Origin of the sequence: Pseudomonas sp. Z4-20, assembly GCF_051131955.1 — a bacterium.
Classification (GTDB): Bacteria; Pseudomonadota; Gammaproteobacteria; order Pseudomonadales; family Pseudomonadaceae; genus Aquipseudomonas; species Aquipseudomonas marvdashtae.
Genome location: NZ_CP071641.1, coordinates 2627855 through 2742592 on the forward strand (window position 1 = coordinate 2627855; position 114738 = coordinate 2742592).

The 114738-nt window shown below is 61.5% G+C and carries 99 protein-coding genes and 4 pseudogenes (2 of these 103 only partly in view); 33 read left to right on the forward strand and 70 right to left on the reverse strand.

Annotated features, from left to right (window positions below; translation table 11 throughout):
* From J3P82_RS12040 to J3P82_RS12135, 20 genes and pseudogenes are all read right to left on the reverse strand, one after another.
* Positions 1-92, reverse strand: the start of a protein-coding gene (locus J3P82_RS12040; protein ID WP_434563328.1) for an autotransporter outer membrane beta-barrel domain-containing protein. Its footprint begins 2329 nt before the window's first position; the window shows 92 of its 2421 coding nt (coding positions 1-92); it begins with the start codon at positions 90-92; its stop codon lies off the left edge, out of view.
* A 167-nt stretch (positions 93-259) separates the two neighbouring features.
* Complete coding sequence (locus tag J3P82_RS12045) at positions 260-1060, reverse strand: endonuclease/exonuclease/phosphatase family protein (protein ID WP_434563330.1); 801 nt, start codon at positions 1058-1060, stop codon at positions 260-262.
* A gap of 141 nt (positions 1061-1201) precedes the next feature.
* Complete coding sequence (locus J3P82_RS12050) at positions 1202-1966, reverse strand: PIG-L deacetylase family protein (protein WP_434563332.1); 765 nt, start codon at positions 1964-1966, stop codon at positions 1202-1204.
* A 252-nt stretch (positions 1967-2218) separates the two neighbouring features.
* Positions 2219-4378 carry a glycogen debranching protein GlgX gene (glgX, locus tag J3P82_RS12055; protein WP_434563334.1) on the reverse strand — a complete coding sequence of 720 codons (2160 nt, stop codon included), beginning with the start codon at positions 4376-4378 and terminating at the stop codon, positions 2219-2221.
* Positions 4379-4524: 146 nt separating this feature from the next.
* Entirely contained in the window at positions 4525-4878 is a 354-nt protein-coding gene (locus J3P82_RS12060) for a DUF2934 domain-containing protein (RefSeq protein WP_434563336.1), read from the reverse strand.
* 21 nt (positions 4879-4899) lie between these two features.
* Positions 4900-7686, reverse strand: a complete 2787-nt coding sequence (locus J3P82_RS12065) for a malto-oligosyltrehalose synthase (RefSeq protein WP_434563338.1) — start codon at positions 7684-7686, stop codon at positions 4900-4902.
* A complete protein-coding gene (gene malQ, locus J3P82_RS12070) occupies positions 7683-9761 on the reverse strand; it encodes a 4-alpha-glucanotransferase (protein ID WP_434563340.1) in 2079 nt (692 codons plus the stop codon). The genes J3P82_RS12065 and malQ overlap by 4 nt, the downstream gene beginning before the upstream one ends.
* Complete coding sequence (treZ, locus tag J3P82_RS12075; RefSeq protein WP_434563342.1) at positions 9758-11560, reverse strand: malto-oligosyltrehalose trehalohydrolase; 1803 nt, start codon at positions 11558-11560, stop codon at positions 9758-9760. Before treZ ends, malQ begins: the two co-directional genes overlap by 4 nt.
* 8 nt (positions 11561-11568) lie before the next feature.
* The gene (gene glgA, locus J3P82_RS12080; RefSeq protein ID WP_434563344.1) at positions 11569-13140 is read right to left on the reverse strand and encodes a glycogen synthase GlgA; all 1572 of its coding nucleotides are present in this window, start codon (positions 13138-13140) and stop codon (positions 11569-11571) included.
* Between the two features lie 567 nt (positions 13141-13707).
* Positions 13708-14670 carry a D-2-hydroxyacid dehydrogenase family protein gene (locus J3P82_RS12085; protein WP_434563346.1) on the reverse strand — a complete coding sequence of 321 codons (963 nt, stop codon included), beginning with the start codon at positions 14668-14670 and terminating at the stop codon, positions 13708-13710.
* Positions 14671-14681: 11 nt separating this feature from the next.
* Entirely contained in the window at positions 14682-15713 is a 1032-nt protein-coding gene (locus tag J3P82_RS12090; protein ID WP_434563348.1) for an alpha/beta fold hydrolase, read from the reverse strand.
* Between the two features lie 87 nt (positions 15714-15800).
* Positions 15801-16235: a YqaA family protein gene (locus J3P82_RS12095; protein WP_434563350.1), complete on the reverse strand. Its 435-nt coding sequence runs from the start codon at positions 16233-16235 to the stop codon at positions 15801-15803.
* Positions 16235-16681: a DUF411 domain-containing protein gene (locus tag J3P82_RS12100; RefSeq protein ID WP_434563352.1), complete on the reverse strand. Its 447-nt coding sequence runs from the start codon at positions 16679-16681 to the stop codon at positions 16235-16237. The genes J3P82_RS12095 and J3P82_RS12100 overlap by 1 nt, the downstream gene beginning before the upstream one ends.
* A 165-nt stretch (positions 16682-16846) precedes the next feature.
* Positions 16847-17365, reverse strand: a pseudogene (locus J3P82_RS12105) (methyl-accepting chemotaxis protein); the annotation flags it as partial.
* Between the two features lie 387 nt (positions 17366-17752).
* Positions 17753-18841: pseudogene (locus J3P82_RS12110) on the reverse strand (cache domain-containing protein); the annotation flags it as partial.
* Positions 18842-18945: 104 nt separating this feature from the next.
* Positions 18946-19890, reverse strand: a complete 945-nt coding sequence (locus J3P82_RS12115) for a GNAT family N-acetyltransferase (RefSeq protein WP_434563354.1) — start codon at positions 19888-19890, stop codon at positions 18946-18948.
* Positions 19887-21161 carry a phenylacetate--CoA ligase family protein gene (locus tag J3P82_RS12120; protein WP_434563356.1) on the reverse strand — a complete coding sequence of 425 codons (1275 nt, stop codon included), beginning with the start codon at positions 21159-21161 and terminating at the stop codon, positions 19887-19889. Before J3P82_RS12120 ends, J3P82_RS12115 begins: the two co-directional genes overlap by 4 nt.
* 48 nt (positions 21162-21209) lie before the next feature.
* The gene (locus J3P82_RS12125) at positions 21210-23624 is read right to left on the reverse strand and encodes an acyl-CoA reductase (protein WP_434563358.1); all 2415 of its coding nucleotides are present in this window, start codon (positions 23622-23624) and stop codon (positions 21210-21212) included.
* A 1-nt stretch (position 23625) separates the two neighbouring features.
* Positions 23626-24753 (reverse strand): acyl-protein synthase, encoded by a 1128-nt coding sequence (locus tag J3P82_RS12130; RefSeq protein ID WP_434563360.1) that lies wholly within the window; start codon positions 24751-24753, stop codon positions 23626-23628.
* A 26-nt stretch (positions 24754-24779) separates the two neighbouring features.
* Complete coding sequence (locus tag J3P82_RS12135) at positions 24780-26006, reverse strand: MFS transporter (protein ID WP_434563362.1); 1227 nt, start codon at positions 26004-26006, stop codon at positions 24780-24782.
* Positions 26007-26306: 300 nt separating this feature from the next.
* On the opposite strand from J3P82_RS12135, the gene J3P82_RS12140 reads away from it, so the two are divergent.
* Positions 26307-26495 carry a hypothetical protein gene (locus J3P82_RS12140; protein ID WP_186631798.1) on the forward strand — a complete coding sequence of 63 codons (189 nt, stop codon included), beginning with the start codon at positions 26307-26309 and terminating at the stop codon, positions 26493-26495.
* 7 nt (positions 26496-26502) lie between these two features.
* On the opposite strand, the gene J3P82_RS12145 is transcribed toward J3P82_RS12140, so the two are convergent.
* On the reverse strand, positions 26503-26829 hold the full coding sequence (locus tag J3P82_RS12145; protein WP_434563801.1) for a fe2+ zn2+ uptake regulation protein: 327 nt from the start codon (positions 26827-26829) through the stop codon (positions 26503-26505).
* A gap of 349 nt (positions 26830-27178) precedes the next feature.
* On the opposite strand from J3P82_RS12145, the gene pvdQ reads away from it, so the two are divergent.
* Complete coding sequence (gene pvdQ, locus J3P82_RS12150; RefSeq protein WP_434563364.1) at positions 27179-29527, forward strand: bifunctional acylase PvdQ; 2349 nt, start codon at positions 27179-27181, stop codon at positions 29525-29527.
* A gap of 49 nt (positions 29528-29576) precedes the next feature.
* On the opposite strand, the gene J3P82_RS12155 is transcribed toward pvdQ, so the two are convergent.
* Entirely contained in the window at positions 29577-30575 is a 999-nt protein-coding gene (locus J3P82_RS12155; RefSeq protein WP_434563366.1) for a FecR family protein, read from the reverse strand.
* 152 nt (positions 30576-30727) lie between these two features.
* On the reverse strand, positions 30728-35560 hold the full coding sequence (locus J3P82_RS12160) for a dermonecrotic toxin domain-containing protein (protein WP_434563368.1): 4833 nt from the start codon (positions 35558-35560) through the stop codon (positions 30728-30730).
* A 220-nt stretch (positions 35561-35780) separates the two neighbouring features.
* Between J3P82_RS12160 and J3P82_RS12165 the strand changes: the two genes are divergently transcribed.
* Positions 35781-36812, forward strand: coding sequence for an Ldh family oxidoreductase (locus J3P82_RS12165; protein WP_434563370.1), 1032 nt, complete (start codon positions 35781-35783; stop codon positions 36810-36812).
* A gap of 61 nt (positions 36813-36873) precedes the next feature.
* On the opposite strand, the gene J3P82_RS12170 is transcribed toward J3P82_RS12165, so the two are convergent.
* Positions 36874-37191 (reverse strand): DUF883 family protein, encoded by a 318-nt coding sequence (locus tag J3P82_RS12170; RefSeq protein ID WP_186610626.1) that lies wholly within the window; start codon positions 37189-37191, stop codon positions 36874-36876.
* A 163-nt stretch (positions 37192-37354) separates the two neighbouring features.
* Between J3P82_RS12170 and J3P82_RS12175 the strand changes: the two genes are divergently transcribed.
* Positions 37355-37609, forward strand: coding sequence for a hypothetical protein (locus tag J3P82_RS12175; protein ID WP_076384979.1), 255 nt, complete (start codon positions 37355-37357; stop codon positions 37607-37609).
* A gap of 54 nt (positions 37610-37663) precedes the next feature.
* On the opposite strand, the gene J3P82_RS12180 is transcribed toward J3P82_RS12175, so the two are convergent.
* Positions 37664-38134: an LEA type 2 family protein gene (locus tag J3P82_RS12180; RefSeq protein WP_434563372.1), complete on the reverse strand. Its 471-nt coding sequence runs from the start codon at positions 38132-38134 to the stop codon at positions 37664-37666.
* 161 nt (positions 38135-38295) lie between these two features.
* Here J3P82_RS12180 and J3P82_RS12185 point away from each other — a divergent pair, with 161 nt between their 5' ends.
* The 4 genes from J3P82_RS12185 to J3P82_RS12200 all read left to right on the forward strand — a co-directional run bounded on the left by J3P82_RS12185 (position 38296) and on the right by J3P82_RS12200 (position 41156).
* On the forward strand, positions 38296-39012 hold the full coding sequence (locus J3P82_RS12185) for a helix-turn-helix transcriptional regulator (RefSeq protein WP_434563374.1): 717 nt from the start codon (positions 38296-38298) through the stop codon (positions 39010-39012).
* A gap of 51 nt (positions 39013-39063) precedes the next feature.
* Positions 39064-39405 carry a nuclear transport factor 2 family protein gene (locus J3P82_RS12190; RefSeq protein WP_434563376.1) on the forward strand — a complete coding sequence of 114 codons (342 nt, stop codon included), beginning with the start codon at positions 39064-39066 and terminating at the stop codon, positions 39403-39405.
* A gap of 82 nt (positions 39406-39487) precedes the next feature.
* Positions 39488-40609, forward strand: coding sequence for a cell division protein ZapE (zapE, locus tag J3P82_RS12195; RefSeq protein WP_434563378.1), 1122 nt, complete (start codon positions 39488-39490; stop codon positions 40607-40609).
* Between the two features lie 52 nt (positions 40610-40661).
* On the forward strand, positions 40662-41156 hold the full coding sequence (locus J3P82_RS12200) for a GNAT family N-acetyltransferase (RefSeq protein ID WP_434563380.1): 495 nt from the start codon (positions 40662-40664) through the stop codon (positions 41154-41156).
* A gap of 22 nt (positions 41157-41178) precedes the next feature.
* Here J3P82_RS12200 and J3P82_RS12205 read toward each other — a convergent pair whose 3' ends face one another.
* Positions 41179-42918 (reverse strand): phosphoethanolamine transferase CptA, encoded by a 1740-nt coding sequence (locus tag J3P82_RS12205; RefSeq protein ID WP_434563382.1) that lies wholly within the window; start codon positions 42916-42918, stop codon positions 41179-41181.
* A 245-nt stretch (positions 42919-43163) separates the two neighbouring features.
* Positions 43164-43337: a DUF6026 family protein gene (locus J3P82_RS12210; protein ID WP_434563384.1), complete on the reverse strand. Its 174-nt coding sequence runs from the start codon at positions 43335-43337 to the stop codon at positions 43164-43166.
* A gap of 272 nt (positions 43338-43609) precedes the next feature.
* On the opposite strand from J3P82_RS12210, the gene gnd reads away from it, so the two are divergent.
* From gnd to nhaA, 4 genes are all read left to right on the forward strand, one after another.
* Positions 43610-44590, forward strand: a complete 981-nt coding sequence (gnd, locus tag J3P82_RS12215) for a phosphogluconate dehydrogenase (NAD(+)-dependent, decarboxylating) (protein WP_434563386.1) — start codon at positions 43610-43612, stop codon at positions 44588-44590.
* The gene (zwf, locus tag J3P82_RS12220) at positions 44587-46107 is read left to right on the forward strand and encodes a glucose-6-phosphate dehydrogenase (protein WP_434563388.1); all 1521 of its coding nucleotides are present in this window, start codon (positions 44587-44589) and stop codon (positions 46105-46107) included. The genes gnd and zwf overlap by 4 nt, the downstream gene beginning before the upstream one ends.
* The gene (locus tag J3P82_RS12225; protein WP_434563390.1) at positions 46104-46925 is read left to right on the forward strand and encodes an HAD family hydrolase; all 822 of its coding nucleotides are present in this window, start codon (positions 46104-46106) and stop codon (positions 46923-46925) included. The genes zwf and J3P82_RS12225 overlap by 4 nt, the downstream gene beginning before the upstream one ends.
* 152 nt (positions 46926-47077) lie before the next feature.
* On the forward strand, positions 47078-48199 hold the full coding sequence (gene nhaA, locus J3P82_RS12230; RefSeq protein WP_434563803.1) for a Na+/H+ antiporter NhaA: 1122 nt from the start codon (positions 47078-47080) through the stop codon (positions 48197-48199).
* Between the two features lie 74 nt (positions 48200-48273).
* Here the strand turns inward: nhaA and J3P82_RS12235 are convergent, their stop codons facing one another.
* Together J3P82_RS12235 and J3P82_RS12240 are read right to left on the reverse strand one after the other, a co-directional pair.
* Positions 48274-49563: a hypothetical protein gene (locus tag J3P82_RS12235; protein WP_434563392.1), complete on the reverse strand. Its 1290-nt coding sequence runs from the start codon at positions 49561-49563 to the stop codon at positions 48274-48276.
* Positions 49564-49750: 187 nt separating this feature from the next.
* Positions 49751-50017, reverse strand: coding sequence for a hypothetical protein (locus J3P82_RS12240; RefSeq protein WP_030142711.1), 267 nt, complete (start codon positions 50015-50017; stop codon positions 49751-49753).
* 341 nt (positions 50018-50358) lie between these two features.
* Here J3P82_RS12240 and J3P82_RS12245 point away from each other — a divergent pair, with 341 nt between their 5' ends.
* A complete protein-coding gene (locus J3P82_RS12245) occupies positions 50359-51684 on the forward strand; it encodes a sigma 54-interacting transcriptional regulator (protein WP_434563394.1) in 1326 nt (441 codons plus the stop codon).
* Between the two features lie 105 nt (positions 51685-51789).
* Here J3P82_RS12245 and J3P82_RS12250 read toward each other — a convergent pair whose 3' ends face one another.
* The 4 genes from J3P82_RS12250 to J3P82_RS12265 all read right to left on the reverse strand — a co-directional run bounded on the left by J3P82_RS12250 (position 51790) and on the right by J3P82_RS12265 (position 55638).
* Entirely contained in the window at positions 51790-52254 is a 465-nt protein-coding gene (locus J3P82_RS12250; protein ID WP_434563396.1) for a hypothetical protein, read from the reverse strand.
* 441 nt (positions 52255-52695) lie between these two features.
* A complete protein-coding gene (locus J3P82_RS12255) occupies positions 52696-53220 on the reverse strand; it encodes an AAA family ATPase (RefSeq protein ID WP_434563805.1) in 525 nt (174 codons plus the stop codon).
* Positions 53217-53780 (reverse strand): nicotinamide riboside transporter PnuC, encoded by a 564-nt coding sequence (gene pnuC, locus J3P82_RS12260; RefSeq protein ID WP_434563398.1) that lies wholly within the window; start codon positions 53778-53780, stop codon positions 53217-53219. Before pnuC ends, J3P82_RS12255 begins: the two co-directional genes overlap by 4 nt.
* Positions 53781-54003: 223 nt before the next feature.
* Positions 54004-55638 (reverse strand): methyl-accepting chemotaxis protein, encoded by a 1635-nt coding sequence (locus tag J3P82_RS12265; RefSeq protein ID WP_434563400.1) that lies wholly within the window; start codon positions 55636-55638, stop codon positions 54004-54006.
* Between the two features lie 272 nt (positions 55639-55910).
* On the opposite strand from J3P82_RS12265, the gene J3P82_RS12270 reads away from it, so the two are divergent.
* A complete protein-coding gene (locus J3P82_RS12270) occupies positions 55911-56741 on the forward strand; it encodes an undecaprenyl-diphosphate phosphatase (RefSeq protein WP_434563402.1) in 831 nt (276 codons plus the stop codon).
* Entirely contained in the window at positions 56738-57160 is a 423-nt protein-coding gene (locus J3P82_RS12275; RefSeq protein ID WP_434563404.1) for a DUF1294 domain-containing protein, read from the forward strand. Before J3P82_RS12270 ends, J3P82_RS12275 begins: the two co-directional genes overlap by 4 nt.
* A gap of 23 nt (positions 57161-57183) precedes the next feature.
* Here J3P82_RS12275 and J3P82_RS12280 read toward each other — a convergent pair whose 3' ends face one another.
* The 3 genes from J3P82_RS12280 to J3P82_RS12290 form a co-directional block, all read right to left on the reverse strand.
* Positions 57184-57507: a helix-turn-helix domain-containing protein gene (locus tag J3P82_RS12280; protein WP_434563406.1), complete on the reverse strand. Its 324-nt coding sequence runs from the start codon at positions 57505-57507 to the stop codon at positions 57184-57186.
* Between the two features lie 309 nt (positions 57508-57816).
* Entirely contained in the window at positions 57817-59820 is a 2004-nt protein-coding gene (locus J3P82_RS12285; protein ID WP_434563408.1) for a peptidase U32 family protein, read from the reverse strand.
* 118 nt (positions 59821-59938) lie between these two features.
* Positions 59939-61507 (reverse strand): sensor domain-containing diguanylate cyclase, encoded by a 1569-nt coding sequence (locus tag J3P82_RS12290; protein WP_434563410.1) that lies wholly within the window; start codon positions 61505-61507, stop codon positions 59939-59941.
* A gap of 126 nt (positions 61508-61633) precedes the next feature.
* On the opposite strand from J3P82_RS12290, the gene J3P82_RS12295 reads away from it, so the two are divergent.
* Positions 61634-62092 carry a metallophosphoesterase family protein gene (locus J3P82_RS12295; protein WP_434563412.1) on the forward strand — a complete coding sequence of 153 codons (459 nt, stop codon included), beginning with the start codon at positions 61634-61636 and terminating at the stop codon, positions 62090-62092.
* Positions 62093-62101: 9 nt separating this feature from the next.
* On the opposite strand, the gene J3P82_RS12300 is transcribed toward J3P82_RS12295, so the two are convergent.
* From J3P82_RS12300 to J3P82_RS12310, 3 genes are read right to left on the reverse strand one after another with little or no spacing between them, the layout of a single operon-like run.
* The gene (locus tag J3P82_RS12300; RefSeq protein ID WP_434563414.1) at positions 62102-63004 is read right to left on the reverse strand and encodes a sugar phosphate isomerase/epimerase family protein; all 903 of its coding nucleotides are present in this window, start codon (positions 63002-63004) and stop codon (positions 62102-62104) included.
* A 38-nt stretch (positions 63005-63042) separates the two neighbouring features.
* On the reverse strand, positions 63043-64212 hold the full coding sequence (locus tag J3P82_RS12305) for a Gfo/Idh/MocA family protein (protein ID WP_434563416.1): 1170 nt from the start codon (positions 64210-64212) through the stop codon (positions 63043-63045).
* A gap of 20 nt (positions 64213-64232) precedes the next feature.
* A complete protein-coding gene (locus J3P82_RS12310; RefSeq protein ID WP_434563418.1) occupies positions 64233-65156 on the reverse strand; it encodes a TIM barrel protein in 924 nt (307 codons plus the stop codon).
* A gap of 126 nt (positions 65157-65282) precedes the next feature.
* Here J3P82_RS12310 and J3P82_RS12315 point away from each other — a divergent pair, with 126 nt between their 5' ends.
* The 9 genes and pseudogenes from J3P82_RS12315 (at position 65283) to J3P82_RS12355 (ending at position 75847) form a co-directional block, all read left to right on the forward strand.
* Entirely contained in the window at positions 65283-66338 is a 1056-nt protein-coding gene (locus J3P82_RS12315) for a LacI family DNA-binding transcriptional regulator (protein WP_434563420.1), read from the forward strand.
* A 408-nt stretch (positions 66339-66746) separates the two neighbouring features.
* Positions 66747-68107: pseudogene (locus tag J3P82_RS12320) on the forward strand (flavin-containing monooxygenase).
* Positions 68107-68517: a RidA family protein gene (locus tag J3P82_RS12325; protein WP_003201555.1), complete on the forward strand. Its 411-nt coding sequence runs from the start codon at positions 68107-68109 to the stop codon at positions 68515-68517. The pseudogene J3P82_RS12320 and the gene J3P82_RS12325 overlap by 1 nt, the downstream one beginning before the upstream one ends.
* A 10-nt stretch (positions 68518-68527) precedes the next feature.
* Positions 68528-69202 (forward strand): DUF1028 domain-containing protein, encoded by a 675-nt coding sequence (locus J3P82_RS12330; RefSeq protein ID WP_434563422.1) that lies wholly within the window; start codon positions 68528-68530, stop codon positions 69200-69202.
* Complete coding sequence (gene argE, locus J3P82_RS12335) at positions 69195-70364, forward strand: acetylornithine deacetylase (protein WP_434563424.1); 1170 nt, start codon at positions 69195-69197, stop codon at positions 70362-70364. The genes J3P82_RS12330 and argE overlap by 8 nt, the downstream gene beginning before the upstream one ends.
* A 15-nt stretch (positions 70365-70379) precedes the next feature.
* Positions 70380-71873 (forward strand): aldehyde dehydrogenase, encoded by a 1494-nt coding sequence (locus J3P82_RS12340; protein WP_434563426.1) that lies wholly within the window; start codon positions 70380-70382, stop codon positions 71871-71873.
* Positions 71874-71937: 64 nt separating this feature from the next.
* Positions 71938-73373 (forward strand): annotated as a pseudogene (locus tag J3P82_RS12345) (APC family permease).
* Entirely contained in the window at positions 73373-74755 is a 1383-nt protein-coding gene (locus tag J3P82_RS12350) for an aspartate aminotransferase family protein (RefSeq protein ID WP_434563428.1), read from the forward strand. The pseudogene J3P82_RS12345 and the gene J3P82_RS12350 overlap by 1 nt, the downstream one beginning before the upstream one ends.
* A 51-nt stretch (positions 74756-74806) precedes the next feature.
* A complete protein-coding gene (locus tag J3P82_RS12355) occupies positions 74807-75847 on the forward strand; it encodes an ABC transporter substrate-binding protein (RefSeq protein ID WP_434563430.1) in 1041 nt (346 codons plus the stop codon).
* A gap of 82 nt (positions 75848-75929) precedes the next feature.
* Here J3P82_RS12355 and J3P82_RS12360 read toward each other — a convergent pair whose 3' ends face one another.
* Positions 75930-76841, reverse strand: coding sequence for a LysR family transcriptional regulator (locus J3P82_RS12360; RefSeq protein WP_434563432.1), 912 nt, complete (start codon positions 76839-76841; stop codon positions 75930-75932).
* Positions 76842-77063: 222 nt separating this feature from the next.
* On the opposite strand from J3P82_RS12360, the gene J3P82_RS12365 reads away from it, so the two are divergent.
* Entirely contained in the window at positions 77064-78071 is a 1008-nt protein-coding gene (locus tag J3P82_RS12365; RefSeq protein WP_434563807.1) for an ABC transporter substrate-binding protein, read from the forward strand.
* Between the two features lie 22 nt (positions 78072-78093).
* On the opposite strand, the gene J3P82_RS12370 is transcribed toward J3P82_RS12365, so the two are convergent.
* From J3P82_RS12370 to J3P82_RS12380, 3 genes are all read right to left on the reverse strand, one after another.
* On the reverse strand, positions 78094-78498 hold the full coding sequence (locus tag J3P82_RS12370; RefSeq protein ID WP_186632010.1) for a cupin domain-containing protein: 405 nt from the start codon (positions 78496-78498) through the stop codon (positions 78094-78096).
* Between the two features lie 129 nt (positions 78499-78627).
* Positions 78628-78921 (reverse strand): putative quinol monooxygenase, encoded by a 294-nt coding sequence (locus J3P82_RS12375; RefSeq protein ID WP_434563434.1) that lies wholly within the window; start codon positions 78919-78921, stop codon positions 78628-78630.
* A gap of 123 nt (positions 78922-79044) precedes the next feature.
* Positions 79045-80478: a PLP-dependent aminotransferase family protein gene (locus tag J3P82_RS12380; RefSeq protein WP_434563436.1), complete on the reverse strand. Its 1434-nt coding sequence runs from the start codon at positions 80476-80478 to the stop codon at positions 79045-79047.
* 411 nt (positions 80479-80889) lie between these two features.
* Here J3P82_RS12380 and J3P82_RS12385 point away from each other — a divergent pair, with 411 nt between their 5' ends.
* Positions 80890-81330, forward strand: a complete 441-nt coding sequence (locus J3P82_RS12385; protein ID WP_434563438.1) for a carboxymuconolactone decarboxylase family protein — start codon at positions 80890-80892, stop codon at positions 81328-81330.
* A 433-nt stretch (positions 81331-81763) separates the two neighbouring features.
* Here J3P82_RS12385 and J3P82_RS12390 read toward each other — a convergent pair whose 3' ends face one another.
* The 6 genes from J3P82_RS12390 to J3P82_RS12415 all read right to left on the reverse strand — a co-directional run bounded on the left by J3P82_RS12390 (position 81764) and on the right by J3P82_RS12415 (position 89823).
* Positions 81764-84337: a bifunctional diguanylate cyclase/phosphodiesterase gene (locus tag J3P82_RS12390; protein WP_434563440.1), complete on the reverse strand. Its 2574-nt coding sequence runs from the start codon at positions 84335-84337 to the stop codon at positions 81764-81766.
* Positions 84338-84511: 174 nt separating this feature from the next.
* Positions 84512-86311, reverse strand: a complete 1800-nt coding sequence (locus tag J3P82_RS12395) for a thiamine pyrophosphate-requiring protein (RefSeq protein ID WP_434563443.1) — start codon at positions 86309-86311, stop codon at positions 84512-84514.
* Between the two features lie 127 nt (positions 86312-86438).
* Entirely contained in the window at positions 86439-86942 is a 504-nt protein-coding gene (locus tag J3P82_RS12400; RefSeq protein ID WP_434563445.1) for an HvfX family Cu-binding RiPP maturation protein, read from the reverse strand.
* Positions 86943-86958: 16 nt separating this feature from the next.
* Positions 86959-87597 (reverse strand): ferric reductase-like transmembrane domain-containing protein, encoded by a 639-nt coding sequence (locus tag J3P82_RS12405; protein WP_434563447.1) that lies wholly within the window; start codon positions 87595-87597, stop codon positions 86959-86961.
* A 166-nt stretch (positions 87598-87763) separates the two neighbouring features.
* Complete coding sequence (locus tag J3P82_RS12410) at positions 87764-89086, reverse strand: ATP-binding protein (RefSeq protein WP_434563449.1); 1323 nt, start codon at positions 89084-89086, stop codon at positions 87764-87766.
* Positions 89083-89823, reverse strand: coding sequence for a response regulator (locus J3P82_RS12415; RefSeq protein ID WP_186610708.1), 741 nt, complete (start codon positions 89821-89823; stop codon positions 89083-89085). The genes J3P82_RS12410 and J3P82_RS12415 overlap by 4 nt, the downstream gene beginning before the upstream one ends.
* A gap of 231 nt (positions 89824-90054) precedes the next feature.
* On the opposite strand from J3P82_RS12415, the gene J3P82_RS12420 reads away from it, so the two are divergent.
* From J3P82_RS12420 to J3P82_RS12430, 3 genes are all read left to right on the forward strand, one after another.
* Positions 90055-90318 (forward strand): DUF2790 domain-containing protein, encoded by a 264-nt coding sequence (locus J3P82_RS12420; protein WP_434563451.1) that lies wholly within the window; start codon positions 90055-90057, stop codon positions 90316-90318.
* 70 nt (positions 90319-90388) lie between these two features.
* Positions 90389-91600 (forward strand): cytochrome c biogenesis protein DipZ, encoded by a 1212-nt coding sequence (locus J3P82_RS12425; RefSeq protein WP_434563453.1) that lies wholly within the window; start codon positions 90389-90391, stop codon positions 91598-91600.
* Positions 91601-91749: 149 nt separating this feature from the next.
* Positions 91750-92079, forward strand: a complete 330-nt coding sequence (locus J3P82_RS12430; protein ID WP_434563455.1) for a hypothetical protein — start codon at positions 91750-91752, stop codon at positions 92077-92079.
* 18 nt (positions 92080-92097) lie between these two features.
* On the opposite strand, the gene J3P82_RS12435 is transcribed toward J3P82_RS12430, so the two are convergent.
* From J3P82_RS12435 to J3P82_RS12515, 17 genes are all read right to left on the reverse strand, one after another.
* Positions 92098-92604: a DUF6644 family protein gene (locus J3P82_RS12435; RefSeq protein WP_434563457.1), complete on the reverse strand. Its 507-nt coding sequence runs from the start codon at positions 92602-92604 to the stop codon at positions 92098-92100.
* Positions 92604-92954, reverse strand: a complete 351-nt coding sequence (locus J3P82_RS12440) for a DUF6152 family protein (protein ID WP_434563459.1) — start codon at positions 92952-92954, stop codon at positions 92604-92606. The genes J3P82_RS12435 and J3P82_RS12440 overlap by 1 nt, the downstream gene beginning before the upstream one ends.
* Before the next feature lie 26 nt (positions 92955-92980).
* Positions 92981-93535 carry a DinB family protein gene (locus J3P82_RS12445; protein WP_434563461.1) on the reverse strand — a complete coding sequence of 185 codons (555 nt, stop codon included), beginning with the start codon at positions 93533-93535 and terminating at the stop codon, positions 92981-92983.
* 163 nt (positions 93536-93698) lie between these two features.
* Positions 93699-94616: a dihydrodipicolinate synthase family protein gene (locus J3P82_RS12450; protein WP_434563463.1), complete on the reverse strand. Its 918-nt coding sequence runs from the start codon at positions 94614-94616 to the stop codon at positions 93699-93701.
* A gap of 57 nt (positions 94617-94673) precedes the next feature.
* The gene (locus tag J3P82_RS12455; protein ID WP_434563465.1) at positions 94674-95702 is read right to left on the reverse strand and encodes a trans-3-hydroxy-L-proline dehydratase; all 1029 of its coding nucleotides are present in this window, start codon (positions 95700-95702) and stop codon (positions 94674-94676) included.
* 9 nt (positions 95703-95711) lie between these two features.
* Positions 95712-96434 carry an amino acid ABC transporter ATP-binding protein gene (locus J3P82_RS12460; protein ID WP_434563467.1) on the reverse strand — a complete coding sequence of 241 codons (723 nt, stop codon included), beginning with the start codon at positions 96432-96434 and terminating at the stop codon, positions 95712-95714.
* Complete coding sequence (locus tag J3P82_RS12465) at positions 96427-97077, reverse strand: amino acid ABC transporter permease (RefSeq protein WP_186642636.1); 651 nt, start codon at positions 97075-97077, stop codon at positions 96427-96429. The genes J3P82_RS12460 and J3P82_RS12465 overlap by 8 nt, the downstream gene beginning before the upstream one ends.
* Positions 97078-97088: 11 nt before the next feature.
* Entirely contained in the window at positions 97089-97754 is a 666-nt protein-coding gene (locus J3P82_RS12470) for an amino acid ABC transporter permease (RefSeq protein WP_434563469.1), read from the reverse strand.
* Entirely contained in the window at positions 97747-99525 is a 1779-nt protein-coding gene (gene lhpI, locus J3P82_RS12475; protein WP_434563471.1) for a cis-3-hydroxy-L-proline dehydratase, read from the reverse strand. The genes J3P82_RS12470 and lhpI overlap by 8 nt, the downstream gene beginning before the upstream one ends.
* A gap of 10 nt (positions 99526-99535) precedes the next feature.
* Positions 99536-100354: an ABC transporter substrate-binding protein gene (locus J3P82_RS12480; RefSeq protein WP_434563473.1), complete on the reverse strand. Its 819-nt coding sequence runs from the start codon at positions 100352-100354 to the stop codon at positions 99536-99538.
* Positions 100355-100586: 232 nt separating this feature from the next.
* Positions 100587-101336 (reverse strand): helix-turn-helix domain-containing protein, encoded by a 750-nt coding sequence (locus J3P82_RS12485; protein ID WP_434563475.1) that lies wholly within the window; start codon positions 101334-101336, stop codon positions 100587-100589.
* 1067 nt (positions 101337-102403) lie between these two features.
* Positions 102404-103660, reverse strand: a complete 1257-nt coding sequence (locus tag J3P82_RS12490) for an FAD-dependent oxidoreductase (RefSeq protein ID WP_434563477.1) — start codon at positions 103658-103660, stop codon at positions 102404-102406.
* On the reverse strand, positions 103657-103893 hold the full coding sequence (locus J3P82_RS12495) for a 2Fe-2S iron-sulfur cluster-binding protein (protein ID WP_434563479.1): 237 nt from the start codon (positions 103891-103893) through the stop codon (positions 103657-103659). Before J3P82_RS12495 ends, J3P82_RS12490 begins: the two co-directional genes overlap by 4 nt.
* Positions 103886-105001 carry an NAD(P)/FAD-dependent oxidoreductase gene (locus J3P82_RS12500; protein WP_434563481.1) on the reverse strand — a complete coding sequence of 372 codons (1116 nt, stop codon included), beginning with the start codon at positions 104999-105001 and terminating at the stop codon, positions 103886-103888. Before J3P82_RS12500 ends, J3P82_RS12495 begins: the two co-directional genes overlap by 8 nt.
* Positions 104998-105930, reverse strand: coding sequence for a 4-hydroxyproline epimerase (locus tag J3P82_RS12505; RefSeq protein WP_434563483.1), 933 nt, complete (start codon positions 105928-105930; stop codon positions 104998-105000). The genes J3P82_RS12500 and J3P82_RS12505 overlap by 4 nt, the downstream gene beginning before the upstream one ends.
* A gap of 109 nt (positions 105931-106039) precedes the next feature.
* Positions 106040-106711 carry an FCD domain-containing protein gene (locus J3P82_RS12510; protein ID WP_186632101.1) on the reverse strand — a complete coding sequence of 224 codons (672 nt, stop codon included), beginning with the start codon at positions 106709-106711 and terminating at the stop codon, positions 106040-106042.
* Between the two features lie 85 nt (positions 106712-106796).
* On the reverse strand, positions 106797-107963 hold the full coding sequence (locus J3P82_RS12515) for an MFS transporter (protein WP_434563485.1): 1167 nt from the start codon (positions 107961-107963) through the stop codon (positions 106797-106799).
* Between the two features lie 136 nt (positions 107964-108099).
* Between J3P82_RS12515 and J3P82_RS12520 the strand changes: the two genes are divergently transcribed.
* Both J3P82_RS12520 and J3P82_RS12525 read left to right on the forward strand, forming a co-directional pair.
* Positions 108100-109512 carry a PLP-dependent aminotransferase family protein gene (locus J3P82_RS12520; RefSeq protein ID WP_434563487.1) on the forward strand — a complete coding sequence of 471 codons (1413 nt, stop codon included), beginning with the start codon at positions 108100-108102 and terminating at the stop codon, positions 109510-109512.
* Positions 109513-109593: 81 nt separating this feature from the next.
* Positions 109594-111744 carry a TonB-dependent siderophore receptor gene (locus tag J3P82_RS12525; RefSeq protein WP_434563489.1) on the forward strand — a complete coding sequence of 717 codons (2151 nt, stop codon included), beginning with the start codon at positions 109594-109596 and terminating at the stop codon, positions 111742-111744.
* 53 nt (positions 111745-111797) lie between these two features.
* Here the strand turns inward: J3P82_RS12525 and J3P82_RS12530 are convergent, their stop codons facing one another.
* Positions 111798-112532, reverse strand: coding sequence for an SDR family NAD(P)-dependent oxidoreductase (locus tag J3P82_RS12530; protein ID WP_434563491.1), 735 nt, complete (start codon positions 112530-112532; stop codon positions 111798-111800).
* A 222-nt stretch (positions 112533-112754) separates the two neighbouring features.
* Positions 112755-112961, reverse strand: a complete 207-nt coding sequence (locus tag J3P82_RS12535) for a tautomerase family protein (RefSeq protein WP_434563493.1) — start codon at positions 112959-112961, stop codon at positions 112755-112757.
* Between the two features lie 125 nt (positions 112962-113086).
* On the opposite strand from J3P82_RS12535, the gene J3P82_RS12540 reads away from it, so the two are divergent.
* On the forward strand, positions 113087-114010 hold the full coding sequence (locus J3P82_RS12540; protein ID WP_434563495.1) for a LysR substrate-binding domain-containing protein: 924 nt from the start codon (positions 113087-113089) through the stop codon (positions 114008-114010).
* 99 nt (positions 114011-114109) lie between these two features.
* On the opposite strand, the gene J3P82_RS12545 is transcribed toward J3P82_RS12540, so the two are convergent.
* Together J3P82_RS12545 and J3P82_RS12550 are read right to left on the reverse strand one after the other, a co-directional pair.
* Positions 114110-114541 (reverse strand): nuclear transport factor 2 family protein, encoded by a 432-nt coding sequence (locus J3P82_RS12545; protein ID WP_434563497.1) that lies wholly within the window; start codon positions 114539-114541, stop codon positions 114110-114112.
* A 111-nt stretch (positions 114542-114652) separates the two neighbouring features.
* A protein-coding gene (locus tag J3P82_RS12550; protein ID WP_434563499.1) for a LysR substrate-binding domain-containing protein crosses the window boundary here: on the reverse strand, positions 114653-114738 show its end. It continues 811 nt past the right edge of the window; 86 of the gene's 897 nt are visible here — the last part of the coding sequence; its start codon lies off the right edge, out of view; the stop codon is at positions 114653-114655.

The window sequence follows — 114738 nt, forward strand, 5'->3', positions numbered from 1 at the left end:
GCGGCCATGGCGGAAGAGGCAGGTAGCAGGAGCGGAGCCGCTACCCACATTGCGTTGAACAAGCGATTGAAACCGTGATTGCGCCGAATCATCTGCTATCCCTCTGCATCAGCATCCCTGGCATGCCGGTATCAGCAGTGGTTGCACGACAAATGGCGCGCAGGACCCGGCAACGCTCGCTGTATGCAAGGCACGCTAGCAACGAATGAAAAGCGCCGCTACTGTCAGATCTTACAGGTCGCTTTGCCGGTATCCGCGATTACAGATGCACTTCCACCGACAGCGGCAGATGGTCGCTCAGGTGTGTCCAGGGCTTGTTGCCGAGGATTTGTGGCGCGTGGCTGGTGGCGTTGCGTAGATAAATGCGGTCCAGGCGTAGCAGCGGGAAACGGGCGGGATAGGTCCGAGCGGGGCGGCCATGATGGTGTTCGAAGGCTTCGTGCAGATACTGACGACGAGCGAGCGTGACGTTACCGCGCAATTGCCAATCGTTGAAATCGCCAGCGATGATCACCGGGGCGTCCTCAGGCAACGAATCGAGTAGCTTGCAGAGCAGCGTGAGTTGCAGCTGGCGATGACTTTCCAGCAGGCTCAGGTGCACGCAGATCCCATGGACTTCGGCGTGGCCTGGCACGTCCAGCACACAATGCAGCAATCCACGCCGCTCCGGACCTGTGATCGATACGTCGAGATTGCGGAACTGGCGGATAGGGTATTTGGAAAGCAATGCGTTGCCATGGTGGCCGTCGGGGTAAACCGCGTTCCGCCCGTAGGCAAAATCGCTCCACATGCTGTCGGCCAGGAATTCGTATTGTGAGGTCTGCGGCCAATTGTCATAGCGCGAGGCATGTCGATCATGTTCGCCAAGGACTTCCTGCAGGAAAACCAGGTCGGCCCCCGTACTGCGCACCGCCTCACGCAGTTCGGGCAAGATGAAACGACGGTTGAGGGCGGTAAACCCCTTGTGGGTATTGACTGTCAGCACGCGCAACCGATGAACCGCCGCTGGCGTCTCCAACGACACTGATTCCTGGGCCCGCCAGTCGGGATCGCGAGTCACGTTCACTCCTGCGTCAGACGTATCTGTTCATGCGACTGATGGCGGCTGCGGCAGTTCCGGAATTCTTGGTGGCATGGCATCACGGGCGACTGGAACTGAGGAATCAACTCAGGAGTCAGGTCCCGCAGATGATTTCGACGATCAGATGAAAACAATCTCATACGGCATGCCCATGCGCTCCAGGATAACCCGCGGTACCAGCGGTGCAATGCCGCTGGCGGGTTCCCCGCTGAGCTGACTGGCATAGGCGTGCATGGCGTGGCGCTTGCGCGCGGTGGTCCAGACGTCCAGGCGTAACTTGCGAGCCCGATGCCAGGGTATCTTGTTTTGTTCACGAACCGGCCAATGCCAGGCCCACACGGGCACTTCGTTGAACACCGCGCCGATCTTTTCTGCGGCCAAGGCTCCGGCGCGGCCGACTGTGTCGTGATCGCTGTCGCCATCCATGCGCCAAGTGCCGAAGACCACGTCGCCTGGCCGCAGGTGATGGCCGATGAACGCGGCGAGCTGCGCTTCATGCTCGTCCAGGCTTTTTTCCGGGAAGCCGGCACGTACCCATTGCAGGCCATGGGCAGGCACGCCCAGGCGATGCAGGGCGTCCACGCTTTCCTGGGGATGCGGACGGAACGTGCGCAGTCGTTCATCGGACCACAATGGCGAGCCGGGGTGGCTGAGATCGCCGTCGGTGACTGAAATCAACAACATGGGTTGGTCCAGGTTGCTCAACAACTGGAGCAGCCCGCCACAGGCACCCACTTCATCGCCAGGGTGCGGGGCAAGGATGACCGCGCGGGCGCCTTGGGGAATGAGGGTCTGGGTACTGATGATGGGAATGTCGGCCAGTTGCGGCGCGCTGTTCCATATCTGGGGGTGATGCCGGCCTTGCAAGCGAGAGGCGGGTTTCATGAGGTACGTCCTTGTCATGTCCAATCTTGCAGCCATGCATCGGGCCTGCCGCCCGGTGTGGCCCGTAAGGGCCTGGCTGTGATTCGCGATGCTTCCAGTCCTGGAATCTACCGCACGCGAAGTATTGACCATGCTGGCGGTTTCGTCGCGTCGGAATGTGTATCTGAACAGTTATTTTTTTCCAGCTGCATTATGCGCGGTAGAGGAACGCGTCCTTGCGGTCCTCTCCCTCTGCAAGTGGTTGAGCCGGCCTCAACCCTCTTCTTCACGTTGAAGTTCGAACAACAGCAACGAGCGCCCGGTCACAGAATATTCCGATTCGAAATCGAAACGCTCCTGCCCGCTTACAGCCGGCTGGTTGGTGTCCACCATGCACGTCCAGAAACTGCCTTCGGGCACTTCCGGCAGGCAGAAATTGACGATGTCATGATGGGCATTGACCACCAGCAGCAACGTTGCGTCAGCGCCTTTTCGACGGATGCCGGTTTCCTGGGCGCGTCCGTCCATCAACATGCCCAGGCAGCGCCCTTGGCCGTCCTGCCATTGTTCAACGGTCATCTCGCTGCCGTCCGGGGCCAGCCAGGTGACATCCTTGACGCCGATGTCCTCGTTGTAATTGCCCACCAGGAAACGCCCGCGCCGCAGGATCGGGTAAGACAGGCGCAATTTGATCATGCGCTTGACAAACTTGAGCAGCGCCTCGCCATCCTCGCTCAGGTCCCAATTGACCCAGCCGATCTCGCTGTCCTGGCAGTAGGCGTTGTTGTTGCCGTGTTGGGTACGAGCGAATTCGTCGCCGGCGACGATCATCGGCGTGCCTTGGGCCAACAACAGAGTCGCGAAGAAGTTGCGCATCTGCCGATGGCGCAGTGCATTGATCTCCGGATCGTCCGTCGGACCTTCCACGCCGTGGTTCCAGGACAGGTTGTTGTTGCTGCCGTCCTGGTTGTTTTCATCGTTGGCTTCGTTGTGCTTGTCGTTGTACGACACCAAGTCATGCAGGGTGAACCCGTCGTGGGCAGTCACGAAATTCACTGAGGCATAGGGACGACGACCGCGCTGGTTGAACATCTCGCCCGAAGCGGTCATGCGGCTGGCGAAGTCGGCGAGCTGGCCATCATCGCCTTTCCAGAAGGCGCGCACGGTGTCGCGGAACTTGTCGTTCCACTCGGCCCAGCCAGGCGGGAAACCTCCCACCTGATAGCCGCCGGGGCCACAGTCCCACGGTTCGGCGATCATTTTTACCTGGCGCAATACCGGGTCCTGCCGACAGGCGACGAGGAAGCTGTGGCGTTCGTCGAAGCCGTCATGGTATCGGCCCAAGATAGTCGCCAGGTCGAAGCGGAACCCGTCCACGTGCATTTCCGTGGCCCAATAGCGCAGGGAGTCGGTGACCATCTGCAGGACGCAGGGATGGCTCAGGTCCAGGGTGTTGCCGGTGCCGGAGTCGTTGATGTAGTAGCGTTTGTCGTCGGGCATCAGGCGGTAGTACGAAGCGTTGTCGATGCCGCGCATGGACAGGGTTGGGCCCTGTTCGTTGCCTTCGGCGGTGTGGTTGTAGACCACGTCCAGAATGACTTCCAGGTTGGCCTCGTGCATGTGCGCGACCATTTCCTTGAATTCGGCGATCTTGCCGCTGGCCAAGTAGCGTGGGTCCGGGGCGAAGAAGGCGATGCTGTTGTAGCCCCAATAGTTGGTCATGCCCTTGTGCAGCAGATGCTGGTCGTTGACGAAGGCATGGATTGGCATCAACTCCACCGAGGAAACGCCCAGCTTGCGAATGTGTTCAAGCACATCATCGACCATCAGGCCGCCGAACGTGCCACGCAGGTGCTCAGGCACCGAGGGATGGCGCATGGTGATGCCGCGCACATGGGTTTCGTAGAGGATGGTCTTGTCCCACGGCACGCTGACCCGATGGTCGTGTCCCCAGGTATGCGCCGGGTCGATGACTTTGCACTTTGGCACGAAGGGCGCGCTGTCTCGTTCATCGAAACTGAGGTCGCCGTCGGGGTGGCCAATGGTGTAGCCAAACAACGCCTCGGACCACTTAAGCTCCCCGACCAGTTGTTTGGCGTACGGGTCGATCAGCAATTTGTTGGGGTTGAATCGATGGCCATTCTCAGGATCGTACGGACCATGGACCCGATAGCCATAGATCAGGCCCGGATGGGCATCGGGCAGATAGCCGTGATAAATCTCATCGGTGTACTCCGGCAGCTCGATACGCTCGAGTTCGACCTCGCCGGTGTCATCGAAGATGCACAGTTCGACCTTGGTGGCGTTGGCTGAGAACAACGCGAAATTGACCCCGAGGCCATCCCAGGTCGCGCCGAGCGGAAACGGCAGCCCCTCACGAATCCGCGAAGCCTCGATAACGGGCGGCGGCGTGGTTTTGTTTGGACGGGTCATAGTTGCTCCTGCAGAAGACGAATACGGTGATGCGGTGCACGCAGGACTGCGTGCCTTGCGCTTGTGGCGAGGAGATACATCCCCGCGCCACAAGCAGGCCCCTTCGCTAAAAGGAACACTGGCTTGAGAACGACGAGTTCGGTAGGTCAGACCGCCGGTGGCTTGCGCGTCGCTCGGGGCTTTTTCGCGGCGGCCTTGTCGGCAGGCGGAACCACTGCCGCCGGTGCCGCCGAAGGTTTTGCCGCTGGCTTGGCCTTGGGCGTGGTGTTCTTGGTGGCAGCCTTGGCGGTGACGCTCTTGGCCGCTGCCGGCTTGGTGCCGTCAGTCTTGCTGGCGGCGGTCTTACTGGCAGCCTTCGCTGGTTTGCTTGGCGCCAGGGCTTCGGCTTCGGCCAGCTTGCGGGCCATTTCCCAATGACGTTTTTCCTGCCCGGCGGGCTTACCTTCCGACTCCCAGATCTGGTAGGCGAATTCACGAATGCGTTTATCGTCGGTACTCATCGCAGTGCTCCTGACTTTGACTCAAGATTCAATAAAGACATTGACCGGGAAATCCCCCAGCGCGGCGCTGACCATCAGCTCCCTTTGGGGTGTGACTGCTGCGCTTGCAAAAAGTCCCTTCAGTTTTTCATCCTTGGCGGCAAACGGTAACGACACGCGTGTGTCGCCCCAGTCCGATGCAACCACGTGGGGCCGGGCACCGTTTTCCAGCAGGCTGGCCGCGTGAATCGGCACCACGACGACTGCCCGTTGCTGCTGGTATTCACGCATGAAGGCCAGTACCTGGGAGGCGTGTTTGCCGTGCACCGGCAGTGGCTGGTAGCTGCCTTGGCCAAACAGTTGCGGGTATTCGGACCGCAGAGCCAGCGTCCGGGCGATCAGCGCCTGCTTGACTCGCCCGTCGCGCCAGTTGTGTATCAGCTCGTCGGGTGCGTTGTCTGCGTGGATGCCCTGGCGACGAGCCTGGAAATCCACCGGGCGACGGTTGTCCGGGTCAACCAGGCTGAAGTCCCAGAACTCGTTGCCTTGGTACAGATCCGGTACGCCGGGCACGGTCATGCGCAGCAAGGTTTGCGCCAAGCTATTCAGCGCGCCGGTCGCAGCGATGGTCTGCACCGCCTCGGCGATGGCCGAGCGCAAAGGCAAGCCCTCGTCGCACAGCAGCAATCGTTCCAGGAACATCTGGGTGGCTTGCTCATAGCCGTCGTTGACGGCCGCCCAACTGCTTTGCAACTTGGCCTCGCGCAAGGCCTTGCGTTGCCATTGCCACAGGCGTTCGGTGTAGTCGGCCAGCGCCTTGTGATCTTGCAGGTCGAGGTTCAGCGGCCAACTGCCGAGCAGCGCCTGGTAAAGAATCAGCTCGTCACCGGCCGAAGGAGCCGCGGGATCGCTGTGCAGGGACGGCGAGAGGATGCGCCATTGCTCCACGCACGTGGTGTACCAATCGGTGCGTTCGCTGATGACTGCCAGTCGGGCCCTGGTGTCTTCGCCACGCTTGTGGTCATGGGTGGCCGTGGTTATCAGGTTGTCGGGGAAATGCTCCAGGCGCTCGACACAAGCGTTGTGGAATTCATCGGCCGGGGCGCTGAACCGTTCGGTGTTGTAGCCTACGTCATTGCGCGACAGCAGCACCGCCGAGCGATAGAGCGCGGTGTCTTCTACCGCCTTGGCGGCGGCTGGAGAGGTCAGTTGCTGGAAGCGCACGCAGGCGTGGCGCAGCCGTTTGCGTTCACTGCCGCGAGGCCGCCGGCGCCAAGGCATGCCACCGAGCCAATTGGCCAGGCAATCGAGGACCGGCCAGTCGGCTTCGCTGAGGGTTTGTCGAGCGCCTTCCAAGGCTTTCTGGAAAAACACTTCGTCTTCGGCCGAGCGGCCGAGGGGACTGATGTAGGTGCGATACACCGGGAAATGCACGATCAGTTCCTGCAATGCCCGACGTATCGCGCCCAGGGTCAGGTCCCGGGTCATCACGTCGTCCCGCGCGACCTGCAACAGGGCTTGGGCGACGCTTTCGAAATCCCCGGCCAGGGAGCCGTTGAGAATCTGCTGGCGGGCCAGGCGCGCTTCTTCAATGAAATGCGCCGGGCGTTCGGTGTGCCGGCTCCAGAACTCCGCGAGGGGCTCGGCCCCTGCGGGGGCATGTTGCAGCAGGGAAATCTGGTTCATGAATTCATAACCGGTGCTGCCATCAATGTCCCAGTCCCGGCGCAGGGTTTCGCCATCGCCGAGGATTTTCTCGACGAAAATCGGCAGGTGCCGCGAGGGCGCAAGCGAGTCGACGCGGCGGCGCAGTTTGCGGCAATAACCACGAGGGTCGGCCAAGCCGTCAATGTGATCGATGCGCAGGCCGTCCACCCACCCTGCGGCGATCAGCTCGAAGATTTTCGCGTGGGTCGCTTCGAACACCGCAGGCCGCTCGACGCGCAGGCCGCCCAGCTCGTTGACGTCGAAAAAACGCCGCCAATTGATGTCGTCTGCTGCCGTGCGCCAACTCGCGAGCCGGTAGCTCTGGCGCTCCAGCAGCCGATGCAGGCGTTCGAAACCTTCCGGTCCAGTGGAATCGTAGCCGCTCAGGTTGTTCTCAATGGCGTTCAGGATCGCCGGTTGCACGGCCAGGTCTCGCAGTTCCAATTGCAAGGGACGGGCGAGAGAGTGGGCGTCGTTCTGGTAGTTCAGTGTGGTGAAACGCTCGCCCAGGGCCTTGAGTGCATCGACCTGTTCGGCGGGCAAGTTGTCCGAGGGCTTGAGCAGCTCACCGTACTGCATCGGGCAGATGGGGAAGCGATGCTCGTAATGTTCGACCTGGAAGCTGCCTTGCGTGGCATCGAAGTGCAACTTCAAGGTGCCTTCTTGCAACGCCACGCCGTAGTCGCTGCCGAGGAAGGGGAGAAGCAACTGGCCTGACATCAGCGGGTCGGGGGAATGCCACTGGATGTCGAAGAATTCACCATAAGGACTCAGGCGCCCCCATTCCAGCAGGTCCAGCCACCAGGGATTGTCGTTACCGCCGACGGCCATATGGTTGGAGACGATGTCGAGGATCAGGCCCATCCGATGTTCGCGTAACGTCGCGACCAAGCGTTTGAGCGCCGCCTCGCCGCCCAGCTCCGGGTTGACCTGGGTTGGATCGACCACGTCGTAGCCGTGCATCGATCCGGCTCGCGCCTTCAGCAACGGTGAAGCGTAGATGTGGCTGATGCCCAATGATGCGAAGTAGGGCACCTGCGGTATGGCATCGTCCAGGGTGAAGCCTTTGTGAAACTGCAGGCGCAAGGTGGCCCGCAGTGGTGGAGTTAATGTCTGGTTCATCGGTCACGCTCGTTCGCCTGAAGTCTCGCGCAGGCGAGTATTTCCAGACGCCGAGCGGCGTCCGGGTCGTCCAACAGCACGCGGCTCTCCAAAGCCAGGCGACGCCGCCAATTGGGGTGGGTGTCGGTGGTGCCGGGCAGGTTAGCCTGCTCGTCGATGCCCAGGGCATCCTCCAAGGGCAGCAACACCAGCGGCGCACGGGTGTGGCCGAGGAAGCGCACGCTGGCGTCCAGCACCTGGTCCGTTTCACGGTGTTCTTCGCGAAAGTTCTGCGGGTCCTGGTCCAGCGCGTTGCGCAGTCCGTCGCGTTCGCGCTGGCGGTGTTTTCGCCAGTCCATCTCTGTATGAGAGTCGATCAGCTCCAGCCGCGCGTTCCAGTCGATGTCATGGCCATGCCACCAACCGTTGAGGGTCGGCAGATCATGGGTACTGGTCGTGGCCAAGGCATCGTCCGGCCAATCGAGGATAGGCTTGAAGTGGGTGTTGTCCTGTTCGAACAGCAGCACGCGCATGCCGAGGATGGAACGCGCCGCGAGTTTTTCCCGCAGGCCATCGGGCACGGTGCCAAGGTCCTCGCCGAGCACGATGGCCCGGTGACGATGGGATTCGAGGGCCAGCAGCCGCAGTAGGTCATCGATCGGGTAGTAAAGATAAGCGCCGTCGGTGGGCGGGGCATCGTTGGGGATCACCCATAAGCGTTGCAGGCCCATGATGTGATCGATGCGCAAGCCGCCGGCATGGGCGAAATTGGCCCGGAGCATTTCAATGAAGGCGCGGAACCCGTTGCGTACCAGCCCCTCGGGGGAGAACGCCGAGATCCCCCAGCCTTGTCCGGAACGGTTGAGAATGTCCGGCGGTGCGCCAACCGTCAGCGAGGCGAGCAGTTCGTCCTGCCGGCTCCAGGCCTGGCTGCCGCCACCATCGGCGCCCACCGCGAGGTCGGCGATCAGACCGATGCTCATCCCGCTGGATCTGGCGGCGCTCTGGGCGCGTTCCAGGCAGCGGGCGATCAACCATTGGCAAAAGGCGTAGAAGCCGATTTCGTCGGCGTTCTCTTCGGCGAAACGGGCTATCGCCGCACTGCGCGGGTCGCGCCATTCTTCGGGCCATTGCCGCCAGTCGAGGCTTTCGCCCCGTGCTGCGCGTTCGGCCTGGAGCGCTTCGAAACGACAGTGATTTTCCAGGGCTTCACCGCTGCTGTGGCGAAAGCTGCTGAAATCCTCATGCAACGGATGTTCGCCCTGACTGAAACCGTCGTACAAGGCGCGAAGCACCCTTTGCTTGGCCTCGGCGGCGACTGGCCAATCGATGAGCGGTTGGTCTTCAAGGCTGCGCAGTTGGTTGGTCAAGCCCGTGGCGTCGATGGCGGTGCGCAGCGCACGCTCGCCCAGGATGGTACCGGGCGCGGCGTACAAGCTGTTGAGGAACAACCGGCTGGACGGTGAATAGGGGCTGTAGCGTCCGGTGTCGCTGCTGAACATGGCGTGCATCGGGCTGATGGCCAAGGCATCGGCACCACGTTCGCCGGCCACCCGCGCCAGTTCTTCCAAGGCCTGGGTGTCGCCGAAGCCGCCGTCACCGGGGCGGCGTAGCGAATACAGCTGCGCGCTCAAGCCCCAGGCCCTGGGTGCCGGATCGTCCACGGCATCGGCGACGCTATAGCAGCGAGCGGGTGCCACGGCCAGAGTGAAATGCTGGCCTTGAATACTGACGTGCTGATAGCCCACCGGAACGATCCCCGGCAAAGCGGCATCGGCATCGAGCTTCAGATTCAATGTCGCGCCATCCTCGAGCTGGATCTCGCAAGGCGTGGCGGGCTCGAAATAACGACGCAGGTCGACGTTCACGCCTGCGTCCGCCGTGATCAGCGGGGGCAGGCGATGATTCTGTTGATCTTCTTGCAATTGCAGCAGGCTGGCGTCGATTTCCTGGGCACTACCGGCGGGATGGCCCAGGCCAGTGAGGACCGAGCGCAATACCGCCGGTGAGACTTTTTGCGCACGGCCGTTGGCGTCGATCCAATCGACTGCCAGGCCCGCTCGACCCGCGAGAATTTCAAGTTGCGCATCGCTCATAGGCGCTCTCCAGTGATGTTAGGCAAGGTTGTCGCTTGCGTCAGACTGACCAGCGCGCTGTAGGGCCTGAGTACCCCTTGCTGCAACAGACCCATGGCCTGCGGTGGATGTTCGAAAAGAATCTGCGCCTCTTGCGGTGCGCTGTGTTTGACCGGCTGGGCGCTGAGGTTCAGGTCGATGCGCAACACACTCCCGTCGCCCATTTGCCAGCGCGCGCTCACGGCGCCATGCCCCAGTACATCGGTGCCCAGGGCATGGGCGGCGGGCAACCGCGGGACAATTTCCTCGCGGCGAATTTTCAACAAGTGGCGATAGAGCGCTTCGCTGGCCAGTTGCTCCGGTTGATGGGCTTCCAGGCTGGGCCGTGAAGCATCGAAGGTGCTGGCGGCGTTCGGGTCGGGGATCCGCTCGCGTTTCTCGGGATCGGCAAAGGCACTGAAGGCCTTGAATTCGTTGCGCCGGCCTTCACGCACCAGCTCTGCCAGTTCGCCATGGTGGCTGGTGAAAAACAGGAACGGTTGTTCGGCGATCACTTCGTCGCCCATGAACATCAACGGGATCATGGGTGATAGCAGTAACAAGGCTGTTGCGGCTTGCAGCGCCTGCGGCGGGGCAAGTTGGTGCAGGCGTTCGCCCAGAGCCCGATTGCCGATCTGGTCGTGATTCTGAAGGAACAGAACAAAGGCGCTGGGCGGCAAATGTCCGCTGGGTTCGCCGCGGGTTTCGCCATGGCGGTTGGTGTGGCCTTGGAAAACGAAACCCTGGCTCAGGCAGCGTGCGAGTTTTTCCGTCGTTTGCTCGGCATAGTCGGCGTAATAGGCATCGGTTTCGCCAGTCAGCAGCACGTGCAACGCGTTATGGCCGTCGTCGTTCCACTGGGCGTCGTAGCCTTCTTCCAACAGGCGGGCCTGGTTGTGTTCGTTCTCGACGGTCAACCAGACGTACCGCGTCGGGTCCACCTGCTGGCGTACCTCGGCGGCCAATTCCTGAAGGAAGTCCGGGTCTTCGATCGCGTGCACGGCGTCCAGGCGCAGGCCGTCGAAACGGTATTCCAGCAACCACATCAGCGCGTTTTCGATGAAAAAGTCGCGCACCTCGCGCCGGCGGAAATCAATCGCCGCGCCCCAGGGCGTGTGCTTGTCTTCGCGAAAAAATCCCTTGGCGTAGCGGTGCAGGTAATTGCCGTCAGGACCGAAGTGGTTGTAGACCACATCGACGATGACCGCCAAGCCATGGCCGTGGGCGCTGTCGATCAGGTGCTTGAGCTGGTCCGGTGTGCCGTAGGAAGCCTGGGGGGCGTAGGGCAGTACGCCGTCGTAACCCCAGTTGCGATCGCCGGGAAACTGCGACAGCGGCATCAGTTCGATAGCGGTGACGCCAAGCCCGGCGAGGCGTGCCAGCTGTTGTTCGACGCCTTCAAAACCGCCGAGGGCGCCGACGTGCAGCTCATAGATGACCGCGTCGTACCAAGGGCGACCGGACCAACTGGTGTGGCGCCATTGATAAGCATGGGGGTCGACCACCACGCTGTGGCGGTCAATATCACCGTCCTGGGCTCGGGAGGCCGGATCGGGCACCTCCATCTCTCCATCGATATTAAAGCGGTAACGAGTGCCGGCGGGGCAACGGGCCTGGATCATGAACCAGCCATTGGCCTGGGGCAGCATCGGTATGGATTCGCCAGTGTCGATTTCGACACTGACATAAAAGGCATCAGGGGCCCACAGGGCAAAACGGGTGTGCTCGGGATCAAGCAAGACCGCACCGTGGGTCCAGGTTTCAGGCGTCCTTGACGGCATCGGTTACCTCATTGTCTGGCCGACTTTCCTAGCGATTTAGCTACCAGTTGTTCATAGAGTTCGGCGTAGGGTTCCACGGCCTTGCACCAGTTGAAGGGGGCCGACATCGCCCGGCAACGCATGGCATTGAGCAGTTCGGGGAACTCGAACACCTTGAAAGCCCGGCTCAAGGCCTGCTTGTAGCTTTCCACGGTGGATTCGTCGAACAGAAAGCCGGTGATGCCGTCTTCGATAGTGTCCGCGAGCCCGCCGGTATTGCGCGCCACTGGGAGCGAGCCAAAGCGCTGGGCATACATCTGGCTCAAGCCGCAGGGCTCGTAGCGCGACGGCATCAGCAGGAAATCACTCCCAGCGAACATCCGCCGAGCGTCGGTTTCGTTGAAGCCGATGCGCACGCCGATCCGTCCAGGGAAGCGCAGCGCCAGTTCGCGCATGGCCTGTTCTTCTTCCGGTTCGCCACGGCCGATGATTGCAATCTGCCCGCCGGACTCGACGATGAATTCGGCAACGGCTTCGGTGAGGTCCAGGCCTTTCTGGAAAACCAGGCGCGACACCACGGCGAACAGCGGGCCGCTGGATTCGTCCAGGCCGAACAGGTCGCGTACATGGACGGCGTTGGCAGCCTTGCCGTCCCAGTCGCCGATGGAGAACTGGCGCTGCAGGTGAGTGTCGGTAGCGGCGTCCCAGCTCTCATCGATGCCGTTGGGAATGCCGCTGAGCAGGCCTTGCTGGGTCTTGGCGGCAAGGAACCCATCGAGCCCGCAACCGAATTCCGGCGTGGTTATTTCCTGGGCGTAGGTGGCGCTGACCGTAGTGATGTGGCTGGAATAGGCCATGCCGGCTTTCAGGAACGACAGCTTGCCGTAGAATTCCATGCCTTCCTGTTGCAGCGCATGCTCCGGGATGCCCAATTCAGGGCAGGACGCCAGGCTGACCACGCCTTGGTACGCCAGGTTATGGATGGTAAACAGGGTAGGCGTTCGTTGGCCGCGCCAGTGCATATAAGCGGGCGCAAGTCCGGCTGGCCAGTCATGGGCGTGGACCAGGTCGGGACACCAGTGGATCTGCGCAAGATTGGCAGCGATGTCCGCCGCGGCCAGGCCCAGGCGAGCGAAGCGTATATGGTTGTCGGGCCAGTCGCGCCCATTGTTGGCGCCGTAGGGAGACCCTTCGCGGGCATACAGTTCGGGACAGATCAGTACGTAGATCACCAAGCCGTCGGCCATATCCATGCGACCGATCTTGCACGGCGGCAGCGCGGCATGGCCGCCCAGTTCGCCAATGATGTGGATCGGGTTGCCGCTGTTCATGACCTGCGGGTAGCCGGGAATCAGTACCCGAACGTCATGCAAGCCGGCCATCGCCCGCGGCAGGGCGGAAGAAACGTCGCCCAGGCCGCCGGTCTTTACCAGGTCGGCAATTTCCGAGGTGACGAACAAAATCTTCTTGCGATTGGGATTCTGTCGGGCTACAGGGAGCAGTGCCTTGCCTCCGGTGGCCAGCACCGGTGCCGTCGGCGACCCAGCCGCCGGCGGTAGTTGAGAGCGGACTTGCTGTGGTTCCAAGGCAGCACTGATCATAAATAACTCCTATTTTCTCGATCTGTTTCCGGCAAGCGCCAGAGCTGTTGTTTCATTGGCCGAATCCTGCGGCCAGGCGCACGAGCGCTACGCAAGGAGAGCAAAGCGCTGCCCAATGCGGCAAAGCGAATCAGGTGAGGGGACCGTTGCAAGGAATGCTCCAGCCGTTGTAGCCCTACCTCTAACCTGACCCGTCGCCGTTGCGAAAAGTTTCGACTTTTTTGTCTTCTGATGACCGGTCGGTTTTCCGCCCGGACAGGCAGTCTAGGTCAGAAGCTAGAGCGGTGCGGTTCGCTTCGTCGAATTGTCCGACAATCACGTCGGTTGTCGGCGATCTCTTACACGACGTGGGGGAACACGAACCGACGAAGTGCAGGTTGTTTGAAATATTCGGGGTGTAGGGAGGGTGCGGTGGTTCAATCGCGTGCGCGGTTCAACAGCGCTGCGCACTATAAGAGGGCGGGCTGGATGGAGGCGTTTTGATGGCCTATAAGAGAGCGTCCACAGGCTTCATGTGGAGCGTGCTTGCTGGCGATAGCGGTGGTGTCAGTCCAGTGAAGGGGATATTCAACCGCCCGGGGCCAGCATCCTGATTGGCGTGCCAGCCGCCCAGGCCTGCAAGTCCTCGATCATCTGGCCGTAGAACTGCTGGTAATTCTGCCGGCTGACGTACCCCACGTGAGGCGTGGCCAACACGTTGTCGAGGGTTCGGAACGGGTGGTCGGGCGGCAACGGTTCCTCGGCGAATACGTCCAGGGCGGCGCCAGCCAGGCGTTTGTGCCGGAGCGCGTCGATCAGGGCCGCCTCGTCGACAATCGGCCCGCGCGCGGTATTGACCAGCAGCGCCTCGGGCTTCATCCAGCCCAGGGCCTGGGCATCCACCAGGCCCTGGCTGCGTTCGCTGAGCACCAGGTGGATCGAGAGGACATCGGCCTGCTCGAACAGCGCTTGCTTGCTCACGTAGGCCACACCGGCTGCGGCGGCTCGCTCGGCGGTCAGGTTTTCGCTCCAGGCGATCACGCGCATGCCGAACACCTGGCCGAACTGCGCCACTCGCGTGCCAATGCTGCCCAGGCCCAGGATCGCCAGGGTCTTGCCGTGCAAATCGCCGCCCAGGCCCTGTTGCCACAGCCCGGCGCGCAGGGCGTTGGCTTGCGCCACGAGATTGCGGCTCAGGGCCATGACCAGTGCCCAGGTCAACTCCGGCGCAGCGTGCTTGTAGCTTTCGGTGCCGCACACCTGGATACCCAGTGTCGCGGCGGCCTTGAGGTCAAGGGCGGCATTGCGCATGCCGCCGGTCAGCAGCAGTTTCAGGTTGGGCAGGCGGCACAGCAGTCCTTCATCGAAACGGGTGCGCTCGCGCATTACGCAGATGACGTCGAAGCGCTGCAGACGCTCGGCGAGGGTATCGCGGTCGGCGGGGTAATCGTGCAGAAAGGTTACCTCGCCGATGCCGTCGAGCGCTGACCAGTCCACCACGTCCCTTGCGACGTCCTGCCAATCATCGATGACTGCAATGTGCACCGCCATGGAACACCTCTTCAGGGAATGGGTTTGTCCAGCCAGCCCAGCAGGGCCTTGTGGAATCGAGCTGGCTCTTCCATCTGCGGCGCATGGCCCAGGTTGGGGAACTCTACCAGTGTCGACTGTGGAATCAGTTCGGCGACCTGCTTGCCCAATACGTCGTAGCGGCCCAGCTTGGCTTTCACGGCCGGCGGCGCGATGTCGCTGCCGATAGCGGTGGTGTCGGACGTGCCGATCAGCAGCAGCGTGGGGACTTTCAGGTCCTTGAACTCGTAGTAGACCGGCTGGGTGAAGATCATGTCGTAGATCAGCGCTGAGTTCCATGCCACTTGGGTATGCCCCGGGCCCTTGTTCATTCCGGCGAGCATGTCGACCCAGCGGTCGAACTCCGGTTTCCAGCGTCCGCCGTAATAGGTATTGCGTTCGTAGGTGCGAATGCCCTCGGCGCTGAGTTTCAGCTCGCGTTCGTACCACTGGTCGACTGTGCGGTAGGGCACGCCGAGGGCTTTCCAGTCTTCCAGGCCGATAGGGTTGGCCATTGCCAGGCGCTCGACCTGGTCAGGAAACTGCAACGCGTAGCGGGTGGCAAGCATGCCGCCGGTGGAGTGACCCATCACGATGGATTTTTGCACGCCGAGGGCCTTGAGCAGCGCCTGAGTATTGGTCGCCAGTTGCTGGAAACTGTATTGGTAGTGGTCCGGCTTGCTGGAGGTGCAGAAGCCGATCTGGTCCGGGGCGATGACCCGGTAACCGGCGTCACTGAGCGCCTTGATCGAATCGCCCCAGGTGGCGGCGCAGAAATTCTTGCCATGCATCAACACCACCGTGCGGCCGTTGGCCTTGCCTTGGGCGGGTACGTCCATATAGCCCATCTGCAATGACTTGCCTTGGGACTGGATGGGGAAATGCTTGAGCGTATAGGGATACTCAAAACCCTCAAGCTGCGGTCCGTAGGCCGGGCCTTCAGGTGGGTTCGCGGCCTGGGCGAGCAGCGGCAGGGCAGCGGTCAGGAACAGGCTGGGCAGCCAGCGGACGGTGGAACGCGGCATGGTCGATCTCCTTTTTGGCAACCGGCCGATCCTGGAACGGCTCGATTATGGCGACATTAACCACAGGCAACCCAAGCGCAGGAACGTTCAACCCATCCAGCCGAGGGTCGCCCAGGTGAGCACGCCGTAACGCAGGCCCTTGGCCAGGGTCACGATCACCAGGAAGCGCCGCCAGGGCTCACCCATCACGCCTGCGACCAACGTCAGCGGATCGCCGATGATGGGCAACCAACTGAGCAGCAGCGTCCAGTACCCATAGCGTTGGTAATGGCGGCGGGCCTTGTCCAGATGGGACGGGCTGACCGGGAACCAGCGGCGGTCCTTGAATTGTTCCAGGCGTGTGCCCAGCCACCAGTTCACCAGGGAACCGAGGACGTTGCCGAGGGTTGCAACGGCCAGCAGCAGCCAGATCGCATAACGTTCGCTGAGTAGCAAGCCCACCAGCAGCGCCTCGGATTGCAACGGCAACAGGGTCGCCGCGCCAAACGCCGCGAGGAACAGCCCGATGTACGCTTCGCCCATCAATGGGCCGGATAGTCCGCCACCACGGTTTGGGTCCCGTCTTTTTTCAGGCCGATCACTCGGTAGGCATCGCTCATGCCGTCCATCTCCATGCCCGGCGAGCCCATCGGCATGCCCGGCGCGGCCACGCCAAGCAGGTCGTCGCGTTTGCTCAATGCCAGTACTTGCTCGGCCGGAACGTGGCCCTCGACGAATTTGCCGTTGATAACGGCGGTGTGGCACGAACGCAGGTTCGGTGCTACGCCCAGGCGCTGCTTGACCGGACTCATGTCGGCCTCGACGTGGTCGTTGACCTTCAAGCCGTTATCTTGCAAATGGGAGATCCACTTCTTGCAGCAGCCGCAATTGGCGTCGCGATGGACGTCGATGGTGACCGGTTCGGCGGCCTGGGCCAGGGAGGTCAGGAACAGGGCGCTCAAGGCGAGCAGATGCAGGGGATTGGCCATGGGAGTGGTCTCGTAGCGAACGGTTTGGAGGGAGGATAACAGAGTAGCGAGGGCGAGCTGACAGCGGGCTGAGGCGGGGATTACACAATTGTCAGGTTGGGCGCAGTGACGCCCTTTGTGGCGAGGGAGCAAGCTTCCTCGCCACAAATCTGCTTTTGAAGGGGACTAGCGAACCTTGAACCGCCCCATGATTGCATTCACCCGGCTATTGGCATCCAGCAGCTGGCGGGTGTTGTTCTCGCTGGCGAGGCCGCTTTCCACCAGTTCTTCGACCATGTGCCGGATCTGCACCATGCTGCGGTTGATTTCCTCGGTCACCGCGCTCTGTTGTTCGGCGGCGGTGGCGATCTGGGTGCTCAGGCTGTTGATCTGGCTGACGGAGCCGGCCATTTCGTCCAGCCCCGAGTTGACCCTTGAGGTGGCGTCGGCGGCCGATTGGCAACTGGCTTGGGTGTTTTCCATGGCCGCGACCGACGAACTGACACCTTGGGTCAGGCGGGTGAGCATCTCGTTGATTTCCGAGGTGCTGGCCTGGGTCCGGGCGGCAAGGGCGCGAACTTCGTCGGCCACCACCGCGAAGCCACGGCCTTGTTCACCGGCCCGGGCGGCTTCGATGGCGGCGTTAAGAGCCAACAGGTTGGTTTGCCCTGCGATGGCGCCGATCACGCCGAGGATCTCGGTGATGCGTTGTGCGTCCTGTTGCATGCTCTCGACCTTGCGGGTGGCACTGGCCACTTCCTCGATCAGCGCCACGACGCTGTTAGATGCCTCTCCGACCACAACCCGGGAGCGATCGGCATGCTCGTTGGCACGCTGGGTAAACGCTGCCGTCTCGGCGGCGTTCTGCGCGACGCTTTCAGCCGTGGAGCTCATCTCGGTGATGGCGGTCACGGTCTGGTCGGTTTCCGAGGCATGGCGCATGAGGATTTCGCTGGTATGGGTCGAGGTCCGTTGCAGGTTATCCAGGCTCGACGCCATGGCACCGGTGGCCTGGGTGACTTCACCGATCATGTCTTGCAGATAGGCGATGAAGCGGTTGACCGAGTGACCGATGGCGCCCAGTTCGTCCTCGGCGCGGATGGTGATGCGTCGCGTCAGGTCGGCATCGCCATTGGACAGCGCATCGATGTTGCCCTTGAGGACCTTCATGCGGTGGGTCAATTGGCGGATCGCATACAGCTGCATCAGCACCAGCAGGACCACCAGCGGAATCTGCAACAGGCTCAGCGTGCTCAATACGTCATCACGCTGGGCGGTGATCAGGCGGGTCGGCAGCGCGGTGGCGAGGAACCATGGCGAGCCCTCGATGGGGCGCATGAAGAACGTGCTGGCTTCGCCTTTGTTATCGAATTCGACGCGTTGCAACGGTTGGTCGCGGTGGGCCAGGCCAGCCTTGACCTGGGCGGCGAAGGGCGAGTCCGCCGCCAGTTCGCTGATGTTTTTCAGCACGATCTGGCCGTTGATGCGGGAACTGTTGCTGATGATCTTGCCGTCGCCTTCGACGATCAGCATTTCGGCGCTCAAGTCGGCTTCCTTGCGCGCGATCAAGTCGTTGAAGAAGCCCAGGGTCACGTCGATGGTGGAAACGCCGTAAGGCGCGCCATTTTTCTGGATGGACATGGCGCAATTGGTGCGAGGCTCGGCGCTGGCGTCGTCCTTGTAAGCGGCCGCCCAGGCGCATTTTCCGGGAGGAGTGGCCATGCCGCCCTTGTGCCACGGTTGTTCGTAATAGTTCGGCGCGGCGTCGCTGTTCCAGAACGTATTGACTGCCAGCTTGCCGGAGGCGTCACGGTGCCAGAAAGTGCTGAATTTTCCGCGGCCCTCTGCGCGCTGATTGGGCAATGGCCAGATCCCGCCGCCGAAGACTTTCAGCTCGCCGTACTGGTCCACCAGGCCCGGCAATACCTTGTCGATGGCATCGCTGTCGAGCAGCGGGATGGTCTGGGTAATGCTGCGTTGCTGTGCCTGTACCTTGTTCAGTTCGCCTTGGATCTGTTCGGCGACCTCGGCAATGCGGTTCAGTGCCACTTGCTCCTCGGTGTGACGCAGCTTGGGCGCGACGAGGTAGCTGATGCCGACAACGGTCAGGGTGGATAACACCAGGATGAACAGAACCAGGAACAGCGTGTAGCGGGCCTGAATGGTGCGCAATGAGGGCATAGCGGCGTTCCTTGCACGAAGGCATCTTTCGGAAACAGTTTGGGATAGGCGTACCGATTCTATCGGCGTCCTTGCCAATAGCTTGAGCGCATGTCAGGGGGATATCAGGCGGCCGAGCTGGCCTGGGTGTTTTTCCAGGCTTGAGCATGCGCCTGCAATTCATCGTGTAGCCGTTGCATCGGCGCTGAGGCCAGCGTGAGCCTGCGCACCTGGGCGATACGGTGAAACAGCGCCTGCCAGCGTTGCGTGCTTTCGTTGGGCATTATTCCGGTGAAGAAGAACCCGGCGGCCATCAGCAGGCGGTAGTCAGTGCAAAAGTGCCGACCGAGGCCGAGCCGTACCGAAAGCGGCCAATGGGCTGGCAAATGTCGCAGTTGCCCGACGAGGCAGGCGTCCATGCGCTCGGCCACGATGTCGATTCGTCCAGGCAAATGGCTTACCCGCAGCGGTTGTATCGCCGTCGGAGTCTCGTCGAGGGTGGTTCCGAATTGCGACGCCAGTGGATCCATCAGCCATTGGTATTGAGCAGGCCATTGAAGATGCGGCAATGGCCGATCGTTGCCGCCGCTGACCTGACAGCCAATGACGATGGTTTCGGCCCGGCCCGTGGCGAACGGAGAGGGCACGAAATCGGGCAACAAGCCGGTGTCATGAAAGCCGAGCCGTTGTGCCAGCCGTTGGCTGTAACGATGGCTGGTGACTTGTTTGATCGATAACCTGGCGAGCCCGAGCGCCTGACGACGGTTCAGGAGTTGCTCTCCCAGCCGCGTGGCAATCTGCGCGCCCTGCAAATTAGGATCGACCGCCACCAACGCCAGCTCGGCGTCCTGGCTCGCAGGCTGCTGGCGACACAGTGCGGCATGACCGACCACGTGATCGCCAATCACCGCGACCAAGGATTGCCACCGGCCCTGGAGATTGTGCTGGCTGATCATCTGCGGCATGTAGACGTCCGGCGAGACGTAGTGATCGCCGTACACTCGACGGAACAGCTCGCAGGTACCGGCACTGTCCGTAGCGCTGAAAGGCCTGATGACCACCCGGCTCATCCGCCGTTCCTTTCTGTCGGCGTACCGTAGACCCGACGATCGATGATCGACAGGTGCTTGCCGGAACGGGGATGGCGTTCGAGCTCCTGCGCACTGCAGGTCTGGATATCCACGCGGATTTTATCGAGGCCAGGATATTGCTCGATCAAGGCGTCTTTCAGTTCTCGCGAGCGCGTTTGGCCAGCGTTCGCCTGTGCATCGGGCAGCCACTTGAGGAGCACGCGATCATTATCCTGGACGTGCTCGATAATCAATTGCCATTGAAGATCGCCGCCCATGCGTCGGACGATGTCGTTGATTTCTTCGGGGAACAGCGACAACACACCCACCCGGACACGACGGCTCTGTGCGCTGCGCCCTTGAAGGGCGAACTTGCGCCGTGGCGTGCCGGCAGGCTCGCACCAACTGGCCCGATCTCCTACCGGGTATCTGACAATAGGCATCAGGGTCCGGGCAAGGTTGGTCACCACCAGGTTACCGGTTTGACCGCAGGCCTCGATGACCTCACCGCTCAGGTCGTCGATGATCTCTACCCGTGTCTGTTCGTCGAACACGCGATGCTCCCCCAAACCGCAATCGGCTGTGCTGGCACCGACCAGGCCGGCATCCACACTGGCGTATCCGATCGACGCAAAGCGAGCGCGGGGAAACGCCCGCTTCAAGGTTGGCATCTGGCTTTCGAACAGGTTCTCGCCGCCAAACAGGATGGTGGTGATTTCTGGCAGCGATCGGCCTTGTCCGTTGACATGGCTGGCAAATGCCAACAAGTGCGCAGGCACGCCCACCAGCACATTGATGCGGTGCCCGGCGATGGCCTCGGCCAACACGTCGAGTTCCACCGATCCGGTGAAGGGGAACTCGGTGATGGGTACGTCCACGCTGCAGAGCGCGCCATGAATGAACAGGAAACTGGCGTACAGGTCGCCAGAAAAAAACAGGTTGGCGATTCGATCTCCAGCGTCCAATTGGGCGGACAGGCTGCGACCGAAGCAGTCGAGCATTAATTGCCATTCAGCGTGGGTGTATACCGAAAACTTGCCTTGGCTGGTCGTGCCGCCGGTTTTGAAGACCAGCGCATCGCTGACTTTGTCGGTCAGTACTCGCCAGTTATCCAGGTCATGGCTGCCTTTCCAGTATTCATTTACATCAACAACTGGCAGTTGTTCGAAGGCGCATCCCTGGGAGGGCAAATGGCTTAACTGCGTGTTGAAGAAGGCTGAATGCGTGCGGATGTGGTTGAGCCACTGCTCGTAAGATAATGAAGCGCTCATCAGGATTCTCTCAAGGCTTGAAGGTCTGCTTATCGATAACGGATGGGCTCACTGGCCGCAGATCCTGCGGTCAATTACCAGCGGGACTTTGCCGCTGTGTTTATTGCGTTCGAAGTGCTCTATCGGACAACTCTGGACGTTCAGGACCAGCAGCGCGGCGTCTACAGGTATGCGCAGCGGTGCAAGCTCCAGCACTTTGCGTCGAACCGTTTCGGCGTCGCCGTTGGTGCGAATCAGCAAGCGTTCACAACCGTCGCTCTCATGGTCGAGGATGACTTGAATGGCCGCTTGCGCCCGTTCGGCCAGTTCCTGGGTATTGACGAACTCCGTAGCGATGCGCACCAGGCGCCCGTGGCGCTCGCGCAGCTCGAATCTCGGCGACTCCAGGCCACACGCGCACGGGCCGGTTAGCCAGCGTCCGAGGTCGCCGACTTCATACCGCTGGAGGGCGCGCGCCTGGCGTTCGCGGGAGGTGAACAGCAGGCGTCCGGTTTCCCCGAAGCCTACCGGCACGTCATCGTCCGGGTGGACGATTTCCAAGGATTGAATATCGTCCATGAGATGGAACACCCCGTAGTCGCCGGCGATGCAGGCGTGACCGAGGGGCCCGGCGTCGACGGTGCCGTAGATAGCCGAGCAAATGCGCGTGACGCCACACGCCTGGAATAACTGTCGGCTTTCTTGCCCAAGGTGTTCGCCGCCCAACATGACTTTGCGCAGACCACCGTAGCCTTGCAGCGTCGGCTGCTGGCTGGAGAACAGACGATGCAAGGTACTCGGCATGCCAACCGCCGTGTTGATACCGTGGTCAACAATCAGCTTTGCAATCTCGTCGAAGTTGTCATCCGCTGGCGCGCTCATGGGGTAGTGCACCACATTCATCTGTTCGAGAATTTTCGAGAAACTGAGAAAACCGCCGTACAGGCTGCCGCCGTAGAAAAGATTGATGACCCGATCCTGCGCAGGATCCAGGCCCGCCGCGCGCAGTCCGTCGGCGGCGGCGCGCATGTGGCGGTCGAAATCCCGGTGACTGTAAGGGGAGAGCACAGGTGCACCGCTGCTGCCGCCGGAGCGGAAGAATAGTTGCGCTTGAGTGGCCGCAGGCAGCGCCATGAATGCGCTCTTGTCCAGGATCGGTGTCAAGGGACAAAGCGACAACGCGGCTGGGGGAGCATCCAGCGTGACGCGGTGACTGGCGACGTCGGCTTCAAGGCCGACCGATACCCGGCGACTCAATCTCTGCAATGCATAGACGCCATCGTGAGGCTCGCCGTCATAACCCTGTTGGACCTGCGCGGTGGAGGTCACCCGAGTAACACCGGCGGTCACCAGGCGGCGCGCCAGTGCAGGTGCTCGTTCCGGTTCGCAGATGAGCGCGCAGCTCTGCAGCACATTGCGCCATGGCAGAAGGGTTTGCGCGAGCGTTCCTTCAGACACGGGTCGCAACAACAAAGTTCGAAACAGCGGCGATGGCTGCAGTTCACGGTGATGCTCCCAAAGAACACGCCAACCGTTACCCGCCCAGACCTGGCCGGTTTGGCCGGCGAAACTGTAATCCAAACGCGCCAGCGCCGTCCGGGTGGTAATTTCACACGCTTCGGCTGCGGTGGTTTCCAGGGCAGGCCAGCGTCCGGTCCGTCGCTCGAAAGCGGCGGCCAGGCCGTTGCCCAATGCCTGCAATTGCACTGGATCGTCACTGTCCACCAGCAGCCATTGCGGGCTGGAGCATGCTTGTTGATCGAGGCGGCAGATTTCGTCCACCAGGTTATCCAGCGCCTGTGGGCTTGCCGCTAGAGGCGTGATATAGGCGAAGCTGATCCGATGGCCCCAATCGATCCAGCGGCAGCCACTGGGAAGCTGCTCGCGCAAGGCTGTGAGGGCCGTTTCGCCGCCCCAGGCGCTGACGCCCTGCGCCAGAGCAAAGAGGCGGCCGGTTTCCTGGGAGGGCACGGGCAATACCGCCACGTAGTCGCGCAATCGGCCACTCGAATCACATTTCAGGTACGCCGCCAGCAGCCGCGCCGTCAGGTCGCCATCACGGGTGCTGGGTCGCAGCCAGTTCACGTTGCCCGCCAACAAACCTTCCAGCACCGCGCAGAAGCCCAGCAAGGGTGAATTGCCCGGCGTCACATGCACCACAAGTCCCAGGGGCTGCCAGCTTTCGAAGGGGCCGTCGCAGTAATCGATCCGCCGTAGCGAGCGTGGGGTCAGGCCCAGTTCGCGCTCAAGCTTGAGGCGCAGGTGCTTGCGGTCACAGAAGGCGATCAGCGCCTGGCGCTGTTCCTCGTCGAGCATCGGGCTTTGGTCGCTCGATTGCAGCGTCCGCACGAACGCTTCTGCGCAATCGAGCACCTCTTCGCTGCGGGGCGGGCTGTCCAGGAGGACGGGCAGTTGCGCTTGCAGTTGTTCAAGTATCGCTTCGAGCGGCAGCTCGGCGTTCAGTTGGCCATTGACGAGGTACATATCAGTTTTCCTTGATCAGTTCGGCGGCGGCCATGGCGCAGCTTCGGCTGGCACTGGTGCCGGCTCGACCGTGCAGCTCGAACCACTGGGATGGCAGGCCGCATTCGCAGTTGGCCGGATGCAGGGTCGCCAGGTCGCTCATCACCACGGCATGGGCCGGACTGGATGAGATGTAAGGTGATACGAACGACAGCAACCCTGCCTCGCCGAACGGCTGCACGCTGAAGTTCGCGGGGTGGCGCACGAAGACTTTCGAATAGACCGGTACGTGGAACCGATGGCGTTCACATTCGATGTAGGGCACCGCGTGCTCGACCGCGCCATAACCATCACGGCAGCGATGGGGCTCGATGCCCAATTGCCGGGTGATGCGTTCGTAGACTTGCTGGCGGGGGATTTCCTGGGCTGCCTGTTTCTTCCAGCCCCCGCCCAGGAAAACCAGCGAGGCGGGGTCGAGCTTCAGGTCGGGCTGGGCGGTTTCATCCATGCGCTCAAGCACATGCCACAGCAGCGCCGGAAAACCGAATATGCGCACGGGCAGCCCTTCTTCGGCGAACGACTGCAAGGCGGCGATCACCCCGAATACATCGAACTCGTGGCCCTTTCCGGTACGCCTCAGGGCATAGGCGACCCGATTGGCCGGTGCGAAGCGGCAGAGGAACTGATCGGTATATGCCGTACCGAGCCGATTGGTCGCTTCGGGCTCGTGGCTTAACAGCAAGTAATTGCAAGGTAAGTTCGGCGTGGCCCAGCCGTAATGGTTGAAGATGTTTGCCACCATCCCTTGGGCCGCCGCCATGCTGCGCTCGTCGTAGCGCATGCGGCTTTTCTGACCGCTGGTGCCCGAAGACGTGAGCTCCAACGCATCTTCGGCGGTGGGGCTGAGCAACAATCGCTGTTTGAAGTAATTCGCATAGATAGGCGGCAGGCGCGACCAGTCGGTCAGGTGCTCCAAGTCGCCCACCGTAAGGCCGTTGGCGTTGAGCCAGTCTTCGTAGCCGGGCGAGTGATGGCAGTGGAACAGGCTGATTTCAGCCATCGCCTTATCGAACAACCCGGGAGGCACCAAATCGCAGCCATACGGTTGCGGCAGTGCGCAAAGCGCATCGGCGTAGGGAAAATGAATCATCAGGTTTTCCTCAGAGAGGTGGGAGTTCAAACGTGAGCGGACGGTTGCGTCATGAACAGACGCAACGCAAGAAGACAGCTGAGCCCGGCGATGCCGGCCATCAACGCAAAGGATTGCAGGCTCGCCCCGGCACCCAGCAGGGCCAACAGCGAGCCCGCCGCGCTCATCACCGCGATGGAAATCATCCCGACCATGGCCGAGACCAGCCCCTTGCTGTCGTCGCTGGCGAACAAGGCCAGTCGATACAGCGCGGCATTGCCCATACCGAGCCCGACGGCGTACAGCGACAGGGCGCTAACCAACACGGTGAGAGAAAGATCGAATCGGCTGGCCATGACCAAGGCGACCAGGCCAGCACAGAAGGGCCAGAGGCTGTAGCGGACCACTCGGCGGACGCCGACCCGCTCTACCAGGGCGTTCAGCAGGAAATTGCCGACGATTACCGCGGAGAAAACCGGGATCTGCCAAACCCCGTACCACAACGGCGACAGGCCCAAACCTTGGATCAACAGCAACGGCGACAGGCCGATCCAGGCAATCAGCGGCAAGCTCATCAAGCCCAGCGCGACGCTGGCCGACATGAACCCGACATGGCCCAGCAACGCGCCATATCGCCTGACCAGCGAACGCAGGTCTAACGCCTCGACGTCCGGCGTTTTTGCCGCAGCGTGGATGTTTCGCGGCATGAACCACCACAAGGCGAGCCAGCTCACCATGCCGAGGCCGGCCAGCAGCATGAACAGCTCGCGCCAGGACAGCCATTGCAGCAGCAGTCCGCCCACCAACGGCCCCAGCAACGGCGAGAGAAGGGCGAGGTTGCCCAGCAACGCCATGACTTTCACGGCGTCAGCTTCGCAAAATACTTCTTGTATGGCCGGATAGCTGACCGCAATCACAAAGCCCAGCCCCATGCCTTGGATCAGACGGAGCCCATTGAACCCGTGTATGTCGGTGACCTGGGTGATTGCCACGCAGGCGACCACAAACCCGCCACAACCGGCGAGCATGAATGGGCGTCGGCCATGGCGGTCCGACAACGGGCCGATCAGCCACGGCAGCAGGATGCCGCCCAAAAGGTACAAGTTAAACGCATAAGGGATTTGGTCGGCAGGCGCGTCCAGGTCCTGGGTCACCTCGAGCATGGCGGGCATGACCAGGTCGCTGGCCATGTAGGTGAGGCACTCGAAAAGGGCGATTGCCAGGCAGAAGCCTGCCAGGCGGATGGGGGAGGAAATAGTCGACTTATTTTGCATGGATTCCCAACGTCGGTTTCGGCAGAAGAGGCTTTCTTCTTTTTCGAGACTACGTTGGTGATCACCATCGTCGGAAGGCGTTTTGCCTGGTATTTCTCTAAGAAAACGGCCCTATTGCTGTAGGACGTTTCCTTCGCTGGCGGGGGTTGCCGGTGCTGGACAAGTCAATCCAGTCGCGCGAAAACGGCGGTCGGCTGTACCATATGGCCCTGCGCGCATCCCGCCATGCAACAGGCAAGGCAAGGCAAACGCCAGCCAAGCAGGTTGGGTGCAGAACGGAATACTTCAGGAAGCTGGCAAATGACTCATTCGCAACGATTGAAATACTCGATTCTGGTGGTGCTCGTCGTCCTGGCGATCATGCTGGGGCTGTCCTGGATGCAGGGCAAAGGCATGATCAGCGAGCAGCTGTTTCAATACATCGCCATCGCCGTGGCGGTCATTGTCGTCGTGATCAACGGCGTGATGCGCCGCAAGGTCAAGCCTTGAGCGCCGGTCACCTCCCAGGGTTGAGCAAGGCCACGGCGCTGTGGTGCAAGCTGTAGCTTTTATCGGGATTGAGTGTCACCACGCCCTCGCTGCACAGGCGCTTCAATACCTCGCGCACGCTCAGGAAGGACAATGGAATGTCCAAGCCCAGCAGGTGGCTGTGAATGCCTCGCACGCCCAGGCGACGATCGTCATCGGCGGCCTTGAGCAGCGCATCGATGACCTTGAGGCGGATCAGGCTGGTCCTGAGCCCATAGCTCTTGAGCAGACGCTTGATCTGTTCGTTCCCGCTTCGGTCCACCGACCCCGGGAACTCACGGTGGGTGGCGGTCATCGTGACACGGGCCGATCCTGGCTTGCCCTCCATGGGCACTTGCGCGTTATGCATGTAAAGACTCCTTACCAGCCTGACAGAAAAGATCACGAATGCTCTCCTGTATAGGACGAACGAGAGCGACCAATCATGAGAGCCTTGATCTGAAAAAATTGCCTGGATGGGGCCGAGTCCCCGTAAAATCGGGTCGCCACGCCATTAATTTTTTTTCATCCGGTTCGTTCTCAAGGTAGGCACATCCGCGTTCAAGCATGCGGTGTGGATTTTCAGGGCGGTCCGCTTGTATGCCGTGGGCGTACCGGTCACCGTCCTGGTTCTTGAAAGCGATCGAGCGGGAGTGAACGTGGGAATGTCCGGGCAGTTATCGAGGGTTTGCTTTGCCGGTGCTTTGCTGGGGATGACCCTGGGGTTGAGCACCGTTGTCAGCGCGCGAGGCGCGCCAGAGCCGGCCACTGCCGACATTCGTCGCACCAGTTTTGGCGTGCCGCATATCCGGGCCCAGGATGAGCGGGGGTTGGGGTACGGCATCGGGTACGCGTATGGGCAGGACAATTTATGTTTGCTGGCCAATGAAATCGTGACGGTCAATGGCCAACGCTCGCGTTATTTTGGCCCGCAACAAGTCACGGTCGAGCAACGGGAGAACCGGGCCAGCGACCTATTTTTCAGCTGGCTCAATACACCGCAGGCTGTCTCCGGTTTCTGGCAGGCCCAGACGCCCGAGGTCCAGCAGTTGGTGGAAGGCTACGTGGCCGGCTACAACCGCGCGTTGGCTGAGCGCAAGGGCCAAGGCCTGCCTGAACAATGCGACGGCGAGTGGGTGCGCCCGATCACTGCCCTGGATCTGGTGAAGCTGACCCGGCGCTTGTTGGTGGAGGGGGGCGTCGGCCAGTTCGCCGAGGCCTTGGCCGGTGCGCAGCCACCCAAGGCGACCGCACAAGCCGACCTATCGACGTCCGGCTTCGCCGTCGCGGCGGCCCGCCAGCAGCGTTTTGCCCTTGAACGCGGCAGCAATGCCCTGGCCATCGGCAGCGAACGTTCCTTCAACGGGCGCGGCATGTTGCTGGCAAACCCGCACTTCCCCTGGTTGGGTGGCATGCGTTTTTACCAGATGCACCTGACCATACCTGGCAAACTCGACGTAATGGGCGCGGCCCTCCCAGGCTTGCCGATGATCAATATCGGCTTCAGCCAGCACCTGGCCTGGACCCACACCGTCGACACGTCAAAACACTTCACACTGTACCGCCTGCAACTGGACCCCAAAGACCCGACGCGCTACCTGTTCGATGGCAAGTCAGAGCCTATGAATCAGCAAACGGTCACGGTGGATATCAAGCAAGCCGATGGGCAGGTCAAGCCCGTTTCGCGGGTGGTCTATGGCTCCAGGTTCGGGCCGATCGTGCAATGGCCGGGCAAGCTGGACTGGGATAACCGGTTCGCCTACAGCTTGCGCGATGCCAACCTGGAAAATGATCGGGTACTGGCGCAGTGGTACGCGATGAATCGCGCCGTCACGCTCAAGGATCTGCAGGACAGCGTCCAGCGCATCCAAGGGATTCCGTGGGTCAATACGCTGGCGGTGGACGACCAAGGTCACAGCCTGTACATGAACGTCTCGGTGGTGCCCAACGTCGACGCCCAAAAGCTTGCCCGCTGCAGCGATCCCAGGGCTGGCCAGAAGCTGATCGTGCTGGATGGCTCGCGCAGTGAATGTGATTGGAACATCGACCCCGAAGCCGTGCAAAAGGGCATTTACGCGGCCAACAAGCTCCCGCAGTTGTTGCGCCGTGATTACGTGCAAAACTCCAATGATTCCGCCTGGATGGCCAACCCCTCGCAGCCCTTGTCCGGCTATTCGCCGGTGATCAGCCAGCAAGACCTGCCGCTGGGCCTGCGGGCGCGATTTGCCCTGGATCGACTGGGCCAGTTGGCCATGAACGGGCCAGTGACCGCGGATGACCTGCAACGCATGGTCATGGACGATCAGGTCTATCTGGCCGATCAGGTCATGCCCGACCTGTTGGCGTTTTGCGCCGGCGACCTAGGAGCCGATGCATCGGCGTTGGCCGAGGCGTGCACTCGTCTGAAGAACTGGGATCGCACCGCGAGCCTGGACAGCGGCGTGGGCTTCGTCCATTTTCAGCACATCATGCAGGCGTTGCAGGCTGTGCCTGGTATCTGGCGCGTCGCGTTTGACCCGAAGGATCCGCAACATACCCCTCGCGGCCTGGCGGTCGAGCGGCCTGCGGTGGCCGAGGCATTGCGTCAGGCCATGCGGGCATCGGAGGGCGCGGTGAAGGCGGCCGGGCTGTCTGCGGACAGTCGATGGCAGGACATACAAGTCGCCAGCAGCGGTGCCCATCGCACGCCTATTCACGGCGGACCTGGGGAATTGGGTATCTATAACGCGATCCAGAGCGTGCCGGGCGCGAACGGTAAACGCGAAGTGGTCAGCGGCACCAGCTATCTGCAAGTGGTGACGTTTGACGGCAACGGTCCCAATGCTCAGGGGGTGTTGGCCTTCTCGCTCTCCAGTGATCCCTCATCGCCTTATTCCGCGGATCAGACCCAGGCGTTCTCGAACCAGCAATGGAGTGTGCTGCCCTTCACCGAGCAGCAGATCAAGGCCGACCCGCATTATCAAGCGCTGATTATTCGAGAGGCTGATCGAGCAGCAAAGGTGGCGACGCAATAGTCAGGCCGAGCCGAACAGAAAGCCGCGACCCGTATGGGTGGCGGCTTTTTCAGTTTCGGGGTGGGCGGCCGATGGCATTGAGCACCAGGTTGCCGTCCTTGTTCTGTGTCAGGTAGACCGGCAAGACCTTAGGCAACGTAGGCACGAGGTTCTTCACCTCGTTGAGGTTGTAGATACCGCCGATACGCAAGGTGCCCGTGCTGTTGTCGGCCAGCATGACGGGGTGGTCGAGATAGCGATTGATCAAAGGCAGTGCGTCCGAGAGGGCGAGGTTATCCAGCACCAGCTTGCCGTTACGCCACGCCAATGAACTGTCATCGACCCCGACCTCGCGAACCTGCGGTTGGAAATCGCCAGCCTTGTAGCTCGCCTGCATGCCGGGTGACAGCTGTGAACCGCCAGCATTGGACGCCTTGTGGCTGGTCACCCAAACGGAACCTTCCAGCAGCGTGACCCGTACCTGATCCTGATACAGCCAGACGTTGAAACGAGTACCCGTCACGCGTACCTGGCCCTGGCCTGCCCGGACGACGAACGGATGCCGGGTATCATGGCTTACGTCGAAAAAAGCCTCGCCTTTTTTCAGCGTGACCCGACGCTCGTCCCTGTAGTTGGCGAACACCAACTCGCTGCCCAGGTTGAGTTCTACCTGGCTGCCGTCGTCCAGGATGATCTGACGCACGCTCGTGCCAGCCTCGAATCGCTGATAGGCGTTGGGTAGCCATCCCAGATTCCAACCGGTGAACGCGGCCAGGGGCAGGCCCAGGGCGAGCACCGTGGCAGCGATGGCCAACCGGACCCAGCCCGACCGAGGACGTCCGATGCAAGCGCCCGGTGCTGCCTCGACACGCGGCAAATGCTCGGCGACACCCCAGATTTCCAACATGGCTTCGTATTCAAAAGCGTGCAGGGAATCAGCGTCGTGCCATTGCTTGAACGCCAGCCGCTCGGCCTCTGTGCAATCTTCAGCGTGCAAACGCATACACCAATGGGCGGCCGCATCGGTAATGGCGTCGTATTCGGCTTCCGAGAGTGTTCGTTCGGTCATTGGCTCTTCCTGGTTCGCTGCATTCTAACCTTCGGCATGAGCTGTCGAGAACAGCCGTTAGGGTGTTTGAGCAACAATGAGCCGTTTTTTCTCGTGTCATAGCCTACCGTCGCATACCCTGCGTGAAAAAATGATCAACATCCCAACCCAGATCACGACGCCACAACTTTGCGGGTGGGACTCACATCGAGTCGCCGTCCCAATTCACAAATCAAAAGCGTGAGCGAGTCGGCGTTACGCAGCATGACGTCGATGCGCTTGTCGGGCAGAGTCGGGTCGAGGAACGCGTCACGTGCGCCATTCATGTTTTCAGCGCCGGTTATCTTCAGGATTTCTCGGACGGTGTCCTTATACATAGGCAATTGCTCGATGTTCGTAAGCCTGTTGTCTGATTCATTCCAATGCGTAAACAATTTCGATTTAGGCGTGGCCAATGAAAGTCCTTCCTCTTGCTTGGCCTTTAGCGTTTCGTATTCCTTTCGTCCCGTATGGGTCATTGTCGGAATCAAGTCCAGAAATGGATACGCCGCATCCAGGTAAACGATATCGAGTGTATTGAGCAGTTGATGGGAAACTTCGTGGATGAAGGTGGCTGCCTGGCCATGCGCGTCGACATTGAAGTAGTTGGGTACGGCGGACTTATACCAATCCAGTCCCATGTCGAAGAAATATTGCGTGAGATAAATTCTTTCGACTCTAGCGGGTTCCAGGACAAAGGCTGTTGCCCTATCCCCTAGATGTTTAAGACTGCCGACAACGATGTTTTCTCCATTCTGCTGCGCCCATAAGGGGTTGGCTAATGCCTGGCATATCGGTGATATCGCTGCGTCTATTTTGCGGATAAGACTGGCGTCGACGACGCTTACGCCAAAAAATGCCTTCAGGTAGGTATCGAGTCGCGAGCCTGGAAGCACCTGTCGTTTCAGTCGTTCCACATTATAAAGGGCGTTGGAGCAATAGAACCGTGCCGTCTCCAGTGCTTGCACGATCATATTTGCGCGATAAGGGTATTTCCCGCGTATTTCCGCCATGCCCCGTGCTTCGATATTCAATGATCCCTTGGCCTTGAAGTCGCTGTAGGTGACGGCCATTTTCGACCCGGCCTTACCAAAGCGAATCGTCTGGCGCTGTGGATCAATCGCCCATTTCGAGTCAGCAGGCGAATACTTCAATATCGGTCCTTCGCCGTCGTCATGAATGATTCGCCATGCCAGGCCGGCTTTTGCCACTTGATACACCTTGCCGGCGAGGGGAATGTAAAGCTTGCCGGTTTCCACTGCCCTGTAAATTCCGTGCATCAAGTTTCGTTGAAGATCCGAGAGACTGACATCCAAGGCTTCGAAGACTTGCAGGTCGGTGCGGGCCGACGCCGTGCATGCGATGTCCTTCCAGTTCAACGGTGGCGGGGTGCTCGCCGAAATGGGTTCGATGGGGTCAAGAAGGCCGAATGTATCGTTGCGATTCAAAAAACCAAGGGAAACCATTTCCGCGGCGCCGGCGATAAAGTTGTGCAGCCCGCTCTTCCAATCATGCCGCTGCAAGTCTTCGGCGGAATCCTTGAAGTCCTGGTAGCTCTCCCAGAGTGTTTCCAAAAAGGACAGTTTGGCCGGTAACTGTTTGCCCAGCATCCTGACGCCGGTGCTGAACAGCTGGAGGACTGTGGCCCAATCAGACTGACGGTGGTTCTGGGTTTGCGCGGTCAACATATCTGCCAGTAACGCCGCATTGTCGTCATACAGCGTATGCAGAACATTTGTATTGATGGGACTGAAGCCCAGGGTTATCTCCGATTGTTTCCCACGGGTGGAGGCGAAGAGATTTTTAAACGTGGCTTGTTGCTCCTTGGGAAGCCGGCGAATCAGCAAATCCTGGAGCGCGCCGGGCGTATTGAATGCAGCGACGATGCTCTCTTCATTCTCGAACTCTTGTAGCTGATCTCCGTCATGGTAGGGCGAATACAGAACATGAGGGCTGGTTGCATCGTTAGTCGAACTGAACAGGTAAAGCCCCAACGCTTTGATCGCGGCACCGCCTTCGGTTTTGATCAGCTCCAGAGGGCGGAAGTATGCGCTGAAACCATCGACTGCTTGGCGGGCGATGGCGTCCGGCATGTCCATTATTTGCCGAAACAGGTCGTATGCCGTCGGGGAAAGGTGTTGCTGTAGATACCGTGCGTGAGCGTACTGCAACAATTGCCAAGGGAGCTGTTGGCGAAAGCGCCGTTTCCTCGACTGAGCGTCCGCAGCGCTGCCGGAAAGTGCTTGGGTTACATGGTTTTTATAGGTGCTCGGGATCTCTAGCGACGATAACATTTGCCGCACCGCCGTCTCGTTCAAACCACCGGGCAACGGCTGCGTGGACGTTGACGAAACCTTGAAACCCTTCTCGGTCACATCGACGTGATGCAAGGCGAAGTCGGTCAACGAACTGGCTGGCCCCACGATCGCCAGGTTGGGCGTGATCTGGATAGTTTCCGGGTCCAGATTTTTCCGGGGAAAGCGCGCGTCCAATAGCGTTTGCATTTTTTTCTGCACATAAGTTCGCAGGGGCTCGATGCCATCCAGGTAATCCTTGCCATCGGACACGCTGTTTTTATATTGCTCGACCACTTCTACGTGCACGCGTTTTTCTTCAAGGGGGGCCGTGCCAAGCCAGGCGGGTAGTTTCTGCTGGCGTTTATTTGCCTGGGCAATGGATTTGGCGCGTTCCAGATTGGTGGGCGCTCCTTTGTTCACGAGCGCCTGAAGACTTTTGACCAGTGCCGGCCCGGTCAGTCTCCAATCGCCGGCTTTCAACGTGCTCAGATAGCCATATTCGGCCTCAAAGTGCTTGATAAACGAACTCATCCGATTTACCAGCACGTTGTCTTCGATCAATTCATACGCATGGAGCTGGTAGCGTCTATGGGGCGGGCGTTGAGGGGCGGTGAGATTTTCGAGTAAGCCAAAGCGCCTTTGAGAGTCGAGCAGATGTTGATTCAATTTCTGGGTGGCAATCTCAATGGACGAAAAACCCTGCAAGCCCTCGGCGGGGTTCCAAAGGATTGCCATGCCTGAGTAGGGAGTATCGAGTCCTCCACGCTCGGTTAATAAAAAACAATTGGCGAGAGGCAACTGCATTGTTTGGCCTTCCTCACTGCAAGCGAGCGTCAACGAATAGACGTCCGGCCGAAAGCCCCTGACGGCTTTACGTTGTGAGCGGTCCGGGTAGTCTGAGTCGTAGGCAAAAACCGTTTTGATCAGCTCATTCGCAATCGACGGCAAGCTTGAATCAAGTTCCCTGAGCTCGGCCTCGGCGCGGATACCCAACGAAAAAACATTGGTCAGTTCAGCCAGCAGCGGCCTGAGCTGGTTGTGCAGCGAAACGCCGGGGGAGGTCGGTAACTGACCAAAGAGGCCGTCGAAAGCGTCTTCCACATCGGTATAGCTCTTGATTTTTCTTTCCAATTGCTCGGCCATGAAGTTGGATGGGCGCAGGTCGCCATGAAATGCGGGATGCGTCCCCCAATGACCGGCGGTTGGCTGGCTCAAAAGGCTTTTGTTAATGAACGCACGTATATCCAGCGCCTTGTCGATCAGCGAATGGATGTCGACATCGGCCTGGCGAGACATTTCCAATGCGTAATGGAAGTTATTCTTCTGCTTTTCGATTATCGCGCTTGCCAGGGTTTCGGCTACCGGCAAGTCCAGTGTTTTTCCCGAGAGCTGCGGGTTATCAAAGCGCAAGAAGCGGTTGCGCTCTTCCAGGCTCAGGAGGCTATAGATTTGTTCCTTTTCTACGCTGCTTGCGGATTGGCCGTACAGCCTGTCTTTGAAACCTGAATAGTTGCTTATCTTTTGAAAGCCTTCGAGGGGCGTATAAAGATAATGTCCCTTGGCGCTGATCATCATGGAACCGGCCAGCTCCACGTAGTGCGGTTCATATTCCCAGAGCCGAATGGTTTCGATGAACAGCAGAGGCTCGTCTCGGCTGGAGGGGCGGAATAACCGAAGCAGCTCCCGACTCTGCTCATCCGTCAGTTGTTTTTTCTCCCGCTCGATCAGAATGGAGGCCCATAATCCATCGTGAATGACATGAGATAGAAGTTTGCGTCGTGACATATAGAAAGAGGATGTCGTTCCCTCCCAAAATGCATCGATAGAGCTGATCAGCGTCGCAATCAGTGTTTTGGCCGTGTCCCTTATGAGGTCTTCCCATTGCTGCGCGGTGTAGGAGGATTCAGGCGTCCCGGGATGAGTCAGATCGATGTGATGGCCGGCAGGCCAGCCCTGATTATGAAAGTAGTCCAGGACTGCATCGCTCAGTGGGATGCTTTCAGTCACCGGGATTGCCTTCGGATCTCCCAAGTGAGTCCCCTTGATGAATGCCACTCGAATCTGTCGATGGTCCAGGCCTGGCGCCGCCTCGTTCAATACTTGGTCAAGCATCGATCTTAGCGAGGGCAGCTGGATCAGTTCGTTCACCAGGGCCCGGGCATTGAGGCTCTGCGCGTTCTCGATGGATTCGAGCTGGGCGTTGAAAACATCCCCGACGATGATTTGCCTGGTTTGACTGATGTCGGTGGTGCTGTTCAATTCGCTACGCTGGGAGATCGGCAGGAGGCGAAAGAGATCGTCGTGTTGCGCCGTGTCCTGGCGCATCTGCTCAATCTTTTCTTCGAGGGATGCCAGGTTGTCGAACTTTTCGATTCCACGACTGGGCGTATAGAGGAAAGCCGGGGAGGTGATTGTAAGGCTGTTGTTTGACGAGGCGCTGAGGGTGAAGCAGCCGGCCAGTGCAATGGGCGGTTTTTCCTCGGCTTGCAACAGAATCGTTTCGGCGAACATCGGCGGCGTCTGCGCCGTACGTTGCGTATGGCTGGGCAAGGAAACATGGTGCAGCCAGTCGAGGTCGGCCTGGGTCAGCCCGTGGGGAGCGGTTAATTCGTCCAGGCGAGTGGCGTTCAATACCTCCGGAAATAGCAGTGGCGTGGTTTCTGTGGTCATCGTTGCTTCTCGATCAAGGCGCCGAAAGACGGCGCGAATAGGACACAAGGGCCGAGACTAGGCAACGATGGATGGGTGAGGGTGGTACATAGTTATTGCACGCCGGGCTTCTTTGGTCTGCGGCAGGGAAGGATTGGCAGTGCGCGCCTGAAACAGTGTTTAATCACCCGGCGGGTCCTTTACGCTGTTGCTACCTCCAACAATCATTCCGGAGCTTCAGATGTCTGCGCCATCCGATCATGCCGCTTCTTGCACCTTATCTTTCGATGCTCTGGTGAGTTTGCTGGAGCAGATTTTCCTGCGTCATGGCACCTCGTCCGAGGTCGCTCGCACATTGGCCGAAAATTGCGCCGCCGCTGAGCGCGATGGAGCCCACAGTCATGGGGTGTTCCGTATTCCCGGCTACGTCTCGACGCTAAAGAGCGGCTGGGCCGATGGTCAGGCGGTACCGGTGGTCGAGGACGTTGCCTCCGGGTTTCTACGGGTGGACGCCTGCAACGGGTTCGCCCAGCCGGCGTTGGCTGCCGCTCGTCCACTACTGATAGAGAAGGCCCGCAGCGCCGGGATTGCGGTGCTGGCGATACGCAATTCCCATCACTTTGCGGCCCTGTGGCCGGATGTCGAACCGTTTGCCTATGAAGGTCTGGTAGCCCTGAGCGTGGTGAACAGCATGACCTGCGTAGTGCCCCACGGCGCGGACCGGCCTCTGTTTGGCACCAACCCGATTGCCTTCGCCGCGCCCCGGGCCGATGGCGAGCCGATTGTCTTCGACCTGGCCACCAGCGCCATCGCCCATGGCGATGTCCAGATCGCCGCGGGCAAAGGCGAGCTGCTGCCGCCAGGCATGGGCGTGGACAGCCTCGGCCAGGCGACCCGTGATCCAAAAGCCATTCTCGAAGGTGGAGCGCTCCTGCCATTTGGCGGGCACAAGGGCTCGGCGTTGTCGATGATGGTCGAGTTGCTGGCCGCTGCCCTGACGGGCGGTAACTTTTCGTTTGAGTTCGACTGGAGCAATCATCCAGGTGCGAAGACGCCGTGGACCGGGCAGTTGCTGATCGTGATCGATCCGAGCAAGGCCGCCGGGCAAAGTTTTGCCGAGCGCAGCCAGGAGCTGGTCAGGCAGATGCATGGCGTTGGATTGCGGCGATTGCCGGGGGATCGACGCCACCGTGAGCGGAGCAAGTCCAATGAGCGCGGGATTACGCTGGATGAGCAGACGCTGGCGCAGCTGCGGGAGTTGGCGGGACAGTGAGTGCTCAAGGATTACGAGAACGTATGGCGAGGAAGTGCGCTTCCTCGCCATGGACCCGAGCTCAGCGCCGTCCGAGCAGTAACCCCACCACCAGCCCGAAACCCGCGGAAATCGCCACGGTCTGCCACGGATGCCCGCCGATATAGACCTCGGTGGCATCGACCATCGGACGGGTGCGCTCCCGGGCGTTGGCGACCGCATCCAATGCCTGTTGCAGCTTCTGCGCGATTTGGCCCCGAAGGTTTTCGGCATCTTCGCCAACCAGGGATGCACCGCTCTTGAGTAGCTTCTCCGACTCTTCGATCAGCGCTTTCAGTTCGCTGAAGGCTTGATCCTTGATTTGCTCTCCGTTGGATTGTGCGGCGCTTTTACGGGCCATTGAGGTGCTCCTTGAAGATGATGGCAATGATCAGTGGAGTGCTTCGCTTGCTTAAAAGTTGCAGCATCTGCGGTAGGTCCGGGCAGCGCATCTAAAATCATGGTTAAGACGTTTCAGCGCAAGGTGTAAGATGGCGCCTATTTACGCGACAGGAAATTCCCCCATGAGCTTCAATCTCGCTGATAAGCCCTTGGCCGAGCGCGCGGCGCTGGAAGATGAAAAATCCCGACTGTTCGAGCTGTGGCAGAACAATCTGGGCAAGGCCAAGGGCGACGCTGCCCGGCTGTTCGGTGAACGTTCCAAGCGCAAGGGCAAGTGGTCAGAGTGGGTGCGCGCCGAGCTGGACGGCATGTCGCCACCGGAATACGCCAACATGGTGCGCAGTGAAGTCAATCGCCTGATGGCCGCCAATAAATAAACTTCACTTAAAGGTTGCGACGATAGCTTCGCCGGGGCGTGCGTTTCAGGTGATTCACCAATTGGCCGCGGACCCCGGTAAATCAAGGGTGCCGCGGTCGACGAAACGCATCGTGCCGAACAATCCGCCGGCGAGTTTGCCCTTCAGCACGTAGGGCAGGTTGTCCAGGCTCTGAGTCTGGCCCAGGCCCAGCGTCTGACGCAGGACGGAAAAGGCCGAGATGCTCACGGGTACGCTCAACAGGCCTTCGGAGAAACGAGGTATCGAGCCGGCCTGGTCGCTGACTCCTGTCGCCAGCGTATGGCCGTTGACCTCCAGGTCCAATGCCACGCCGTTATAGTCGATGGGGGTTTCGTTGGGGTTCTGCAGCCGCAGCTTCACGGCAAAGCGCATTTCCAAGCCCTGGCTGGGCAGCGGCTCTATCCCGACCACGTTGATATTCAGCGGGTCACGGTGCGGGACGAGCGCGCAGGCGCTGAGGCCGAGCAGCATCAGGATGAGGGAAAAGCCGAGGAATTTGCGCATGAATATGCTCTCTCGTGTAAGAAACGTGTTGGCACCATAACTCAAGGCATATCCCTGGAAACCTGCAAATTCTGTGGCGAGGTGTTTGCTTTTTCTACTGACAGTTTCTGACACCAGCGTCTGCTAATCTGCTGCAACTTTCCCCTGCGGACTCTTTCATTGTGTCGCGAACCACTCGGCTGCTCACTTTGCTGCAAGTCTTGCGGGGCAAGCGATGCCCGGTTACCGCCGCGACATTGGCGGCCGAGCTGAAGGTGTCCGAACGCACGCTCTATCGCGACATCGCCGAACTCACCGCCTTGGGCGCACCGATCCAGGGCGAGGCGGGCATCGGTTATGTGTTGCGCAGCGGCCTGTTCCTGCCACCCTTGATGTTCACCGCCGACGAAATCGAGGCCATCGTGCTGGGCTTGCGCTACGTCGACCAACGCGGCGACGAAGTGCTCGGCAAGGCCGCCGCCGATGCCTTGGCGAAAGTCGAGGCGGTGCTGGCCCCGGGCTTGCGCGACGCCTTGCACAACCCCACCGTGTTGCCCGGTCCGCCGGGCTATGGCTACCCGAGCAACACGGTAGAGCTGAACGTCTTTCGCCAGGCCATTCGCTCTCAAGCCAAGCTGCATATTGATTACGCCGACGTCAACAAGATCCCGAGCCACCGATTGATCTGGCCCCTGGCGCTGGGTTTTTTCAACGAGGCTCGGGTCGTGGTGGCCTGGTGTGAATTGCGCGGTGCCTACCGGACCTTTCGGACTGACCGGATTGCCTGCGCCACTGCCCAGGGCGAGCGCTATCCCGGCAGGCGCAGCGATTTGTTGCGCGCCTGGCTTGCGCTGATGAACCTTGATGAAGCCGGGCGCTTCACTCCTGACAAAAACTGACACAACACTGTTTTAGCATGGCTGCGGATCGATACAACAAGGAGCCATGACATGTCCAATCCCGTCTCTTCCCTGGCCCCGGCCATCGCCGGTTACCTTGCCGCCGCGAATGCCCGCGACAGCTCGGCGGCGACGCGTTTTTTCGCGGAGAATGCCAGCGTGTTCGATGAAGGCAACCATCAGGTCGGCACCCAGGCCATCGCCCAATGGATGGAAGACACTGCGCAACGTTTCCAGCCACGGGTCGAAGTCCTCAACGTGCAGCAGCGGACCGGGAAGGTGCTGGTACAAAACCTGATCTCCGGTACCTTTCCCGGCAGTCCACTGGAGCTGCGCTATACCTTCCGGCTCAATGAGCAGGGGAAAATCAGTCGGTTGGATATCTCTGTGTAGCGAGCAAGCACTGTCTTTGGGGAATATTCCTGGATCCTGGCCATGGCATACTCCCCACCTTCGCTTTCCGGACCTGGCCTGCATGACTTTCAATTCCCCCTTGAGCGCTTGGCAGCATGCCATCGAACATCACGGTTTCGTCCAGGACGAAGCCCAGGAACTGGCAATCATGGCGCTGGAGCAATGCCACAAGGCATTGCATGAAGGCCGCAAGTCAGTCAAAGGCGTTTATCTGTGGGGGCCGGTCGGGCGGGGCAAGACGTGGCTCATGGATCGTTTCTACGAGAGCCTCGAGGTTCCGGCTCGCAGACAGCACTTCCATCACTTCATGGCCTGGGTGCATCAACGCTCGTTCCAGCTCACCGGCACCCCGGACCCGCTGCAAGCCTTGGCCCGTGAATTGAGCCAGGAAGTTCGGGTACTGTGCTTTGACGAACTGTTCGTCACGGACATCGGCGATGCGATTATCCTTGGCCGTCTTTTCCAAGTGATGTTCGAGCTGGGCATGGTGGTGGTCAGCACGTCCAACCTGCCGCCGGACGAGCTCTATGCCAGCGGGCACAATCGTGAGCGATTCCTGCCGACCATCACGGCCATCAAGCAGCACATGCAGGTGGTGCCGGTGAACGGCTGGCAAGATCACCGTCAGCACCCCGGCACCGCGCAGCAGCGCTATTGGATGCGCGAGCCGGGCCAGCCTGACCCGCTGGCCGATGTCTTCGGCCAGTTGAGCGCGGGGCAGGCATCCGGCAACCAAGCGATCGAGGTCGGTCATCGACAGGTCGTTCCAGTCCAGGCCAGCGACACGGTGCTCTGGAGTCGTTACCTGGACCTTTGCGACCAGCCGTTTTCAGCCGTGGATTTCATGGCATTGTGCGACCGTTTCAGGGCCATCCTCCTCAGTGATGTGCCTGCCCTGAGCGCCGAACAGCGTGAAGGACGTATTGCCCGCGGCACCGAAGACGGGGTCGAGCGGGTCGAGGCCGGTGATCGTGAACTGCCGCAGCTGTCGATTCACGACGATGGCGTTCGGCGTTTCATTGCCCTGGTCGATGAGTGTTACGACCGCAAGGTGCCGTTATACCTGTCGGCACGGGTGCCGATGGACCAGTTGTACACCGAGGGCTATCTGCAATTCCCGTTTCGCCGTACTCTCAGTCGCCTCCAGGAAATGCAATTGCAGCGCTTCGGCCAGCCCGCCTGACCTGAATCCTGCCGGCGGCAAACCGTCGGCCTTATCGAACGAGATCAAGATCATGGAAGAAGCCAAGGACATCCTTGTATTGCAAGCCAGCTACACCAACCCGATCCACGCCGAAGCGATCTGCCTGGTGCTCAACGGCTATGCCGAGGATCCGATGGGGGGCGGTCATTCGCTATCCGCTGAGGTGTTGTCGCACCTGCCTGAAGAACTGGCCAAGCGGCCTCACGCCTTCAGCGTGCTGGCTTTCGTCAATGGCGAACCGGCGGGGTTGATCAATTGCTTCGAGGGGTTCTCGACCTTTGCCTGCCGCCCGTTGGTGAACGTCCACGACGTTGCCGTGATGCCTGCGTTTCGCGGGCTGGGTTTGAGTCAGAAGATGTTGCAGAAAGTCGAGGATATTGCCCGCCAGCGCGGGTGCTGCAAGATCACCCTGGAAGTACTGGAAGGCAACGCCGTGGCTCAGGCCAGTTACGCCAAGTTCGGCTTCGCCGCGGGCATGTTCGACCCGGCCCACGGTCGCATGCTGTTCTGGATAAAGCCTCTATAGCCGCTGGCGCAGCCTCTTTCGATCATTTCTGCACGACCTGGCCCCCCGGCCCCTTGGGCTGCATGAGGCTGAAATCGATCAGCGCCTTGTGCTGGCTCTGGTAAGGGTTGCCGATCAGCAATGGCCGGGGCTTAAAGGCATCGCTGACCAGGCTTTTGCGTCGGTCGAGCTCATCGAAGTCCAAGCCGGCCATGTCCGCCCAGGTGTGAATCAGGTGCGAGCTGCTGTAGGGGCGTGACAGATCACCGGCGAAATTCCAGTCATGGGTTTCGCGCCACTTGGGCGAGGCCCAGGCCATGAACGGAATGGTGTACATCGGCGCCGTCGGCTTACCTTCGTTGCGCCCCAGTGTGCTATGGCCCGGCGAATCGAAAACGTCCTCGCCGTGATCCGACAGGTACAGCAGGAAGCCGTTGGGGTCGGTCTTGGCGTAGTCCTTGATCAGGCTGGACACCACGAAGTCGTTGTACAGCACCGCGTTATCGTAGCTGTTGTAGGTCGGGAGCTGATCGTCGCGCACGCCGGCGGGAACGCCCTGGCGGTCGGTGAACTTGTTGAACGTCGGCGGGTATCGGTACTGATAGCTCATGTGCGTGCCGAGCAGGTGCACCACGATCAACTTGCGCGGCGCGGTGTCAGCCAGGGCCTTGGTGAACGGTTCGATCACGTCGCCATCGTATTGCGCGGCGTTCTGGTTGCGATTGTTGTTCAGGTAGACCTGCTCATCGGCTTGTTGAGAAAACGTCGTGAGCATGGTGTTGCGCTTGGTCATGGTCTGCTGGTTGGTGATCCAGAACGTCTTGTAGCCGGCCTGCTTCATCATGCTCACCAGCGACGGCGTGCTCAGGTAGAGGTCCGGATTTTCCTCGTCGGCGAAGGTCAGCACCTGCTGCAGCGCTTCAATGGTGTAGGGGCGTGGGGTGATGACGTTGTCGAAGACCGATAACTGGTCCTTGAGCTTTTCCAGCTCCGGCGTGGTTTCCCTCGGGTAGCCGTAGAGGCTCATTCGCTGACGGTTGGTCGATTCGCCAATCACCAGCACTAGGGTTGCGGGCTGATGGGCCATGGTGTCCTGGAGGTTGCCCAGGGGAGGGATTTTTCTGGTGCTGTGAAGCAATCCTTGCATGTTTTCCAGCTGTTGACTGTAGCGATGGTACGCCACGAGCATTTGCCATGGCACCGCAGGCTCGATGCGACTTTCAAATTCCCCCACGCCTAGTGCCAGGCTTCCGGTACGCAGGGTCTGCTTGGTCAACGGATAGCCGACAACGGCGACTACGATCACCATCGCCGCCATCCAGGCCTGACTGCGGGGAAGGTGTAGCGGCCGAAGGCGCGTCCAAAGGAAATAGCCTGCCAAGGTATGGGCCAGGAACGCGGGCACCATCCACCATGCATAGTACTGGGTCATGTATTCGCTAGCTTCAGCTACGTTCGACTCGAACATGATGAAGATGACGCTTTGTGAAAATTCCTGATGGTAAATGAAGAAGTAGCCAAGGCTGGCCATGGAGCAAGCCCAGAGCAAGATGCCGATGATCGCGGCGATAAGACGGGTACGAGCAGGGAACAGAAGAAGGGGCGCCAACCATAACGCGCTCATTACGAAGGCTTGGCGGAACCCGGTGAAGCCAGAGGTACCACTCGCCAGAATGAGCAGTTGGGTGATGCCTGAAAAATACCAGAAAAATAAAAACAGCCAGCCGAGCCCGGCCCAGTCGAAACCTCTAGCAGTCGTTTTGCTGTGTTTGAACACACTCATCAAGCGCTCCAGCCTTTCGCCGGCGAGACTGCCTGCACCGGATCGGTGCCCACAGATCTTGGCCGTAACTATTTGTGAAGGCTGGATTATTAGGAAAGGGGGTGAAAACTTTGTGAGTTTTTGGTCACAGAATGGTATGCAACTGGCGCTTCAGGTTGCAGAAATGACGTTGAGCGAGCTCCAGTGGTTCAGTGACGCCAGCTTGCCCGGCGTCACTTCAAGTACCAAGACTCTCTGGCGTTGGATCAGCGAGCCAACGCCTGGCCCTGGTAGGAGAGTTGTGCCTGGTGCAACTGCATGCGCAACTGCGTCACTTCGTCGAGCAGCAGATCACGCTCTTCTTTCAGCAGGCGTAATTCGTCGCGACGAATGGTCACGTAAAGTGTTTGGGGAGGACGTGCGGTAACGACAGGGCCCATTGCTCACCTCGCAAATGGCTACATCAACTAGAGAGATGTCGTCAGTTTCTTGGCGACAATTCTTTATCGGCACCAATTCTGAATACTTTTGCCCGTTGATGGAACTTTTTTATTTTTCATGGTCGACGTGTCTTCGGCCGGTTTTTGAACGTTATCCTTTGTGATCGGGCGATTTACCCGGAAACTATGCGGCCATGCTCTGGACTAACCTCCACTAGTCGATTGCGTTTCATCTTTGACACACCTTTATTTGTAGTAGGGAGCACCAGCACATGCAACTCGGGATCATTGGACTGGGCCGCATGGGCGGCAATATTGCGCGGCGCCTGATGCTCAATGGGCACACCACCGTCGTGTATGACCGCAATGCCGCTTTTGTCGAAAACCTGAGCCAGGAAGGCGCAACGGGGGTCGCGGATTTGCCGGCACTGGTCGCCGGCCTGGAAAAACCGCGAGCGGTCTGGGTCATGCTGCCCGCCGGCGCACCCACCGAAGACACCATCACCGTGCTGAGCGAGTTGCTGGAGCCGGGCGACGTCATCATCGATGGCGGCAACACGTACTACAAGGACGACATTCGCCGCGCCCAGGCGCTCTCGGAACAAGGCTTGGGCTACATCGACGTCGGCACATCCGGCGGCGTCTGGGGCCTTGAGCGCGGCTATTGCATGATGATCGGCGGTGACGTCGAAGTCGTGAAGCGCCTGGACCCGTTGTTCGCCAGCCTGGCGCCGGGCATGGGCGATATCCCACGCACTCGCGACCGCAAGTCCGACGACGACCGCGCCGAACGAGGCTACATCCATGCGGGCCCGGCCGGTTCCGGTCATTTCGTCAAGATGATCCACAACGGTATCGAATACGGAATGATGCAGGCCTTTGCCGAAGGCTTCGATATCCTCAAGACCAAATCCAGCGAGAGCCTGCCGCCAGAGCAGCGTTTCGACCTGAACCTGGCCGATATCGCCGAAGTCTGGCGCCGTGGCAGCGTGGTTTCGTCCTGGCTGCTGGACCTGACCGCCGACGCATTGGCCAGCGATCCGAAGCTGGATGGATTTTCCGGTGAAGTCGCCGACAGCGGTGAAGGGCGTTGGACCATCGAAGCCGCCATCGAGCAAGCGGTGCCGGTACCGGTACTGTCCAGTTCGCTGTTCGCACGTTTCCGCTCCCGCCAGCAAGCCACCTATGGTGACAAGATGCTCTCAGCCATGCGTTTCGGCTTCGGCGGCCATGTGGAGACGCCGAAAAAATGACCTCGATCGGCAGGAAATCCAAGGCAGAACCCGCGCCACCGACCACGCTGTTCCTGTTCGGTGCCCATGGTGACTTGGTCAAGCGTCTGCTGATGCCGGCGCTTTACCATCTCAGTCGTGACGGGCTGTTGGGTGATGGCCTGCAGATCGTCGGTGTCGACCACAACGCTATCAGCGATGTGGACTTTGCAAAAAAACTCGAGGATTTCATCCGTAACGAAGCGGCGAGCAAGGGCGGCGATGCCGACCGCGCACTCGATCCGGCGCTGTGGGCCAAGCTGGCCCGGGGCATCAGTTATGTCCAGGGTGACTTTCTCGATGACAGTACCTACCAAGCGCTGGCGGCGAAAATCGCCACCAGCGGCACCGGCAATGCGGTCTTCTACCTGGCGACCGCGCCACGTTTTTTCAGTGAAGTGGTTCGTCGCCTCGGCGCGGCCGGGCTGCTTCAAGAGAAGGATGACGCCTTCCGGCGCGTGGTGATCGAGAAGCCGTTCGGCTCCGACCTGCAAACCGCCGAGGCGCTCAATACCTGCCTGCTCAAGGTCATGAGCGAGAAACAGATCTATCGGATCGACCATTACCTGGGCAAGGAGACGGTGCAGAACATTCTCGTCAGCCGCTTCTCCAACAGCCTGTTCGAGGCGTTCTGGAACAACCACTACATCGACCACGTACAGATCACCGCTGCCGAAACGGTCGGCGTGGAGACCCGGGGCAGTTTCTACGAGCACACTGGCGCGTTGCGAGACATGGTTCCCAACCACTTGTTCCAGTTGCTGGCAATGGTAGCCATGGAGCCGCCGGCCGCGTTCGGCGCCGATGCCGTGCGTGGCGAGAAGGCCAAGGTGGTGGGGGCGATCCGGCCCTGGTCGGTGGAGCAGGCCCGGGCCAACTCGGTGCGCGGCCAGTACACCGCAGGCCAGGTAAATGGCCAGTCTGTCAGTGGTTACCGCGAGGAAACCAACGTAGCGCCCGATAGCAATACCGAAACCTACGTCGCCCTTAAGGTCATGATCGACAACTGGCGCTGGGTAGGCGTGCCCTTCTACCTGCGCACCGGCAAGCGCATGAGCGTGCGCGACACCGAAATCGTCATCTGCTTCAAACCGGCGCCTTATGCGCAGTTTCGCGACACCGAAGTCGACGAATTGCAACCCACGTACTTGAGAATCCAGATTCAGCCCAACGAAGGCATGTGGTTCGACCTGCTGGCCAAACGGCCAGGGCCGGCCCTCGACATGGCCAATATCGAGTTGGGCTTTGCCTATAAGGACTTCTTTGAAATGCAGCCGTCAACGGGTTACGAGACCTTGATCTACGATTGCCTGACGGGCGACCAGACGCTGTTCCAGCGCGCCGACAATATTGAAAACGGCTGGCGTGCGGTGCAGCCGTTCCTCGATGCCTGGCGTGAGGACGCCGCTGTCCAGCCGTACCAGGCCGGGGAAGACGGTCCGACCGCCGCCCACGATCTGCTGACTCGCGACGGTCGCGTCTGGCATGGCCTCGGATGAGTGGCCAGCCGAAACACCCCATCCGTTTTTTGCTCAGCGACATGGATGGCACGCTGCTGCTGCCCGACCACAGCCTGAACCAGCGCACCATCGAAGCGGTCCGCTCGTTACGCGAGGCCGGTGTGCTGTTCAGCCTGGCCACCGGGCGTCCGCCCCGGGCCATGTTGCAGCAGATCGAAGCCCTGGGCGTCGATTTGCCGACCGCGGCCTTCAACGGTGGCACGCTGGTGCACCCGGACGGCAGTTTCCTTGCCGTGCACTACCTGCCACCCGAAGCGGCACTGAGCACGCTGGCCCTGTACGCCGATCAGCCGGGTATTGAGGTCTGGGTATTTGCCGATGGCGATTGGTTGGTACGCGATGCCAACGGCCCCATGGTGCCAGTTGAAACGCGTGGTCTAGGTTATCCGCCCGTTCAAGTGCAGAGCTTCGAGCCTTACCTGGAGCGTATCGACAAGATCGTCGCGACCAGCGCCAACACCGATCTGCTGGTGGAGCTCGAGGCTCGGTTGCATCCGCTGCTCAAGGGCCAGGCCCAGGTGTCGCGCTCACAACCGATCTATCTCGACGTGACGGCCATGAAGGCCAACAAAGGGCAAGCCTTGTCGACCCTGGCTGACTTCTTGGGCGTGCCGCTGGAACAGACGGCTGCGATGGGGGACGGCGGCAACGACCCGGCGATGTTCCACCGGGCGGGCTTCTCGATTGCGATGGGTCAGGCGGAGGAGGCGATCAAGCGCCAGGCGGACGTGGTTACCGCAGCCAACACCGAGGATGGCGCGGCATTGGCGATCGAGCGGTACATCCTGCCGGAATAACGTCACTTTGTTTCCATGAGGTTGTAAGACAACTGCCCGCACGCCTGAGTATTGGGTAGAATCCGGTGCTGATCGGACTACGGGAGGACACAATGGGGAACAGCTCAACTCAGGGCGGCGATGCGCGGGCGGCCACGCCACTCGAACGCTTCATGCAATCGGAATCATCAGGCGGCATCGTGCTCATGCTTTCGGCGCTCGCTGCGCTGATCGTGGCTAACAGCCCGCTGTTCGCAAGTTATACCAACGCACTGCATGCATCTTTTCTGGGCATGTCCGTCGAGCATTGGGTCAATGATGCGTTGATGGCCGTGTTCTTTCTGTTGGTAGGGCTCGAAATCAAGCGCGAGATGCAGATAGGGGAGCTGGCCAAATGGAGCCAGAGAGCGCTGCCGGGTTTCGCAGCGCTGGGGGGCATGATTGTGCCCGCCCTTATCTATGCCTGGGTCAACAGGAGTTCTGCTGAAACGTTGGCGGGTTGGGCCATCCCGGCTGCCACCGATATCGCGTTTGCGCTGGGCGTGCTCTCGTTGCTGGGCAACCGAGTGCCGATGTCCCTGAAGGTCTTTCTCTCCGCGCTCGCCATTCTGGATGACTTGGGTGCGGTCGCGATCATTGCCGTCTTCTATAGCGCTGGCCTGGATGTAACCATGCTTGTGGCATCCGCCGCGGTGATCGCTGTGCTGCTGGTCATGAACAAGGCCGGGGTCATCCGGCTGTTGCCCTATCTGGTGCTAGGGGCGGTGCTGTGGGTGCTGGTGCTCAAATCTGGCGTACACGCCACGCTGGCGGGTGTCGCACTTGCTTTTTGCATCCCACTCAACAAAGACGCTGATGAAGCGAAGTCTCCGTCGCTCCGGCTTGAGCGGCGGTTATCGCCATGGGTTGCTTTCGTCGTGATGCCCATTTTTGGCTTTGCCAATGCTGGCGTATCCCTGGCCGGCGTGTCTTTGAGCAGCCTGCTTGATCCCGTGCCACTGGGCGTCGCTGCAGGACTGTTGCTGGGTAAGCAGATAGGCGTCTTCACCTTCGCGCTGGTGGCGATCAAGACCGGCCTGGCGCAAATGCCGACCCACAGTTCGTGGCGGCAAGTGTATGGGGTGGCGTTGTTGTGCGGGATCGGGTTCACGATGAGCTTGTTTATAGGAAACCTGGCGTTCCCCGGTTCCCAGCTACTCATTGATGAGGTCAAGGTTGGCGTATTGGCCGGTTCTACCCTGGCTGCACTCGCAGGCATCCTGGTGCTGCGTTTCTGCGCTTCTTCGAAGGCATGAGCAATGCCCGCCTGATGGCGGGCCTTCCGGCTTTCATGAACTTGATCGAGGACAAGGGGAAACCGGGGCAGTGCTTAGGCCCAATATCGCATCACGACGGCCTTTGGGCTGCCGTGCAACGAGTAACCGCCTACCAGTATTTTCCCATCGGCTTGTGCGGCCACGGACGTAGCGGTATCGAGACTGTAGCCGAGCCGAGTGCGGACCCAGCCCTGGCCCCGGCCAAAATTCGGGTCGAGATGGCCGTCCGACAGGTGTCGGGCCAGGACGAAATCGGCCTCGATACTACCGATGGTTGCACCGGCGGTCAGCACCTTTCCGTCCGGTTGGATCTGCGCTGCCATCCATTGACTGGCATTGCTGCCAAACGCCAGGAGGCGGCACTGGCTCTCGCTGGACCCCGGGGCCGGTTGTCCATCCTGGCGAATTTTCAGCGACAGGCAATGCATCGGGTCTCGGCTGCTGCCGAACGCCTGCAAGTCACCGTTCCCGTGCTGGACCACTTGGCTGATCATTACGCTGCGGCCTTGGGCTGCGACGGACAGGAAGCCATCCTCACCAAAGCTGTCATCGAGCTTGCCGGTGGAATCGTAGCGCACCACCAATCCGCGCTGGGGCAAGTCGATGGCACCGCCTGCGATGACGCTGCCGTCTGTCTGCAGGCTCAGGCAGCCCAACCAGGTATTTTTCAGCAGCCGCCGGACCATCACGAAACCGCGACTGTTGAACGAGCGGTCCAGTGAGCCGTCGGGCAACAGGCGGATCAGCACGCCGACATGATCGGACATCTGGAAATGATGGTTGGCCAGCAAGAGTATCCCGCCATCGGCCTGCACTTGGATGTCGCAAGCCTCCATCCCAGGCACGCCGGGCGGCAGCCAGGGATCACGCAACCCTTGGGAAAGATTGCCGCACAGCCGGACGACCTGTCGCCCGGCCTCGCCGAAGCCTGGGACGGCACGGCCATGCGGGTCGAACAACGCCAGGGCGGGAAGGGTATGGTCGGCCCCTTCGTAGTGCAGGCCTGACAACAGGATATTTCCATCGGGCAGTTCAATGACTTTGCCCGCTGTGGCTTCGCAACCCTTTTCAAACGACCCGACCACGTAGCCTTGGGCCGCGAAGCTCTTGTCTATCGAGCCGTCCGCATTGAGTCGCGTCAGGCCGAAGCGGCAACCCTGGGGCGTATCGACCCGGGCTGCCAACAAGATCCGGCCAGCCTGGTCAATGGCCAGCCCGGTGGTGAGGCTTGAAGTGTCGTCGGCAAAACGAACCCAGGCTTTGCCGGCACCGGCAAAGCCTGAATCGAGTTGACCGGGATAGGTCGCGGGTGTCGCAAGCACGAGTGCGGATTGATCGAACATGCAGGCCTCTCCTTGCGCATCGACCGTCCCGAAGAGGGAAGTGATTGCATGACGCCAGACATTCAATCCGCGAATCTGATAATGCACAACTGTCAGGTCTTACAGTTGTGAGGACAATTCGTGCCGAAACAGTGGCTTTTCAATCCAGTACCAAGCCGGCAAATCATTACCGGCTGGCAGGAAGTGTTTATTCAGGCATGGACCAGGATTGCAGTTTGTAACCTTCCTGGCTCAATTCAGCGCGCGCCTGTTTCAACAGGTCGGCCAGTTGGGCCGGGTCGGTGTAGGCGCTGCTTGGAATCTGAGTGCGACCAATGTGCGTATTGGTGCGGTCGATGACGGTCAGGCTCAGTTCGCCGTTACCGTCTTGTGGAGCCCAGGCCACGCATTGGAAAGGACGGAATGCGCGGTCGGCAATCAAAAGAGCTTCGTTGATACGGAGCGGGGCGTTCATGGCGTTATCTCTCAAAGGTGCCCATTCAAATGATGTGCCGTCGGTTGGGCGTACCGTGCGGCTGGTTACTTGTACTGATGTCCCGAACCGGGGCACAGGTCACACAATCTCCAAATAAATTTCGATTTTCTTTCAGACCAGGGTTTTTCGCTTTTGTTTGAAAGCTTGCTGAAAGATTCAAGTAAGCGGCAACTAACGAAACGCCGCCTTATAACCACTTTCAGCGTTCTTCGATAATCAATTGATACAAGCAGCCGTCAACTTCTTGCTACTGTTACATGCAGGTTCGCCAAACGACTGTTTCTACTCATATTTCTTATTTTTGGCGCCAAGGATCAGTCATGATCGAAGCCAGTACGTCACGTCGTCTGCTCGTGGTTGATCCCTGCGATGATTGTCATCGCTTGTTGCCCGGTCTGCGGACGGTGGGCTGGGACGTCGAGAGTTGCGCCCTTGAGCATGCCGGGGACCGGACATGCGACGTCGGTCTGTTGCGCTTGCAACCGGCACATCTGGAGCGCCCCGAAGCGGTCAAGGAACTGATCAGCCGCAGCGGCACCGAATGGATCGCCGTGCTCAACCAGGAAGTGCTGCGCCTGAAGAATGTCGGCGATTTTGTCTGCGAGTGGTTTTTCGATTTCCATACCTTGCCGTTCGACGTGTCCCGGGTCCAAGTGACGCTGGGCCGCGCATTCGGCATGGCACGCCTGCGGGGGCAGGGCTCGATTCACGTTGATGAGCCTGAACACGAACTGCTGGGCGACAGCAAACCCATCCGCGAATTGCGAAAATTATTGGCCAAGCTGGCGCCCGCCGAATCACCGGTATTGATTCGTGGTGAAAGCGGCACCGGCAAGGAACTGGTCGCCCACACGTTGCATCGCCAGTCTCATCGGCGTAACAAACCGTTCATTGCGATCAATTGCGGAGCGATCCCCGAACACCTGATCCAGTCTGAATTGTTTGGCCATGAAAAGGGCGCTTTCACCGGCGCCCACCAGCGCAAGATCGGGCGAATCGAAGCGGCGCATGGCGGCACGCTGTTTCTCGACGAAGTCGGCGATCTGCCGCTGGAGCTGCAAGCCAACCTGCTGCGTTTCCTCCAGGAAAAACACATTGAGCGAGTGGGCGGCAGCCAGCCAATCCCGGTCGATGTGCGCATACTGGCCGCGACTCATGTGGATCTGGAAGCGGCGATCGTGCACAGGCGTTTTCGCGAGGATTTGTACTATCGCTTGAACGTCCTGCAAGTGGTCATGGCGCCATTGCGTGAACGCCATGGCGACCTGGCGATGCTTGCCAGCCATTTTTCGCATTTCTACAGCCATGAAACCGGTCGCCGTTCTCGCAGCTTCAGCGAAGATGCGCTGGTGGCGATGGGCATGCACGACTGGCCCGGCAATGTGCGAGAGCTGGCCAACCGGGTTCGACGCGGCCTGGTGCTGGCGGAGGGGCGGCAGATTGAAGCCCGAGACCTGGGCCTGGCCAGCCGTCAAGGCGTGACTGCGCCGATGGGCACCCTGGAAGACTACAAGACCCGCGCCGAGCGCCAGGCGCTGAGCGATGTGCTCAACCGCCACAGTGATAACTTGAGTGTGGCGGCCAGGGTGCTGGGCGTGTCGCGACCGACTTTTTATCGGTTGTTGCACAAGCATCAGATCCGCTGAATCCACCTTGCCCGTTCCCCTGAGGAACGGATATCGAACCCGTGATCGATACGCCGGTGAAATCCTTGAAACAAAGCCCCGTTATCGGGGCTTCGTTCCACGTGATTACATGCAGGCTTTGCAGCTGGCAGCAATGGCCATCGAGTGACTCGGCTGGTCGTCCACGCCGGTCGACACGTTGGCTTCGCCATTGCCAGAGACGTTGTTCACGGCGGCCCTGTTCAAGATCGCGTTCTTCCAGCCATCGAGAGTCAACACTTGCGGGGTGTTGTTGCCGACAAGTTCGAACGTGCCTGTGTCGGAAATCCTGCCGGCGTAATGGCCGCCGCCGTAGCCGCCCCGATGGTCCCAACCGCCGTCCTCCTGGTCGATCATTACACTACCGTCGTTGTCCTGTTCATCCAGCACTGTGGCCCCGGCGCCGGCGGTGCTGGGGGGCAATTGATCCTGCGACGCCCCTTGATGGTTGCAATGGCCGTTGCCGTTGCTGTTACCACCTGCCTGTGCAGCCATTGCCATGACAGCGGTGAGAGCGAAAGCCAATGGTTTTAGCGCCATTGTAGGTTCCATGGTGTGTCTCCTTGCATGTCGATGGTTAAGTGTGGGTGTTTTCTTATGTGCTGCGCCGGGTGAGTCGGCGCCCCCGGATGCGGTGTCAGCCAGGCGGGTTCCCCAGCCTGGCGCTCTGGCTCATCTGGATGACCCATTGGTTGCGGGGGAAGGCTTTATCTGCGATTTAGAGACCCGGCATGGGGAAGAGCAGGTGTTGTGCCGCTTCAGGAAAAGTACATGAATTCAATGGCTTGAAAGATGTGGAGGGCGCTCGTGGCGAAATCTGTCTCATCGCTGAGACAACCCTCGCGCGTGGCGAGGGGCCAGCTGCCATCAAATGGCTATGCTTAGGCCTTTACGCGGAGTGTTTCAGTGACTTGACAGTCATGGGCGCAATGATCGCAGGCGCGGCGGGGGTGGGGTTTGAGGCGGTCGTGATGTTTCAAGGATGAAACACGATCAGGCCTGGAGCAACCGGGACACGGCCGTGAGCACGTGCTCACGACGTTCTGCCCAACCGCCACCGATCTTCAGGAACGGTTGCCGATGGCGAACCAGCCAATCCTCCATCGTCTCGAAGAACATCACACGTTCGTCCAGCGCTGGCTGGCAGCGCAGGCCATCGCCGACCCATTCGACCTGCTCGGGGCTGAGCAGCAGGTGCAGATCGTAATGGCGCGCCAGCAAGGCCGGTTCGAGCCAGTCCGGGCAATCGCCGAAGAGGGTCCGGCTCCAGAGAATATTGCTCAGCAGGTGGGTGTCGAGGATCAGCAACGCGGGCTGCCTGGCGCGGGCCGCGTCTTCCCAGGCCAGTTGTCCGGTAGCAATGTCGGTGATGTCGGCCAGGCAGGTATCACGCTGGGTTCGTTGCATGAAATGGCGCACGTACTCATCCACCCGCACGCCACCGAAGTGCGCCTCCAGCTGCCCCGCCAACCAACTCTTGCCGCTGGATTCCGGGCCGGTCAGCACCACCACTTTCATGTGCGCAGTGCCGGGTCGGCGCGCCACTCCCGCCAGCCTTGCACGGCCAGCAGGGTGAACAGGGCATAGAGCGCGGCGGTAAGGTGCAGGCCTTTGTAGATGAACAGGCCAACAAAAATCACATCCAGGACGATCCACAGCGGCCAGCACTGCACGCGTTTGTGCGCCATCCACCATTGGGCGACCAGGCTGAAACCGGTGAGCGCCGCGTCGAGCCAGGGTTGGGCGGCATCGGTCCAGTGCGCCATGGCGCCTCCCAGCAGCAAGCTGCCCGCCGCCCCGATGGCCAGGCCCAGCAACACCGAGGGCCCGCCGAGGCGCGTCACCTGCCGCCCGTGATGGTGGCCGCCAGCGCGGGTCCACTGCCACCAGCCGTACAGTTGCAGCACGGCGTAGACCCCTTGCAGCAGCATGTCGGAGTACAACTTCACCTCGAAGAAAATCCAGCTGTACAGCAGCACCATGACCAAGCCGATCGGCCAGCACCAGGGATTCTGCTTGACGGTCAACCAGACAGCGATCACGCCGAGGGCTGCGGCAAACAGTTCAAGCCCGGACATGGTTGTTCCTTGGGGAAGTCGGAAAGGGCGGGGATTGTAAACGTAATGACGCGGGCAGCTCCAATACCAATGTGGGTTGGCGTGGCGAGGGAGCTTGCTCCCGCTGGGCTGCGTAGCGGCCCTTTGGAGCGCCAGCCCGGTCAAGCGGGAGCAAGCTCCCTCGCCACGGTGAATCACAACAGTGTCCAGTGAGCATCAGCCCCTATAGGCGCGCTGACTACTCTTAGACCCGAAACTGCTTGAGCAGCCCGTTGAGCTGTTCGCTCAGCCCTTTGAGGCGCGCGCTGGCCAGGCTCGACTGTTCCGCCGCCACCGCGGTGCTGTGGGACAGGCCAGCGGCCTGGGTGACGTTCTGGTTGATGTCTTCCACGACGTGGGCCTGTTGCAGGGTGGCACTGGCGATAGAGGCGTTCAGGCTGTTGAGGTTGCGCAGGGCCTGGCCGATGGCGTTAAGGCTCGCGCCTGCCAGGCCGGCCTGCTCGATGGTCAGTTGCGAGGCGCGGCTGCTGTCACTGATGACTTTCACGGCGGCTTCGGAGTGATTTTGCAGACGCTCGATCATGGCCTGGATTTCGGCGGTGGATTTTTGTGTGCGCTGGGCCAGCAGGCGCACTTCATCGGCCACCACGGCAAACCCGCGGCCCTGTTCACCGGCGCGAGCGGCTTCGATGGCCGCGTTGAGCGCCAACAGGTTGGTCTGCTCGGCAATCGAGCGGATCACTTCCAGCACGCTGCCGATCTGGGTACTTTCGCTGGCCAGGGTGCGGATCACTTCCACGGCCTGGTCGATGGTCTGGGAGAGGCGGTCGATCTGCTGCAAGCTGCCATCGATATTGATCTGGCCTTGCTGGGCCTGGGATTCGGCGTCGCGCATTTCGCTGGCGGCGTGTTCGGCGTTTTTCGCCACGTCCTGCACGCCGTAGGTCACTTCGTTGATGGCGGTCGCCACCAGTTCCATTTGTTGCGACTGTTGTTGGCTGCGCTGCTGGGCTTGCGCGGCGTCGTTGCCCAATTCGCTGGACGACTGGCCCAATTCACTGGCCGAGACCTGCAACTGGCTCACCACTTGGCGCAACTTGGCGGTAAAGGCGTTGAAGTGCCGCGCCAGTTGGGTGACCTCATCCTGGCCATTTGTATCGAGGGTGCGGGTCAGGTCGCTCTCGCCGCTGGCGATGTTGGCCATGGCGTTTACGGTTTCCTGTAGCGGACGGACGATGCTGCGCACGATCAAGGTCAAGAACAGGCTCATGATCAGCGTGATCGCCAAGCCGATCAAGGAGGCCTTGATCATCTGGGATTGGAACTCGGCCTGCACGTCATCCACGTACACACCCGAGCCGATGATCCAGCCCCAGGGCTCGAACAGCTTGACGTAGGAGGTCTTGCCGACGGGTGCTTCGGCTCCCGGTTTCGGCCAGAGGTAGTTGATCATGCCGGCGCCCTTGGCCTTGGCGATGGCGACCATCTCGTTAAACAGCGCATAACCGTTCGGGTCACGGATCGCCGAGAGGTTCTGGCCTTCGAGTTTCGGGTTGGTCGGGTGCATGACCATGACCGGCGTCAGATCGTTGATCCAAAAATAGTCAGTCTGGTCATAACGCAGGCCGCGCACCGTGCTCAGGGCTTGCTTCTGCGCCGCCTCGCGGGTCAGGGTGCCGGCGGTTTCCAGCCCATGGTAATAGCTCAGCACGCCACTGGCGGTCTGGACCACATGCTCGGTTTTCTCATACTTGGCCTGATACAGATCCGTGTGGATCTGCTTGAGCATGAACGCGCCCAGCGTGAACAACATCACGATGGACACGATCAGGATGAGCCACAAGCGTCGGCTGATCGATACATTGCGCAAGCTATTCATACGCTGTCACTCCGGTTTTCTTATTTTTGTCATAAACGACGATGGCACTTTAACGCTCGGTACCTGCCCGTGGTTGACCTGGGTCATGACGCGGCAGCGTTATCAGGGCTTGTCTGATAGGATTTCGGCCCCGCAGCGCAAAACCTGAGCCCGTTCTGATTTTTCATTGGTTTTTTTTGAAAGGTCGCGGTTATCGTGCAGCCGCTGCGTGCACCTGCGTACCGCTTGAATATTGATAAGGCCTGAACGAACGGGTCTTTTTTGGGGGATGAATGGATTTGTGGACTGCCTTTTCGGCACTGATTCTTGGCGTGGTCGAGGGCCTGACGGAGTTCTTGCCGATTTCCAGCACGGGGCACCAGATCGTGGTCGCTGACTTGCTGGAGTTCGGTGGCGAGCGTTCGATGGCGTTCAATATCATCATCCAGCTCGGGGCGATCCTCGCGGTGGTCTGGGAATTCCGGCGCAAGATCTTCGAGGTGGTGCTGGGCTTGCCGACCCAGCCCAGCGCCCGCCGGTTTACCGTCAACCTGCTGATCGCGTTTTTCCCCGCCGTGATACTCGGCGTACTGCTTGCCGACTGGATCCACCATTACCTGTTCAATCCGATCACCGTCGCCGCGGCGCTGGTGCTGGGTGGTTTCGTGATGCTCTGGGCCGAGAAACGCCAACACCGCGTGCACGCCGAAACCGTGGACGACATGACGTGGAAGGATGCCCTGAAGGTCGGCCTGGCCCAGTGTATCGCAATGGTTCCCGGCACCTCCCGCTCCGGAGCGACCATCATCGGCGGCCTGCTGTTCGGCCTGTCGCGCAAGACGGCCACCGAGTTTTCGTTCTTCCTGGCGATGCCGACCATGGTCGGTGCCGCGGTTTATTCGGGCTACAAATACCGCGAACTGTTCGTCCCGGCGGACTTCCCGGTGTTCGCCATTGGCTTCGTCACGGCGTTTATCTTTGCCATGATCGCGGTCAAGGGGTTGCTGCGCTTCATCGCCAGCCACAGCTACGCGGTGTTCGCTTGGTATCGGATCGCGTTCGGCCTGTTGATCCTGGCGACTTGGCAATTTGGCTGGGTGGACTGGACATCGGTCAAACCATGAACGATTCAAGCAGGCGCGCCGCGCGTCAAGCCGGCGGGCCCGTGCAGAACCTGCGATTGAAACTGGCTGTGTTTGCGTTGCTCTGCGCCTTGCCATTGTCCGGCTCGCTCTTGCTTGGGCTGCAAGGCGAATCGTGGGTGCCGATGGTCGCTTATGGCATCGTCAGTGCGGTGGCATTTTCGTTGTACTGGAACGACAAGCGCAAGGCTCGCTTCGACGCCTGGCGCACGCCGGAGAACGTGCTGCATGCCGTGGAACTGGCAGGCGGCTGGCCCGGCGCGCTGCTCGCCCAGCAGATGTTCCGCCACAAGACCCGCAAGGTGTCGTTCCAAGTGGTGTTCTGGTTCATTGTGTTGCTGCACCAGGGATTCTGGATCGACCAATTGTTCTTGGGTGGTCATCTGTTGGCATGGGTCTAGACCTCTAAGGGCGGGCTGCCCCGTTATTGCTGGTAATCCACCCGTTCATCCTCAGCCAGGATGCGAATGTTACGTCGCTCCATGACAATCAACCCACCATCCACCAACCGATGCAGAATCCGTGAAAAGGTCTCCGGCTGGATGCCCAGCTTCGAAGCCACCAGCCGCTTCGACACTTGCAACACCACCTGACCATCCCGTGGGTCGCCCTGATGCATCAGCGTGCTGTTGCAAGGCAGCCGCTTGAGTACGGCCAGGTTGCACACGTCTTCGAAAACCCGTTCCGGCAATTGGCTGAACAGATGATGACGACGCAACAGTAGAACGATGGAAGGGTGGGTCAGCATGGCGTACCTCCGCGTGCCGTCATGGTAGGGGCCCTGGGCCTCGTCGGCCTATGCCTCGGCAGGCTTACCTCGGAAGCGGGATGGGAGGCGGTCGATCCAGTTTGTCATTGCTGGTGCAAATCCGGTGGCGAGGGGATTTATCCCCGTTGGGCTGCGAAGCGGCCCTCAAACCAGACAACTCGGTGTGCCAGGAAAATTGAGTCCACTGCGATAGGACTGCTGCGCAGCCCAGCGGGGATAAATCCCCTCGCCACAAATGAATGTAGACGCCATTCCCCCTGGGGAATGACGTCCAGCGTGCGCCCGGACTCAATGCGTTCCGCGAGGAATCGTCTTGAGCAGATCTTCCGCGCTGATGTAGCCAACCACCGGCTGCGCCGTACTGCCGGGCAACGGCAGGTCAAGGATATGCCCCTTGATCTTGCCGACCACGTGCATCTCGCAGGGCTTGCAGTCGAATTTCAGCGTCAGCACTTCATCACCGTGGATCAGCTGCATCGGCGCGACCTTGGTGCGCACGCCGGTGACGCCCTTGGCCTGTTTGGGGCAGAGGTTGAACGAGAAGCGCAGGCAATGCTTGGTGATCATCACCGGCACTTCGCCGGTTTCCTCGTGGGCCTCGAACGCCGCGTCGATCAGCTTGACGCCGTGGCGGTGGTAGAAGTCGCGGGCCTTCTGGTTGTAGACGTTGGTCAGGAACGACAGGTGCGACTCCGGGTACACCGGCGGCGGGGTGGTTTCTGCCTTGCGCCCGCCCCGTGGATGGGCGGCGACGCGCGCCGCGGTCAGGGCTTCGATGACCTCGCGACGCAACGCCTTGAGCTGGGAGTTGGGGATGAAGTACGCCTGGGGCGCATCCAGCTTGATCGACGTGGCGTGGTATTCGGTGGTGCCTAGTTGGCCAAGCAGGTCTTGCAGTTGCTCCAGGGCCTGCTCTGGTTTGTTCGCCAGGCCGAAGGGACCGTCGAGGGCAACGCTGGCGCGGATACCTTCTTCGCTGGTGGCGGTCAGCTCCAGACGCTCTTCGCCCAGCCGAGCGACCCAGGCCAGGCCCACGCGGCGCTCGGCGGACGTCTTGAGCAGCGCCTGCTGCCAGTTGTGGTCGAGGTTGCGATTGAGCGGATGGTTGGGGCGCAACTGATGCATGCCAGTCGGCATCTCGTTGGGCTCGACGCGGTAGCGGTAGCGCTGCTTGCCGTCCTCATCGAGAAACTCGCCCTTGGGCTCAGCGATGTTGGCGCGGAAACCGACGACTTCACGCTTGACCAGTACGTTGAGCCCGTCGCCGTTGGACAACGGATCGAAAGTCACCACTTGCAGGTCGCGCTTGCCGACTTTTTCCACCACGCCCACCGGCACGCCGGTGAAGGTCGGCGAATCGAAGGCGCCGATGTCGATCTTGCGTTCGCTGACGAAATAGTCGGTGCTGCCACGGTGGAAGGTCTTGTCCGGGTCCGGCACGAAGAAATGCGCGGTGCGGCCGCTGGAGGCGCGGGCCAGGTCCGGGCGGTCTTCGAGCACGTCGTCCAGGCGCTGGCGATAGTAGGCGGTGATGTTCTTCACATAGCCCATGTCCTTGTAGCGTCCTTCGATCTTGAAAGAACGCACGCCGGCCTCGACCAGGGCGCGGATGTTGGCGCTCTGGTTGTTGTCTTTCATCGACAGCAGGTGTTTTTCGTAGGCGACCACCCGGCCCTGGTCATCCTTCAAGGTGTAGGGCAGGCGACAGGCTTGGGAGCAATCGCCACGGTTGGCGCTGCGCCCGTTTTGCGCGTGGGAGATGTTGCACTGGCCGGAGAACGCCACGCACAGCGCACCGTGGATAAAGAACTCGATGGCCGCGTCGGTCTCGTCGGCGATGGCGCGGATTTCCTGCAGGTTCAGCTCGCGAGCCAAGACCAACTGGGAGAAACCGGCCTGGTCGAGGAATTTCGCCCGGGCGAGGGTGCGAATGTCGGTCTGGGTACTGGCGTGCAGCTCGATCGGCGGAATGTCCAGCTCCATCACCCCCAGGTCCTGGACGATCAACGCATCGACGCCCGCATCGTACAACTGGTGGATCAGCTGGCGGGCCGGCTCCAGCTCGTTGTCGTGCAGGATGGTGTTGATCGTGGTGAACACCCGGGCGTGGTAGCGATGGGCGAACTCCACCAGCCCGGCGATATCGCTCACCTCGTTGCAGGCGTTGTGACGCGCGCCAAAACTCGGGCCACCGATGTACACGGCATCGGCGCCATGCAGGATGGCCTCGCGGGCGATGGTCACGTCGCGGGCGGGGCTGAGCAATTCCAGATGATGTTTAGGCAAGGACATGTTTTTTAGTCAGGCTGGTCACGGTCGAAGCGCGCATTGTAGCCGCGTGGCGGCCGGTCGGCACCTGCGCAAGCCTACGCAGGGCGTAATGAACCGATATGCGGTCAATCCGACCGCATCAGCCTTGCGATGCGTCGGCACTGCACCAACGATTGCGCCCGGTGTTCTTCGCCAGGTACAAAAACGCGTCCGCGGCCTTGATCAACATGGCGGGCGTCGCGTCCTCGCTATTGGGCTGACAGGTGGTGATGCCGGCGCTGATGGTCACGATTCCCAGGGGATGGTCGCCGTGTTCGATGTCCAGGGCCCTGACGGCTTCGAGGATCTGCTGCGCGACCTTGGCCGCACCGGTGTTGTCGGTATTGGGAAGCAACACGGTGAACTCTTCGCCGCCGTAGCGCACCGCCAGATCGCCCGGCCGCTTGATCGTCTCCCCGATTGCGCCAGCGATCGCCCTCAGGCAGTCGTCGCCAGCCGCATGGCCGTTGCGGTCGTTGAAGCGTTTGAAATAGTCGACGTCGAGCATGATCAGCGCCAGGGAAGAACCCTGGCGCTTGGCCAGGCGCAGCTCATCGGCCAGCGCGATGTCCAGCCGCCGACGATTGCCCAGTCCGGTCAGGCTGTCGGTCAGCGCCATGTCCCGCATGGCCTGGTGGGCGCCGCGGATCTGCTTTTCCATGGTCATGCGATAGCGCAACTGGCTCAGCACGATAAGGCCGAAACCCACGAGTATCGCGATGAGGAAAACCAGCACCAGGCCGGTCTTGAGCAGGTCCCGACGCCAGGGCGCGATGATTGATTCACGGGACAGCCCGGCCTCCACCACCAGCGGATAAGTGGTCAGGGCTCGAAAACCATACAGGCGTTCGGTGTCGTCGACGACGGCCCTGGCTTCGGCAACGCCCTGGTTGGACGTGGGCAAGTGCTCCCGGAAGATCACGCTGTTGACCAGGCTCTTGCCGATCACCGATGCAACGAAGGGTCGGCGCACCAGGATCGTTCCGCTGCGCATGGCCAGGACCAGCGCGCCTTTATCGTCGATCTTGAAATCACCGTAATAGTCAACAAAATAGCTGACCTTGACCGTCCCGAGCATCACCCCGGCAAAGGAGCCGTCGGGATTGTTCAAGCGTCGAGAGACAGGAATGATCAAGTCTTCGGTGGACCGACTCTTGATCACTTCACCGATGCGTACGCGTCGGTCCTCGTGGCTGCGGTGATACTGGAAATAGTCGCGGTCGGCGTTGTTCGCCATTTCCGGAATGACTTTTTTGTCGGTCGCCAGCCACTGGCCGTCCGGGCCATAGATGAACAAGCCGTGCAGTTGCGGCATGATCGCGGCCTGTTGCACCAGCAGCTTATGGATGCGCGGGATGTCCATGTTCTGCAGGCCGTCGCCTTCCACGCGTTCGGCGAGGGCCGCGGTGACCACGTCGACCTGGCGGATGGCGTCCTCGGCGTGTTGCGCCGTTGCCCTGGCCAGGTTCGTCACCGAATCCCGGGCAGACGCAAAGGCTGCGCGGTAATCTCGCCAGGTGCGCCAGCCTTCGACGGCCAGGAAGGCGATGACAACCACGAGCATGAAACTCACGGTCAGCCGAAATGCAGCGCCGGCCCGCACAGTTTGCTGGGAGAACGCTTCATCGGGGCTTTCGATCTTGGGCTCTGGCTGTTTGCGTCCGAGCATTGACATATCCTTTGCGCGACGGTCTGCGCGTTTCAGCGCGCAGCCTATCCTATTCGATTTCAGCACGTTAGCTAACTGCGACGAGGCAGGTACAACCGACGACACACGGTTGGGGAGGAAGGTTTCATGAAAGTTGGGGTTATTTCCGACACCCACGGCTTGCTGCGCCCCGAAGCGCTGGCGACGTTGCAAGGTTGCGAGAGAATTATTCATGCCGGTGATATTGGCAGCCCTGGGATCCTGGAAGCACTGGCGTCTATCGGCGAACTGCACGTGGTGCGGGGAAACAACGACCTGGAAGTCGATTGGGCGGCGGGCATTGCCGATTGCCTTCAGTTCGACCTTGCGGGATGGCAAGTGCTGCTGGTCCATGACATCGCCGATGTGCCCAGCGCCCTCGACCCGGAAGTAAAACTGGTGATCACCGGCCATTCCCACAAACCGCTGATCGACTGGCGCGGGGAACGGCTTTACCTCAACCCCGGCAGCGCCGGCCGGCGACGCTTCAAACTGCCGGTGACGCTGGCGCTGCTTGAGGTCAGCGAGCGGGGGCTCGAGCCGCGGATTGTCCCACTGCTGCCATGACGATCGCGGTTACCGGAAGTATTTGTCGACGTACGCCTGGATTTCCTGGCGCATGAAGCGGCCCGACTCATCCGCCCGTTCTTCCCAGCCGAACACGCAGGCGGTGACGATGCCGTCGAACCCGGTCTTGGCCAGCTCGCCGAAGAACAGGTCCCAGTCGATTTCGCCCTGGTGCATGTCCATGTGCTGGTGCACGGTCACTTTCGCCCCGGGTGGATTGGCGATGTAACGCAGGCCGGACGAGGCCTTGTGGTTGTAGGTGTCGGCAATGTGCACATGGGCGATCATTGACCCTGCGTCGGCGATCATGGCTTTCATGTCGTCGCCGAAGTAGAAGGTGTGGGGCGTGCAATAGAGGAACTTGACGTTGTCCGATCCGAGGGTCTTGAGCATGTCCAGGGCCGGGTGCAGCGTCTCGCACCAGTCTTCCGGATGAGGCTCGACGTTCAACGTGACGCCTTCGGATTCGAGGATCGGCACCAGTTCTTCCATGCTCTGCCACCAGGCGGCTTCGCTGGACTCATGGCTGTGCAGGCCCCCGCAGCAACTGACCTTGTGCCCGCGATCAGGCGACGGCCCGCGACCGAACTCCGAGTTCATGGTCGTGCAGCCCATCTCCACGGCGACCTGGATCGCTTCCTTCCAATAATTCACCGCTGCCCGGCGCTCGTCCTCGTGGGGGCTGGCCCAGCGGTACATCGGCAGCAGCGAAGCCAGTTGCAGGTTGTGGTCACGCAGGGCTTTCTTGAATTCGGCGATGCGTTCCTTATGGGCGCGCGGGCGAACCCACCACGGCAGGAAGTCTTCCCGTGGCGACAACTCCAGGTATTCGTAGCCGAGCTCGGCGGTCTTGCGGCACAGGTCCGGCAGGCTCAGGTGACGGTGCATGTAGGGATCAAGGGCGATTTTCATTGTTGTTCTCCATGGGGCAACACTCATTACTGTGGGGGTCAGTAGGCGACCCAGGCGGAATCCTGGTTGGCCGATTCAACGCAGCGCTCGACCCAGCGCACGCCTTCCACGCCTGCATCGATGTCGGGGTAGCGCAGGGCGGCCAGGGCTTCGCTGTCGCCACGGTCGGCGGCGTCCATGGCCAGGGCGAAGCGGCGATAAAGGTTGGACCAGGCTTCGAACAACCCTTCGGGATGACCGCCACCGATGCGGTCGTCCACCAGGGCCCCGGCGTGTAGGTAACCCATGCCGCGTTCCAGGATTTGCGCCGGTTGGCCCTGGACCTCGAAAGTGAGTTGGTTGGGCCGTTCGTCCCACCATTCCAGGCTGGCCCGCGAGCCGATCACGCGGATTTTCTGGCCGTGCATGGAGCCGGCATTCACCGCGCTCGACCAGACCATGCCCATGGCGCCGCCTTCGTATTCCATCAGGGTGTAGGCGTTGTCCTCGAGCGGGGCGCGGCTGGCGACGAAGCTTTGGCGGCTGCACATCAAGCGCTTGATCTTGAGGTCGGGCAGCATCACTTCGCACAGGTACAACGGGTGGGTGCCGACGTCCCCGAGCACGTAGCTCGGCCCGGCCTGGCGCGGGTCGACGCGCCACTGGGTCGCCGGGTTCTGCGACTCGACCGGTGCGCTATGGAACCCATGGGCGAACTGCATGTGCACCATGCGAATCTCCCCCAGCGCCCGCGCGGCAATCATCGCCCGGGCTTGTTCGATCAATTGATGCCCAGCGTAGCCGTAGGTGAGGCCAACGACGCGTCCCCTGGATTTGGCCAACGCACGCAAGGTTTTGGCTTCCTTCAGGGTGAAGCACAGCGGTTTCTCGCAAACCACATGCAAACCGGCCTCCAGAGCGGCGCGGGTGATGGCGTAGTGCGTGCCGTTGGGCGTGGCGATCGACACCGCCTGAATGCCGTCGGGCCGTTGCGCTTCGAGCTCGAACAGGCTGAGGTAGTCCGCGTAGCAGCGCGACGGCTCGATGCCCAGTTGTTCGCCAAACGTCCGGCCCCGGTCGGGGTCGATGTCCAGCGCGGCGGCGACCAGCTCGAAGTTGCGGTCGCGCAGGGCGGCCGAGCGGTGGATGTAGCCGATCTGGCTGTGCTCGCCGCCGCCGACCATGGCCCAGCGGATAGGGTGTGGGAGCGTTTTACTGCCGTTGATCATGGGGAAGGTCCTTGTACGGGTCAGAAACCGATGCGGGCGAGGTAGGCGTGACTGGCCGCCACGTCGTCCAGGCTGGTCCCGGCGTCGCGCGGGTCACGTTCCTGTTCGACGGTGATGCAGCCTTGGTAACCAAGTTCGTGCACGAGACGGTGCAGCGCCAGGTAGTCGATGACGCCGTGCCCGATGGGACACATCACGCCCCGGCCGCACGCCGCGAAGAAACGGATGCGCTCGTTCAACACCTGGTCGAAAACCACCGGGTCGATGTCCTTGAAATGCAGGTAGTCCAGGCGATGGGCGTAGGTGCGCAGCGACGCGACCGGGTCCATGCCGGCGTAATAGAGATGCCCGGTGTCGAGGCACAACCCGGCGACTTCGTATGGGATGTCGTCGACCAGGCGTGCCAGCTCATCGGCGAATTCGATATAGCCGCCGGCATGCGGATGGATGACGGCGCGGATGCCGTAGGCGTGCCAGGCGATGTCGGCGATGGTGCGGATGTGCGCCATCATTGCGTTCCAGCGGGCATCGTCCAGGCGTGGCGCGCGGTCCGAGTGGCCAGCGACGTAGTCGCGCTCCTCGTGGCCCCAGTCGATGATCACCAGATAGGGCCCGGCAAAGCGCTGGCCGGCTTGCTGTTCCATGGGCGGCAATTGTGTGAGCAAGCCGCAGATCGCATGGGTCTGGCGCAGCAGCTCGGCCAGGTTGGCCGGGCTCACCAGGTCGTCGAAAATCGTCCCGGCGACGACCTGCAAGGCGTTGTCCGACAAGGCCGGGTTGAGGACCCCGGCGTCCAGCGGCAAGTACCCGTAAGGCCCCAGTTCGATGCCGCGATAGCCGGCTTCGGCGGCTTCGGCGAGCACGCGTTGCCAGGGTGGCAGGAAAGGGTTCTCGACGTCATCGACGCCCCAGCAGCAGGGCGCCGTACAAATGTGGATCGTCATGCAAGCACTCCGGCTGTGTTGTTGTTATGGCCTGGCTCGATGCTATTGCGTCGGCGCGAAGCGGGCCATGGGCCGGTGGCTTAATATGTCAAAACCCCTCATGATGCCCGAAGGAGGTGTCAAGACATGTCAGAACAGCTACGCCGAAAACTCCGTCCCACCATGGCCGACGTCGCCCGGGAAGCGGGCGTCAGCCTGTCGACGGTCGATCGCGTGCTCAACCTGCGCGCGGATGTGCGAGCCGACACGGCTCAGCTGATCGCCGCAGCGGCGAGGCGGTTGGGTTTCCATGCCAAGGGCGTGATCGAGCAGCGAGTGCTCAACGACCGTCCCACTTTGCGGCTGGGCTTCCTGTTGCAGAAAAGTGGCGTGCCGTTCTACCAGGGCCTCGCCCACGCTTTGGCAAACGCCACCGCCACCTGCACGCGAGCACGAATTCGCGTGGCCATCGGTTATTTGGACGACCTCGATCCCGCCAACGTGGCGCAACGCATCCTTGCCCTACGGGATCAGGTCGATGGCCTGGGCGTGGTGGCAGTCGATCATCCCCGGGTCCGCGAGGCAGTCGCGCAGTTGCGCGCGACCGGTGTTTTGGTGGTGGCGCTGCTGTCGGAATTGTCCAGCGCTGCCGGCACCGGTTACGCCGGCCTCGACAATCGCCTCACGGGACGCACCGCTGGTTGGTTCATCAGTCGCCTCGCCCAGCAGCCCGGGCCCGCGGTGGTCATGCTCAGCAGCCAGCGCTTCCAGTGCCAGGAACTCTGTGAACTGAGCTTTCGCAGCTACCTGGCGGAGCATTCGAGCGAGTGGGAACTGCTCGCCTCGCGACTGACCCTGGAAGATGATGAATTCGCCTATGGCAACACCTTGGACTTGCTCACGGCAGAGCCCGATCTGGCGGGGCTGTACGTGGCGGGCGGCGGCATCGCCGGGGTGCTGAAGGCCTTGAGTAGCCTCAAGGAAAGACAGCTGCGCTTGCCCGTCGTGGTGTGCCACGACCTGACTTCATTGACGCGTGACGCGTTGAAGAGCGGATTGGTCCAGGCGGTGCTGTCCCATCCGGTGGTGAACCTGGCCGAGCAGGCCGTCGATGCCTTGGTCGAGGCTGCGATTGCCTCGCCGCCGGGACCTGTGGCGCGGCGGGTGGTGGCGCTTCAGATCGATGTCCCGGAGAGCGTCTAGCCCAAAAGGCTTTTCGCAAAACATCCTCTACGCAAACTATGGAGCCATCCAACCCGTGACGAACCGCTCTTGTGGCGAGGGAGCTTGCTCCCGTTGGCTGCGCAGCAGCCCAAGAAAGCTGGAACGCAATCGGCCTGACTGAGCGAGGTGAGGGCTTTGGGGCTGCTGCGCAGCCCAGCGGGAGCAAGCTCCCTCGCCACGGGTTCAGGATGCTTCGCGTGCAAACAATACCTGCATTGGCCCGGCGATCGTCGCCTGGGCCGCCCCCAGTTTTTTCCTTCCCAGCCACAACAAAAAGCCTCGTTTCGCAAATTCCCGCCTGCCAACACAATCGCCTCGACACCTCCTCTCGATAGTCGCAACCGCAGAACAACAAGAAATCAGAACCCGAGGCGGCACCGCGCCGACCTGAACCAAACCCACTGCCGGAAGTGCCCGATATGCCCGTTGAAACAATACGCATAGATACGCTCGTTATAGGTGCCGGCCAGGCCGGCGTGGCGATGAGTGAACATTTGAGCCGCCAAGGCGTGCCGCACCTTGTGGTGGAGCGCAACCGCATTGCCGAGGCCTGGCGCACGGCGCGCTGGGATTCGCTGGTTGCCAACGGCCCGGCCTGGCACGACCGTTTTCCAGGGCTGGAATTCAAGGGGCTGGACCCCGATGCGTTCGCTTCCAAGGACCAGGTGGCCGATTACTTCGAAGCCTATGCCAACAAGTTCAAGGCGCCGATCCGTACCGGCGTGGACGTGCGCCGCGTCGAGCGCAATACCGGCCGCCCCGGCTTCACCATCGAAACGTCCGAGGGCCTGATCGAGGCCATCAACGTGGTGGTCGCCACCGGGCCGTTTCAGCGCCCGGTGATCCCGCCGATTGCGCCAGACATGGCCACGGTGACCCAGATTCATTCGGCGCAATATCGAAATCCCGCGCAGCTGGCCGACGGCGCCGTGCTGGTGGTGGGCGCCGGGTCGTCGGGGGTGCAGATCGCCGACGAATTGCAGCGCGCCGGCAAGCAGGTCTACCTCTCGGTGGGCGCCCATGACCGTCCACCGCGAGCCTATCGCAACCGGGATTTCTGCTGGTGGCTGGGGGTGCTGGGCGAGTGGGATGCCGAAGCGGTCAAGCCGGGCAAGGAGCACGTCACCATCGCCGTCAGCGGCGCGCGCGGCGGGCACACCGTGGACTTTCGCCGGCTGGCCCATGAAGGCATCACGCTGGTGGGCCTGACCCGGTCGTTCAACGGCAGCGTGGTGAGTTTTGAATCGAACCTGGCCGAAAACATTGCCCGCGGCGATGAAAACTACCTGGCGTTGCTCGATGCCGCCGATGCCTATATCGAGCGCAACGGCTTGGACCTGCCGCTCGAACCCGAGGCGCGTCGCTTGTTGCCGGACCCGGCGTGCCTGACCCGGCCGATCCTGGAACTGGACCTGGCCGAGGCGGGCGTCAGCACCATTATCTGGGCAACGGGGTATTCGGTGGATTACAGCTGGCTGAAAGTCGATGCCCTCAATGCCAACGGTAAACCCCGGCACCAACGCGGCGTGTCCAGCGAGCCGGGCCTGTATTTCGTCGGCCTGCCTTGGCTGTCGCGCCGTGGCTCGGCGTTCATCTGGGGTGTGTGGCACGACGCCCGGCATATCACCGAGCACATCGTCAAACAGCGCACCTACCTCGACTACCGGGACGCCTCGCAGCGCACTGCCCAATCACCAGCGCCGGGCAGCACGCAACCTTCGAAAACCAGCCTCATGGGAGTCCGCTGATGCCTACCCACACTCGCATCCGCATGTTCAACACCAAAGACACCTACCCGAACCAGACGCTGGACAACGATCTGTGCCAAGCCGTCCGCGCCGGCAATACGGTCTATGTGCGCGGCCAGGTTGGCACCGATTTCAACGGCCAGTTGGTAGGCCTCGGCGATCCGCGTGCCCAGGCCGAGCAAGCCATGCGCAACGTCAAGCAATTGCTGGAAGAAGCCGGCAGCGACCTGAGCCACATCGTCAAGACCACCACCTACCTGATCGATCCGCGTTACCGCGAGCCGGTGTATCAGGAAGTCGGCAAATGGCTCAAGGGTGTTTTTCCGATTTCCACTGGGCTGGTGGTCAGCGCCCTGGGCCAGCCGCAGTGGCTGATGGAAATCGACGTGATCGCGGTCATTCCCGAATAAGGAGCACGACATGACGTTTTCCATCGTCGGACGCTGCGCCGAAACCGGCCAGTTGGGCATTGCCATCAGTTCTTCCAGCATCGCCGTCGGCGCCCGTTGCCCGTGGCTGCGAGCCGGTGTCGGCGCAGTTTCCAGCCAGAACATTACGCTGCCGGCCCTTGGGCCGCAGATTCTCGATGATTTGTCGTTCGGTTCGAACGCCCAGGCAGCGTTGGACAAGGCCTTGGCGCGTAACGGCTATGGCGAGTATCGCCAGGTGGCGGTGATCGACGCCCAAGGACGCACGGCAGTTTTCAGCGGCCGCCATGCCTTGGGCATCCACGGCGCTCAAGTAGGTGAGCAATGCGTGGCGGCCGGCAATCTGTTGGCGGGTGAGGGCGTCATCGAAGCCATGGTGACGGCTTTCGAGCAGGGCGAAGGCAGCCTCGCGTCCCGCCTGCTGAATGCCCTGCAGGCTGGGCAGACGGCGGGCGGCGAAGCCGGGGCCGTGCACTCGGCGGCGCTGTCGGTGGTGGATGACCTGACCTGGCCCATCGTCGATCTGCGGGTCGACTGGGCGGATGAAAACCCCATCGGCGAACTGGAAAAGCTCTGGCTCGCGTATCAGCCGCAACTGCGCGATTACCTGACCCGTGCCCTCGATCCGACCCAGGCGCCGAGTTACGGAGTGCCGGGCGATGAGTGAGTTGCGCAGTCGCGCACTGCTGGCCGAATTGGTGGGCTTTGCCACGGTCAGCCGCGACTCGAACCTGGCATTGATCGAGTTCGTGCGCGACTACCTCCATGGGCTAGGCGTCGAGAGTGAGCTGATCTACAACGCCGAGCACACCAAGGCCAACCTGCTGGCGAGCATCGGCCCGGCGGTGCCCGGCGGTGTGGTGCTGTCCGGGCACACCGACGTGGTGCCGGTGGACGGCCAGGCCTGGACGGTCGATCCGTTCCGACTCACCGAAGCGGACGGCAAGCTGTTCGGACGTGGCACGGCGGACATGAAGGGCTACCTCGCTTGCGTGCTGGCGGCGGTGCCGATGTTGCTGTCCAGCCCGCTGCGTCGTCCGGTGCACTTGGCGTTCTCCTATGACGAAGAGGTCGGTTGCCTGGGCGTGCGCAGTTTGCTGGAAGCGTTGCCGCAACGCATTCCTCAACCGGCCTTGTGCCTGATCGGCGAACCCACCGAGCTGCAGCCGGTGGTGGGCCACAAAGGCAAGTTGGCGATGCGTTGCCACGTCAAAGGCGCGGCTTGCCATTCCGCCTACGCGCCTTACGGGGTGAACGCCATCGAACAGGCGGCGCGCCTGATCGGCCGGTTGGGGGAAATCGGCGCGGCGCTGGCCGAGCCGTCACGCCACGACGAGCGCTTCGACCCGGCGTATTCGACGGTGCAGGTCGGGGTGATCCAGGGCGGCACGGCATTGAACATCGTCCCGGCCGATTGTCGTTTTGACTTTGAAGTGCGCGCTCTGCCGGATTTTGTCCCGCAGCGAGTCGTGGACCAGTTGCAGGACTACGCCGAGCAGGCGCTGCTGCCCAGGATGCGTGCGGTCAACGCCGACACCGCGATCCGTTTTGAACACGTGTCTGCCTACCCCGGCCTGGCAACGTCGCCGGACAGTGAAGCCGCGCGCCTGATCGCCCGGCTGTGTGGCAGCGACGCCTTCGGCACCGTGGCGTTCGGCACCGAGGGCGGGCTGTTTCACCAGGCCGGCATCCCTTCGGTGGTCTGCGGCCCCGGCAGCATGGACCAGGGACACAAACCCGACGAATACGTGAGCGTTGAACAGATGACCGCTTGCGACCGGTTGATGGATCGCTTGGCGATATACCTCAGCGAAGCCAATGACGTCTGACTCAAGGAACTGCCTGTGAACGAATTGAATGATTGGAAGGCTCTTGCCGCTCAATTGCGCCTGCGCGACAGCGCCCTGATTGACGGCGAACCGTGCGAGGCCCTCGACGGCGCTCGACTTGAAGTGATCAACCCAGCCAATGGCGAGTTGCTGGCCAATGTGGTGGCCTGCGCTGGACCGGAAGTCGACCTCGCCGTACTCAGCGCTCGCAAGGCTTTCGAGCACGGCCCGTGGGCGCGGATGGCGCCGACCGAACGCAAGGCGGTGTTGTTGCGCCTGTCGCAATTGATGCTGGTCCATCGCGAAGAACTGGCGCTGCTTGACTCCCTGAGCATGGGCAAGCCGGTCATGGACGCTTGGAACATTGACGTGCCGGGCGCCGCCCATGTGTTTGCCTGGTATGGCGAAAGCCTCGACAAACTCTACGACCAGGTCGCGCCATCGGCAGCCAACGTCCTTGCCACCATTACCCGTGTTCCGCTCGGAGTGATCGCGGCGGTGGTGCCGTGGAATTTTCCCTTGGACATGGCGGCCTGGAAGCTCGCACCGGCCTTGGCGGCGGGCAATAGCGTGGTGCTCAAACCCGCCGAGCAATCGCCGTTCTCGGCGCTGCGCCTGGCCGAACTCGCCCTGGAAGCGGGCGTGCCACCGGGCGTGCTCAACGTCGTGCCGGGCCTCGGCGAGCAGGCCGCTAAGGCGCTCGGCTTGCACCCGGACGTCGACTCGCTGGTGTTCACCGGCTCGACCGAGGTCGGCAAGTACTTCATGCAGTACTCGGCCCAATCGAACCTCAAGCAGGTCTGGCTGGAGTGCGGTGGCAAGAGTCCGAACCTGGTGTTCGCCGACTGCCAGGACCTGGACCTGGCGGCGCAGAAGGCCGCGTTCGGGATCTTCTTCAACCAGGGCGAAGTCTGCTCGGCCAACTCGCGGCTGCTGGTACAGCGTTCGATCCATGACGAATTCGTCGAACGCCTGATCGATCAAGCGCGGCTGTGGCAGCCCGGCAATCCGCTGGACCCGTCGAGCCGCGCCGGGGCCATTGTCGATGCGCGCCAGACCGCAAGGATCATGCAGTACATCCAGCAGGCCCAGGCCGAAGGTGCAAGCCTGGTCTGCGGTGGTCGCCAGCTGAGCATCGACGGATCGAACAATTTCATTGAGCCGACGATTTTTAGCGGCGTACTCCCAACCATGCAGCTGGCCCGTGAAGAGGTGTTCGGGCCGGTGTTGGCGGTCAGCGTTTTCGACGACGAAGAACAGGCCATCGCCATGGCCAACGAGCACATCTATGGGCTGGCGGCCTCGCTGTGGACCGACGACCTGAACCGCGCCCACCGGGTGGCGCGGCGGTTGAACGCCGGCACGGTGTCGGTCAACACCGTGGACGCCCTGGACGTCACCGTGCCGTTTGGCGGCGGCAAGCAATCGGGCTTCGGTCGCGATCTGTCGCTGCACGCATTCGACAAATACACGCAACTCAAGACCACCTGGATCCAGCTGCGCAACTGACCGCGGCCCAGGGTTTAACCCGCAATCGTTTTGTTCTTCCTAAAACAAGAAAACGGAGCAACCGATGGACAGTTCCTCAAGCGTGCCGCTACAAACCGTCACCCCATCCCTGGCAGGCCCACGTCGACGCCTGGGCCTGAGCGCCCTGTTGGCGGTCGCCGTGGGCCTAGTGGTTTCCCAGGGTGTCATGGTGCTGATGTTGCAAGGCGCCGGGATCGCCGGCATGGGTTTTGTCATCCCGTTGATCCTGGCCTGGCTGCTGGCCCTGAGTTACGCCTGTTCGTTCTCCGAACTGGCGCTGATGATTCCTCGCGCCGGCAGCCTGAGCAGCTACACCGAAGTCGCTATCGGCCAGTTCCCGGCGATCCTGGCGACCTTCTCCGGCTATGTCGTGGTGGCGATGTTTGCCTTGTCGGCAGAACTGCTGCTGATGGAATTCATCATCGACAAGGTTTACCCGCACTCGATGCCGCCGCTGAGCGTGGCGCTGGGGGTGTTGTGCCTGTTCACCGTGCTCAACCTGTTCAACATCGACATTTTCTCGCGCCTGCAAACCGTGCTGGCCTTGGTCATGACGGTCATGCTGCTGGTCATGGGCCTCGGTGCCTTGGCAAGCGAGGGGGCCAGCAGCGTCTCGACGCTGGTGGCGACTTCCGGCTGGAACCCCATGGGCCTCGGTGTCATCGCCTTGACCGCGATGGCGGTGTGGGGCTTCGTCGGGGCCGAGTTCGTCTGCCCGTTGGTGGAGGAGACGCGGCGCCCGGAGCGCAACATACCGGCCTCGATGATGATTGGCTTGACGGTGATCTTCGTCATCATCTGCCTCTATTGCCTCGGTGCGTTGCTGACCATTCCCCAAGCTGAACTGGCCAGCAACGGCCTGCCGCATTATCTGTTCGCGACCACGGTGTTCGGTGAAGCCGGGCAGGTGTTCCTGGTGACCGCCGCGATAACCGCGACGTGCAGCACGCTTAACAGTTCGCTTGCGGCCATCCCGCGCATGTTGCTGGGCATGGCCCGCAGCGGCCAAGCGTTCGGCATCTTCAAGCGCCAGGCAAGCGCAGCGGCGCGCCGTGGGTCGCGGTGCTGTTCGTCGCGCTGGTCACCGGCCTGCCGTTGTTGCTGATGCACGACAGCCCCGACGCTATCAACCTCTTGCTGCTGGCGGCCGCGCTGGCCTGGTTGCTGGCCTACATCATCACCCACATCAACGTGATTGCCCTGCGTCGTCGTTATCCCGATGCGCATCGGCCTTTCCGTACGCCGCTCTACCCGCTGCCCCAGCTGTTCGGCATCGCCGGCATGCTCTTTGCCATCTGGCACGTATCCCCCAGCCCGGAAATGACGGTGCCGATCTTCGCCAGCGCCGGTGCGGTGCTGGCCATCGTTTCGTTGATGGCGCTGGTGTGGGTCAAGTGCGTGATGGGCAAGCCGCTGTTCAAGCCCGAGCCGCTGGCGCCTACCGATTCCGACAATTTCAATAAGCAAGGAGATCTCTGATGAGCGCATCACCCAAGCCAACACGCAGCACTCGTGAGTATCAGGCGCTGGATGCCGCGCACCATATTCATGCGTTCCTCGACCAGAAGGCCCTCAACGCGGAGGGGCCGCGAGTCATCGTTCGTGGCGAAGGCCTGGCGCTTTGGGACAACGACGGCAAGCGTTACCTGGACGGCATGTCCGGCCTGTGGTGCACCAACCTGGGTTACGGCCGCCAGGACCTCGCGACGGCGGCCAGCCGGCAGTTGGAGCAATTGCCGTACTACAACATGTTCTTCCATACCACCCACCCGGCGGTGGTGGAACTGTCCGAGTTGTTGTTCAGCCTGCTGCCGGATCACTACAGCCACGCGATCTACACCAACTCCGGCTCCGAGGCCAACGAGGTGCTGATTCGCACCGTGCGCCGCTACTGGCAGATCCTCGGCCAGCCGCAGAAGAAAATCATGATCGGCCGCTGGAACGGCTACCACGGTTCAACGCTTGGCGCTTCGGCCCTCGGCGGCATGAAGTTCATGCACGAAATGGGCGGGGTGATTCCGGATGTGGCGCACATCGACGAGCCGTACTGGTTCGCCCACGAAGGCAACCTGACGCCCGCCGAATTCGGCCTGCGCGCTGCCCGCCAACTGGAAGAGAAAATCCTCGAACTGGGCGCCGACAATGTCGCCGCGTTCGTCGCCGAACCCTTCCAGGGCGCCGGCGGCATGATCTTCCCGCCCGAAAGCTACTGGCCCGAAATCCAGCGCATCTGCCGGCAATACGACGTGCTGTTGTGCGCCGATGAAGTGATCGGTGGCTTTGGTCGCACGGGTGAGTGGTTTGCCCATGAGTATTTCGGTTTCGAGCCCGACACCTTGTCGATCGCTAAGGGCCTGACCAGCGGCTACATCCCCATGGGCGGGCTGATCCTGTCCAAACGCATGGCCGAGGTGCTGGTGGAACAGGGCGGCGTATTTGCCCATGGCCTGACCTACTCCGGGCACCCGGTGGCGGCGGCGGTGGCGATTGCCAACCTCAAGGCCCTGCGCGACGAGGGCATCGTCAGCCAAGTCAAGGAAGACACCGGCCCGTACCTGCAACGTTGCCTGCGCGAAACGTTCGACGGGCATCCGCTGATTGGCGAGATCCAGGGAGCCGGCATGGTCGCGGCCCTGCAACTGGCCGAGGACAAGGACAGCCGCAAGCGCTTCGCCAACGAAAACGAAATGGCCTGGCAATGCCGCACCTTCGGTTTCGAGGAGGGCCTGATCATCCGCTCGACGCTGGGCCGGATGATCATGGCCCCGGCGCTGGTGGCCAGTCATGCCGACATCAACGAACTGGTCGACAAGACCCGTAAAGCTGTAGACCGCACCGCCCGCGCTTACGGTCGCCTTTGAGTCCCGTCGCCGGCTCGTGCGGGCGAGCCGGCATTTTCGAGGAACCGCTTCATGTCCAGATCCTTGCGATGCAACATTGCGTGTGCCCTGGCGTTACTGAGCAGCAGCGTCCTGGCCGCGCCACAAAGCCTGACCGTGATTTCATTCGGCGGCGCCACCAAGTTGGCCCAGGACAAGGCCTACTTCCAACCCTTCAATGCCAGCGGTGCAGGGAACATCGTCGCCGGCGAGTACAACGGCGAGTTATCGAAGATCAAGGCCATGGTCGCGGCCGGGCACACCAGCTGGGATGTGGTCGAGGTGGAAAGTCCTGAGTTGCTGCGCGGTTGTGAGGAGGGGCTGTTCGAAAAACTTGACCAGGCGGCCCTCGGCGATCCGGCGAATTATGTCCCTGGCGCGCTCACCGAATGTGGCGTGGCCACGTACGTCTGGTCGATGGTCTTGGCCTATGACCAGACCAAACTCGCCAAGGCGCCCAAGTCCTGGGCGGATTTCTGGAACGTGACCGAGTACCCGGGCAAGCGCGGCTTGCGCAAGGGCGCCAAGTACACCCTGGAGATCGCCTTGCTGGCGGACGGCGTCAAGACCGAGGAGGTGTACAAGGTGCTGAACACGCCGGAAGGCGTTTCACGGGCATTCGCCAAGTTGGACCAGATCAAGCCGAACATCCAGTGGTGGGAGGCGGGCGCACAACCGGCGCAGTGGCTGGTGGCTGGAGACGTGGCAATGAGCGCTGCCTACAACGGTCGCATCGCCTCGGCGCAGAAGGAGGGGATGAAGCTGAGCATTGTCTGGCCGCAAAGCCTGTATGACCCAGAATACTGGGCAGTGGTCAAAGGCACGCCGAACAAGGCCCTGGCCGAGAAATTCATCGCCTTTGCCAGCCAGCCGCAGACGCAGAAAGTCTTCTCCCAAAACATCCCTTACGGACCGGTGCATCGCCAGACCCTGGCCTTGCTGCCCGCCGAGGTGCGCGAGCAACTACCTACCGCCGAGGCCAACCTGGCGCAGGCGCAAGCGGTGGATGCCGAGTTCTGGGTCGACCATGGTGAAGAGCTGGAGCAACGCTTCAACGCCTGGGCAGCTCGCTAGGTATCGAAGAGCAAGTATGACAACTATTGTGGCGAGGGGATAAATCCCCTCGCCACAGGGAAACCAGCTCCAGGTGGCTGGCCTACGCCAGCCACTCCCCGAACTGTTCCTTGCAGTAGTTCACGAATAACTGGGCCGGCTTGGTGAGGTGGGCGCGCTTGAGCCAGCCGGCTACCAGCGCCGAGCCTGTCACGTCTTCGGCGATGTCGATGCAGACCACCTGCTGGCCGTCATAGGTACAGGTCGATTGTGGGCGAGTCACCAGCACGGCAAAACCGAACCCCTGGCCGACCATGCCGCGCACCATCTCGATGGAGGGCGAGCTGAAGACGATGTTCGGCGTCAGGCCAAGCTCTTCAAAGATGCTCACGAAATACGTTCGGCTGGGCTGCACGTCCAACAGGATCATCGGCTCAAGCGCCAGGTCGCGCAGCGACACCTGGGCCTGGCTGGCGAAGCGATGCCCGGCTGGCAACAAGGCGTAGGGCCGTTGCGGCGCCGTCAATGCCTCGGTCTCGATGGTACTGTCGAGGTCGTGCTCATAAAAAATCGCCAGGTCGAAACGCCCTCCCGTCAAGCCTTGCACCAGTTCCTGTTGCTCGCCGTCCTGAACGCGGATTTCCACTCCGGGAAAGCGTTCGCGAAAACCGGCGATCAGCCGTGGCAGATAGAGCGGGGCGACGGTCTCGAAGCAGCCGATGTCGATCTGTCCGCTGACCACATCATTGTCCGCCAGCGCGTTTTGCTCGAACTCCCGAGCCATGCGCAGCAGCTCCTGGGCCTTGCGATAGAAGCGCGCCCCGGCGGGGGTGAGCGACACACCTTGGGCATGATGCCGGATCAGCAGTTGCACACCGAAACTGTCCTCGAGCCCCTTGACTGCCGTGGCAATCGACGGCTGGGCAATGTAGAGCTTGCGCGAAGCTTCAGCGACACTGCCACATTCGACCGTGGTGACAAAGTACTTCAACTGCCGCAAGGAATAGGACGCCAAGACACACCTCGATCCGGATGGTTTTGGCTACCTTACCGCGTGCCGCTTGTGAGGGGGACGAACGTTGCAACGGATTTTGCTGGGCAGTGGCGATATCCAGGCTGGCTTGCCTTGGGGCAGAAAAAAACCTGCCGGGTCGGTGCTATGGTTATTCCATACAGGTATTTAAATTTTTATTTTTATAGCTTTAAAGTCGCCCCCTAACCTAACAATCAAGAGATCCTGGCCATGGCATCAAAGCGTCCTGCATTCCTTATTTCTCTGGCGGCAAGCCTGCTGATAACACCCTTGGCCCACGCCGAAGGCAAGATCAGCATCGCCCAGCAATTGGGCATCGGCTATCTAATCCTGGACGTTGTGCGCGACCAGCAGCTCATCGAAAAACATGGCAAGGCCCAAGGCCTGGACATCAAGGTGGACTGGAACAGCATCTCCGGTGCGACTGCCATGAACGAAGCCTTGCTGACCGGTGCCCTCGACGTGGTGTCGGCAGGGGTGCCGCCGATGCTGACGATCTGGGATCGGACCCGGGGCAAGCAGAACGTCAAGGCCATCGCGTCGCTGGGCTCGATGCCCAACTATCTGCTGACCAACAATCCGGATATCAAGACGCTCAAGGACTTTACCGACAAGGATCGGATCGCCGTGCCTGCGGCCGGCGTCGGGTTCCAGTCGCGCACGCTGCAGATCGAGACGGCAAAGGTGTTCGGCGATGATCAGTACAAGAAGTTCGACGACATCTCGGTCAGCCTTGCACACCCGGATGCTACGGCCGCGCTCATTGCCGGCAAGTCGGAGATCAACTCGCACTTTTCCAGCCCGCCGTTCCAGTACCAGGCGCTGCAAAGCGGCAACGTCCACAAGGTCCTCAGCTCCTATGACGTGCTGGGTGGACCGGCGACGTTCAACGTGCTCTACACAACGGAAAAATTCCACGACGAAAACCCGAAGACTTACCGGGCGTTCTACGACGCGCTCGTCGAGGCGCAGGGGATTATCAAGGCCGACAAACCCGCCGCCGCTCAGACCTACATCCGAGTAGAGCAATCGAAGCTGCCGCTGCCCCTGGTCAAGAAAATCGTCACCGATCCGGAAATCGACTTCACGGTCGTGCCGCAGCGCACTTATATCTATGCCGAAAAGCTGCATGAGTTGGGCGTGTTGAAAAACAAGGCCGGCAGTTGGAAGGACTATTTCTTTGAAGAAGCCCACGGTGACGCGGGCAGTTGACTGGCCGTTTTCGCGTCAGGGTTCAGTTTTCCAACGGGATCAGCACGGCCTCGTTTTCGCCCATCACCATGAACACCAGCAGCTTCGCCGGTTGGGTGGAGCTGGCATTCTTCGACACCAGATGCTCGGAGCCGGCGGGTTCATACCAGAACTCGCCCGCCTTATAGGTGGTCGCCGGCTCGCCCTTGACCTGGGAGGTGATCGCGCCTTCAAGGACATAGGCCATGGCCGTGCCTTGGTGTTTGTGGGCGATTGACGACTGGCCGGGTGCATAGTCGACAGTGAGCATCATGGCTTTCTTGCCGGGCAGGTTCTTCAATTGCTTTTCTTGCAGCACCTGGACCTTCTCGGAAGGGCCGGCTTCGTGGGCGAAGAGCGGGGCAACGGGGAGCAGGCTCAGGGCGGCGATCAGGCAGAGTGTTTTCATCGTGGCGGGACCTTGGTGGTGAGTGAATTCGCGCGGTGGCGATGGCTTCACCCTAAGCCCCTGGACAGCGTGGAAAAACCTCCAATTCTGCAAAAGACCGGTAGACCAATGGTGCAGCGATCGGACATTTCACACCAGCGGAAAACTATTGAAATCCACGCTGCGGGCCAGGCGGGTTTCGATCAGGCTGATGAAGCCTTGGACCTCGGGGCAATTGAAGTGGGCCTGCATCGCTGCGTCCGATTGCCAGCGGGCGCTGACGTTCCATCGATCCGAATTCTCGGGGCAGCGATCGACCATGTAGGCATCGCAGCCTGGCAGGGCGCGCAAGGTTTCGACGATTTGCTGCAACTGCCGGCCGAGTTCTTCCGAGCGCCCGGCGGCGGCTTGCACCTGAACGGTATTGATCACTTGGCGAGACATTGTCCTGGCTCCTGAATCAAGTTGAACGGGATCTACCCTGATAATCATGATACCTGGGCAGAATAGGCCCGCCGGGGCGAGGCTGAAACAGCCAATGAGCGGATAAACACCCAGTCCAATCGGTCAGGCCACCTGCCGCAAAATATCGCGCAAACGGTCGAGGGCAATATCGATATCGAGCAGCTCGATGCCGCCAAAGCCCAGTATCAAGCCGGGTCGCACAGTTTCCACATGGAAAAAGCCGTCGAGGCTGTAGATCCCGACTTCGGCTTTTTTTGCCAGTTCGATGACCAGGGCGAGATCCATCGGCACCTTGCACAGCACCGCCATATGAAACCCCGCAGTGGTGGGCACCGCTTCGAACCAGGGCGACAAGTCGCCGCCCATGCGCGCCAGGATTCGCTCACGCCGACCGGCATACAGCGCGTGGCAGCGCCGGATGTGCTTGAGCAGGCAGCCCTCGGCGATGAATTTGGCCAGCGCCCATTGGGGCAGGGTGGAGGTGTGTTGGTCGGTGAGGCGCTTGGCCAGGATCACCGCTTCGAGAATCGCTGGCGGCAGGATCGCGTAGCCAAGCCGCAGCTCCGGCAGCAGGGTTTTGGAGAACGTCCCGACGTACGCCACGATGCCGCGCTCGTCCATGCTCTGCAGCGAGTCGGTGGGCCGGCCTTCATAGCGAAACTCGCTGTCGTAATCGTCCTCGATAATGATCGCTCCCAGCTCATAGGCCCGCGCCAGCAGAGCCTCGCGTCGGGGCTGGCTCATGGGCATGCCCAGGGGAAACTGGTGGGACGGTGTCACATAGATCAGCCGCGTGCCGTCGGGAATCAAATCCACGCGCATGCCTTGCTCATCCACCGGCACCCCGGCCACCGTCGCGCCGTGGGAGCCAAACAAAAGGCGTGCCGGTGGATAGCCTGGATCTTCCATCGCCACCAGGCTGCCGGGGCGAGTCAGCACCCGTGAAATCAGATCCAGCGCCTGCTGCGCGCCGTTGCTCACCACCACGTCAGCGTCCTGGCAGTTGACCCCGCGGGAAAACGCGATGTGCCGGGCGATGGCGTTGCGCAGCGCCGGCAGGCCTTCGGGCTGGCTGTAGAAACCCTTGGCGTTGGCAATCTGGCGCAAGGCATGGGCGGTGCAGCGACGCCAGTCGTCCAGCGGAAACTGGCCCTTGCCGGTGGCGCCGCCGATGAAGTCATAACGCAGCGCGCTCTCGGGGAGCGGATGGCGCATCAGATCCGGCATGTTGCGCCAGGCCTCGACGACGTCGGCACCGGCAAGCTCGCGGTGGCTTTGCTTGCGCACGATCATGGCCGGACGGGCGTTGACATAGGTGCCTTTGCCGATCACACCGGTGAGAAAATTCTCGTAGGTCAGTTGCGCATAGGTATCGGACACGGTCTTGCGCGAAACACCCAGTTGCTCGGCCAACAGGCGGCTGGGCGGCAGCTGGGTGCCGGCCGCCAGCCGACCGCTCTCGATGGCGCTGCGCAATTGTCGATACAACTGGCCCAGCAGGTCCTTGCGGCCGTTGATGACAACATGAAGTTCCATACCCGCGGGCTCCCGGATGATCGATTGCAGCAAGAGTCAAGCAGCCAAGGTTACCCGCATCCAGCGATTGCAGTGAAGTTGCGTGGCGAAAATCCCGGCCATTGGCCTAATGCTGTTCACTTAAGGCAATCGACAAGCCCGTGGCGAGGGAGCTTGCTCCCGCTGGGCCGCGAAGCGGCCCTAAAACCTGCAAAATGCGCAACACCAGACACACCGCATCCGCCGGTTTACGACTGCTTCGCAGCCGAGCGGGAGCAAGCTCCCTCGCCACGGGTTTGTCATTTCTCTTAAGTGAATCGCATTGCGGCCATTGGCCTACCGTCCTGGTCCCGGCATTTTTCGGCGGATTGGACCTGTCGCGAGCGGCCACGGGGTTTTACCGTGGACGTATCGACCAAGAGGAAAACCGTCATGAGCCCGCGTCTGGATTACTACAGTGCGTCCCCCGGCGCGATGAAGGCCATGATCGGCCTGGAAGCGCTGACCAGCCGCCTGAGCATAGAACCGCCGTTGCTGCACCTGATCAAAATCCGCGCCTCGCAACTCAATGGCTGCGCCTTCTGTACCGACATGCACTCAGTGGACGCCCGCCGCCAGGGCGAGACCGAGCGGCGTCTCTACGCGGTGACGGTGTGGCGCGACAGCGGATTCTTCAACCCGCGCGAACAGGCAGCACTGGCCTGGACCGAAGCCGTCACGCTATTGGCCGAAAGCCAAGTGCCCGACGACGTTTACAACCTGGCCCGCGCCAGTTTCAGCGAAGAAGAACTGGTCGACCTGACCCTGGCGATCAGCACCATCAACAGTTGGAACCGGCTGGCCGTGAGCTTTCGCCAGAGTCCGGGTGGCTAGGTGGTCGCTTGCTCAGCGTTTGGTGTACTGAAGTAGCGAGCAAGCCCGCGCTCCCACAGTAGGAGCGCGATCATCAAAAATCAGGTCGGCTGTCAGGCCGCCTCGCGGTGGACGTTGATCTCGGGCGCCCCGTTAACCACGATGGCTGAACGCAGGCATTGTGGAGTGGGCATCCCGGCATGGATGCCGGGATAGCCGCGCTGGCCCATGGATGGGCCTTCGCGGCGGGCCCACGGAGCAATGCCGGAGAGAGGGCATGCCGAGCCTAGGCGAGGCACCGAGTGGTGGGGCAAAAGCGTTTTGCTTACTTTTGACTGGGCCGGCTTCCGGGCTTCACAAAAGTGAGACGCCGTAAGGGCGGAACCCTAAGCCGCCGTTACCGCAGCAATGGATATGTACTCAGTCAAAAAAACTGACCGGCACCCACAAAAGACTATAACCACCGAGGCGTAGTAAAAAACGAAGCCATCTGCGAACGAGCCAGCGCCGCGCCAAAGTACGGCCCCTGCACATGATCGCAAGCAACACTGCGCAACTGATCATACTGCCGGGCATTCTCAATGCCCTCGGCCGTCACCATCAACCCGACACTGCGGCTCAACCGAATCATCGCCAACACCCCTTCCTTGTCGTGCTCCAGCCCCAGCTGCGCGAGGATATTGCGATCGAAACGGATACCGTCGAACGGTTGGTCGAGCACCTCGCGCAGGGAAGCGATATTGGTGCCGAACTTATCGATATTGATCCGCACGCCCAAGGCCTTGAGGGCGTGCAAAGTATTGGCGAGCGTCTTGTGATCGGTCAGCAAAACCCCTTCCGCCACCTCAAGGGTCAGGCGCTGCGCCGGCAAAGCGCTGGTTTCCAGGGCCTTGTGCACTTGATTGAACAGAAAACTGCTGCTGAACCACCTCGGCGAAACGGCGAGGGACAGGGCCAGCGCGTTGGGCCAGGTCATCGCCTCTTCGCAGGCGTTGATCAACATCCAGGTGCCCAGCTCCTCCAGTTGGCCAGATGCTTCGGCCACGGGGATGAAGTCGGTTCCACCCAATTCGCCTCGCTCGGGATGGTGCCAGAAGACCTGGGCTTCAAAACCGTGCAGCTGTTCGGCATTCACGTCGAAACGCGGCAGGTAACGCAATTCAAGCTGGTCCTGGTGCATCGCATCGCGCAACTGCTGCTCGTAGCGGCGGCGGTCGCGGGCGACATTGCCCATGGCCTCTTCATAGACACGCCAGGTATTACGGCCGGCGGCCTTGGCCGCATACAGGGCGATGTCGGCCTGGCGCAACAACTCTTCGGCGCGCTGATCGCCAGACTGCGACCAGGCAACCCCGATACTCACTCCCAGGTACAAGGTGTTGCCGTCCAGGTGCATGGGCCGTTGCATGCAATCGATCAGGCGCTCGCACAGTTGATCGAGATCGTTCGCATCGCCGGGGTTGGGCATGACGATGACAAACTCGTCGCCCCCGAGACGGGCCACCAAATCGGTGCTGCGGACGTTTTGCTGAAGGATATGGGCCACTTCCTTGAGCACTTTGTCGCCCACTGCATGACCCAAGGAGTCATTCACCGGTTTGAATCGATCCATGTCCAGGTTCAGTATCGCCAGTGGCGTCCCTTGCGCCTGGTCCAGGTGCTCGCTGAGGCAATCGAACAAGCGGTTGCGGTTGGCCAGCCCGGTCAGCGGGTCGTGCAGGGAGAGGTGTTTGATCTGCGCGAGCGCGCGCAACTCATCGGTGATGTCGGTGGCCGTGCCGCGAAAGCCCAAGCTGCCGGCATCAATGGCCCGGACCGAGAGTTTGCAGGTACGGATGCGTTGATTATGCGCTGTGTATTCGCATAGCAGCGGGGCGGATGAGGCACTGTTGGCACCACCGAGCAGCCAATGCGCGATCGAGATCGACCCGCTGTGCGGATGAAGCAACCGGTGCAGCGGCTTACCCAGCCACTCGAGGGGACTGAAGCCCGTCACTTGTTCGAAGCGTTCGGACAGATAGGTCAATGTCCCGGCCGAATCAACTTCCCACAGCCAGTCCGACGATACCTCGGCAATGTCCCGGAAGCGCTCTTCGCTGCGCTCCAACGCTTTGCGGTGCGCGAGGAGGCTGGTGTACTGGCGTTCCTGGGCGCGGAGCATCAGCAGCGCATGGCGCAATACCGCCAAGGCCATGATCCCGAGAAACAGCAATGCCAAGGCCAGCAACGGCAGCAGCACTTTGCGCAGGTCCTTGCCGGGCGTCGCCGGGCGCCAGGCCAGCGCTTCGCGGGTCAGGTCGTTGAGCAAGACCTGGGCAGTCTCTTCGGGGCCCGGCGTATAGGCGATATGCGCATCGGGCAGAGCAAAATCCCGCGACAGGCCTTGCAACGCGGCGCTGTCCAGCACCTTCACGAATAACAGCAGGCTGGGCGGGCCTGGAATCTCGGGCACGCTGTTGTCCGTGCCGATGGTAATTGCCGAGACGGCGACGAAGGCCGGCGCGTCTTCGTGATGCAGCAACTCGACGATCACCTCATCGCGGTTCTCTTCGGCGCTGGCTTTGCTGGCGAGAGCCCGCAGGTCGCCGCTCAGCCAAGTGTCAGCCGCCACCTCGCTCATCTCGCCATCGATGACCGAATAGACCGTCTCGCCGGTGGGGGAAATGACAAACACGGCTTGATAGCCGTAGAGCGAAAACACACTGCTGCCGACATTTTCCTGGTCATAGGCCCAGTCCTTGTCGACTTCCACATGGAGATGCCGGTAGGCGTCGCTCCATTTGGAGTAGTCGCTCAGGTCGCGTCCGATACCGGTGCGGATACCGTCAATGGCCCGTTGGGCGAAGAACAGGCTTTGCTCACGGGCCTGTTGGTCCTGGGTCTGGGTGATATTGAGCAGCACCGCGATGGCCAGTGCGGACATGACGAACAGCAACAGCATGATGGCCGGGAAGGTGCGGCGGGTGAAACTTCGGGTCGGCCGCTCGCCGGTTATCACGGGGGAGCCATTGCCAGCATCTTCGATCATAAAAACAGGCCATCAGCGAAACGCGAGATACCTCGCACTAGCTTTGTATCGGCTGACTGCCTGATTAACTTAATAAAAGTCCGGAAATGCTGACCAACTGCCCGAATATTTCTCCCGCCGCCACCGCCATGTCCTTTTGCGCGCCCCAGGAAGACTGTTGCGCATCAACAAACCTCACTCTTTGTCCTTGCGGTGACCGGGCAGCAGCGCGCCCAACACCTGTTTGGCGGTCGCCACGACAATGCCGCGCTCGTTTGGGTCGCCCTGGAGCAGGGTGGACGCGAATTTCTTCGCCTGTTCCAGCTTGATATGCGGCGGCAATGGCGGCACGTCGGGGTCGGTCCGGAACTCGATGAGCACCGGCCGTTCGGCGGCGAGCGCCTGTTCCCACGCGGTGGCGACGTGTGTTTCCTGATCGACGAGGATGCCTTTGAGGCCGATGGACTCGGCGAACAAGTGATAAGGCACGTCGGGAATGTCCTGGGACGCCTCGAATTTCGGGTCGCCTTCCATGACGCGCTGCTCCCAGGTCACCTGATTCAAGTCCTGGTTGTTGAACACCGCGCAGATCCAGGTGTTGTTCGTCCAGGTGCGCCAGTATTTGGCGACGGTGATCAGCTCGGCCATGTTGTTCATTTGCATCGCGCCATCGCCCACCAGCGCGATGACCGGCCGATCCGGATGGCAGAACTTGGCAGCAATGGCGTAGGGCACGGCGGCACCCATGGAGGCCAGGCCGCCGGAGAGCGAGCACATCATGCCGCGACGGATCTGGATGTCCCGGGCAAACCAGTTGGCGCAGGAACCCGAATCGCAGGTGATGATGGCGCGGTCCGGTAGCCGCGGCGATAGCTCGAACGTGACCCGTTGCGGATTGATCGGCTTGGCCGTGACCAGGGCGCGATTTTCCAGGGTCTTGTCCCAGTCCGCTCGCCACTGTTCGATTTTCTTGCGCCAGGCGCGGTCGGGCTTTTCTTCGATCAGCGGCAGCAAGGCCCGCAGGGTATCGGCGCTGTCGCCTTGCAGATTGACTTCCATCGGGTAGCGCAGGCTCAACATGTCCGGCTTGAGGTCGATCTGCACGCCGCGTGCCTGGCCTTCGGCGGGCAGGAACTCGGCGTAGGGGAAACCGGATCCGATCATCAGCAGCGTGTCGCAGCCGGCCATAAGGTTGTCGCTGGGCTCGGTGCCCAGCAGGCCGATGGACCCTGTGACCCACGGCAAGTCGTCGGGCACCACCGCTTTGCCGAGCAGGGCCTTGGCGACGCCAGCGCCGAGTTTATCGGCAATGGCGATCACTTCATCCGTGGCGTGCAACGCGCCGGCACCCACCAGGATGGCGACTTTCTTGCCGGCGTTGAGGACGTCGGCGGCGCGGCGCAAGTCTTCTTCGTAGGGCACCACCTTGGGTTTGCGATAGCCGACCCCGGAATGGAGCGTGCCGTGCTTGTGCGGCGGCGCGGTGTATTCCAGCTCTTGCAGGTCGTTAGGCAGGATCAACGCCGTAACCCGGCGCTCGCCCACCGCCGTGCGCACGGCGCGGTCGAGCAGATGGCGCACCTGGGCCGGTGCGCTGGCTTGCTGGACGAACGCGCCGGCCACGTCCTTGAACAGACTGACCAGGTCCAACTCCTGCTGATAATGCCCGCCGAGGGCGTTGCGCGCTTGTTGGCCGCAGATAGCCAGGACCGGCATGTGGTCCATGCGTGCGTCATACAGGCCGGTGACCAGATGCGAAGCCCCCGGCCCCGACGTGGCGATACACACCCCCAGCTCGCCAGTGAACTTGGCATGGGCGCAGGCCATGAACGCGGCCATTTCCTCGTGACGTGCCTGGATGAACTGGATCTTGCCCTTGGCTCGGTTCAAGGCGCCAAACACGCCGTTGATGCCATCGCCGGGGTAGCCGTAGATGCGACGAACCCCCCATTCATAAAGGCGTTCAACCAGAAAGTCGCCGACGGTCATGCTCATGTCTGTTCCTCGTCTTGATGGGCTGTCTCGATCGGCTGCGACCACTGTGGCAGCGGTGCGCAGCGCTTTGGCTCATACAGGACTGGACCGACGCAAGCCGCCCAAGGTTTCGATTTTTTTCTCGCCGCTACCGACGGCGCAACGTCTTGAGCAACGCATCTGCACTCAGCTTCCCGGGGCCTAGCAAGAGCAGCGGGAGCAGCGCTACCAGGTAAATCAACGGCAGTTTGAAGTTGCCATAACCCTTGTTGGTGATGGCATACCCCTGTGCTAGTTCACTCAGGCTCGACCAATCCGCCGGCCAGTGCACGGCGGCGGTGGCGACCACGGTGACGATCATCAGGACCAGCGCCGAGAAACGTGTGCCCAGGCCAACCAGCAAAGCGATGGCGCAGACCAGCTCCGCCCACATCGACAGTTCCCAATTCCAACTGGCCGGCACCTGGTTGAAAGGGAAAGGGAAGGTCGATTGGATCTCGGCGAACCAGTTCTGGCCGTTCCATTTTTCCAGGCCGGATTCGAAAAACTCCCAGGCCAGGAACAGGCGCAGCCCCAGCGGTGCGAGCCATGAACCGGCTTGATCGAGATTCAGATGCAGGCCTTTCACGGCTTTCGATACGGTGCAATACATGGTCGATCTCCTTTGCTCAAGCAGCGCGTGGCAGGGGCTGACGCTTGTTGGCCTGGGCCAGTTTGCCCACCAGGCGGACAGCGGTGGCGGCGCAGATCAGGCCGAAGGGCAGTACGTACCAGTCGCTCATCGGAATGCGCTTGAAGTTGGAGTAGGCAAAAATCGCCGCCAGTACCCACATGCCGGTGGTGTGCAGGCGTTTCCAGGCTTTGGCGCCGATCAGCCGCGTGGTGCTTTTGAACGAGGTCAGGGCCAGCAGGAGGACGAACACATAACCGACGCTGCCAGGCACGTTGCCAAGGGTGGTCCGGCCGGGCCAGAACTCGGTGTTGAGCTGGCCATAGGCGTAGATCAAGACTGCGTGAACCAGATGGGAGAAGGCAAAGGCCAACCCGATGAAGCGCCGCTCACGCACTAGGGACTTGCTCAGCGGCGAGGGCACCAACACGGCAAACGCCGAGGCGGTGAAGGCCAGCAGGAACAGGACGAAGGAGGAGCGGGCGGTGGCGCGAATCGCACTGCGCACGCCTTCGGTGAGGTCTGGGTTGAGCATCACGGTCAGTGCGGTCATCAGCAGCACCAGGGCGGCGATCAGGCTGAACAGCGACCAACCCTGGAAACGGAAAGCAGGCGGCGTTGCGGTGGTGGCAGGCATGGGAAGCTCCTTGGAAGTCGGGGCCCGGCCATCACGCTGGCCGGGGACACAAGGAGTCTTTCAAGTGGGTGTAAGCGGGGTGTGTCTGGAGAAGGGGCCCTGTGCAAGTTTGTGTATGCCGTGTGCCCGTTGACACACTGGTATACAAACCCGCGGATCAATCCGGCTAACCTGCGCGGGCGGTATCGCGGCCCAAGCGCAATTCGGCACATAAGCCGCCGCCGTCGCGATTGCTCAATCTCAGCGACCCGCCCATGGCGTTCGCCAGTTGCAGGGCGATGGCCAACCCCAGGCCCGTACCGCCGGTTTCCCGGTTGCGCGAGCTTTCCACCCGATAGAACGGCTTGAGCACTTCTGCCAGTTCTTCCTCGCTGATTCCGGGGCCACGGTCCAGTACCTGGATCGCCAGTTGGCCGTCGTCGGCAGGCTGGACCTGGATTTCTGCTGCACCGCCAAATTTCAGGGCGTTGTCCACCAGGTTGACCAGCACCCGGCGCAGCGCATGAGGGCGGGTATCGATGACGGCGGCGTTCTTGCCGGACAACTGCACATCCTGTCCGGTGTCCTGATAGTCGAATACCAGGCTGTCGAGGAACGCATCCAGGCTGATCCGGCAACTGGCCTCGGTGGCGCCATGGATGCTGCGGGCGTAGGCCACGCCTTCGCGCACCAGATGCTCCATTTCGCTCAGGTCGCTGGACAACTTGTCCTTTTCAATGCCGTCGTCCATGAATTCGGCGCGCAGCTTCATGCGGGTGATGGGCGTCTGCAAATCATGGGAAATGGCCGCCAGCAGGTGCATGCGCTCCTTGAGGTAAGCGGCGATGCGGTCTTGCATGGCATTGAACGCCTTGGCCGCATGCACCACTTCGGTTGGGCCTTTTTCGTCCAGGCGCACGCCGTGGGCATTCGGGTCGAGGGTCTCCACCGCCCGGGCCAACCGGGTGAGGGGGCTGACGGCGATGCGCACGGCCAGCCAGGTGCAGCCGATCAAAAGCGCCAGTTGCCCGAGCAACACCGCCGGGAGCCAGGGCGAAAGAGGCGCCATCGCCGGGCGTACGTCGATCGTCAAAGGTTTGCCATCCTTGAGGCGCAAGTGCGCCTGGTAATGCATCTTTGGCCCTGGGATTTGGTTGTAGGTCAGCGCATAGGATTCACCCAGGGCTTCCTGGATCGAGCTGACCGATACCGGTGCATTGTCGGGGAGCATCGGCATGCCTGGCTCGCCTTCGTCGAGCACGTAGTCATAGTTGCGCCGGGCGAGTTTCGGCAGCCAGGACTGCCGTTCGGCGGCCGGCAGGCGGTCGAGAATGGCGACTGATGTCGAAACGTCGGTTTCCAGGTTGCCGAGCATGGTGTTCTTGGCGCTCTCGTAGCGTTCGTAGTACTGCACGCCGAACGACAGGCCCTGGGCCAGGACCAAACCGATCAGGAAGATCAGCGACAGGCGCGAGGCGAGGGTGCGCGGCCAGCGTAGCGGCAGACTCATGCCGAGGCCTCGAGGATCTCCACCGGCAACGAGAACACATAACCTTCGCTGCGCACGGTCTTGATGTAGGCCGGTTCACGGGCGTCATCCAACAGGCGTTGGCGCAGCCGGCTGACCAGCAGATCGATGGAACGGTCGAACAGGTCGGCATCGCGGCCCTGGGTCAGGTTCAGCAACTGGTCGCGGTTGAGCACCCGTTGCGGATGGTCGAGAAACACTCGCAGCAGGCGATATTCCGCACCGCTCAGGGCAACCATGGTGCCGTCGCCGTCGAGCAAGTGGCGGGCAGTGGTGTCCAGGCGCCAGCGACCAAACGCCAACAGACGCCCGCTCTCGGTGACCACCAGGTTCGGCGGCAGCATGCGGGTGCGGCGCAGCACAGCGTTGATCCGGGCGAGCAATTCACGGGCGGCGAAGGGCTTGACCAAGTAGTCGTCGGCACCCATTTCCAGACCGATGATGCGGTCGGTTTCGTCGTTGCGGGCGGTGAGCATCAAAACTGGTGTGGCCTTGTGCTTGCCGGCCCGCAGTTCCCGGCACAGCACCAGGCCGTCGTCGCCGGGCATCATGAGGTCCAGCACGATCAGGTCCACCGGGGTGGTTTCCAGGAACGTGCGCATCTGCCGGCCATCCGCGACCACGGTGGTGCGCAGGCCATTCTTTTTCAGGTAATTGCCTACCAGTTCCCTGATCTCGCGATCGTCATCCACGATCAACACATGATCGACATGGTCCATGGTGTTCTGCCCCTTTGCCTGTTGTTGCTGGCCAGTCTACAGCCGCCGACCGGCATGGCCCGCGCCGGTTTGTATTGCAGTGTATCTGGCGGGCGGCGGATACACAGCGATGCAAAAAGCCGCCCGGCCCGATACAGGCGCGATACCTGGGCAGCGTTCAATGGCTTCCATCGGGGCAACACAACTGGCCTCGCAGCAAAGTCATCCATTGAACGCATCGAGGACTCCTTCATGAACACCAAAGCCATCTACGCCGCCTGCCTGTTCGCCGCGCTGAACATCTGCACCCTGTCGGCCCGGGCCGAAAGCACTGGCCAAGCACAGGTCTACACCTACGGCTCGCACCTGGATATCCAGAGAGTGCTGTCCCTGACCGAAGATCCGCAGCCGGCGTGTGGCGTGGTGAATGCCCACATGACCTACCTCGACTCGATGGGTCACAAGCAGGCGCTGGACTATCGCAAGTTCTCCGATAACTGCAGCAACGAAAACTGATCTTCTGTGGCGGGGGAGCTTGCTCCCTCGCCACAGGGTTTGCGTCAGCCATTTATAGTGAGGTGTTCCCATGCTTCTGATCGCTTTTCTCGGCGGGATCCTCACGATCCTCAGCCCCTGCATCCTGCCCGTAGTACCGTTCCTGTTCGCCCGGGCCAATCAATCGCGCAGCTCGGTACTGTTGACGCTGGCCGGCATGATGCTGACGTTCGCCCTGGTTTCCAGCCTGGCGGTGGTCAGCAGCGAGTGGGTGATCCACGCCAGCAGCGTCGGCCGGCAAGTCGCCCTGGTGGTGATGGTGCTGTTCGCCCTGTCGTTGATGTTCAGCCGGGTCGGTATCTGGCTCTCGGGTCCGCTGGTCAGCCTGGGCAATCGACTTGACGCCGGTGCCGGACGAATGGCCGGTCCTGCGGGGTCGCTGTTGATCGGGGTCGCCACCGGGCTGCTCTGGGCGCCCTGCGCCGGGCCGATCCTTGGGGTGATCCTGACCGGGGCCATGTTGCAAGGCGCCAGCGCCGAGACCAGTCTGCTTCTGCTTGCCTACGGCCTGGGCAGTGCCTTGTCGCTGGGCACGCTGATCCTGGCTGGCCGCGGCTTGATCGGCCGACTGAAACCCTCGCTGCCAATCACGGCCTGGCTGCGCCGCGCCACCGGGGCGTTGGTATTGTTGGCCGCCGTGGCGATTGGCACCGGGGTGGATGATCGCCTGCTCGCCAACACCTCGTCCCGGCAATCGACCAGCCTGGAAAAAAGCCTGTTGGAAAACGTGCCCAAGGCCATCGACTACGTGGTCAGCAAGGCCGGTGCGAACTCGATGCCGGACCTCGAATCCCAGGGCGCCATGCCTTCGCTGGACGGTGCTGTGCAATGGCTGAACTCGCCGCCGCTGGACCGCGAGGCGCTGCGGGGCAAGGTGGTGCTGGTGGATTTCTGGACCTACGACTGCATCAACTGCCAGCACACGCTGCCATACGTGAACGGTTGGGCGAAGAAATACGAGAAGGACGGGCTGGTGGTGATCGGTGTGCACACCCCCGAGTACGGCTACGAGAAGATCATCGCCAACGTGCGCGACCAAGTCCGCAAACTGGACATCCAGTACCCGGTCGCGATCGACAACCAATATGCAATCTGGCGCGCCTTCAACAACCAGTACTGGCCTGCCCATTACTTCATCGACGCCAAGGGGCAGGTACGCTACAGCCACTTTGGCGAAGGACGGTACGGCGAGCAGGAGCAAGTGATTCAGCAACTGCTGCAAGAAGCCAAGGCGACCCAGTAACCGTGGCAAGGATTAGTTAAAAATGGCATATATTTCAATCGCTTGAATGATTACGCTGCAAGCGTTTCTAGTTTTTCGACAGTGCTGGCCCCTTGCTCATCAAGGTGAAGTCAAACTTCTTCTATTTCAGAAAGTTGGACGACAAACCTATGCGTGTTTCTATCTGGATCGCGGCGGTCATGCTATTGGCCGCCGTCTCGCTTGAAGCCCAGGCCAAGGCCCTCACCGCCAACCAGCAGTCGGTGTGTCGCTGGGGGGCGGACATCGCGGCGGGCGCCCAAGCCTCGAAGCTGTCTGGCGTCAGCCTGTACGGCGCGCGCAAGAAGCTGCAAGTGCGCAAGTTCCCTCGGCCCTGGATGCGCATGACCGCCCTGGGCATTACCGAGCAGACCTACAACAGCGCTTCGCGCCTCAAGCCGGCCGCCGTCAAGCAAACCTATTTCGAACAATGCGTGCGTCACGAATTGGCGCGACGATAATCTTCAAGCCGGTTTTTTTCAGGTGTAGGCCAGCAGGCGGCCGCAGAAAATCACCGCGATCCACAGGACGATGGACAGCAATGCCTGGGCTTTGGCCAGGCTGGGTGTTGTGCGGCCGGTGTTCCATTGCTCGACCGAACGGTAGGCGCCGATATGAAACAGCAGGGCATTGATGCCCGCCGCCGCAATCAAACACAGCTTGAGCAAGAAGACGCTGTTGCCGGCGAAGTCATGAGGGTGCGCGCTGAACATCATCAGCCCCGCAGGCACGATCAATACCAGGGCCGCAACGGCCCAGGTCAGCAGGTGCCGGGCCAATGCGGACACGGCAATATCCTTTGACAACCCGAGCAGGCGCAGGTCGAACATCACCACCGCACCCACCAGCAGCGAAAAGCCAATGATGTGCACCACTTCCACCAGCGGATAGAGCCATAGCTCGCTGCGCATGGCCAACGCCAGGGACGAGTCGCCCAGTTGGTCCATCCAGCCTCGCGGGGCGGCGGCTGAAGCGGTGTCCTGCATCAGCGCAACTCGGTGGTCTTGTCGCCGATGGTGATGCGTTCGGCGCGCAGCTCGTCGGGCTTGTTGCGGTTGGCGTAGCCGACCACGGTGGCGGAGTTACCCGCCTTGAGCATGTCTTTGCTCAGCCCGCGGTTCTTCATGCGTGAGGGCGGTGCGAGCACCACGGTCCAGGTCTTGTCGGAGGTTTGCAGGCGCACGGTGCCATGGGGATGGGAATAGCCGGCTTCCTTTATCGTGCCTTCGAGCGTCAGCGGATTACTCGCGTCGTATTCGCTCCAGCCATGGTGGGCAAGCGCCGCCGTGGCAATCAGCATCGATGATAAACCGATGCAACGAAGGGTCATGTTCATGGCAAGGTCTCCTTGAGCGATTCGATTCAGTCGGGCAGGTAATCGCGCCAGACCCGCTGTTCATCAAGTTCAAGCCGCTGCTCCTCGTCCGCTCGGAACTGGCGGTCGCAGTCGAGAAAAAATTCATCGAGTTGCGGCGGATCGACGTGGGTGGCGCTGAGCATGGTGTGGACCTGGCCGCGATGATGGATCTGGTGTTCGAACAAGTGCAGCAGCAACCGATCGATCCGTTCGCGAACCCGGCCGTCGGCTCGTACTAGATCAATGGCGCGGGCGAGGTCTTTTTTGCGCAGGGTTTGGCAGAAAGTCACCAGCCTGTGGTCGGCCTGGCCCTGGTTTTCCTTGAGCTCAGCGAAAGCCAAGGTCTGGAAGAAATCCCGTTCCTGTCCCTCGACGTCGCCTTCCAAGGCGGTCAGGTAATAGCAATCCACTTCCAGGATGTGGCAGAGCGTGGCTTGGATGGAAGGAAAGAAGCTCGTGCGGTAGGCCTCATACTCGGCAGCGTTCAGCTGCGTACACGCGCCGAGAAGCCTGTGGTTTGCCCACTGGTTGTTCAGGGCCTGGGCGAGGAAATAGTTCATGGGAGCCTGCCTTCCGGTCTATGGCTTAGCTGAACAAGCGTAGCAAGCCCCCGGGGCCATGGCGTGTTATTGGTCGGTCCGTTCCAGAACTGCAACCGTTGTGGCGAGTCTCGCTAACGACTCGCCACAACGGTTCCTGCAGGCACTTTTTCGCGCGAGGGCTTTAAAGCCCCACTTCCGGCAACACCGGCCGATTGGCCAGGGCCTTGGCCATGATCTGCTCCACATACAGCCGATCTGCTTCCGGCAAGGCCAGCCGCGGAGGGCGGGTCAGGGCGCTGCCGCGACCGGCGATGGCTTCGCACAGCTTGATGCACTGCACCAGGTCGGCGCGGGCGTCCAGGTGCAGGATCGGCATCAGCCATTCATAGATCGGCATGGCTTCGGCAAAGCGTCCGGCGCGGGCCAGGCGGAAGATGGTTTCGCCTTCTTTCGGGAATACGTTGGACATGCCCGAGACCCAGCCTTCGGCCCCCACCGCGAGGCTTTCCAGCACCACATCATCGAGACCGGCGAACAGCACGAAGCGATCGCCGACTTCATTGCGCACGTCGATGAAGCGCCGAGTGTCGCCAGAAGAATCCTTGAAGCACACCACGTTGTCGCAGTCGGCCAGGGAAATCAGGATGTCGGGGGTGACGTCGTTCTTGTAGATCGGCGGGTTGTTGTAGACCATCAACGGCACGTCGGCATGCCGGGCCACGTAGCGGAAATGCTCGGCGGTCTCGAACGGTTTGGAGCCGTAGACCAGCGCCGGCATCAGCATCACTCCGTCGACGCCGACCTTGCGCACGGCATTGGCAACCTTGGCGGCCTGCACGCTGGTGAACTCGGCCACGCCGCAGATCACCGGCACCCGGCCACGGGAAGCGTCCACCGCGACTTCGGTCACGGCGATTTTTTCCTCGGCGCTCAGGGAGGTGTTTTCACCCACGGAGCCGCAGACCACCAGCCCGGAAACGCCATCGCGGATAACGTTGGAAATGACCTGATGGGTTTTCTCCAGATTGATGGAAAAGTCACCGTTGAATTGGGTGGTGACAGCGGGGAATACGCCGCTCCAGTTGATGCGTTTGCTCATGGTTGTCTCCGTTTGTGATAGTGCTTTTGTGGCGAGGGTTTTGGGTGAGGCTGGAAATCACGCGCCCGGCCAGGTATCCGAAAGCCGATAGCCCTCGGGCCACGGATCCGCCGGGTCGAGCAACAGCTGGTGGGTCCCGGTGATCCACGCCCGTCCGGCAATGCACGGGTAAATCGCCGTGCGTCCGGCCAGCTCGGCCAGTGAATCGATGCGGCAATGGAACTCGGAGCCGATGATCGAGCGGCCGATAAACCGCTCGCCCACTTGCATCAGGCCCTTGGCGTGCAGCACCGCCATGCGCGCCGAGCAGCCGGTGCCGGTGGGCGAGCGGTCGATCTTGCCGGGCTGGATGACCACCGCGTTGGCGCCGGTGGCAACGCCGTTTTCCATCACGATGGGCGCCGCGATCTGGCAGAACGAAATGTGCGACCAGTCGGCATTCAATGGGTGCACGAAGCCCAACTGCTCGTTCGCCGCGCGAGTGATCTTCAGCCCCACGGCCACCAGCTCGGCGGCCTCGTCAGGCCGGATGGCGAAGCCCAGGCGGTGGGCGTCGACGATGACGAAGCTATCGCCGCCGTAGGCCGTGTCCACTTGCAGCGAACCCAGGCCTTCGACTTCGATCCAGGCGTCGAGGCGGTCGGCGAAGGAGGGCACATTCTTGATCTCGACCCGCTGCACCTTGCCGTCGCGGCAGTCGGCCACGGCTTCGATCAGGCCGCCCGGGGCTTCAAGCACCAACCGCGTCTGGGGTTCGCTCATCGGCAGGATGCCGCTGTCCAGCAACACGGTGGCGACGCACAACGAGTTGGAGCCGGACATCGGCGGCGTGTCGGCCGGCTCCATGATGATCCAGGCCATTTGCGCCCGCGGGTCCTTGGCCGGCACCAGCAGGTTGACGTGGCGAAACACGCCGCCACGGGGTTCGTTCAAGACGAAATTGCGCAGGGTCTGGTCTCGGGCGATCCAGCGCGATTGTTCCCACACGGTATCGCCGGGAGGAGGGGCAACGCCGCCGACGATCACATCACCGACTTCGCCTTCGGCGTGGCAGCTCACGACATGAATGACTTTGGATGAGCGCATGGGTTGCTCCTATTTCACCGACTTGAGGAACGCTGCCGTCTCCGGCTGCACAGGATTGCCCAGCACCTGGTCCGGCGGCCCGATTTCATGGACCCGCCCGTTGCAGAAGAACGCCACGCGGTCGGAGACGTCCCGGGCGAAGCGGATCTCGTGGGTGACCAGCACCATGGTCATGCCGTCTTCGGCAAGCATGCGCATGGTGTCCAGCACTTCGCCCACCAGCTGCGGATCGAGGGCCGAGGTGGCTTCGTCGAACAACATGTAGTCCGGCGACATCGCCAGCGCCCGGGCAATCGCCATGCGCTGTTGCTGGCCGCCGGACAGCTTGCCGGGGAACGCCTTGAGCTTGTCGCCCAGGCCCACGTGCTCAAGCTGTTTCACCGCCAGCGCCTCGGCGTCCTGCTTGCTTTTGCCCAGCACCTTGCGCGGCGCGAGCATCACGTTTTCCAGCACGGTCAGGTGGGGAAAGGCGTTCCATTGCTGGAAGACGATGCCGATCTTCTGGCGCAACCGGTTGAGGTCGGTAGCGCTGTCATGGACCTCCACGCCGTCCACGCGGATGCTGCCTTTCTGGATTGGCTCCAAGCCGTTGATACACATCAACAGGGTCGACTTGCCGGAGCCGGAGCCGCCGATGATCGAGACGACCTCGCCCTTGTTCACCGTCAGGCTGACGCCCTTGACCACTTCGAGGTTGCCAAAGGATTTGTGCACGTTTTCGATCTCAATCATTTTCTTGCCACCTTCTTTCCAGGCGCGCGCCCAGGCGGGCGACCACCAGGCTCATGACGTAATAAATGAGGCCCGCGATGCACAGCACCAGCAGGGGTTCCTGGATGCGCGTCACGATGGTTTGCGAAGCGCGCAGCAGTTCGACGATGCCGATCCACATCACCAGGGCGCTGTCCTTCATCACGCCGAGTACCAGGTTCAACCAACCGGGAAAAGCCACGCGTGTAGCGATTGGCAGGACGATGAAACGCAGGTCCTGCAAGTAGGTCATGCCCAGGGATCGACTGGCCCGCCGAGTGCTCAACGGCACCGCCAGCACGCCGCCGCGCACGATCTCGGTGAAATACGCGGCGGCGTAGACCCCAAGGACGATGCAACCGACCGCGAAGGCGCTGAGGTTCAGGCCGACGATGCTCTTGAGGGAATTGAACAGCACGAACTGGATCAGCAGCGGCACACTGCGAAACACATCGAGCACCCAGGCCAACGGCAAGCTGGCCCGAGGCAACAACGCCCGCAGCAAGCCGAACAGCAATCCGGCGACGGTGCCCAACAGGATCGACCACGCGGTGAGTTGCACCGTGACCCAGGCGCCGTCGAGCAGGTACAAGACGTCGTTAACGGTGAGGCTGGTAGAAAACATGACGAGCCCTCTCAGTAACGAAACAAGCGCCAGGACAACAGCCGGGCCAACCCGACGATCAGCTTGGCGATCAGGTAATACAGCACCGCCGCGAGGGCGAAATATTCGAAGGTGCGGAAAGTCTTGACGTTGTATTCCTGGGTGACGCCGGTGAGGTCGTCGTTGAGGCCGACCACGACGCCCAGGGAGGTCATCAGGACCGCCCAGACCATTTGGTTCGTCAATGGGTAGAAGACGATGCGCAGCAGCTGCGGGACGATGATCATCCGGTAGGCCTGGAACGCGCTCATGCCCAATGAGCGGGCGGCACGCATCTGCGTACTCGGCACAGCCTTGAGCCCGCCGCGAAAGTTTTCCGCCAGGTAGCCAGCGTTGTTGAAAGTGATCCCGGCCAGCAAGGCCAGCCACGAACTGACGTGCAACCCGAGTGAGCCGAGGCCGAAATAGAGAATGTAGATCTGGAACAGCGAGGGCGTGTTGCGGGCGATCGACACCCAGCCATTGCCGACGGCGCGCAGCAACGGGTGACGGGCCTGGCGCATCACCGTCAGCACCAGGGCGATCAGCACGCCGAAGATCATCGACAGCGCAGCGGTCTCGAAGGTCACCCAAGCCCCGGCGAGCATGTCGGGCAAGGCGCGCAGGGCCGGGCGCCATTGGAAGCTGTAGTCAAACATGGCGTGCGGTCCCCTGGCGTGCGGTGGGTTGCAGCCACGGCGGCGGCTGGCCGCTGGCTGTGGCGGTACAGGCGGCCTCGACACAATCGCCGAGACTGGCGAAGTGCACGCCGCGACCCACCAGGCCCGGCGCGTAATGGGCGTATTTGCCCGAGTTGGTCATCAAGGTCGTGGCGGCTGGCGGGATCACCGGTTCGCCCAACATGCACCAACAGGTGTCGGTGACCAGCGTTGCGCCGAACGCCACGATGGCGTCCAGGTGACCTGCCAGGCGAGCTTGCTCGAGCACGGCACGGCCACAGGTGATTGCCAGCACCACGTCGGGGTGTTTGCCCCGGCCTGCGCACAGCTGCGCCAGGGCGGCGAATTCGCTGAGGGAAAAATGCGGGTTGCCCAGGGAAACCACGTCGACGTGGCCGTGGCGGGCGCTGTTGAGTTCGCGCCAACTGGCAAGCAAACCCGCGGCGTTGATAATCTCCAGCGGCAGCACGGCGTCGCGGTCCAGGACATCCTCCGGGTCGATGGCTTCCGGCGTGACGCCAGCGATGTGGAACAACGGCGCGGCGCTGGTGGTGGCGAATGCTGCGCCAAACGCTTTCAGGTCGTCCAGGGTGGGGGCGGCGTTCTCCAACCCGCGTATCAGCGGAATGCGCCGGCCTGCCAAACTGCCAACGTGGTAACCGAGCAGCGGGTAGAAGCTATCGTCCACCGGGCCAAGGCTGGGCACCTCGACGATCAGGCCGGCCTTGCGCTGATCATCGAGATGGCAGCCGGCCAACGGTGCACGACCGCACAGGGCGATGCAGATATCGAGGAAGTCCGGGTACTTCTGCGTACGGGCACCGAGCACGCTGTTGGCGTAGACCACCGCATTGGACTCGGCCCAGACGATCTGCTCGCCGGCCTTCGGCGCGGTGTCCAGCAGGTAGGGCGCGCAGGTGAAACTCAGCTGCGCGCCCATCGCCATGTAGGCATCGCCTAACGCACTGGCCGGCTCGCCCAAGGCCGGGTCGACGCCCAGCTCGCGCCAGCGGCGCTGGTCCACGGAAATCGAATTGAGGGTGGTGGGCACGCAGACTTTCGCGCCCCACTGCACCAGCTGTTCGGCGAAGCGCAGGCTGGCCGGACCGGTGTAGATACAGCCGTCGATGTGCGCCTGGGTGATGTCCAGCAGCTCAGTGGCGCCCTGGATGTCGGCCATGCGCAGGACGATGTGCATCGCCACTTGGGCAGCCTTGCCGTGGGCACCGTCGAGCAGCGCCTGATCCCGCTCGTTCAAGCGCACAGCGGGAGGCAAAGACGAGGGCGGACGGCCGTCTGTCTCGTGCCATTGATCGTTGGGCCTGCGCCCGGACAAGGTCAGGCGGTTACCCTCCAGGCGAGCGAATCCTTGCCCGCGCAGTCGGTTGAACGCCTCGTGTCCGATGCATAAAACCGGCAGTGAGCGCTGGAAAATAACCTCGGCCACCAGCACGCCCAAGGCGAGGATTTCATCGGCCTCGGCCAGTACCAGGGCGGCCGGTGCGTGGCCGTTGCTGATGAGTTCCATCAATACGCTGCTGCCGGTGCAGGAACCGCGTCCGCTGGGAATCGCCAGCACCCGACCGGCCAGGTGTTCGCCACTGAGGGGGTGGTGCCGGTCAATGACTTCGCCCGTGGCCGGGTCGACCCCGCCCCAGAAACTCAGGCCGACGTCGGCGAACAGCAGGGTACCCTCGGCGGCACCCTCGACCAGGCTGCGGCCCTGCAAGCAGTTAGGCGTGCTTGGCATGCCCCGATCCTCAGTAGTAGACCTGGGGCACGGTCAGGTTGGCCGGCGGAATGTCGGTGCCGACCCATTTGACGAACAGCTCCTTGTACCGGCCGGTGCGCACCTGCTGGTTGACAAACAGGTTGAGGTAATTGATCAGGCCATACTCGCTGCGCTTGGCGCCGAGGGACACGTAGTCGATGACATAAGGCGCATCACCGGCGATTTTCAAGCCCTTGTACTTGCCCGACTTGATCGTCGCGGCGGCCACGGTGTTGGTCACCACGGTCGCATCGATGTGCCCTTGGGCAACGGCCAGCAGGGTGTCGTTCTGCGACTGATAGGCACGGAAGCTGCCGCTGCCCCAGCTTTTCTGGTCTTTCTCGAGAGCAATGGCTTCATAGGTGCTGCTGGTGTTACCGAGTTTCTTGCCCTTGAGGTCGGCGTAGCTGTTGATCCCGGTGTCGTCTCGGGTCAGCACGACCATCTGGAAGGCGAAGTAGGGCACGGTCAGCCCGACGGTCTTGGCCCGCTCCAAGGTGTCGGAGGTGGAGGCGACGATCACATCGGCACGGCTCGAAAGCAGTGCGGGGATTCGGTCGGAGAACGGCGTTTCAACCACTTCGGCATCGACGCCGAGGACCTTCGCCAGGTCGTGACAATAGTCGACGTCGAAGCCCGCCGGCTTGTTACTTCCATCGCGAAAGCCCATGGGCGGGAAATCCAGGGTCACGGCGCAACGCAGTTTGCCCGAACCGATGATGTCGTCGAGCTTGTCGGCCTGGGCGGGAAGGGAGAGCAGCGGGAAAAGCACAACGCTGAGGGCTACGGCCAATGCAGGGTTCTTCATAAATGCCTCGCTGTCGAATAAATGCGGTGAGATATCGTATTGAGGATTTCGTATACGATATTGGATAAGCAATTGGCATGCCTCTTTGGCCTATAGTCCGAGCTTGTCGATAAGCCTTTGAAAAACATTGCTTTGCCGGACTTTGAGCCCATCAGCAACGGGTGGGGACACGCAGGTGCGGTGTTACAGATGGGAGCAGTCGCGCCCATAAGCGCCCCGTTAAGGAACAGCTTCAGGGCAAGTTTTCGCGGTATTGACTGGGCGAAAGGCTGGTCAGCGCGCGGAACTGGCGGCTGAACGCACTGTGGTCGGTGTATCCACAGCGCAGGGCGATCTCGGTGATGGGCAGGTCCTTTTCCAACAGCAGCCGCGAAGCCTCGTCAAGCCGCGCTTTTTGGATCATCTGGCGCGGCGTGAGTTGGAAGATGCGTTTGCAGTGTCGCTCCAGTTGCGCCACTGAAAACCCGGCAATGGCGGTCAGCTCGGCGAGGCTGATGGGTCGAGCGAAGTGCTGCTTGATGTGCGCGTCCACCGCAGCCAGCTTCTGAAAAGCCGGGTGGCTCGATTGCGGTCGTTGCAGGTCGCGCGAGATGCCGGCCAAGCCCACGATCTGGCCGTCGGGTTGCTGCAGGGCGAGTTTGTGGGTCAGGCACCACACCGGCTGATTGCCGTAATAAAGGTGCAGTTCGAGCTGGTCGGCCAGTTCTCGGCCGCTGGCGAGCACTCGTCGATCCTGCTCGGTGTACAACGGGCCGAAGCGCTCCGGAAATACTTGCTCGGCGGTGAGGCCGATCAGCTCGTCGCTGTGCTTGAAACCGCAGCGCCGGGCGAGGGTTCGGTTGACGAATGCGTAGCGGGCTTGCTGGTCCTTGATGAAGAACACGGTGTCCGTGAGGGTGTCGAGCAAGGGTGCTATGGATTTCAGGCTTCCCAGCAAGGTGTCGAGGTTGCACGGTGCGAAGGATGAGAGCGAGGGGTACATGGCCTGCTTCGTCTTTTTTTGGTGAGGGGGTGAGTGTTGATTGAGGGGGATGTGTTTGTCACGTGTTCGTCTGGGGAATGATGTTTGTCGTGGGGCGTTTTTTGCGTACATATCCGTTTTTGTGGTTGTTGGCTGCTAATGGTTTCGCTTTTACAGCGACTCACTTTCGAAAGGCGCGAAAGTAAGCAAAGCGCCTCTGCCCCACCACTTGGTGCCTCGCCTAGGCTCGGCATGCCCTCACTCCGGCATTGCTCCGTGGGCCCGCCGCGAAGGCCCATCCATGGGCCAGCGCGGCTATCCCGGCATCCATGCCGGGATACCCACGGAGCAACGCCTGCGTTCGGCCGGCGTGGTTAACGGGGCGCTGAGATCAACGTCCGCCGCGAGGCGGCCTTAGAGCCGACCTGGTTCTAGAGGGGACCGCGTATCTCCTGTGAGTGCGGGTTTGCTCGCGATGGCAGTTGGCAGAATGACGAAAGTACCTTGGTTTTCACTCCCACAAGCAAATGCCGCTTTCGAAAGCAAACGATAAACCTGTGGCGAGGGAGCTTGCTCCCGCTGGGCTGCGCAGCAGACCCAAAACCACTCAGCAAGGTGTATCTGGATAATCAGAGTTGCATTTTACGACTGCTGCGCAGCCGAGCGGGAGCAAGCTCCCTCGCCACGGGGGTATCGTTTTTCTTGAGTGCTGCAGCAAGCAGGCTCGCACAGGAAAAACGCAGTCCCACCCAAACCAGGTCGGCTATCAGGCCGCCTCGCGGTGGACGTTGATCTCGGCGCCCCGTTAACCACGCTGGCTGAACGAAGGTATTGCGCAGTGGGCAACCCGGCATGGATGCCGGGTTAGCCGCGCTGGGCCATGGATGGCCCTTCGCGGCGGCCCACGGAGCAATGCCTTCGTTCAGGCACACCGAGCCTAGGCGAGGTGCCAAGTGGTGGGGCAAAAGCGTTTTGCTTACTTTTACGCTTTATAAAAGTGAGTCGCTGTAAAAGCGAAACCGCCAGTAGCCTTCACTAAAAAACCGGATATACACGCAAAAATCCGAAAAACACCACCAGAAGCGCACTCAAGCAGGTGGAGTCTCTTCCAACCTAAGCAACGTCTCAATCCGCGCCGGGCTGAAGGGCGGACGGGGAAGGGGCGGCGTCCAGCCCAGCAAATGCTCCAGCGCCGCACCACAAATCCGCCCCTGACAAGCCCCCATGCCACAACGACTCGCCAGTTTCGCCTCACGCCAGTTCCCATGACTGCTCAGCTCGCCAAAAGACACGTCCTCACAGCGACAAACCAACGTGTCATCCCGAACCAACTGCTTCAGGCGCAAATCCAGCGCAAAGGCAGCGTTCAGCGACCGGGCAAAACCCTGCCATCGCGCCCGACGGGGCCACAAGCGCTGGGCCGCCACGGTATCGCCGACGGCGGCGTGGCCGGCGATGGCGCCTTCGACCAAGGCCAGTTCGCTGCCGCCAAAACCGGTGCATTCACCTGCGGCGTAAAGTCCGGGGCGAGTGGTGGCTTGCCAGGCATCGACCGCGAGGGCCTGTCCTCCAAGGGCGCAGCCCAATGCCTGGCCCAGCTGGGTGTTGGGAATAAGGCCGAAGCCGCAGGCCAACCGGTCGCAGGCCAGTTCAACGGTTTTGCCGTGTTGCTGCAGGCGCACGCCTTCGAGCTTATCTGTTCCGAAGGCTTCCAGCAGGTGGGTGGCGGTGCGGTAGTGCCCGTCGAACAGGCTGAACGATTGCAAGAATTTACCCGGCCAGCGCGGCAGCTGCATGGCGAAACCGGCCACGGCCGAGCGGCTGGCCTGTTCGGCGATTCGTAGCACCTGCGCCCCGTGATGTCTGGCCGTGGCCGCGCTGGCCAGCAACAGTGGGCCGCTGCCGGCCACCACCAGACGTTCGCCACGCACCGGCAAGCCGCCCTTGATCAGCGCTTGCAGACCGCCGGCGCCGGTGACGCCGGGCAGCGTCCAGCCGGGGAAGGGCAGCAGCAGCTCGCGGGCACCGGTGCACAGGATCAAGCGGTCGTAGCTGATCAGCCAACCCCGCTCGGCATCTTCCACCAGCAGGGTTTTCTCAGCGGCACTGGCGATCACCCGGGTGCCGGTGCGGCACTGTATGGTGCTGCAACCTTGCAAGCGGTCGCGTAGCCGCTGTGCTTCGGTGGGAAGGTGGGCCTGGGGACCGTCGCGCCAGATCTGTCCGCCCGGGATCGGGTTATCGTCCAGCAGGAGGATGTGTGCGCCGCTGCTTGCCGCCGCGAGGGCTGCCGCCATGCCGGCCGGGCCGGCACCGACGATCAGGATGTCAGTGGATTCGTTCATGGTCGGGTTCGCACCTGCATGCCTTCGTGGCACAGCGTCTGGCAGGCCAGCCGCCGACAACCGTCGATCATCACCCGGCATTCCTGGCAGACGCCCATGCCGCACAAGGGCGCGCGACGCTGGCCGGTCACCGAGGTGCGGCTGCAGCCGTCCGCGCCCAGGGCCAATGCCGCCGCGACGCTAGTGCCATCGGCGACCGACAATGGACGGCCATCAAGAAATAATTCAGGCATGGGCCGGTTCTCCCAGGAAGCGCTGTGGCAGGTAAGGCTGCGGGACAAGCGGCGAAGCTTCATTGAACAGCTGCGCGGCCAGCAGATCGGCGGTCGCGGGGGCAGTGGTCACGCCCAGTCCTTCATGACCCACCGCCAGCCACAGGCCCTTGCGCTGTGGATGTTGACCCACCAGCGGCAGGCCGTCGGGGCTCGCCGCGCGAAAACCGGTCCAAGCCCGAATGCCGTTGAGCTGCGCCAGTCCTGGCATGTAGTCCACGGCGCGCTTGAGCATCTTGGCCAACATCCAGCCTTCAACTTGTGGATCGACGTTGCCAAATTGCCGCGAGGCGCCGATGAATAATTGCCCGGTGGGTCGCGGCTGGATATTGCACGCCACCGATGGCCCGCTGGCGTTGTGGGCGCTGGTGACATAGCCCAGCTCGACCAGTGTGTGGGTGACGCTGGCGGGATAGCGATCGGTGATCAACAGATGCCCTTTCTTGGGTTCGATCGGCAGCTCCGGGCACAGCCCGGTGGCCTGGATGCCGTTGGCCAGCACCACTGCCTCGGCGCTCAGCCAGCGACCATCGGCGAGGCGTACGCGGTGGCCGTCGACTTCGCTGACTTCGGCGCGCTGTTGGCGAATGTTGTCGTGATCGAGCATCCACTGGGCAGCGGCGGGCGCATAGAGAATGCCGTCGCCCTTGATCAGCAACCCACCTTCCAGGCCGGCCCGCAGCTCCGGTTCGCGCTGGTGCAGCGCGGCGCAACCGATCAGTTCGCAGGCCTCGCCGTGGGCCAACAGGTTCAGGTATTTGCTGTGGGCCACGGCCATTTCTTCGGCGTTGGCCGCCAGCCACAGCGTACCGTTATTGCGCCAGGCGCAGCTGTGGGGCAGGGCGGGCGCCAGTTCGCGCCATCGCTGCAGGGAATATTGGCTCAGGGCCAGTTCCGCCGGGTTGTCATCGAGCACCAGCAGGTGGCCCATGCCGGCGGCCGTGGCGCCGTGCCAACCGGCGTCCAGCACCAAGACCCGCAAGCCACGCCGGGCCAAGGTCCGGGCGCAGGCGGCGCCGATGATCCCGGCGCCGATGATGATCACATCGGCGGCGTGGCCTTCGCTCACGAACGAATGCCCCAGGCGAACGGGTCGTCCGGGTCGATGACCAGCGTGGTTTCCGCGCTGATGTAGGCTCGGCCGCGAATGGTCGGCACGATGCGCTCGCCCGAGCGCTCATAAGAACCTTCGAATTGGCTGCCGATGACACTGGCCTGACGCCAGATCTGCCCAGGCTGCAGTTTGCCGTCCGCCGCCAGGCACGCCAGCTTGGCGCTGGTACCGGTGCCGCACGGAGACCGGTCATAGGCCTTGCCCGGGCAGAGCACGAAGTTTCGGCTGTCGGCATGGGGATCCTCGGCGAACAGTTCGATGTGATCGATCAGCCCGCCGTCCTCGCCACGAAAGCCTTGTTGCTCCAAAGCCTGCTGGACCGCAAAGGTGTAGGCGGTCAGCGCGTCGAGGTTGTCACCGGCCACGCGCTGGCCGTGGTCGGCGACCAGGAAAAACCAGTTGCCGCCCCACGCCACATCGCCCACCACCGGGCCGATGCCAGGCACCTCCAGGCGCAGCGCCTGACGATAACGGTAGGCCGGTACGTTGCGCACGCTGACGCTGTGATCGTCATGCAGGGTCGCCTGCACGGTGCCCACTGGGGTTTCGATGCTGTGCACGCCGGGGCCGATCCGGCCCAGGTGCGCGAGTGATGCAACCAGGCCGATGGTGCCGTGGCCGCACATGCCCAGGTAACCGCTGTTGTTGAAGAAGATCACCCCGGCACAGGCCGACGGATCCACCGGTTCGCAGAGCAAGGCGCCCACCAGCACATCGCTGCCGCGTGGTTCCAGCACGCACGCGGTGCGCCAGGCGTCATGCTGGCCGGCCAGCCGTTGCCGGCGCTCGGCCATGCTGCCTTGGCCCAAGTCGGGGAAACCGTCGGTGACCAATCGGGTCGGTTCGCCGCCGGTGTGGGAATCGATCACGGTGATGCGTTTCATGGCGCCACGTCCGTTCAGGTGAGTGAACGCAAGCGTGGCCCGCGTCGGGGGTTGGCGGCTTGAGGGTTTTATCTGCCGTGGGTGACGAAATCGGCACAGCGTCGATGCGTTACCGGCTCGAAGGCAGGAACTCGAACAGCGTCTTGCAGACGCCGGCGATGTGCTCGTCCAGCAGCTTCACCGCGCGCTCCACATCACCGGCGCGGCAGGCATCGACGATGTCGCGGTGCTCATGGTCGGCGCGTTCCTTGCCGGCGGACAAGCTCATCTGCATGCGCAGGTAACGCTCCAGCTTGTCGTGGACCGAGCGGATCAACCCCACCATGAAGGGTCGTTGCGCCGGCTCGTAGAGGCAGGCGTGCAGCTGCCAGTTCAGCTCTGCCCAGCGGCCGACGTCGTCTTCGCCGATGAATTCCCGGCAGATGCTTTCAGCCCGGGCGAAGGTCGCTTCGGTCATGTTGGGAATCGCCAGGCGCAGGACTTTGTCTTCCAGCAGCATCCGCACCTCGAACATCTGCGCCAGCTCGGCCTCGGACATGCGCGTGACCATGGCCCCGCGGTTGCGCTGGAACATCACCAACCCTTCGGCCTCCAGGCGCTTGAGGGCTTCGCGCACGGGGATCTTGCTGACGTTGAACTGCCGGGCGATGTCGTCCTGGCGAATCGGCTCGTCCTCGGCAAAATGTCCGGCCACGATGGCATCGCGCAGATGCCGGGTGATGATTTCCGAAGTGGAGGGGGTGTTGCCCAGATCAGGCAGGTTGAACTTGGATAAAGTCACGGCGGCAGGTCGTTCGGCTGATTTGGGGATATGGTATACGAATTCGTCGCCGATAAATCCCCTTGCCATTTAAGTACGCGTACGTTCAGCCGTGAGACGGTTGGGCGGTGAAGGCAACTGTCCGCACGATCAGCAGCCCGGTGATAGAGGCACCTGCCAGCAGCGCCAGGCCGAACACGATCAGCGCGACATCAGCGCCGAAATGATCGGCCAGCAACCCCGTCACCACGACCGGAATACTGAACCCGACATAGGCGAACAGGAAGAATCCGGCCGTGACCCGGGCCTTCTGCGCACCCGCCATGGCGGTGATGGCCGACAATCCACCCAAGTACAGAAAACCGTAGCACGCGCTGCTGGCGCCCAGTGCGCCCAGCAACACGGCGGGCAGCGAACCCTGGCTCGCGCCCCAGGCCAGCAGGGCGTAGCTCAAAGGCAAAATCAACAAGCCCAATCCGGTGGCCCTGGCCGGGTGCATGCGGCGTACCCACGGTTGAAAGATCAACCCACAACTGATGACCGTGAAGGTCGACAGGCCGGACCATTGCTGCAAGTCATGAGCGGCGAGCACCGAGGGCAGGATGGCGATCACCAGGCCCGACGTCGCCCAGGCCAGCAGCATGGAAAAGCTGTAGGGCAGGCTGCCACTGGGAAACACAGGCAGGCGCAGCAACGGCGCATGCTTGATTCTCTCGGCGGGGTCCGGCAGGCGCCAGACCACGACCAGGGCCAAGGCAGCGAGCACCAACTGCAACCAGAAGCTGCCAGGCGTGACGCTGGGAAGGGCGAGCAAGAACAGGCTGGTCAACGCCGCGCCCAGGCCAAAGCCCAGCGACGTACTGGCCGTGACTCGATTAGCCGGCGAACGGGCGTCGCACGTCGGCATCAGCTCCATCATGTACGCAGTCGAAGTTGCGGAGGCCAGCCCGGTGCCGACGCCCATCATCAGGCGCGCCACCCCAAGGGCGATCAGGTTTGGCCAGAGCACGGTGACCACCGTCGCCAGCATCGACAGGCCAAGCGCCGCAAGGATCAGCGGCTTGCGGCCCACCCGGTCGGCCAATCCGCCGAAGGCCAGCAGCACCGGCAGCACGCCCAACACATAACCGGAAAACGCCACCGCCGTGGCAGCGGCGCCATAGCCGGACAACTGCGCATAAGTGGTATACAGCGGCGCCTGCAGATTGACCGCCAGGGTGATCAGGCAAAGGCCGAAAGCCAATCCCCATGAGTGTCGTTGCTGTGCGTTCAAAAGTGCTCCTTGAAGCGAGGTAGAGAGTCCTTGGGACTATCACGTCAGGGCACCGCGCAAACAAGGAACAGACAGTCGCCTTTTATGCTTAACTGTTCGTCCAAAATGAGAGAACACTTGATCGAGAACCCGCACCATGGACCTGAAGATCGATCGCAACGCTACGGGGCCTCTGCTGCGGCACCTCGTCGCCCAAATCACGGGCTGGATCAACACCCATGGCGTTCGTGCTGGCGCCCGAATGCCTTCGATCCGCCAACTGGCAACGGAAAATGACCTGAGCCTGTCGAGCGTGATCAAGGCTTATGACCAGTTGGTGGCCAGCGGGGTGCTGGAATCCAGGCATGGCTCGGGTTTTTTCGTGGCGCAACAGTTGCCCGAGGCGTTGGCGTCGCAAGCCGAGGACACGGTCGCATGGCCGTTGTTCGATCAGCAATCGACGCAACTCAAGCTGGGGTGCGGCTGGCTGCCGGACGCGTGGCGTGACGACACTGATCTGGGCCAGGCGATCCGCCAGGTGGTGCGCAGCGACAATCAGGCGCTGTTCAACTACAGCACACCGTTGGGCTCCGCTCATCTGCGCCTGCACATCCAGAAACGCCTGGGCCTGATTGACATTCATGTCGATCCTCGTCAGATCCTCACCACCCAAGGCGCCAGCCACGGTCTCGACCTGTTGGTGCGTACGCTACTCAGGCCGGGTGAACTGGTGCTGGTGGAAAGCCCAGGTTATTACAACCTGTTCAACCTGCTGAAGTTGCACGGGGTCAGGACTCTGTCGGTCCCGAGAACCGCTCAAGGGCCGGACATCGCCAGCCTGGAGCGGCTGCTCGAAGAGCATCGACCTTCGTATTTCTTCATCAACAGCATGTACCAGAACCCCACCGGCACGAGCCTGGCGCCCAGCGTGGCGTATCGCCTGTTGCAACTGGCGACACTGCACGACTTTCGCCTTATCGAGGACGACATCTATGCCGACTTCCAGAACGGCCCGACGTCTCGCCTGGCCTCCCTCGACGCCTTGGACCGGGTGATATACCTGGCGAGTTTTTCCAAGACATTGTCCAGTTCGTTGCGCATCGGTTACGTGGTCGCCCAACCCGAGATCATCAACCGCCTGGCCGAGATCAAAATGGTCACCGGCATCGGTTGCTCGTTGCTGGCGGAAAACGTCGTGGCAACCTTGTTGGCCAACGGCGCGTATCGCAAGTTGATCCAACGCTTGCGCCTGCGCTTGAACAAGCAGATGGCGAGCACGCTGCGTCAGCTCGATCCGGCTTATTGGCAGGTGTTCGCCGAACCCAGCGGAGGCCTGTTCGTGTGGGCCAGGCCGCGGCACGTGCCGGCCGAGCGGGTGCAGCAGATCGCCGCGCAACTGCAAGTGCAGCTTTCCCGGGGGTCGACGTTCTTGCCCCAAGGTGAAGCGTGTGACTGGTTGCGGTTGAATGTGGCGTACACCCAGGATGCCCGCGCGCAGGCTTTTTTCAGACAGATCGAGAATGACTCGACAATTGGCACAACGGTACTAATGGGAACGAATATCAAATAGCAATGATTTGCTGTATCTTTCGCGACACATTCTTGTCGGTCCACCAGAGGGCCGACGTTCTTTTGGTTAGGATTGTGGTCGATGCGTCGGATACTCGTTTCACTGTGTGTGCTCCAGGCTTATTCAATTCCCACGTGGGCAGACGAGCCCAGCCTTGCAGGCAGGGCACCTCTGGAGCTGCAAGCCACTGATATCGTAGGCACCGCGGATTTCGAAACCGCCCAGGGGCCAGTGAAGGGTTATCGCGCGACCCGTTCGGCCAGTGCCACGCGCACCGACACCGCGATCCATGAAACCCCGCAGTCCATCTCTGTCGTGTCCCGCGACGTCGTTGAAGACCTCAGCGCCACTCGCCTGCAAGACGCGCTCGATTACGCCGGCGGCGTAGGCCGGGCCAACAACTTTGGTGGCCAAGGCTTGACCACGTTCACCGTGCGCGGCTTCACCACGGGTGAGTTCTACCGCAACGGTTTTCCGATCAATCGTGGCTACCCGAACATGCCCGATGCCAACACCATCGAACGACTGGAAGTCTTGCGCGGCCCGGCGACGATGCTTTATGGCCGTGGCGATCCCGGCGGCACTTTCAACGTGGTTTCCAAGCAACCGCTGGCCGAGCGCGCGGTGACCCTGGGCAGCCAGGTCAGCGACCAAGGGATGCGCCGAGGCACCCTGGACGCGTCCGGCCCCTTGGACGAAGAAGGGCGGTTGGCGTATCGCCTGAATGTGATCGGCGAGGGCGGCGACACGTTCCGCGACGATGTCGAGACCGAACGCTATGGCGTTGCGCCCGTGGTCTCCTGGCAGGTCAACGACACCACGCGCCTGATCTTCGAAGGCGATTTCATGCGCAACAATCATCCCCTGGACCGTGGCTTGACCCACTACGCCGGGCAGCGTGGCACGGCGTCCCGCGACACTTTTTTCGGCGAAAAAGACGTCGGCAAACTGCACAACGACAACAGCATGCTGCAGGTGCGTTTCGAGCACATGCTCAACGATGACTGGACCCTGGCCGGCGGCACCCAGTGGCTCGACGGGACGCTTCAAGGCAATGCGGTCGAAGGCAACGGCATCGCCGCCGACGGACGTACCCTGGGGCGCAATTTCAACTACCGCAAGCTCGAATGGACCGACCGCGACACCCAGCTCAACCTCACCGGGCGTTTCTCTACCGGCGGGTTCGAGCACACGCTGCTGACCGGCGTGGAGTATGAAGATTATGACTACCAGTCGATCATTCGCCGCTCGTCCGGCGCCGTCGGTGCCTATCCGATCGACATCTTCGATCCGGTGTCTGGTCAGCCGCGTCCGGCATTGACCCGCACGCCCACCGACGACCAGGAAAACCTCAAGACGTTTGGTGTGTTCGTCCAGGATCAAGTGGCGCTGACCGAGCGTTTGAAGGTGTTGGCTGGTGCGCGTTTCGAGCGGTTCGAGCATCAATATGAGACGTTTGTGCCTGTCCCGGCTAACCAACGGCCAGGCAGCCGCAACTGGGACGTCACCGAAAGCGCGGTCACGCCGCGCCTGGGCGTGATCTACGACCTGACCGACACGGTGGCCGTCTACGCCAACACCGCCCGTTCGTTCAAACCCAACAACGGCGCCAGCCGCGAAGGCGGTGGGTTCAAGCCGGAAGAAGGCAAGTCCTACGAAATGGGCGTCAAATGGGAAGCCCTGGATCGCCAGTTGAGCGTCGATGCGGCGGTGTACCAGATCGAAAAACGCAACGTCTTGACCCCGGATCCGCTGGATTCAACCTTCAATGTGGCCGCTGGCGAAGTGCGCAGTCGTGGTTTCGACCTGAACGTGGCGGGCAACCTGACACCCGAGTGGCGAGTGATCGGCGGCTACGCCTACGTCGATGCCGAAGTGACCAAGGACGCGAACATCCCCACCGGCACTCGTTTGCTCAACGTGCCCAAGAACACCTTCAGCCTGTTGAACATGTACGAGTTCCAGGACGGCGGCCTCAAGGGGCTAGGCCTGGGCGTGGGCACCAAATACGTCGATGAGCGGGCCGGTAACACGGCGGCTACCACCTTCACCATGGACAATTACACCGTGGTCGACCTGCTTGGCTACTACAAGGTCAACGAACGCATTCGTCTCAACCTGGACCTGAAGAACCTGTTCGACGCCGATTACGAAGAGGGCGCGTTTGGTGGTGTCTACGCCTATCCGGGCGCGCCGCGCACCGTGCAGGCTGGGATTTCCTACACGCTGTAACTGCCAAGTCCCATGAAAAAACCCGAAGGTCCTGCCTTCGGGTTTTTTTGTTTTTACCACTTGCCGGTGCTCATTCCGCCGTCCACCGGCAGGATCGCGCCGGTCGTGAAATCCGCGCTGGCGAGGTACAGCACGGCGTCGGCGATCTCGTCGATGGTGCCCACCCGACCGGCCGGGGCCAGGTTGTTGAGGAAATCGCGGTGCGCCGGGTCATGCATGGGCGTGTCGATGATGCCGGGTGCCACCGCGTTGACCTTGATGTTGTGGGGCGACAATTCCAAGGCCAGGGCGCGGGTCATCTGGTTCACACCGCCCTTGATCAGTACCGGCAACGCGGCCGGCACCTGGATGTTCGGTTGCAAGGCCACCGAGGCGGAGATGTTGATGATGAAACCCTGCCGGCGGCTGATCATGTGGGCGGCCGCGGCCTGACTGGCGTAAACCAGCCCTTTGAGGTTGGTGTCCAGCAGCGACTCGAGATCCTGGGGGCTGTATTCAACGAAGGGTTTTGGCAGGAAGAAACCGGCGTTATTGACCAGACCATCCACGGCACCGAAGGCTTCGATGGCTTTGCCGATGAGGGCGGTTGAAGTCGCAGGTTCGGCAATGTCGCCGGCCACGCCGATGAAATTGGCTGGATGACCCAGTTGCCCCGCCGCGTCGTCCAGGCCAGCCTGGGAACGGGCGTTGCCCACTACGTTATAGCCGCGTGCCAGGAACGCCTTGACCAAGCCAAGGCCAATGCCGCTGGATGCGCCGGTGATGATGACGGTTTTTTGATTGCTCATGATATTGACTCCTGATCACGTTGAGTTGGGAACCGCTGCGGCGGTTTGGCCGCTGGTTGTGATCAGGGTATTGGTGCGCTTGGGTTTGATAAATATGGCTTCTGGTACTTGAGTTGATACGTGGTGTAATTAATGCTCGGCTTCGCTGTAAACAGTGCGGGATGAGGTCTGCAGGCACAAAAAAAGCCCGGTCATCGGGCCGGGCTCGGGAGGGACTGAATATTATTCCTTGGGTTGGCTTCGAAACTCCGTCGTCGTTATCCCTGCATAGCCCCAGTTATCGGTGTCGACTTCCTCGATCACGATGTGGGTCAGGTGTGGATCCTTACCCAGCACGCGCTGCAAGGTTTCGGTGATTTCGGAAATCACCTGGGCTTTCTGCTCGCGGGTAACGCCATCGCGGGTGATACGAACGTTGACGAAAGGCATGCTGCACTCCAATTGAACAAATGTACGCAGGAAGAGCCCCGCGCAATCGAGGCCACTGTATTTATACGCCACGGGCTGATAAACAGGCATTGGGAATATTCAGTTGATACGCGGTGTAATGAATCATGAAGCGTCATTTCGAAGACTTGCAGTTGGGCAGCATCGAATTGTTCTGCCTGGCGGCGGAGGCGGGCAGTTTTACCGCGGCGGCCCAAGTCGCGGGCGTTACCCCGGCGGCGGTGAGCCGTTCGATCTTTCGCCTGGAGGAGCGCCTGGGGGCGCGGCTGTTCGTGCGCACCACCCGCAGCATCCGGCTGACCGACGCCGGCCGGACCTATTTCGAGCAATGCCGCCAGGCGTTGACGCAACTGGTCGAGGCGCAACAGGAAATGATGGGCGCGCAGTCTGTGCCGTCCGGACAGCTGCGCATCAGCGTGCCCACGACCTACGGTCATCATCGTATCCTGCCGCTGCTGCCGGTGTTTCGCGCGTTGTACCCGCAAGTCAGCGTGGATATCCATCTGAGCAACCGCAACATCGACTTCGTCGCCGAGGGTTACGACTTGGCGATACGGGTCCGGGCCCAGCCGGATTCCTCGATGATCGCCCGGTTGTTGGAGGATGCCAGGCTGGTGGTGGTCGCCGCGCCGGATTACTTGCGCAAGGCAGGCACGCCGCAGACGCTGGAAGACCTCGACGTATATGACTGCATCCAGTTTGAATTGCCCAGCAACGGGCGCCGTATCTCCTGGCTGTTCAACGTCGAGGGCAAGGAAAGGGAAGTGGTTGCTCAAGGGAGTTATTGCTGCTCCGACGATGTGCTGGGTGGGGTGACGCTGGCCAAGCATGGCGCAGGATTGTTCCAAACCTATCGGTTCATCGTTGAACAGGAACTGGCGGACGGGCAACTGGTGGAAGTGCTTGCGCCTTTCTCCGGGCGCTCGCGGCCGTTCACCTTGCTGTATCCCCATGGCCGGTATGTGCCGCAGCGGGTGCGGGCGTTTGTGGATTTTCTGCTGGAGTACCGCACGCAGTGGGCGACGGATTGAGTAACTCTGACCTGTGGCGGGGGGATTTATCCCCTCGCCACAATGGATCACCCCAAGCTCAAATGATGCGCCACGGAGGTTTCCCGGCTTAACCCGCGATCAGAACCGGAACGCCTGACGCCCGATCAACAGCCATTTGCCGTTCTGTTTCTGCCAGATCTGGAAGTTCTCGATTTCGGTCGGGACCACTTCGGTGCCCTTGAGCGCCTGCGCGGAGAAATGGTTGCGCACCAGCGCTACGTCGCCTGACAGGGTGATTTTCTGGTTTTTCATTTCCAGGGTCTTGAACGCACTCTTGCCGGTTTCGATGTCGGCGATGAAGGCTTTCTTGTCCTGGATGTTGCCGCTGGAGTGGCCGTAGGTCAGGTTTTCGGCGGCCAGGGCCTGAAGCTGAGGGATGTCCTTATGCAGCATGGCCTGGGTCAGGTGATCGACCGCTTGGGCGACTTCTTTCTCGTCCGAGGCGGGCGCAGCGGCGACATAGCCGCTGAAGAGGCAAACGAAACCGACAAGCAGGGTTGCTATTCTCATGGGTCTTTCCTTGTTGTTGTAGGTATCAGGAATACGAGCGTTGCGCGCTCGTCGGTCATCGTACAACTTGTCAGGGAAGACTGGAATAGGCCACGGGTGTGACCCCGGTAATCAAACCCCGTCCCGAACCGCCCCGCGAATTCCTTCCAGCAGCATGGTGAACGCTGGATTGTCATTGTCCTCGCGCCACACCAAGT

Bases quoted from the DNA above. Each gene is read 5' to 3' on its own strand.
- J3P82_RS12050 (WP_434563332.1), bottom strand. From the start codon at position 1,966: ATGAAACCCGCCTCTCGCTTGCAAGGCCGGCATCACCCCCAGATATGG.
- glgX (WP_434563334.1), bottom strand. From the start codon at position 4,378: ATGACCCGTCCAAACAAAACCACGCCGCCGCCCGTTATCGAGGCTTCG.
- J3P82_RS12060 (WP_434563336.1), bottom strand. From the start codon at position 4,878: ATGAGTACCGACGATAAACGCATTCGTGAATTCGCCTACCAGATCTGG.
- J3P82_RS12065 (WP_434563338.1), bottom strand. From the start codon at position 7,686: ATGAACCAGACATTAACTCCACCACTGCGGGCCACCTTGCGCCTGCAG.
- malQ (WP_434563340.1), bottom strand. From the start codon at position 9,761: ATGAGCGATGCGCAACTTGAAATTCTCGCGGGTCGAGCGGGCCTGGCA.
- treZ (WP_434563342.1), bottom strand. From the start codon at position 11,560: ATGCCGTCAAGGACGCCTGAAACCTGGACCCACGGTGCGGTCTTGCTT.
- glgA (WP_434563344.1), bottom strand. From the start codon at position 13,140: ATGATCAGTGCTGCCTTGGAACCACAGCAAGTCCGCTCTCAACTACCG.
- J3P82_RS12085 (WP_434563346.1), bottom strand. From the start codon at position 14,670: ATGGCGGTGCACATTGCAGTCATCGATGATTGGCAGGACGTCGCAAGG.
- J3P82_RS12090 (WP_434563348.1), bottom strand. From the start codon at position 15,713: ATGCCGCGTTCCACCGTCCGCTGGCTGCCCAGCCTGTTCCTGACCGCT.
- J3P82_RS12095 (WP_434563350.1), bottom strand. From the start codon at position 16,235: ATGGGCGAAGCGTACATCGGGCTGTTCCTCGCGGCGTTTGGCGCGGCG.
- J3P82_RS12100 (WP_434563352.1), bottom strand. From the start codon at position 16,681: ATGGCCAATCCCCTGCATCTGCTCGCCTTGAGCGCCCTGTTCCTGACC.
- J3P82_RS12115 (WP_434563354.1), bottom strand. From the start codon at position 19,890: ATGAGCCGGGTGGTCATCAGGCCTTTCAGCGCTACGGACAGTGCCGGT.
- J3P82_RS12120 (WP_434563356.1), bottom strand. From the start codon at position 21,161: ATGAGCGCTTCATTATCTTACGAGCAGTGGCTCAACCACATCCGCACG.
- J3P82_RS12125 (WP_434563358.1), bottom strand. From the start codon at position 23,624: ATGTACCTCGTCAATGGCCAACTGAACGCCGAGCTGCCGCTCGAAGCG.
- J3P82_RS12130 (WP_434563360.1), bottom strand. From the start codon at position 24,753: ATGATTCATTTTCCCTACGCCGATGCGCTTTGCGCACTGCCGCAACCG.
- J3P82_RS12135 (WP_434563362.1), bottom strand. From the start codon at position 26,006: ATGCAAAATAAGTCGACTATTTCCTCCCCCATCCGCCTGGCAGGCTTC.
- J3P82_RS12140 (WP_186631798.1), top strand. From the start codon at position 26,307: ATGACTCATTCGCAACGATTGAAATACTCGATTCTGGTGGTGCTCGTC.
- J3P82_RS12145 (WP_434563801.1), bottom strand. From the start codon at position 26,829: ATGACCGCCACCCACCGTGAGTTCCCGGGGTCGGTGGACCGAAGCGGG.
- pvdQ (WP_434563364.1), top strand. From the start codon at position 27,179: ATGTCCGGGCAGTTATCGAGGGTTTGCTTTGCCGGTGCTTTGCTGGGG.
- J3P82_RS12155 (WP_434563366.1), bottom strand. From the start codon at position 30,575: ATGACCGAACGAACACTCTCGGAAGCCGAATACGACGCCATTACCGAT.
- J3P82_RS12160 (WP_434563368.1), bottom strand. From the start codon at position 35,560: ATGACCACAGAAACCACGCCACTGCTATTTCCGGAGGTATTGAACGCC.
- J3P82_RS12165 (WP_434563370.1), top strand. From the start codon at position 35,781: ATGTCTGCGCCATCCGATCATGCCGCTTCTTGCACCTTATCTTTCGAT.
- J3P82_RS12170 (WP_186610626.1), bottom strand. From the start codon at position 37,191: ATGGCCCGTAAAAGCGCCGCACAATCCAACGGAGAGCAAATCAAGGAT.
- J3P82_RS12175 (WP_076384979.1), top strand. From the start codon at position 37,355: ATGAGCTTCAATCTCGCTGATAAGCCCTTGGCCGAGCGCGCGGCGCTG.
- J3P82_RS12180 (WP_434563372.1), bottom strand. From the start codon at position 38,134: ATGCGCAAATTCCTCGGCTTTTCCCTCATCCTGATGCTGCTCGGCCTC.
- J3P82_RS12190 (WP_434563376.1), top strand. From the start codon at position 39,064: ATGTCCAATCCCGTCTCTTCCCTGGCCCCGGCCATCGCCGGTTACCTT.
- zapE (WP_434563378.1), top strand. From the start codon at position 39,488: ATGACTTTCAATTCCCCCTTGAGCGCTTGGCAGCATGCCATCGAACAT.
- J3P82_RS12200 (WP_434563380.1), top strand. From the start codon at position 40,662: ATGGAAGAAGCCAAGGACATCCTTGTATTGCAAGCCAGCTACACCAAC.
- J3P82_RS12205 (WP_434563382.1), bottom strand. From the start codon at position 42,918: ATGAGTGTGTTCAAACACAGCAAAACGACTGCTAGAGGTTTCGACTGG.
- J3P82_RS12210 (WP_434563384.1), bottom strand. From the start codon at position 43,337: ATGGGCCCTGTCGTTACCGCACGTCCTCCCCAAACACTTTACGTGACC.
- gnd (WP_434563386.1), top strand. From the start codon at position 43,610: ATGCAACTCGGGATCATTGGACTGGGCCGCATGGGCGGCAATATTGCG.
- zwf (WP_434563388.1), top strand. From the start codon at position 44,587: ATGACCTCGATCGGCAGGAAATCCAAGGCAGAACCCGCGCCACCGACC.
- J3P82_RS12225 (WP_434563390.1), top strand. From the start codon at position 46,104: ATGAGTGGCCAGCCGAAACACCCCATCCGTTTTTTGCTCAGCGACATG.
- nhaA (WP_434563803.1), top strand. From the start codon at position 47,078: ATGCAATCGGAATCATCAGGCGGCATCGTGCTCATGCTTTCGGCGCTC.
- J3P82_RS12235 (WP_434563392.1), bottom strand. From the start codon at position 49,563: ATGTTCGATCAATCCGCACTCGTGCTTGCGACACCCGCGACCTATCCC.
- J3P82_RS12240 (WP_030142711.1), bottom strand. From the start codon at position 50,017: ATGAACGCCCCGCTCCGTATCAACGAAGCTCTTTTGATTGCCGACCGC.
- J3P82_RS12245 (WP_434563394.1), top strand. From the start codon at position 50,359: ATGATCGAAGCCAGTACGTCACGTCGTCTGCTCGTGGTTGATCCCTGC.
- J3P82_RS12250 (WP_434563396.1), bottom strand. From the start codon at position 52,254: ATGGAACCTACAATGGCGCTAAAACCATTGGCTTTCGCTCTCACCGCT.
- J3P82_RS12255 (WP_434563805.1), bottom strand. From the start codon at position 53,220: ATGAAAGTGGTGGTGCTGACCGGCCCGGAATCCAGCGGCAAGAGTTGG.
- pnuC (WP_434563398.1), bottom strand. From the start codon at position 53,780: ATGTCCGGGCTTGAACTGTTTGCCGCAGCCCTCGGCGTGATCGCTGTC.
- J3P82_RS12265 (WP_434563400.1), bottom strand. From the start codon at position 55,638: ATGAATAGCTTGCGCAATGTATCGATCAGCCGACGCTTGTGGCTCATC.
- J3P82_RS12270 (WP_434563402.1), top strand. From the start codon at position 55,911: ATGGATTTGTGGACTGCCTTTTCGGCACTGATTCTTGGCGTGGTCGAG.
- J3P82_RS12275 (WP_434563404.1), top strand. From the start codon at position 56,738: ATGAACGATTCAAGCAGGCGCGCCGCGCGTCAAGCCGGCGGGCCCGTG.
- J3P82_RS12280 (WP_434563406.1), bottom strand. From the start codon at position 57,507: ATGCTGACCCACCCTTCCATCGTTCTACTGTTGCGTCGTCATCATCTG.
- J3P82_RS12285 (WP_434563408.1), bottom strand. From the start codon at position 59,820: ATGTCCTTGCCTAAACATCATCTGGAATTGCTCAGCCCCGCCCGCGAC.
- J3P82_RS12290 (WP_434563410.1), bottom strand. From the start codon at position 61,507: ATGCTCGGACGCAAACAGCCAGAGCCCAAGATCGAAAGCCCCGATGAA.
- J3P82_RS12295 (WP_434563412.1), top strand. From the start codon at position 61,634: ATGAAAGTTGGGGTTATTTCCGACACCCACGGCTTGCTGCGCCCCGAA.
- J3P82_RS12300 (WP_434563414.1), bottom strand. From the start codon at position 63,004: ATGAAAATCGCCCTTGATCCCTACATGCACCGTCACCTGAGCCTGCCG.
- J3P82_RS12305 (WP_434563416.1), bottom strand. From the start codon at position 64,212: ATGATCAACGGCAGTAAAACGCTCCCACACCCTATCCGCTGGGCCATG.
- J3P82_RS12310 (WP_434563418.1), bottom strand. From the start codon at position 65,156: ATGACGATCCACATTTGTACGGCGCCCTGCTGCTGGGGCGTCGATGAC.
- J3P82_RS12315 (WP_434563420.1), top strand. From the start codon at position 65,283: ATGTCAGAACAGCTACGCCGAAAACTCCGTCCCACCATGGCCGACGTC.
- J3P82_RS12325 (WP_003201555.1), top strand. From the start codon at position 68,107: ATGCCTACCCACACTCGCATCCGCATGTTCAACACCAAAGACACCTAC.
- J3P82_RS12330 (WP_434563422.1), top strand. From the start codon at position 68,528: ATGACGTTTTCCATCGTCGGACGCTGCGCCGAAACCGGCCAGTTGGGC.
- argE (WP_434563424.1), top strand. From the start codon at position 69,195: ATGAGTGAGTTGCGCAGTCGCGCACTGCTGGCCGAATTGGTGGGCTTT.
- J3P82_RS12350 (WP_434563428.1), top strand. From the start codon at position 73,373: ATGAGCGCATCACCCAAGCCAACACGCAGCACTCGTGAGTATCAGGCG.
- J3P82_RS12355 (WP_434563430.1), top strand. From the start codon at position 74,807: ATGTCCAGATCCTTGCGATGCAACATTGCGTGTGCCCTGGCGTTACTG.
- J3P82_RS12370 (WP_186632010.1), bottom strand. From the start codon at position 78,498: ATGAAAACACTCTGCCTGATCGCCGCCCTGAGCCTGCTCCCCGTTGCC.
- J3P82_RS12375 (WP_434563434.1), bottom strand. From the start codon at position 78,921: ATGTCTCGCCAAGTGATCAATACCGTTCAGGTGCAAGCCGCCGCCGGG.
- J3P82_RS12380 (WP_434563436.1), bottom strand. From the start codon at position 80,478: ATGGAACTTCATGTTGTCATCAACGGCCGCAAGGACCTGCTGGGCCAG.
- J3P82_RS12385 (WP_434563438.1), top strand. From the start codon at position 80,890: ATGAGCCCGCGTCTGGATTACTACAGTGCGTCCCCCGGCGCGATGAAG.
- J3P82_RS12390 (WP_434563440.1), bottom strand. From the start codon at position 84,337: ATGATCGAAGATGCTGGCAATGGCTCCCCCGTGATAACCGGCGAGCGG.
- J3P82_RS12395 (WP_434563443.1), bottom strand. From the start codon at position 86,311: ATGAGCATGACCGTCGGCGACTTTCTGGTTGAACGCCTTTATGAATGG.
- J3P82_RS12400 (WP_434563445.1), bottom strand. From the start codon at position 86,942: ATGTATTGCACCGTATCGAAAGCCGTGAAAGGCCTGCATCTGAATCTC.
- J3P82_RS12405 (WP_434563447.1), bottom strand. From the start codon at position 87,597: ATGCCTGCCACCACCGCAACGCCGCCTGCTTTCCGTTTCCAGGGTTGG.
- J3P82_RS12410 (WP_434563449.1), bottom strand. From the start codon at position 89,086: ATGAGTCTGCCGCTACGCTGGCCGCGCACCCTCGCCTCGCGCCTGTCG.
- J3P82_RS12415 (WP_186610708.1), bottom strand. From the start codon at position 89,823: ATGGACCATGTCGATCATGTGTTGATCGTGGATGACGATCGCGAGATC.
- J3P82_RS12420 (WP_434563451.1), top strand. From the start codon at position 90,055: ATGAACACCAAAGCCATCTACGCCGCCTGCCTGTTCGCCGCGCTGAAC.
- J3P82_RS12425 (WP_434563453.1), top strand. From the start codon at position 90,389: ATGCTTCTGATCGCTTTTCTCGGCGGGATCCTCACGATCCTCAGCCCC.
- J3P82_RS12430 (WP_434563455.1), top strand. From the start codon at position 91,750: ATGCGTGTTTCTATCTGGATCGCGGCGGTCATGCTATTGGCCGCCGTC.
- J3P82_RS12435 (WP_434563457.1), bottom strand. From the start codon at position 92,604: ATGCAGGACACCGCTTCAGCCGCCGCCCCGCGAGGCTGGATGGACCAA.
- J3P82_RS12440 (WP_434563459.1), bottom strand. From the start codon at position 92,954: ATGAACATGACCCTTCGTTGCATCGGTTTATCATCGATGCTGATTGCC.
- J3P82_RS12445 (WP_434563461.1), bottom strand. From the start codon at position 93,535: ATGAACTATTTCCTCGCCCAGGCCCTGAACAACCAGTGGGCAAACCAC.
- J3P82_RS12450 (WP_434563463.1), bottom strand. From the start codon at position 94,616: ATGAGCAAACGCATCAACTGGAGCGGCGTATTCCCCGCTGTCACCACC.
- J3P82_RS12455 (WP_434563465.1), bottom strand. From the start codon at position 95,702: ATGCGCTCATCCAAAGTCATTCATGTCGTGAGCTGCCACGCCGAAGGC.
- J3P82_RS12460 (WP_434563467.1), bottom strand. From the start codon at position 96,434: ATGATTGAGATCGAAAACGTGCACAAATCCTTTGGCAACCTCGAAGTG.
- J3P82_RS12465 (WP_186642636.1), bottom strand. From the start codon at position 97,077: ATGTTTTCTACCAGCCTCACCGTTAACGACGTCTTGTACCTGCTCGAC.
- J3P82_RS12470 (WP_434563469.1), bottom strand. From the start codon at position 97,754: ATGTTTGACTACAGCTTCCAATGGCGCCCGGCCCTGCGCGCCTTGCCC.
- lhpI (WP_434563471.1), bottom strand. From the start codon at position 99,525: ATGCCAAGCACGCCTAACTGCTTGCAGGGCCGCAGCCTGGTCGAGGGT.
- J3P82_RS12480 (WP_434563473.1), bottom strand. From the start codon at position 100,354: ATGAAGAACCCTGCATTGGCCGTAGCCCTCAGCGTTGTGCTTTTCCCG.
- J3P82_RS12485 (WP_434563475.1), bottom strand. From the start codon at position 101,336: ATGTACCCCTCGCTCTCATCCTTCGCACCGTGCAACCTCGACACCTTG.
- J3P82_RS12490 (WP_434563477.1), bottom strand. From the start codon at position 103,660: ATGAACGAATCCACTGACATCCTGATCGTCGGTGCCGGCCCGGCCGGC.
- J3P82_RS12495 (WP_434563479.1), bottom strand. From the start codon at position 103,893: ATGCCTGAATTATTTCTTGATGGCCGTCCATTGTCGGTCGCCGATGGC.
- J3P82_RS12505 (WP_434563483.1), bottom strand. From the start codon at position 105,930: ATGAAACGCATCACCGTGATCGATTCCCACACCGGCGGCGAACCGACC.
- J3P82_RS12520 (WP_434563487.1), top strand. From the start codon at position 108,100: ATGGACCTGAAGATCGATCGCAACGCTACGGGGCCTCTGCTGCGGCAC.
- J3P82_RS12525 (WP_434563489.1), top strand. From the start codon at position 109,594: ATGCGTCGGATACTCGTTTCACTGTGTGTGCTCCAGGCTTATTCAATT.
- J3P82_RS12530 (WP_434563491.1), bottom strand. From the start codon at position 112,532: ATGAGCAATCAAAAAACCGTCATCATCACCGGCGCATCCAGCGGCATT.
- J3P82_RS12535 (WP_434563493.1), bottom strand. From the start codon at position 112,961: ATGCCTTTCGTCAACGTTCGTATCACCCGCGATGGCGTTACCCGCGAG.
- J3P82_RS12540 (WP_434563495.1), top strand. From the start codon at position 113,087: ATGAAGCGTCATTTCGAAGACTTGCAGTTGGGCAGCATCGAATTGTTC.
- J3P82_RS12545 (WP_434563497.1), bottom strand. From the start codon at position 114,541: ATGAGAATAGCAACCCTGCTTGTCGGTTTCGTTTGCCTCTTCAGCGGC.